This window comes from Vibrio sp. 10N.286.51.C3 (genome assembly GCF_003050065.1).
Lineage (GTDB): Bacteria > Pseudomonadota > Gammaproteobacteria > Enterobacterales > Vibrionaceae > Vibrio > Vibrio crassostreae.
Genome location: NZ_PIGC01000007.1, coordinates 1 through 115343 on the forward strand (window position 1 = coordinate 1; position 115343 = coordinate 115343).

90 protein-coding genes, 3 tRNA genes, 2 rRNA genes and 1 riboswitch are annotated in these 115343 nt (G+C 44.5%); of the genes, 62 read left to right on the forward strand and 33 right to left on the reverse strand.

Features of this window, described 5'->3' with window-relative positions:
* The 4 genes from CWO27_RS09105 to CWO27_RS09120 form a co-directional block, all read left to right on the forward strand.
* Positions 1-725: ribosomal RNA gene (locus tag CWO27_RS09105) — 23S ribosomal RNA — on the forward strand; the annotation flags it as partial.
* A 117-nt stretch (positions 726-842) separates the two neighbouring features.
* Positions 843-958 (forward strand): 5S ribosomal RNA (rrf, locus tag CWO27_RS09110).
* 67 nt (positions 959-1025) lie between these two features.
* Positions 1026-1102: transfer RNA gene (locus CWO27_RS09115), tRNA-Asp, on the forward strand.
* Positions 1103-1162: 60 nt separating this feature from the next.
* A tRNA-Trp gene (locus CWO27_RS09120) sits at positions 1163-1239 on the forward strand.
* Positions 1240-2171: 932 nt separating this feature from the next.
* On the opposite strand, the gene CWO27_RS09125 is transcribed toward CWO27_RS09120, so the two are convergent.
* Positions 2172-3452 (reverse strand): cation:proton antiporter, encoded by a 1281-nt coding sequence (locus CWO27_RS09125; protein WP_017061334.1) that lies wholly within the window; start codon positions 3450-3452, stop codon positions 2172-2174.
* A gap of 175 nt (positions 3453-3627) precedes the next feature.
* Between CWO27_RS09125 and metH the strand changes: the two genes are divergently transcribed.
* A complete protein-coding gene (metH, locus tag CWO27_RS09130; protein ID WP_107898885.1) occupies positions 3628-7305 on the forward strand; it encodes a methionine synthase in 3678 nt (1225 codons plus the stop codon).
* Between the two features lie 115 nt (positions 7306-7420).
* On the opposite strand, the gene lysC is transcribed toward metH, so the two are convergent.
* Positions 7421-8788, reverse strand: a complete 1368-nt coding sequence (gene lysC, locus CWO27_RS09135) for a lysine-sensitive aspartokinase 3 (RefSeq protein ID WP_081230413.1) — start codon at positions 8786-8788, stop codon at positions 7421-7423.
* Positions 8789-8896: 108 nt separating this feature from the next.
* Positions 8897-9074: riboswitch (Lysine riboswitch) on the reverse strand.
* 176 nt (positions 9075-9250) lie between these two features.
* Here lysC and CWO27_RS09140 point away from each other — a divergent pair.
* Positions 9251-10390, forward strand: coding sequence for a pyridoxal-phosphate-dependent aminotransferase family protein (locus CWO27_RS09140; protein WP_048618113.1), 1140 nt, complete (start codon positions 9251-9253; stop codon positions 10388-10390).
* 107 nt (positions 10391-10497) lie between these two features.
* Here CWO27_RS09140 and CWO27_RS09145 read toward each other — a convergent pair whose 3' ends face one another.
* From CWO27_RS09145 to CWO27_RS09160, 4 genes are all read right to left on the reverse strand, one after another.
* Entirely contained in the window at positions 10498-12261 is a 1764-nt protein-coding gene (locus CWO27_RS09145) for a PglL family O-oligosaccharyltransferase (RefSeq protein WP_102433142.1), read from the reverse strand.
* 96 nt (positions 12262-12357) lie between these two features.
* Positions 12358-15189 carry an excinuclease ABC subunit UvrA gene (uvrA, locus tag CWO27_RS09150; RefSeq protein WP_107898886.1) on the reverse strand — a complete coding sequence of 944 codons (2832 nt, stop codon included), beginning with the start codon at positions 15187-15189 and terminating at the stop codon, positions 12358-12360.
* 151 nt (positions 15190-15340) lie between these two features.
* Positions 15341-16213, reverse strand: a complete 873-nt coding sequence (gene galU / locus CWO27_RS09155; protein ID WP_048657943.1) for a UTP--glucose-1-phosphate uridylyltransferase GalU — start codon at positions 16211-16213, stop codon at positions 15341-15343.
* Between the two features lie 156 nt (positions 16214-16369).
* Positions 16370-17017: a LuxR C-terminal-related transcriptional regulator gene (locus CWO27_RS09160; RefSeq protein ID WP_029222919.1), complete on the reverse strand. Its 648-nt coding sequence runs from the start codon at positions 17015-17017 to the stop codon at positions 16370-16372.
* A gap of 278 nt (positions 17018-17295) precedes the next feature.
* On the opposite strand from CWO27_RS09160, the gene CWO27_RS09165 reads away from it, so the two are divergent.
* The 26 genes from CWO27_RS09165 (at position 17296) to tldD (ending at position 48044) form a co-directional block, all read left to right on the forward strand.
* Positions 17296-17853, forward strand: a complete 558-nt coding sequence (locus CWO27_RS09165; RefSeq protein ID WP_017061342.1) for a single-stranded DNA-binding protein — start codon at positions 17296-17298, stop codon at positions 17851-17853.
* Between the two features lie 161 nt (positions 17854-18014).
* The gene (csrD, locus tag CWO27_RS09170) at positions 18015-20030 is read left to right on the forward strand and encodes an RNase E specificity factor CsrD (RefSeq protein WP_048662719.1); all 2016 of its coding nucleotides are present in this window, start codon (positions 18015-18017) and stop codon (positions 20028-20030) included.
* A gap of 2 nt (positions 20031-20032) precedes the next feature.
* Positions 20033-21475: an MSHA biogenesis protein MshI gene (locus CWO27_RS09175; RefSeq protein ID WP_107898887.1), complete on the forward strand. Its 1443-nt coding sequence runs from the start codon at positions 20033-20035 to the stop codon at positions 21473-21475.
* Positions 21475-22122, forward strand: a complete 648-nt coding sequence (gene pilO, locus CWO27_RS09180) for a type 4a pilus biogenesis protein PilO (protein WP_102432807.1) — start codon at positions 21475-21477, stop codon at positions 22120-22122. Before CWO27_RS09175 ends, pilO begins: the two co-directional genes overlap by 1 nt.
* Complete coding sequence (locus tag CWO27_RS09185) at positions 22115-22447, forward strand: hypothetical protein (RefSeq protein ID WP_048657948.1); 333 nt, start codon at positions 22115-22117, stop codon at positions 22445-22447. Before pilO ends, CWO27_RS09185 begins: the two co-directional genes overlap by 8 nt.
* Before the next feature lie 15 nt (positions 22448-22462).
* Positions 22463-24133: a pilus (MSHA type) biogenesis protein MshL gene (mshL, locus tag CWO27_RS09190; protein WP_048657949.1), complete on the forward strand. Its 1671-nt coding sequence runs from the start codon at positions 22463-22465 to the stop codon at positions 24131-24133.
* Positions 24134-24185: 52 nt separating this feature from the next.
* Positions 24186-25025, forward strand: coding sequence for an ExeA family protein (locus CWO27_RS09195; protein WP_055318979.1), 840 nt, complete (start codon positions 24186-24188; stop codon positions 25023-25025).
* Positions 25026-25027: 2 nt separating this feature from the next.
* Entirely contained in the window at positions 25028-26209 is a 1182-nt protein-coding gene (locus CWO27_RS09200; protein ID WP_107898888.1) for a tetratricopeptide repeat protein, read from the forward strand.
* Positions 26199-27923 carry a GspE/PulE family protein gene (locus tag CWO27_RS09205; RefSeq protein WP_107898889.1) on the forward strand — a complete coding sequence of 575 codons (1725 nt, stop codon included), beginning with the start codon at positions 26199-26201 and terminating at the stop codon, positions 27921-27923. The genes CWO27_RS09200 and CWO27_RS09205 overlap by 11 nt, the downstream gene beginning before the upstream one ends.
* 12 nt (positions 27924-27935) lie before the next feature.
* A complete protein-coding gene (locus tag CWO27_RS09210; RefSeq protein WP_060982974.1) occupies positions 27936-29159 on the forward strand; it encodes a type II secretion system F family protein in 1224 nt (407 codons plus the stop codon).
* Positions 29160-29162: 3 nt separating this feature from the next.
* Entirely contained in the window at positions 29163-29618 is a 456-nt protein-coding gene (locus tag CWO27_RS09215) for an MSHA biogenesis protein MshF (protein WP_107898890.1), read from the forward strand.
* Between the two features lie 79 nt (positions 29619-29697).
* Positions 29698-30273 carry a prepilin-type N-terminal cleavage/methylation domain-containing protein gene (locus CWO27_RS09220; protein WP_017062964.1) on the forward strand — a complete coding sequence of 192 codons (576 nt, stop codon included), beginning with the start codon at positions 29698-29700 and terminating at the stop codon, positions 30271-30273.
* Positions 30274-30308: 35 nt separating this feature from the next.
* Positions 30309-30776, forward strand: coding sequence for a type II secretion system protein (locus CWO27_RS23900; protein ID WP_107898891.1), 468 nt, complete (start codon positions 30309-30311; stop codon positions 30774-30776).
* 146 nt (positions 30777-30922) lie between these two features.
* Positions 30923-31414: a prepilin-type N-terminal cleavage/methylation domain-containing protein gene (locus CWO27_RS09230; RefSeq protein ID WP_107898892.1), complete on the forward strand. Its 492-nt coding sequence runs from the start codon at positions 30923-30925 to the stop codon at positions 31412-31414.
* Positions 31411-31980, forward strand: coding sequence for a type IV pilus modification PilV family protein (locus CWO27_RS09235; RefSeq protein WP_107898893.1), 570 nt, complete (start codon positions 31411-31413; stop codon positions 31978-31980). Before CWO27_RS09230 ends, CWO27_RS09235 begins: the two co-directional genes overlap by 4 nt.
* A complete protein-coding gene (locus CWO27_RS09240; RefSeq protein ID WP_107898894.1) occupies positions 31980-32720 on the forward strand; it encodes a prepilin-type N-terminal cleavage/methylation domain-containing protein in 741 nt (246 codons plus the stop codon). Before CWO27_RS09235 ends, CWO27_RS09240 begins: the two co-directional genes overlap by 1 nt.
* Positions 32710-33138, forward strand: coding sequence for an MSHA biogenesis protein MshP (locus CWO27_RS09245; RefSeq protein ID WP_107898895.1), 429 nt, complete (start codon positions 32710-32712; stop codon positions 33136-33138). Before CWO27_RS09240 ends, CWO27_RS09245 begins: the two co-directional genes overlap by 11 nt.
* Positions 33139-33140: 2 nt before the next feature.
* Entirely contained in the window at positions 33141-37055 is a 3915-nt protein-coding gene (locus CWO27_RS09250) for a DUF6701 domain-containing protein (RefSeq protein WP_107898896.1), read from the forward strand.
* A gap of 150 nt (positions 37056-37205) precedes the next feature.
* Entirely contained in the window at positions 37206-38249 is a 1044-nt protein-coding gene (locus CWO27_RS09255) for a rod shape-determining protein (RefSeq protein WP_017062957.1), read from the forward strand.
* 94 nt (positions 38250-38343) lie between these two features.
* Positions 38344-39231 carry a rod shape-determining protein MreC gene (gene mreC, locus CWO27_RS09260; RefSeq protein ID WP_107898897.1) on the forward strand — a complete coding sequence of 296 codons (888 nt, stop codon included), beginning with the start codon at positions 38344-38346 and terminating at the stop codon, positions 39229-39231.
* Positions 39221-39709, forward strand: coding sequence for a rod shape-determining protein MreD (mreD, locus tag CWO27_RS09265; protein WP_004735926.1), 489 nt, complete (start codon positions 39221-39223; stop codon positions 39707-39709). Before mreC ends, mreD begins: the two co-directional genes overlap by 11 nt.
* A 7-nt stretch (positions 39710-39716) precedes the next feature.
* Positions 39717-40319: a Maf family protein gene (locus CWO27_RS09270; RefSeq protein WP_107898898.1), complete on the forward strand. Its 603-nt coding sequence runs from the start codon at positions 39717-39719 to the stop codon at positions 40317-40319.
* Positions 40320-40339: 20 nt separating this feature from the next.
* Positions 40340-41809, forward strand: coding sequence for a ribonuclease G (rng, locus tag CWO27_RS09275; protein ID WP_017061363.1), 1470 nt, complete (start codon positions 40340-40342; stop codon positions 41807-41809).
* Between the two features lie 10 nt (positions 41810-41819).
* Entirely contained in the window at positions 41820-45692 is a 3873-nt protein-coding gene (locus CWO27_RS09280) for a YhdP family protein (RefSeq protein ID WP_107898899.1), read from the forward strand.
* A gap of 74 nt (positions 45693-45766) precedes the next feature.
* Positions 45767-46579 carry a carbon-nitrogen hydrolase family protein gene (locus CWO27_RS09285; RefSeq protein ID WP_102480896.1) on the forward strand — a complete coding sequence of 271 codons (813 nt, stop codon included), beginning with the start codon at positions 45767-45769 and terminating at the stop codon, positions 46577-46579.
* A gap of 19 nt (positions 46580-46598) precedes the next feature.
* Positions 46599-48044, forward strand: a complete 1446-nt coding sequence (gene tldD, locus CWO27_RS09290) for a metalloprotease TldD (protein WP_008220563.1) — start codon at positions 46599-46601, stop codon at positions 48042-48044.
* A 106-nt stretch (positions 48045-48150) separates the two neighbouring features.
* Here the strand turns inward: tldD and CWO27_RS09295 are convergent, their stop codons facing one another.
* Complete coding sequence (locus CWO27_RS09295) at positions 48151-49530, reverse strand: PhoH family protein (RefSeq protein WP_048657967.1); 1380 nt, start codon at positions 49528-49530, stop codon at positions 48151-48153.
* A 466-nt stretch (positions 49531-49996) separates the two neighbouring features.
* Between CWO27_RS09295 and rapA the strand changes: the two genes are divergently transcribed.
* On the forward strand, positions 49997-52906 hold the full coding sequence (gene rapA / locus CWO27_RS09300) for an RNA polymerase-associated protein RapA (protein ID WP_048657968.1): 2910 nt from the start codon (positions 49997-49999) through the stop codon (positions 52904-52906).
* 110 nt (positions 52907-53016) lie between these two features.
* On the opposite strand, the gene CWO27_RS09305 is transcribed toward rapA, so the two are convergent.
* Positions 53017-54294, reverse strand: coding sequence for an NRAMP family divalent metal transporter (locus CWO27_RS09305; protein ID WP_102530529.1), 1278 nt, complete (start codon positions 54292-54294; stop codon positions 53017-53019).
* A 158-nt stretch (positions 54295-54452) separates the two neighbouring features.
* On the opposite strand from CWO27_RS09305, the gene CWO27_RS09310 reads away from it, so the two are divergent.
* A complete protein-coding gene (locus tag CWO27_RS09310) occupies positions 54453-55187 on the forward strand; it encodes a pseudouridine synthase (RefSeq protein ID WP_107898900.1) in 735 nt (244 codons plus the stop codon).
* A gap of 34 nt (positions 55188-55221) precedes the next feature.
* A complete protein-coding gene (locus CWO27_RS09315; RefSeq protein ID WP_107898901.1) occupies positions 55222-56184 on the forward strand; it encodes a D-2-hydroxyacid dehydrogenase in 963 nt (320 codons plus the stop codon).
* A gap of 104 nt (positions 56185-56288) precedes the next feature.
* Here the strand turns inward: CWO27_RS09315 and CWO27_RS09320 are convergent, their stop codons facing one another.
* From CWO27_RS09320 to argR, 4 genes are all read right to left on the reverse strand, one after another.
* On the reverse strand, positions 56289-56726 hold the full coding sequence (locus tag CWO27_RS09320) for a universal stress protein (RefSeq protein ID WP_010434405.1): 438 nt from the start codon (positions 56724-56726) through the stop codon (positions 56289-56291).
* Positions 56727-56833: 107 nt separating this feature from the next.
* Positions 56834-59413, reverse strand: a complete 2580-nt coding sequence (locus CWO27_RS09325; RefSeq protein WP_107898902.1) for a TRAP transporter permease — start codon at positions 59411-59413, stop codon at positions 56834-56836.
* Positions 59414-59668: 255 nt separating this feature from the next.
* A complete protein-coding gene (locus CWO27_RS09330) occupies positions 59669-60637 on the reverse strand; it encodes a TAXI family TRAP transporter solute-binding subunit (protein WP_017061374.1) in 969 nt (322 codons plus the stop codon).
* A gap of 342 nt (positions 60638-60979) precedes the next feature.
* Positions 60980-61450 (reverse strand): transcriptional regulator ArgR, encoded by a 471-nt coding sequence (argR, locus tag CWO27_RS09335; protein WP_004740827.1) that lies wholly within the window; start codon positions 61448-61450, stop codon positions 60980-60982.
* Positions 61451-61782: 332 nt separating this feature from the next.
* Here argR and mdh point away from each other — a divergent pair, with 332 nt between their 5' ends.
* Together mdh and CWO27_RS09345 are read left to right on the forward strand one after the other, a co-directional pair.
* Positions 61783-62718, forward strand: coding sequence for a malate dehydrogenase (gene mdh / locus CWO27_RS09340; RefSeq protein WP_009847834.1), 936 nt, complete (start codon positions 61783-61785; stop codon positions 62716-62718).
* A 125-nt stretch (positions 62719-62843) separates the two neighbouring features.
* Positions 62844-63038: a hypothetical protein gene (locus CWO27_RS09345; protein WP_102432791.1), complete on the forward strand. Its 195-nt coding sequence runs from the start codon at positions 62844-62846 to the stop codon at positions 63036-63038.
* Between the two features lie 100 nt (positions 63039-63138).
* On the opposite strand, the gene ispB is transcribed toward CWO27_RS09345, so the two are convergent.
* A complete protein-coding gene (ispB, locus tag CWO27_RS09350; protein WP_048657974.1) occupies positions 63139-64110 on the reverse strand; it encodes an octaprenyl diphosphate synthase in 972 nt (323 codons plus the stop codon).
* 268 nt (positions 64111-64378) lie between these two features.
* On the opposite strand from ispB, the gene rplU reads away from it, so the two are divergent.
* The 6 genes from rplU to folA all read left to right on the forward strand — a co-directional run bounded on the left by rplU (position 64379) and on the right by folA (position 68493).
* Positions 64379-64690, forward strand: coding sequence for a 50S ribosomal protein L21 (rplU, locus tag CWO27_RS09355; protein ID WP_004740823.1), 312 nt, complete (start codon positions 64379-64381; stop codon positions 64688-64690).
* A gap of 19 nt (positions 64691-64709) precedes the next feature.
* Positions 64710-64967, forward strand: coding sequence for a 50S ribosomal protein L27 (rpmA, locus tag CWO27_RS09360; protein WP_004735905.1), 258 nt, complete (start codon positions 64710-64712; stop codon positions 64965-64967).
* A 264-nt stretch (positions 64968-65231) separates the two neighbouring features.
* Positions 65232-66404 (forward strand): Obg family GTPase CgtA, encoded by a 1173-nt coding sequence (cgtA, locus tag CWO27_RS09365; protein WP_017061377.1) that lies wholly within the window; start codon positions 65232-65234, stop codon positions 66402-66404.
* Positions 66405-66733: 329 nt separating this feature from the next.
* On the forward strand, positions 66734-67501 hold the full coding sequence (locus CWO27_RS09370; RefSeq protein WP_048657975.1) for a threonine/serine exporter family protein: 768 nt from the start codon (positions 66734-66736) through the stop codon (positions 67499-67501).
* The gene (locus CWO27_RS09375) at positions 67501-67974 is read left to right on the forward strand and encodes a threonine/serine exporter family protein (protein WP_017062945.1); all 474 of its coding nucleotides are present in this window, start codon (positions 67501-67503) and stop codon (positions 67972-67974) included. The genes CWO27_RS09370 and CWO27_RS09375 overlap by 1 nt, the downstream gene beginning before the upstream one ends.
* Before the next feature lie 39 nt (positions 67975-68013).
* Entirely contained in the window at positions 68014-68493 is a 480-nt protein-coding gene (folA, locus tag CWO27_RS09380) for a type 3 dihydrofolate reductase (RefSeq protein WP_102432790.1), read from the forward strand.
* Between the two features lie 56 nt (positions 68494-68549).
* On the opposite strand, the gene CWO27_RS09385 is transcribed toward folA, so the two are convergent.
* From CWO27_RS09385 to lptD, 6 genes are all read right to left on the reverse strand, one after another.
* Positions 68550-69353 carry a symmetrical bis(5'-nucleosyl)-tetraphosphatase gene (locus CWO27_RS09385; protein ID WP_048657978.1) on the reverse strand — a complete coding sequence of 268 codons (804 nt, stop codon included), beginning with the start codon at positions 69351-69353 and terminating at the stop codon, positions 68550-68552.
* 29 nt (positions 69354-69382) lie between these two features.
* On the reverse strand, positions 69383-69763 hold the full coding sequence (gene apaG / locus CWO27_RS09390; protein WP_004735899.1) for a Co2+/Mg2+ efflux protein ApaG: 381 nt from the start codon (positions 69761-69763) through the stop codon (positions 69383-69385).
* Between the two features lie 88 nt (positions 69764-69851).
* A complete protein-coding gene (gene rsmA / locus CWO27_RS09395; RefSeq protein ID WP_017062942.1) occupies positions 69852-70667 on the reverse strand; it encodes a 16S rRNA (adenine(1518)-N(6)/adenine(1519)-N(6))-dimethyltransferase RsmA in 816 nt (271 codons plus the stop codon).
* Positions 70664-71656, reverse strand: coding sequence for a 4-hydroxythreonine-4-phosphate dehydrogenase PdxA (gene pdxA / locus CWO27_RS09400; RefSeq protein ID WP_102530524.1), 993 nt, complete (start codon positions 71654-71656; stop codon positions 70664-70666). Before pdxA ends, rsmA begins: the two co-directional genes overlap by 4 nt.
* Positions 71643-72941, reverse strand: a complete 1299-nt coding sequence (gene surA, locus CWO27_RS09405; RefSeq protein WP_048609649.1) for a peptidylprolyl isomerase SurA — start codon at positions 72939-72941, stop codon at positions 71643-71645. Before surA ends, pdxA begins: the two co-directional genes overlap by 14 nt.
* A 42-nt stretch (positions 72942-72983) precedes the next feature.
* Positions 72984-75332 carry an LPS assembly protein LptD gene (gene lptD, locus CWO27_RS09410; RefSeq protein WP_102432789.1) on the reverse strand — a complete coding sequence of 783 codons (2349 nt, stop codon included), beginning with the start codon at positions 75330-75332 and terminating at the stop codon, positions 72984-72986.
* 149 nt (positions 75333-75481) lie between these two features.
* Here lptD and djlA point away from each other — a divergent pair, with 149 nt between their 5' ends.
* Together djlA and CWO27_RS09420 are read left to right on the forward strand one after the other, a co-directional pair.
* Positions 75482-76336, forward strand: a complete 855-nt coding sequence (djlA, locus tag CWO27_RS09415; RefSeq protein ID WP_010434455.1) for a co-chaperone DjlA — start codon at positions 75482-75484, stop codon at positions 76334-76336.
* A gap of 57 nt (positions 76337-76393) precedes the next feature.
* Positions 76394-76939, forward strand: a complete 546-nt coding sequence (locus CWO27_RS09420; RefSeq protein WP_102432788.1) for a DUF924 family protein — start codon at positions 76394-76396, stop codon at positions 76937-76939.
* 93 nt (positions 76940-77032) lie between these two features.
* Here the strand turns inward: CWO27_RS09420 and CWO27_RS09425 are convergent, their stop codons facing one another.
* The 5 genes from CWO27_RS09425 to leuA all read right to left on the reverse strand — a co-directional run bounded on the left by CWO27_RS09425 (position 77033) and on the right by leuA (position 82875).
* Entirely contained in the window at positions 77033-77815 is a 783-nt protein-coding gene (locus tag CWO27_RS09425) for a DUF547 domain-containing protein (RefSeq protein ID WP_102432787.1), read from the reverse strand.
* 175 nt (positions 77816-77990) lie between these two features.
* On the reverse strand, positions 77991-78593 hold the full coding sequence (gene leuD / locus CWO27_RS09430; protein ID WP_017061388.1) for a 3-isopropylmalate dehydratase small subunit: 603 nt from the start codon (positions 78591-78593) through the stop codon (positions 77991-77993).
* 14 nt (positions 78594-78607) lie between these two features.
* Positions 78608-80020 carry a 3-isopropylmalate dehydratase large subunit gene (leuC, locus tag CWO27_RS09435; protein WP_052880134.1) on the reverse strand — a complete coding sequence of 471 codons (1413 nt, stop codon included), beginning with the start codon at positions 80018-80020 and terminating at the stop codon, positions 78608-78610.
* 117 nt (positions 80021-80137) lie between these two features.
* Positions 80138-81229, reverse strand: a complete 1092-nt coding sequence (leuB, locus tag CWO27_RS09440) for a 3-isopropylmalate dehydrogenase (protein WP_102432786.1) — start codon at positions 81227-81229, stop codon at positions 80138-80140.
* Between the two features lie 98 nt (positions 81230-81327).
* On the reverse strand, positions 81328-82875 hold the full coding sequence (gene leuA / locus CWO27_RS09445; protein ID WP_048657988.1) for a 2-isopropylmalate synthase: 1548 nt from the start codon (positions 82873-82875) through the stop codon (positions 81328-81330).
* A 568-nt stretch (positions 82876-83443) separates the two neighbouring features.
* Between leuA and CWO27_RS09450 the strand changes: the two genes are divergently transcribed.
* From CWO27_RS09450 to CWO27_RS09495, 10 genes are all read left to right on the forward strand, one after another.
* Positions 83444-84103, forward strand: coding sequence for a TetR/AcrR family transcriptional regulator (locus CWO27_RS09450; protein ID WP_107898903.1), 660 nt, complete (start codon positions 83444-83446; stop codon positions 84101-84103).
* A complete protein-coding gene (locus CWO27_RS09455) occupies positions 84103-85440 on the forward strand; it encodes an efflux RND transporter periplasmic adaptor subunit (protein ID WP_107898904.1) in 1338 nt (445 codons plus the stop codon). Before CWO27_RS09450 ends, CWO27_RS09455 begins: the two co-directional genes overlap by 1 nt.
* Positions 85437-88544: an efflux RND transporter permease subunit gene (locus CWO27_RS09460; RefSeq protein WP_107898905.1), complete on the forward strand. Its 3108-nt coding sequence runs from the start codon at positions 85437-85439 to the stop codon at positions 88542-88544. Before CWO27_RS09455 ends, CWO27_RS09460 begins: the two co-directional genes overlap by 4 nt.
* A 205-nt stretch (positions 88545-88749) precedes the next feature.
* Positions 88750-89274, forward strand: coding sequence for a phosphatase PAP2 family protein (locus CWO27_RS09465; protein WP_102478667.1), 525 nt, complete (start codon positions 88750-88752; stop codon positions 89272-89274).
* Positions 89275-89328: 54 nt separating this feature from the next.
* The gene (locus CWO27_RS09470) at positions 89329-90399 is read left to right on the forward strand and encodes an MJ1255/VC2487 family glycosyltransferase (RefSeq protein WP_107898906.1); all 1071 of its coding nucleotides are present in this window, start codon (positions 89329-89331) and stop codon (positions 90397-90399) included.
* 346 nt (positions 90400-90745) lie between these two features.
* Positions 90746-91705 carry a transcriptional regulator LeuO gene (gene leuO / locus CWO27_RS09475; RefSeq protein ID WP_019826889.1) on the forward strand — a complete coding sequence of 320 codons (960 nt, stop codon included), beginning with the start codon at positions 90746-90748 and terminating at the stop codon, positions 91703-91705.
* A 201-nt stretch (positions 91706-91906) separates the two neighbouring features.
* The gene (locus CWO27_RS09480) at positions 91907-93715 is read left to right on the forward strand and encodes an AMP-dependent synthetase/ligase (protein ID WP_102433152.1); all 1809 of its coding nucleotides are present in this window, start codon (positions 91907-91909) and stop codon (positions 93713-93715) included.
* Positions 93716-94175: 460 nt separating this feature from the next.
* Positions 94176-95915 (forward strand): acetolactate synthase 3 large subunit, encoded by a 1740-nt coding sequence (locus CWO27_RS09485; RefSeq protein ID WP_048657996.1) that lies wholly within the window; start codon positions 94176-94178, stop codon positions 95913-95915.
* Between the two features lies 1 nt (position 95916).
* Positions 95917-96411 carry an acetolactate synthase small subunit gene (gene ilvN / locus CWO27_RS09490; RefSeq protein WP_008219984.1) on the forward strand — a complete coding sequence of 165 codons (495 nt, stop codon included), beginning with the start codon at positions 95917-95919 and terminating at the stop codon, positions 96409-96411.
* A gap of 113 nt (positions 96412-96524) precedes the next feature.
* Complete coding sequence (locus tag CWO27_RS09495; RefSeq protein ID WP_102433153.1) at positions 96525-98408, forward strand: sensor domain-containing diguanylate cyclase; 1884 nt, start codon at positions 96525-96527, stop codon at positions 98406-98408.
* Positions 98409-98982: 574 nt separating this feature from the next.
* Here the strand turns inward: CWO27_RS09495 and CWO27_RS09505 are convergent.
* Together CWO27_RS09505 and pykF are read right to left on the reverse strand one after the other, a co-directional pair.
* Positions 98983-99654 (reverse strand): GntR family transcriptional regulator, encoded by a 672-nt coding sequence (locus CWO27_RS09505; RefSeq protein ID WP_019826885.1) that lies wholly within the window; start codon positions 99652-99654, stop codon positions 98983-98985.
* Between the two features lie 176 nt (positions 99655-99830).
* A complete protein-coding gene (gene pykF / locus CWO27_RS09510; protein ID WP_017061403.1) occupies positions 99831-101243 on the reverse strand; it encodes a pyruvate kinase PykF in 1413 nt (470 codons plus the stop codon).
* Between the two features lie 429 nt (positions 101244-101672).
* Here pykF and CWO27_RS09515 point away from each other — a divergent pair, with 429 nt between their 5' ends.
* Positions 101673-102443, forward strand: coding sequence for a DeoR/GlpR family DNA-binding transcription regulator (locus CWO27_RS09515; protein WP_107898907.1), 771 nt, complete (start codon positions 101673-101675; stop codon positions 102441-102443).
* Between the two features lie 105 nt (positions 102444-102548).
* A complete protein-coding gene (glmS, locus tag CWO27_RS09520) occupies positions 102549-104381 on the forward strand; it encodes a glutamine--fructose-6-phosphate transaminase (isomerizing) (RefSeq protein ID WP_107898908.1) in 1833 nt (610 codons plus the stop codon).
* 85 nt (positions 104382-104466) lie between these two features.
* Here the strand turns inward: glmS and CWO27_RS09525 are convergent, their stop codons facing one another.
* The 6 genes from CWO27_RS09525 to rpsU all read right to left on the reverse strand — a co-directional run bounded on the left by CWO27_RS09525 (position 104467) and on the right by rpsU (position 110678).
* A complete protein-coding gene (locus CWO27_RS09525) occupies positions 104467-105735 on the reverse strand; it encodes an O-acetylhomoserine aminocarboxypropyltransferase/cysteine synthase family protein (protein ID WP_048657999.1) in 1269 nt (422 codons plus the stop codon).
* A gap of 204 nt (positions 105736-105939) precedes the next feature.
* Positions 105940-106015 (reverse strand) — tRNA-Ile (locus tag CWO27_RS09530).
* A gap of 163 nt (positions 106016-106178) precedes the next feature.
* On the reverse strand, positions 106179-108023 hold the full coding sequence (gene rpoD / locus CWO27_RS09535) for an RNA polymerase sigma factor RpoD (RefSeq protein WP_048614894.1): 1845 nt from the start codon (positions 108021-108023) through the stop codon (positions 106179-106181).
* A 99-nt stretch (positions 108024-108122) separates the two neighbouring features.
* Entirely contained in the window at positions 108123-109874 is a 1752-nt protein-coding gene (dnaG, locus tag CWO27_RS09540; RefSeq protein WP_017062923.1) for a DNA primase, read from the reverse strand.
* A gap of 119 nt (positions 109875-109993) precedes the next feature.
* Positions 109994-110437 (reverse strand): GatB/YqeY domain-containing protein, encoded by a 444-nt coding sequence (locus CWO27_RS09545; protein ID WP_017061409.1) that lies wholly within the window; start codon positions 110435-110437, stop codon positions 109994-109996.
* A 25-nt stretch (positions 110438-110462) separates the two neighbouring features.
* Positions 110463-110678 (reverse strand): 30S ribosomal protein S21, encoded by a 216-nt coding sequence (gene rpsU, locus CWO27_RS09550; protein WP_004396009.1) that lies wholly within the window; start codon positions 110676-110678, stop codon positions 110463-110465.
* 258 nt (positions 110679-110936) lie between these two features.
* Between rpsU and tsaD the strand changes: the two genes are divergently transcribed.
* Positions 110937-111953: a tRNA (adenosine(37)-N6)-threonylcarbamoyltransferase complex transferase subunit TsaD gene (tsaD, locus tag CWO27_RS09555; RefSeq protein WP_017061410.1), complete on the forward strand. Its 1017-nt coding sequence runs from the start codon at positions 110937-110939 to the stop codon at positions 111951-111953.
* 106 nt (positions 111954-112059) lie between these two features.
* Positions 112060-112875 (forward strand): alpha/beta fold hydrolase, encoded by an 816-nt coding sequence (locus CWO27_RS09560; RefSeq protein WP_102478469.1) that lies wholly within the window; start codon positions 112060-112062, stop codon positions 112873-112875.
* A gap of 43 nt (positions 112876-112918) precedes the next feature.
* On the opposite strand, the gene plsY is transcribed toward CWO27_RS09560, so the two are convergent.
* Positions 112919-113515: a glycerol-3-phosphate 1-O-acyltransferase PlsY gene (plsY, locus tag CWO27_RS09565; RefSeq protein ID WP_009847793.1), complete on the reverse strand. Its 597-nt coding sequence runs from the start codon at positions 113513-113515 to the stop codon at positions 112919-112921.
* Positions 113516-113653: 138 nt separating this feature from the next.
* On the opposite strand from plsY, the gene folB reads away from it, so the two are divergent.
* The 3 genes from folB to CWO27_RS09580 are packed head-to-tail and all read left to right on the forward strand — an operon-like array spanning position 113654 to position 115311.
* The gene (folB, locus tag CWO27_RS09570; RefSeq protein WP_055319014.1) at positions 113654-114013 is read left to right on the forward strand and encodes a dihydroneopterin aldolase; all 360 of its coding nucleotides are present in this window, start codon (positions 113654-113656) and stop codon (positions 114011-114013) included.
* Positions 114010-114492 (forward strand): 2-amino-4-hydroxy-6-hydroxymethyldihydropteridine diphosphokinase, encoded by a 483-nt coding sequence (folK, locus tag CWO27_RS09575; RefSeq protein ID WP_048662646.1) that lies wholly within the window; start codon positions 114010-114012, stop codon positions 114490-114492. The genes folB and folK overlap by 4 nt, the downstream gene beginning before the upstream one ends.
* A gap of 15 nt (positions 114493-114507) precedes the next feature.
* Positions 114508-115311 (forward strand): undecaprenyl-diphosphate phosphatase, encoded by an 804-nt coding sequence (locus tag CWO27_RS09580; protein WP_048658005.1) that lies wholly within the window; start codon positions 114508-114510, stop codon positions 115309-115311.
* Positions 115312-115343 lie beyond the last annotated feature (32 nt).

Consider the following 115343-nt stretch of genomic DNA (forward strand, 5'->3'; position numbering starts at 1 on the left):
TGTAGTTTTGATGTTCTAACGTTGGTCCCTGAATCGGGATTACGGACAGTGCCTGGTGGGTAGTTTGACTGGGGCGGTCTCCTCCCAAAGAGTAACGGAGGAGCACGAAGGTGGGCTAAACACGGTTGGACATCGTGTGGTTAGTGCAATGGCATAAGCCCGCTTGACTGCGAGAATGACAATTCGAGCAGGTGCGAAAGCAGGTCATAGTGATCCGGTGGTTCTGAATGGAAGGGCCATCGCTCAACGGATAAAAGGTACTCCGGGGATAACAGGCTGATACCGCCCAAGAGTTCATATCGACGGCGGTGTTTGGCACCTCGATGTCGGCTCATCACATCCTGGGGCTGAAGTCGGTCCCAAGGGTATGGCTGTTCGCCATTTAAAGTGGTACGCGAGCTGGGTTTAGAACGTCGTGAGACAGTTCGGTCCCTATCTGCCGTGGGCGTTGGAAAATTGAAAGGGGCTGCTCCTAGTACGAGAGGACCGGAGTGGACGAACCTCTGGTGTTCGGGTTGTCATGCCAATGGCATTGCCCGGTAGCTAAGTTCGGAATCGATAACCGCTGAAAGCATCTAAGCGGGAAGCGAGCCTTGAGATGAGTTTTCCCTGACGCTTTAAGCGTCCTAAAGGGTTGTCGTAGACTACGACGTTGATAGGCAGGGTGTGTAAGTGCTGCGAGGCATTGAGCTAACCTGTACTAATTGCCCGTGAGGCTTAACCATACAACACCCAAGGGGTTTTGTGGACTCAATAGAAATACCAAACGCTTGAATGAGTTTGAAGAGAAACTTTTAAAGCTCTATTAAATAGAGAAGCAGCTTTCCGAATTTTAAAATTTGCTTGGCGACCATAGCATTGTGGACCCACCTGATTCCATGCCGAACTCAGAAGTGAAACACAATAGCGCCGATGGTAGTGTGGGGCTTCCCCATGTGAGAGTAGGACATCGCCAGGCTTTAAATTAAATCTTTAGGTTGACCAACCTGGAGATATGGACGCTCACTTAGTGAGTTGACCACTGCGGAGTGGTAGTTCAGTTGGTTAGAATACCGGCCTGTCACGCCGGGGGTCGCGGGTTCGAGTCCCGTCCACTCCGCCACTTATTCGATAACCTCGCCTAGTGCGAGGTTTTTTCGAATCTGAAGTAGTAAAAAGTTTTAGGGGTGTAGCTCCAATTGGCAGAGCAGCGGATTCCAAATCCGCGTGTTGGGAGTTCGAATCTCTCCACCCCTGCCATATACGAAGCCTCAGCAGAAATGCTGAGGCTTTTTTACATCTGTTGCTTCTACGAAGCAATGTTGGGAGCTGGATCGCCAGCCCGGTCTAATCTCCGGAGTGCCGGCCCAGTCCACCCCTGTCATATTTAAGGCTCTAGCAGAAATGCTAAAGCCTTTTTGCTTTCTGAATCTAATATACGCCATTAGTAAGCCGCGGATTCCCCGACTTACTAAAATAGAGGGTGCAGGGATTTCGAATCTCTCCACCCCGCCATATCAAAGCCTCAGCAGAACTTCTGGGGCTTGTTTACGTCTGTTGCTTTGCCAGCCAGCTCGAATCTCCGGAGGGACCTAAGTCCACCCCAGGCTAGACTGCGCGTCCCGTAGAAATGCTAGAGCCTTTATTATTCCTGTCATCTTTAGAAGTTACACTGGAAATACCAAGTGCTCCTTTAGCTATCTCTATCTACTCAACCTCTTGAACTCCTGCTTTGTATAGCCTTGTCGAATATGAAGACTTAGTTCAAAACCAGAGCTTTCTGATCAACACTCATTTTGCTCTGCAGTTTTGCTAATTAATAACTAGCGATATTAACGCTATTTAAGCGAGACGTTGAGTCCTGTTGTTTTTGTTTCCACATGAAAGGTTAAGCCTTTCATCTGGCACTTATACAATCTTGAGAGTGGTTTATTGGGTAGACTCGCGACTGCGAATAGGAACTAGTTCTCTGTATGGTTGAACTTCCTGAAAGAGTTCTGGCCAAATCTAGTGTTTACCCTACATTGAGATTTTTGATTACTCCAATATCAGTACATCAAATGTCCTAGATACGATCGATGTGCTACATATACCTTTAGCTAGAGCTTCAGTGAGAAAATTGGTAAGTCTGATTTTCATCAGGTATAAAAAAGGCTACCTAAATTAGGCAGCCTAGTTTAATTTTTTAGATGTTAATCTAGCTCTTTCTCAGCTTGCTTCGCTTTTTCTATCATAGGAGTGATCGTCGAGCCCTGAACGAGAATCGAGAACACTACTACGGCATAGGTCATAACAAGGATTATCTCTTTAACATCTATTGCCTTATCTTCTATTACCCAGATACCTGAAGGGATTGAAAGTGCCATCGCTAGAGCTAGACCACCACGCAAGCCACCCCAAGTTAGAATCTTAATCGACCATGGGTTGTAAGTTCTAAAGCGTTTAAATCCGATGTAAGACAAGAAAACACTCAAGTAGCGTGCACTCAATACTAGAGGGACTGCGAATGCCATTAAGATCCAGTCTTCTTGGTGGAATTTGAATAGCAGCATCGACATACCAATTAATAGGAATAATACGCCGTTTAAGAATTCATCTATTAATTCCCAGAAATGATCTAGGTGATCTTCACTCTCTTTTGAGAATCCGATAAAGCGAGTCCAGTTACCAATCATGATACCTGATACCACCATTGCTAATGGTCCTGATACATGTAGAACTTCAGCAAACGCATAACCAGCAGTTGGGATGCCGATCGTCAATAGTAACTCCATCGAGTGGTCATCGGTGTTACTGATTAGGTAGTGGAATACGAGACCTAAAACAAAACCGTAGACAATGCCGCCAATCGCCTCTTGAACGAATAACATGGTGACACTACCGACAGTCGGTGCTTCTGTACCGAATGCGATAGTAAATAAGGTTACGAAGATAACCAAACCAAAACCATCGTTAAATAGAGACTCTCCCTCGATTTGAGTAGAGATTCGTCTTGGCGCATCGAGTTTCTTTACGATGGCTAGCACGGCAATGGGATCGGTAGGGGAGATTAGAGAGCCAAACAGTAGGCAGTAAATTAGATCAAATTGAATACCAATAAACTGACAGAACCCGTACAGCACAAAACCGATAAAGAATGTTGAAAACAGCGTTGCACCTAATGCGAGTACTGTTATTTCCCACTTCTGGTCTTTTAGGTTTGGTAATTTAATCCCCAAACCACCGGCAAAGAGCAAGAACCCCAAGATTCCCTTAAGTAAGAAATCTTCAAAGTTGATACTGGCAACGGTTTCTGAGGCGATGTCAGCCAATTGGAACCAATTGTTTTGTCCCGCAATGATAATCAATAGAGATAACATCATTGAGCCAGCTGTGATGGCGATGGTTGTCTGCATTTTACCAATTTTGGTATTCACGAAAGCAATAAGCATGGCTGCAGCGGACAAGAAGCATAAGGTGTAATAGACCGACATTGGGATTCCAACATGTAACAAAGTATGAATATGAATATGAATTTTCGTTGTCTCATGCTCAAATAGCAAACATTTTTTTGTCATGAGTCGGTAATCAATTTCCTTTTTTAGACGTCTAGACTCCTTTTTAATGTGTGATAGGATGGAGGGATAATTAAAGGAATGAGGTTGTACCGTGGGAAGTAATGTAAGGCAAAAGATTGACGCTCTGTTGAAGCAACGAATTTTACTGATTGATGGTGGCATGGGCACCATGATTCAGGATTATAAATTGGAAGAGCAAGACTATCGTGGTGAACGCTTTGCTGATTGGCACAGTGACTTAAAGGGCAACAATGACCTTTTAGTTCTTACACAGCCTAAGCTTATCAAAGATATCCATTCAGAATACTTGGAAGCTGGGGCTGACATCCTCGAAACCAATACCTTTAACGCTACAACCATCGCTATGGCCGACTATGATATGGAAAGCCTTAGTGAAGAAATTAACTTTTCTGCTGCCAAGCTTGCTCGTGAAGCGGCTGATGAATGGACCGCAAAGACCCCAGAAAAGCCTCGCTTCGTCGCGGGTGTATTAGGTCCAACTAACCGAACTTGTTCTATCTCGCCTGATGTAAACGATCCAGGTTATCGAAATGTTAGCTTTGACGAGTTAGTTGAAGCTTATTCTGAGTCGACTCGCGCGCTTATTAAGGGCGGTTCAGACTTAATTCTTATCGAAACTATCTTCGATACGTTGAACGCGAAAGCGTGTGCTTTTGCGGTTGAATCCGTTTTCGAAGAAGTGGGCATTACTCTACCTGTTATGATCTCCGGTACCATTACTGATGCTTCAGGTCGTACGCTTTCAGGTCAGACGACAGAAGCATTCTACAACGCACTTCGTCATGTAAAACCTATCTCATTTGGATTGAACTGTGCATTAGGTCCTGATGAACTGCGAGAGTACGTTGGTGAGATGTCTCGCATCTCAGAATGTAACGTTTCCGCTCACCCTAATGCAGGTTTGCCTAACGCATTTGGTGAGTATGACCTTTCGCCTGAAGATATGGCTGAGCACGTTAAGGAATGGGCTGAAAGTGGCTTCTTGAACCTAATTGGTGGCTGTTGTGGTACTACTCCAGAGCATATCCGCCAAATGGCTGAGGCAGTTGAAGGTGTAACGCCGCGTCAATTGCCGGATTTACCTGTTTCTTGCCGTCTTTCGGGACTAGAGCCACTGACGATAGCTAAAGAATCTTTGTTCGTGAACGTGGGTGAGCGTACTAACGTTACCGGTTCTGCCCGCTTTAAGCGCCTTATTAAGGAAGAGCTTTACGACGAAGCCTTGAGTGTTGCTCGAGAGCAAGTTGAGAACGGTGCTCAAATTATCGATATCAACATGGATGAAGGGATGCTAGACGCTGAGGCGTGTATGGTTAAATTCCTTAATCTATGTGCGTCAGAACCAGAAATCTCGAAAGTGCCAGTCATGGTCGACTCTTCTAAGTGGGAAGTTATCGAAGCTGGTCTGAAATGTATTCAAGGCAAAGGTATCGTTAACTCAATCTCTCTAAAAGAAGGCAAAGAGAAGTTTGTTGAGCAAGCCAAATTAGTTCGTCGTTATGGTGCAGCTGTCATTGTGATGGCGTTCGATGAAGTCGGGCAGGCTGATACTCGAGAGCGTAAAGTCGAGATCTGTACCAATGCCTACAACATTCTTGTTGATGAGGTTGGCTTCCCACCTGAAGACATTATTTTTGACCCGAACATCTTCGCGGTTGCTACTGGTATTGATGAACATAACAACTATGCGGTCGATTTCATCGAAGCTGTAGGGGATATCAAGCGTGATCTCCCTCATGCGATGATCTCTGGTGGTGTATCGAACGTGTCGTTCTCATTCCGCGGTAACAATTACGTTCGTGAGGCAATCCACGCAGTATTCCTATATCACTGTTTTAAAAATGGTATGGATATGGGCATCGTAAACGCTGGTCAACTGGAAATTTACGATAATGTTCCAGAAGATCTGCGTGATGCTGTTGAAGATGTTGTATTGAACCGTCGTGATGATTCGACTGAACGATTGCTTGAAATGGCGACCGAATACCTAGAGCGTGCTGTCGGTAAGGTTGAAGATAAATCTGCTCTAGAATGGAGAACTTGGCCTGTAGAGAAGCGCTTAGAGCACTCTTTGGTTAAAGGTATCACCGATTTTATCGTTGAAGATACCGAAGAAGCTCGCGTTAATGCCTCTCGCCCTATCGAGGTGATTGAAGGCCCTCTAATGGACGGCATGAACGTTGTCGGTGACCTATTTGGTGAAGGTAAGATGTTCTTACCACAGGTTGTAAAGTCTGCGCGTGTTATGAAACAAGCGGTTGCCCACCTAGAACCATTCATCAATGCATCGAAAGAAGTGGGCGCAACTAACGGTAAGATTCTATTAGCGACCGTTAAAGGTGACGTACACGATATTGGTAAGAATATCGTTGGCGTGGTTTTACAGTGTAATAACTACGAGATCATCGATTTAGGCGTAATGGTTTCTTGTGAGAAGATTCTCAAGGTCGCAAAAGAAGAGAATGTCGACATTATTGGCCTGTCTGGACTGATTACACCGTCTCTTGATGAAATGGTACACGTTGCCAAAGAGATGGAAAGACAAGGTTTTAAGCTTCCTCTATTGATCGGCGGCGCAACTACATCTAAAGCGCACACTGCGGTCAAGATTGAACAAAATTATTCAGAACCTGTTGTATACGTAAATAATGCCTCGCGCGCTGTAGGTGTGTGTACTTCACTACTTTCTGATGAATTGAAGCCCGCTTTCGTTGAGAAGCTAGATATCGACTATGATCGCGTTCGAGACCAGCACAATCGTAAGAAGCCGCGCACTAAGCCTGTCACACTTGAAAGAGCTCGTGCCAATAAAGTCGCTATCGATTGGGATGCGTATACGCCACCGGCACCCGCTAAGCCGGGAGTTCACATCTTCAATGATTTTGATGTAGCTACTCTGCGTCAGTACATCGATTGGACTCCATTCTTTATGACATGGTCATTGGTTGGTAAGTACCCTGCGATCATTGATCATGAAGAAGTGGGTGAAGAAGCAAAACGTTTATTCAAAGATGCCAATGATTTACTGGATCGCGTAGAGAAAGAGAAGCTGCTTGAAGCGCGTGGTATGTGTGCCATGTTCCCAGCGAACAGTGTTGGTGATGATATTGAAGTGTATACCGATGAATCTCGTACCGAAGTTCTAAAAGTTCTACACAACCTTCGTCAACAAACAGAGAAACCAAAAGGCTTTAACTATTGCCTGTCAGATTACATTGCGCCAAAAGAAAGCGGTAAAGCGGATTGGATTGGTGGCTTTGCGGTAACCGGTGGTATTGGTGAGCGAGAGCTGGCTGATGAATACAAAGCGAAAGGCGATGACTACAACGCAATCATGATTCAGGCGGTTGCTGACCGATTGGCTGAAGCGTTCGCAGAGTATCTGCATAAAGAAGTGAGAAAGGATATTTGGGGCTACTCGCCAGATGAGGATTTGTCTAACGACGATTTGATTCGAGAGAAATACCAAGGTATTCGTCCAGCTCCAGGTTACCCTGCTTGCCCAGAGCATACAGAGAAAGGCACGTTGTGGGAGCTGATGGACGTTGAAAAGGCAATCGATATGTCATTAACGACAAGCTACGCGATGTGGCCTGGTGCCTCAGTGTCTGGTATGTACTTCTCACACCCTGATGCTAGATACTTTGCTATTGCTCAGATTCAACAGGATCAAGTGGATAGCTATGCTGACCGCAAAGGTTGGGACATGTTAGAAGCCGAGAAGTGGTTAGGTCCAAACATTAACTAGTTTGAATCTATAACGAGCTTTGATTCGTAAAGTTAAAAAGAGAAAGGGTTGCTGAATGGCAACCCTTTTTGTATTTGTGATTTAGTTATTTATCTGTCGATGATAAACGGACTTTCTATTCAAATAACTCTTGGTGCAGTTTTTGAATCGCCAACTTAGAAACAGATTCATCTAGCAAGAAACACAGGTTGTGTGGGCTTGCTCCGTAACAAATCATGCGTAGGTTGAAATCTTCAAGAGTGCCGAATACCTGCTTCGCATAGCCTTTGCTTTCGCTCATGTTGTTACCAATAAGCGCAACAAGGCATAGGTCGTGCTCAATATCGACAGAACACAGCTCTTCAAGCTCAAGACGAGCGGCTTCAGGTAACTCAGGAGCACCACCTGAAGTGTCTGTTTGATCCAGAGTGAGTGACACACTGATCTCTGAGGTGGTGATAAGATCGACCGAGATCTTATGTTTAGCAAGGATCTCGAATACCTTTGCCAAGAAGCCATAGGCATGGAACATGTTAGCGCTGCGGAGTGTAACCATAGTTTGGTTGCAGCGTAGGGCAAGCGCTCTAAATAGAGGGGAGCTTTCAACTTCTTGACGAATCCAAGTTCCACCGAGCTCTGGTGCTTTAGAAGAGCCGACAAATACTGGGATTTGGTGGCGCAGTGCAGGTACTAGAGTTGATGGGTGTAAGATCTTCGCACCAAAGTTTGCCATTTCCGATGCTTCACTAAAGCTGATCTCTGGGATAGGAGAAGCTTTAGGTGCAATACGAGGATCAGTGGTGTAGATACCCGGAACATCCGTCCAGATTTCTAAACCAATCGCCTGTACAGATTCGGCAATCAATGCTGCTGAGTAATCACTGCCACCGCGGCCTAAAGTCGTGGTGTTACCTTCGCTATCAGCACCGATAAAACCTTGGGTCACGACAACTTGTTGTTGGCAAAGTGGCATAAGTTTCTGTTGCGCTAGAGCGGCAATATCTTCGAGTTGAGGTTCGGCTTTACCAAAATCATCATTAGTGCGCATCACATCTCTGATATCAAAGCGAACTGCAGGAGTCCCTCGTTCACGGATGATCTGAGCCAAGATGTGTGTCGACATCAACTCGCCACATGCGACAAGGTGATCAGTCAGTTTGGTACTGGTTTGAAATGATGCCGCTTCTGCTGCGCTCGCAATGTCATCAAGAATGCTGTGAACTTCTTTTTCGATGCTGACTGAGTCTGCCAGTTGGCCAAGAATTGCGTTATGAATGTCCGCTAATTGAGCCATCAATTCCTGACGACGAGCTTTATCTTGAACGCCATTCGCCAGTTCAACCAGCAAGTTAGTCACACCAGAACACGCAGAACTTACGACTAACTTGGTATTTGAGTTGTTTTCAATAATGGCAGCACAACGGCTCATTGCTTCAAAGTTGGCAACACTTGTACCACCAAACTTAGCGACATTAAAAGAACCAGCTACATTAGATGCACTCACGATATATCTCCCACGACTTCCTAAAATAAAATTACGGTTGGGTAATCCAACGTCCGATGTTTTTCGAAGAGAGTTTTAGAGCAAAAAGAGAGGAATTATTAGAATAGTAACCTCAGAAGCTCTTCACCATATAGAAATGGCGACAGTTGACGGGATTCAGCCCGCTCAACCGATAATAAAGGTCCTGCATTCTTTTATTATCTCGGCACTGCTCCCCATAAATGTTTTGTATTGGAAATGCGGTTCCACAAAACACCTGCCTGGGCAGTGCTCCTCTTCTGCTAGATAGCCATTTCATTGAACGTGTTTGCGGTAACAATGTCAATCCGTAACTTGAGATAATTGAAAAATAATTTTAACAATTATGTGACAGTGGTTTGACCTCAATACTTATGGCTAATTGCTGAGGTAATCAATTTGCTTTAGGGTGGATTGTTCACAACATTAACGTAAGGGATGTACATGTCTAATTTAACACTCACTACTGCTATCGATAGCTTTTATCCACCACACCGAACGTTAATGGGACCAGGTCCTTCTGATATCTCACCTCAGGTACTGCAGGCTCTAAGCCGTCCGACGATTGGTCACTTAGATCCGCTTTTTATTGCGATGATGGATGAGCTTAAACAGCTTCTTAAATACGCTTTTCAGACTGAAAACGAATTTACGATTGCCGTTTCTGCACCGGGCAGTGCGGGTATGGAGACCTGTTTTGTTAACTTGATTGAGCCTGGTGAAAAGGTGATTGTTTGTCGTAACGGTGTCTTCGGTGAGCGTATGCGAGAAAACGTGGTGCGCTGTGGTGGCGAAGCCATCCTTGTTGATGACGAGTGGGGCAAGCCCGTTTCAGTTGAAAAGGTAGAACAAGCATTGGCAGAAAACCCCGATGCTGTTGCGGTTGCATTTGTGCATGCAGAGACATCAACTGGAGCGCTATCTGATGCTCAAGCTATCTCAGCTATCGCTCGTCAGTTTGATGCGTTAACGATTGTCGATGCAGTGACATCACTTGGTGGTGTGCCATTGCTGGTTGATGAGTGGCAGCTAGATGCGGTTTATTCTGGCAGCCAAAAGTGTCTGTCTTGTGTGCCAGGGCTATCTCCGGTGACTTTCTCTCAGCGTGCCGTTGATAAAATGAAAGCCCGCCAAGCTCCAGTGCAAAGCTGGTTCTTAGATCAAAGTTTAGTATTAGGTTACTGGAGCGGAGAAGGTAAGCGCAGCTACCACCATACCGCACCTGTAAATAGCCTCTATGCTCTGCATGAGTCGCTGGTTTTGTTGAAAAATGAAGGCTTAGATAATGCGTGGTCTCGTCATCATGCGATGCACCAGGAGCTTAAAGAAGGCGTAGAAGCTCTAGGGTTAAAGTTTGTGGTTGATGAAGAGAGTCGCCTGCCGCAGCTGAACGCACTTTATTTCCCTGAAGGAATTGATGAAGCTAAGATCAGAACGCAGCTTTTAGAAGAATACAATCTTGAAATCGGTGCAGGGCTGGGCTCTTTGGCTGGTAAGGCATGGCGTATCGGCCTAATGGGTTACGGTGCTCGTAAAGAGAATGTTGCGCTGTGTCTCAAAGCGTTAAAAGATGTTCTGAAATAGTAGTGGCAATGAACTGAAATTAAAGAGAAAAGCGCCCGAGAGATCGGGCGCTTTTTTGTGTCTAACCGAAAGGTCAAAAATGGTGCTTCAGTTCCGAATTCTAAACATCACTCAGCAGATGAAACGGTATCTTCTGCTTGTGACACTTTCTTATACTGAACCTTTGAAAAGTCTCTATCTGGGAACAAGAAGCTTGCTTCACTACGAATTTGTTCCGCCTTGCTGTGATCCCCCAATCCTTGATAAGCAAGAATAAGGTTGCTGTAAAAAGCCGGCCTAGGCTTACTCTTGATGATCTCTAACGACCAGTCGATGTAAGGCTGGATAAGGCTCGGGTCTGCTTTATAGAGACCAATATTAAGGTATGTGCTGTATATGTCCCAATCATAGCGATCTTTCCAGACTACGGGGTTGGTTACTTGCTTAAGAATGTCTGGGTTTTTAGGCTTAGACAGCTCAAACTTAGTCAGGACATAGTTGGTATGCAGAGCGCTCAACATATAAAAACTGACCAAGATAGGTATTACTAAGCTCGATACTCGAAACAAGGTTTTACTGATGATACTGAACGGCTGTTGATAGTGTCGGGAAGAGCGTTGATCGACCCAGTAAATCAATATAATGAATGTTATCCAGTGAATCGCCGAGTGGTAAAAAGGATACTCAAGTTGAGAGTGCAAAAGGATTGGAATGAATAATGCGAGCAGGGCTAGACGCGTTCCCTTTGCAGAACTTGCTATGCGTGACATAACCAATATTGCAGCAATCAAGATTCCGATGATTGGTACTATGCCCCCTTCAACTCCCCAAAGCAGGAACTCATTGTGAGGGTGATCCATTGAAGGAAGGCCGGGATGATAGTTCGAGTTGAGTTGATGTTGGCGAGCCGTATACAAGGTGTACTCAGATTCAAATTTCCCGTAACCATAACCGGTAAATGGCTTTTCGATCATCATATCTAGAGCTTGTGGGAAGGTATAAGCTCGTGGGCTTTCTAGATTCACCTTCTTGCTAGCGATACTGTCTGTAGCACTGAGGTTAATAACCGTAAACGCAACAGCGATACCAACCACTACTGATATACACCATCCGTAGAAGCGTTTCTTGGTCGAGAATTTGTATAGATAAGGCAGAATGCAGACAAACCCAATGACGGCAGCTAACCATCCTGTACGTGATGCGATGATGATCAGCAGTGGCACGGTTAAAGTTGGGGTCAGATACAGTAAGAAAGACTCACTGATCTTATGGTTATATTTAGCGGGCTGCCTTGCTAAAAGGTAAGCTGAAAGCACAAAGCCCGTAGCAAGGAAGCTTGCCATTACATTCGGTTGTTGGAATATCCCATATGGTCGGTTTGCCGCTGTGTTGTAGCCAAATAGGTTGCCAGGCTCCAAGAAGAAATATTGCACATAGCCAAATAGTGCTTGTATGACAACAGCAAGCACAATGAACCACAACATGCGCTGCTTGTGCTTATTGCTGAATTTAAATTGCTGCAGCACGACGAATAATGCAAAGCCCGCCCACAATCCAAGCAACCGTCCTGAAGCTCCTTGAGGAGCTGCATTGCTGTATAAAATGGGTAGTGTGAGTATGACGCAGCTTATCAACAAGCCAATCGTTAATTTTGAATACTTAAGTACTCGGTTGGTAGCGAGTTGGTAAAAGCCAATTGCTAGCGTGAAGCTTAGCGCCAGCCAAGTTGTTGGGTTAAATGATAACGCAAGCCCCGAGCCTCCAGGGTTAGGCATGAAAAAATGCATGGCTAACAAGAATACAACAGCTAAAGAAGCCAGAAATGCTTTGTTGAGTGGTAGCTGAGTGACCTGATTTTCTAGCTGGGTACCGCTAGTGTGTATTGTTGCCATAAATCCCTAACCTTATAAAAACAGAGCTTGTTCCTTCTGAAACAAGCTCTGTTACTTTAACATTTTTCTGTCTGCTCGCAGGGCGCTATTTTACACCTACTTCAAATTTAACATAGGCTTAAGGAAGCGAGCGGTGTGTGAACCTTCGACTAAAGCCACATCTTCAGGTGTACCTTCTGCAACAATCTCGCCACCACCTTGACCACCTTCTGGGCCAAGATCTAGGATCCAGTCTGCTGTTTTAACGACATCTAGGTTGTGCTCAATCACGACAACCGTATTACCGTGATCACGCAACCTATGTAGTACTGTTAACAGCTGCTGAATATCGTGGAAATGAAGACCTGTTGTTGGTTCATCTAGAATGTACAAGGTTTTACCTGTGTCTCGCTTCGATAGCTCACGCGCCAATTTAACACGCTGCGCTTCACCACCAGATAAGGTTGTCGCTGCTTGCCCTAAGCGAATGTAAGATAGACCCACGTCCATGAGTGTTTGCAGTTTACGAGCAATCACTGGAACCGGATTGAAGAACTCACGCGCATCTTCTACGGTCATTTCAAGGACTTCGTCAATGGTTTTGCCCTTGTAACGAACTTCTAGTGTTTCACGGTTGTAGCGTTTACCTTTACACACATCACACGGTACATACACATCTGGCAAGAAGTGCATCTCTACTTTGATTACGCCATCACCCTGACAAGCCTCACAACGACCACCACGCACGTTAAAGCTGAATCGACCTGGTTTATAACCACGAGATCGTGACTCTTGTGTGCCTGCGAATAATTCACGGATAGGTGTGAAGATCCCTGTGTAGGTTGCAGGGTTTGACCTTGGTGTACGACCGATAGGGCTTTGATCTATGTCGATCACCTTATCAAAATGTTCTAATCCATTAATCTTTTTGTGTTGTGCAGGAACAGCAGTCGTGGCCCCGTTTAATTGAGTGTGGGCGACTTTGAAGAAGGTGTCATTGATTAGTGTTGATTTACCTGAACCTGATACACCTGTAATACAACTGAATAAGCCTACAGGAATTGTCGCGGTGACATTCTTTAGGTTGTTCCCCGTTGCGCCTACGATCTCTACGACCTTTTTCTTGTCGATAGGTGTTCTCTTTTCTGGCACTGCAATTTCTTTGGCGCCGCTCAGGTATTGGCCTGTCAAAGAGTTCGGGTTCTTGATGATGTCTTGCATGGTGCCTTCTGCTACCACGTGTCCACCATGCACACCTGCACCTGGGCCGATATCGATAACATGGTCAGCACAACGGATTGCGTCTTCATCATGTTCAACAACAAGCACCGTATTACCTAGATCTCTGAGGTGAACCAAAGTTTGCAGCAGACGTTCATTATCGCGCTGGTGGAGGCCAATCGATGGTTCATCCAGTACATACATAACGCCAACTAAACCGGCACCGATTTGGCTCGCCAAACGAATACGTTGCGCCTCACCACCAGACAGCGTCTCGGCACTGCGTGATAGGTTAAGGTAGTTTAAACCAACGTTGACTAAGAAATGCAGACGATCATTGATCTCTTTCATCACTTTATCTGCGATCTGCCCACGCTGACCGTCTAATTTCAATTCTTGGAAAAATTGTAGTGCGTCAGCAATGCTCAGTTCAACGATTTCCGGCAGTGTTGTATCACCAATGAAAACATTTCGAGCCTCTAATCTTAAGCGAGTACCATCACAGCTAGAACATGATTTGGTTGATATATATTTGGCAAGATCTTCACGCACCGCGCTAGATTCAGTATCACGGTAACGGCGCTCTAAGGTATTTAATATTCCCTCGAATGGATGACGCTTAACTCGAATATCACCTCGGTCATTGATGTACTTGAATTCCACTTCAGTACGACCTGATCCTTTTAGAATGATCTCTTGAGTCTTTTTCGGTAGAGAATTAAATGGTGCATACAGGTCAAAACCATAATGTTCTGACAGCGATGTTAGCATTTGGAAATAGTAGTAGTTCTTTTGATCCCAACCTTTGATCGCACCTTCTGCGATACTTAGGTTCTCATCCAAAATCACTCGGCTTGGGTCAAAATACTGCTGAACCCCAAGACCATCACAAGTACCGCATGCCCCAGCTGGGTTATTGAAAGAGAATAGGCGAGGCTCTAGTTCCTGCATGCTGTAGCCACACTTTGGACAAGCGAAGTTAGCAGAGAATACGATCTCTTCTTGGTCTGTTTCATCCATCCAACCGACGACAGCGATGCCGCCAGATAGCTCTAATGTGGTCTCGAATGACTCAGCTAAACGCTGTTGAAGATCAGGACGAACTTTGAATCTGTCTACCACGACTTCAATGGTGTGTTTCTTATGAAGTTCAAGTGCTGGTGGATCGGATAGATCACAGGTTTCACCATCAATGCGCGCACGGATAAAGCCTTGTGCCGCTAAGTTTTCCAGTGTTTTAACATGCTCACCTTTACGCTCTTTGACGATCGGTGCCATTAACATCATCTTTGAGCCTTCAGGCAGTTCTAATACCTTGTCGACCATTTGGCTGATGGTTTGCGCAGCTAGAGGGATGTTGTGATCTGGACAGCGAGGTTCGCCAACTCGCGCATACAGTAACCTAAGGTAGTCATAGACTTCAGTAATAGTACCGACGGTTGAGCGGGGGTTATGTGACGTCGATTTTTGCTCTATCGAGATAGCTGGAGATAAACCTTCGATGTGGTCTACATCGGGTTTTTCCATAAGAGATAGAAATTGGCGAGCGTAGGCAGACAAAGACTCAACATAGCGACGTTGTCCCTCTGCGTAGAGAGTATCAAACGCAAGTGACGACTTCCCTGAACCGGATAGTCCAGTGATAACCGTGAGTTTATCGCGGGGAATCGTTAGGTTAACGTCTTTGAGGTTATGCGTACGAGCGCCTCTAATTTCTATTTTATCCATCTCAATAGACCATGTAATTTTAAGTGGCTAAAGTATTACATAGAGTGAGATTTGTGCAAAGTTTTACTGGATAAAAAAACAGTAAAATAAAAAAAGGGTGACTCATCGAGTCACCCTTTTACCATTCGAAACGCTAGTTATTAACCAGTCGTTATGCTTCTTTCTTTGTCGAGTGCTTACCTAGCTCAATTTGCTTTTGGTCTTTTTTGTATAGGTTTTCGAAGCAGTAGTTTGTTGCTTCGATATAACCTTCAACACTACCACAGTCAAAACGTTGGCCTTTAAATTTGTAAGCCAATACACAACCCGCTTTTGCTTGTTTTAACAATGCATCGGTAATCTGGATCTCGCCGCCTTTACCTGGTTCTGTTTGCTCAATTAGTTCAAAGATATCTGGAGTCAGAATATAACGACCAATGATCGCTAGGTTGCTTGGAGCAGTACCTTGTTCTGGCTTTTCTACCATGTCATCAACACGGAAAAGATCATCTTTAATCATTTCGCCTGAGATAACACCGTACTTGTGAGTTTCTTCTTCAGGAACTTCTTGTACAGCAACAATAGAACAGCGGAACTGTTTGTATAGCGCAACCATTTGAGCCAATACACCTTGTTGCTCGTTAACACAAAGGTCATCGGCAAGTACAACGGCGAATGGTTCATCACCTACAAGTTCGCGACCCGTCAAGATAGCGTGGCCAAGGCCTTTCATCTCACGTTGACGAATGTAGGTGAAGTTTGCTGCTTCAATCGTTTCACGGATATTAACCAATAGATCTTCTTTATTGGTACCGCTAATCTGGTGTTCAAGCTCGTAGTTTTTATCAAAGTGATCCATGATCGAGTGCTTACCACGTCCAGTAACGATGCACATTCCATCCATACCAGCTTCAATAGCTTCCTCTACACCGTATTCAATCAGAGGTTTGTTTACTACAGGCATCATTTCTTTAGGCATTGACTTGGTTGCAGGTAAAAAACGTGTACCGTAGCCAGCTGCCGGGAAAAGGCACTTTTTGATCATGATAAGACCCTTTATCTATAATAATTATTGATTCAACTGAGTTGTTGATATTTCTGAGGGCAACTCTAGCATAAGTTATGTCGAAAATTCAGCAACAATAGCCATGGTTTACTAGAGCTTCCCTCAAAATTATCGTCAGACTAAGAGGTGGGTCGATTATGCAAGCAGGTTCTGGTTTGCCCATGCTATCGCTTGAACTCTATTTTTTACCGCAAGCTTACGGAATATCTGATAGAGGTGAGATTTAACCGTGAACTCACTAATAAACAAGTCATCGGCGATTTGTGTGTTTGAAGACCCTGATTGAAGACAGCGAATCACCTGAATCTCACGAATGGTTAAATCAACATTGGTTGGTGTCGTGTTGGTATTGACCATATTGCGATAATAAAACAACAGTTGATTGGTTACCTTCCTTGGCAGCCAGTTATCGCCATCAATGACTTCTTGAAGACCACGAGCAATCTTGTCCTTTTGTTCAGTGTTGTAAAAGAGTCCTTTTAGTACCCCATAGGTAAGAAGCTCTGAGGTTGGAAGTTGCTGGGGGACATTGAATAAAATGATTTCGTGATTTTTCCACATAACAGTCAGGTTAGGACAAATAACCAGTAGTTGTGGTACCTCTCTGTAATCGACGAGTAAGATCCGGTTACTCTGCTTTCTATCAACTAGCATTAATTCGTCGGGTGTCATTTTGTAGAGAATAATAGATAAGTGCTTTTCTATCTCTTTTACATGTAGATAGGTATCGTTTGGGTCGATGCACAGAAAGTGTAAAGTGCGAGCGTATCTTGATTTTCTCATTGAAACGTCCTGTTTGAGTGGGATTAGATTCCACGTTGTCATGCAGGCTTTCGCTTCTCTAGCGCCTTGATAGTGACTTGCGTTGAATATCAATTATCAAAGTAAATGAGTGGTTTGTAAGTGGAGAAAAAAGCAACATCGCTCTGAATATCATGATTTGTTACGTTTTTATTCTTTGTGGTGGAGTGAGAATAGGAAGCGATTTATCACAACAGAAAAGCATGCTATTCTTGTGCGCTAAAAATTTTCTGAGACTATGAATTTAGACGGAGCAAATCATGGCTAGCCGTGGAGTTAACAAAGTTATATTAGTGGGTAACCTAGGTAATGACCCTGAAATTCGTTACATGCCAAATGGCGGCGCAGTAGCGAACATTACCATTGCAACGTCAGAGTCATGGCGTGATAAAGCAACTGGCGAGCAGCGTGAAAAAACAGAATGGCACCGTGTTGCTCTGTTTGGCAAGCTTGCGGAAGTTGCTGGTGAGTACCTGCGTAAAGGTTCTCAAGTTTACATTGAAGGTCAACTTCAAACGCGTAAATGGCAAGATCAAAGCGGTCAAGATCGCTACACAACTGAAGTGGTTGTTCAAGGCTTCAACGGTGTAATGCAAATGCTTGGCGGCCGTGCTCAAGGTGGTGCTCCTGCTCAAGGTGGCATGGGTAACAACCAACAGCAAGGTGGTTGGGGTCAGCCACAGCAGCCACAACAACAGCAGCAACAATACAGTGCTCCAGCTCAACAGCAGCCGAAAGCACCTCAACAAGCTCCTCAGCAGGCTCAACCTCAATATAATGAGCCGCCAATGGATTTTGATGATGACATCCCATTTTAAGCTCTGTTTTTAATATATTATAAAGACAGTATTAAATTGGAAAAAGCCGCGTTCATCGCGGCTTTTTGTTACCTACAATTCTTAACGCTTTATTTACAACGTCAATTTATAGTATAAGTAGCAATACGGTATAATGTGAGTTGAAAAGGATTTCGTTATTCATGAGATATACCCCGACACTAAAGTTGAGCACCCGATTGGTCGCATTTGTCACCGTGATAGTGATCAGCGCGATGTTCATTCTTTTTATTGGTGGCACACTTTCCTTTAAGCGTATTGGACAGGAATATTTAGACCATTATTTGGTTGGTATTGTCGACGTTGTAGATAAAGAGATGGAAGATCCCGACGCCGCGTATTCAATGCAGCGTTGGATGCCTAAAATGTTGCAGGCGAGCAATATTGTTGAGATGAAACTCTCGAACAAGACTGGCATCGTCTATCGTTTCAAAGATACCTCCCCACAAATTGATCCCAATCGTCTTTATGAGAAAAGCTTCATTTTAGAGCGTAATGAAGGGTATCGAATCGAATTTAAAGCACTCCCTCCTTATATTGGCTACAACTACTCAATGGAAGCGATGTGGTCAATTACTTTGGCTGTCGCATTGGTCTTGTTCTGTCTGGCTCGCGGTGTTCGTTGGTTGAAAGAGCAACTCATGGGTTCTGAGATCTTAGAAGAGCGAGGAAGAATGATCCTTGCTGGACAGGTTGAACCTCACGCAAAGGGGGATGAGCGTGAATGGCCTTATACGGCAAGTGAAGCCTTAGATGTATTGATTGAAGAGCTACAAGATGCTCGTCAAGAGCGAAGTCGCTTTGATACCTTTATTCGTACCCATACCTTCCTAGATAAACTCACGGGCACGGCAAACCGAGTTTTATTTGATAATAAACTGGAATCGGTACTACATGAAAGTGGTGCTCGAGGTGGTGTGTTACTGATACGTATCGACGAATGGGAACAAGTTCGTGATGCTAACGACAAGCAAATCACTGACGGCTTTATTATTGAAGTCGGTGAAGTCTTATCGAATATCGTTCAGCGTTATCCAGATGTCATTTTTTCTCGCTATTACGAAGCGGACTTTGCTGTATTCATCCCTCACCAGGGTGCAAAAGATATTGCGACCTTGGCAGGTCAATGTTTAAGGCAGTTGGATAAGCTAACCCCGCCAGAGCCTTTGGAATCTGATAACTGGTGTCATATCGGTGTGACTATGTATACCGAAGGTGATCGTCACAGCCAGATCATGGATGAAACGGAAACGGCATTAAAGAGTGCTCAGTTAGAGCGTATTAATAACTGGAGCCGTTACCCGAAACAGAATAAGAATGAGTTGGATAGAGGCAGTGTTCGTTGGAGAACATTACTTGATAAAGCGCTGCTTCCTGAAAATTTAGTAATCTTTGCTCAGCGGTGTTATCTTATGCCGGAATCTGGTCAAGCTAATGAATTACATAGAGAAATATTTACTAGAATTCAGGATCCTGATAAAGGTTTATTGAAATCGTCTCGATTTATGCCTGCGGTAGAGCAAGTGGGTTATCAAGCTCAAATGGACCAATCGGTTCTAAAGGTTGTGTTGAAATCGCTGAAAGAATCAACTCAACCTATCAACTATTCGGTGAATCTGAATGTTACCCCGTTTGCTAATAAACAGCACTTTAAGTGGTTTAGGAGTGAGTTGTTACAGCTTTCTGCTCAGCACCGCTCTCAGCTTTCATTTGAGTTTCCAGAAGGGCACTTGATTGCTCATCTTGATTATATGAGACCGGTGGCAAAGATGCTACGAGGTTTAGGGTGTAAAGTTGTGGTTGGTCAAGCGGGGCGAACCATTGTTAGCACTCACTATATAAAAGACTTAAAGGTTAATTACATTAAGCTTCATCGAAGCTTAATCAAGAAAATTGATCAAAGGCATGAGAATCAACTGTTTGTCCGAAGCTTAATTGGGGCATGCGGTGACTCTCCAACTCAAGTTATTGCCGTTGGAGTCGAGACAAAACAAGAGAAGAATACTTTGATAGAGTTAGGCATTAACGGCTATCAAGGAAGATATTTCGACGAAGAACAACAAATTATCCCTTTGCCTAACCACGTTGAAAAGGCTGCAAAAGCGGAATCTGTTGTAAAAGTTGGACGAAGAAATCGATGGCGTAAGAGTAGTAGTTAAGAATGAATTTTAAAGCGATTTTAGACAAGATAAAGCCAACGAATAATAAAGGTAGCTCGCAAGTTGTCCTGCTGGGCAATGATGCCATTTATATTTCATCGACAGAACAAGAACCTCAAGTAACCAGTATTCCCGTGGTTAATGGGGACTGGGAGAGTGCGCTAAAAAAATTGCTTAGCAGTGAGGCGTTTGCCAGTAATCGTCTCCAGTTGGTTGTCTGTGCTAACTACTACCAAACCTATCAACTTGATAAACCGGATATTCCAGAGAGTGAATGGTCGGTTGCGTTGCCATTTTTACTCAAAGATCTCGTCTCTGAAAGGGTTACTGAGATCACGGCGAGTGCGGTCGCGCTTCCGACGTCGAACAAGCTGCAAGTGTATGTCTTGCCTAAAAAGCTGTTAGATAAGCTTTTAAATATTGCCAACTCGGTTCAGATCGAATTAGTTGGAGTAGCTCCTGAAGATGAAATCTGGGGTTACAGTGCTGGCGAGTTGTCTAACTTCATCCTTTTACAGCGCAGCGCTAATTCACACTTTAAGTTGGGTGCGTTTGTTGAAAATACCGTTTGTTTTCAAAGAACGATTCGCAGTGTTGTTCCACCTTTAACGGGTGTTGCGTCAAGTGCTCTGCAGTTAGATGGTCTCGCTTTAGAGCTTCAACGCTCGATTGATTACCTTTCTTCACAAATTAAAGGTACACAGCTTCACCAGCTGAAAATTTGCTGTGACGAAGAAGATGAAGCAGAGTTACAAAGTGCCTTAAATAGTACATTGAGCTCGACAGTTTCATTGTTGGCTGAAGATGAACGTGATAATTCAGAGAGTTTGTTGGTTAAACTCGCAGCTGAAAAAGAGACGTTTAAGGTCAATCTTTACCCTGAACATCTTAAGCCTAAAAAAGAATATTTTACGCTGACCAATGTTGTTGCGAGCTGGGGGCTAGTTTGTGTTTTATTGCTTGGTGGTTACTTCGCGATGCAGTACCAAGTATCTAATCTAGATAAAGAACTAACAGCCCTGCAACAAGACTCGAATCAACTTAACAAGCAAGTTAACCAATTGAATAGTAAGTTAACTCAACACAAACCGTCCCCAGAGAAAGTGGCGGCCGTTGCGCGTCTCAAACGTGAGACTCAAGCAAAAAAAGAGGCTTTGAAGGCGGTCGGGCAATACGACGAATCCCAACAAGTCGGGTATTCTGGCGTCATGAATTCCTTAGCTAAACTAGGCCGAAATGACATCTCTCTTTCGCACATCTACATGACCCACGATACTTTAGATCTTAGTGGCTTGGCTCGTAACGCAAATGTCGTTCCGAACTGGATTGGTCAGTTTAAAAGTGAGCTTAATTTAGTTGGACGTGCTTTTGAAAAACTAAAAATAGGTCGTAATGATCAGGATGTGGTGACGTTTGAGTTAAGTACTCGTCGGGAGAGTAAATAATGCAGCAGTGGAATCAACTTAGCGATAAGTTTCTTGCATTGAGCCAAAGAGAAAAATGGCTACTTTTCGTGTGTGGTTTTGTTGGCCTATCCATGTTGTTGTTTACCTTATTGGTAGAGCCCGCGTATCTCAACTTACAAGCGAAAAATGCTAAGGCGACCAGCCTGACTCAATCAAACCAAAGGCAGCAAGGTGAGTTACTTGTTCTACAAGCTAAGTTAAACAAAGACCCAGATAAAGAAATTAACCTCGAATACAAGAAACTAATGCGAGAGAGCCAAGATCTTTCATTGCAGCTTTCAGAAATTGTCGACGGGTTGATTACGCCTTCTCAAATGTCGCAATTATTGGAGAGTGTTCTTAATGCCGGCAATGGGCTTAAGCTTGAATCGCTAGAGTCGTTAAAACCAGAGGCGATTTCGAACAATAAAGAAACCAGTGAATATTCAGGCTACTTTCTTCACCCTGTGAGAATGGAACTAACAGGTAGTTACTTTGATATTTCAGCTTACCTTCAAGCACTTGAGTCTCTTCCTGTTAGCTATTACTGGCGCACATTTGAATACACGGTAGAGGAATATCCTAAAGCTCGACTGGTGTTCGAGGTTTATACATTAGGTACCAGACAGGAGTTTATCGGTGGTTAGAACTCTTTTGTTGTTTCTGCTGTTTAGCAGTTCCGTGGTGTGGGCTGAGCAAGATCCAACGGCGCCATTAGGCTGGCTTTCACCTCAACAGAAAACGGCACCTGCTAAGAAAGCACCAACTCGCTATCGCTTACCTTCTTTAGAAAGCATCGTGTGTAAGGGAGATACGCCTTGCTATGCGATTATGAATGGTCAGATTCTCGGCCAAGGGGAAACGATCAGAGGGTACCGAGTTAAGAACATAGATCCAGAATACGTCACTCTGCAGAGAAGCTCTAAGCAGTGGAAATTAGAGATGTTCTCTTTAGATGTTAAGAATAATTAAGGTTAGAGTGAAGACATGCGTAAACTTGTAGTTGCAATCCTAGTGTCATCTTTGGTCGGCTGTTCGATGGGGCATAGAGATCCTGTTGAGATTAAAGAATCTTTAAACGAATCAATTAATGAAGCCAATAGCAGAGCGCTTCATGAGCTGCCTTCGTCGGTACAAGATGACCTTATGCCTCAGCTTAGTTCTGACTCTATGTCTCCGGGGATGGAAACGGTTAAGCGTTTTCGTATTCAGGCAAAAGGTGTTGAAGCGAGAACCTTTTTTGCAAGCTTAGTGAAAGGTACTGAGTATAGTGCTGCTATTCATCCAAGTGTTTCTGGAAAGCTCACTTTTAATTTAACCGATGTGACGTTAGATGAAGTGCTGGCTGTTGCTCAGGACATGTATGGCTACGATATTGAAAAGCGTGGAAAAGTCATTCAGGTTTACCCTGCAGGTTTACGTACAGTAACGATTCCTGTTGATTACTTACAAGTTAAACGTTCTGGTCGCTCATTAACGACGATCACGACAGGGACTATCACGACTTCTGATTCAAACTCGTCGAGCTCTTCCAGTTCCAATTCAAATTCGTCGAATTCATCCAACTCTTCTAACTCATCGAATTCTACATCGAACGGTGGTACAGAGATTGAAACGACCTCTGAAAGTGACTTTTGGCCACAACTTGAAGCCGCCGTTGCTCACTTAATTGGTTCTGGTGATGGACAGAGCGTCGTTGTTACCCCGCAAGCCAGTGTGATTACTGTGCGTGCTTATCCTGATGAAATCCGTGAAGTTCGTGAGTTCTTAGGCATTTCTCAGAAGCGCTTACAACGCCAAGTGATCTTGGAAGCAAAGATCATGGAAGTGACTTTGAGTGATGGCTACCAGCAGGGTATTAACTGGACCAAGATGTTCTCGTCAAATGGTACTAACTACACAATTGGCATGGGCTCTATTGTTAAAGATGCAGCCGGTACGATAATCCCAGGTACATTGCCAGGGATGGACCCAATTGGTGCAGCTTTAGGTGGTCAATCTAACCTAGTTGTTTCTGGTGGTAGCTTTGAAGCAGTATTAAGTTTCATGGATACACAGGGAGATTTGAACGTGCTGTCTAGCCCTAGAGTGACAGCTGCGAATAACCAGAAAGCGGTTATTAAAGTCGGTACTGATGAATATTATGTAACTGATTTATCAAGTGCGGTTGGTAGTGGCGATAACGCGAATGTCGCTCCTGAGGTTGAATTAACCCCGTTTTTCTCTGGTATCTCTTTGGACGTGACACCTCAGATCGATGATAAAGGCAGTGTGTTTTTACATGTCCACCCGGCAGTTATTGAGGTGGATGAAGAGGTCAAAGAGCTTAACTTGGGTTCAACAACGGGGGTCGTGACGCTTCCTTTGGCAAAAAGCTCTATTCGTGAGTCTGACTCAGTGATTCGTGCTCAAGATGGTGATGTTGTGGTTATTGGTGGCTTGATGAAATCAAATACCAGCGATGTAACCTCTAAAGTTCCATTCCTTGGTGATATTCCAGCCCTCGGCCATTTATTCCGTAATACCAGTCAGTTGACGCAAAAAACTGAGCTTGTGATCTTGCTTAAACCGACAATCGTCGGTGTGAACACATGGCAAACAGAGTTAGAGCGTTCTCGAGATCTGCTTCAACAGTGGTTCCCAGATGATGAAGAGTAGTTACTTACTTTTTCAATGTAGATTGGCAGTATCTAACTAAGCTAGGTTACTTATGTATCAAGCTCATTTTGGTTTTGAACAACTGCCATTTACCTTAACGCCGAATACCGATTTTTTTTATGGTTTAGCGCCTCACTTTGAAGCGATTCAGACGGTAATATCGGCGTTAGAAATGGGCGAGGGCGTGATTAAGGTCACCGGAGAGGTCGGTACTGGAAAAACCATGGTTTGCCGGATGCTGGTCAATCACCTAAATGATTGCACAGCTCTAATTTACCTGCCAAATCCTGTGCTCTCAGGTGCAGACTTACGCCAAGCCGTTGCTAAAGAGCTCGGTTTGACTATCGACAGTGAAGCAACCTTGGTTGACAACATTCAGCATAAGCTCATTGAATTGCACAATTCGGGTTTAAGAGTGGTGGCAATTCTTGATGAAGCTCAGGCTCTATCGGATGAAGCTCTCGAAACACTAAGGCTGTTTGGCAACCTTGAAACAGAAGATAAGAAGCTGCTGCAGATTGTTTTATTGGGGCAGCCTGAGCTGGATGCTCGACTAGAGGCTTACCATCTCAGACAGTTTCGCCAAAGAATCACGTTTAGCTCAACTTTGAGGCCGCTGACTCTCGATGAAACGGTGGCGTATATTGATAACCGGATCGCTAAATCTGGTGGTAATCCTGAGTTGTTCAGTTTGAATCAAAAAAAGGCGATTTGTCGATCGTCGTTAGGTATCCCTAGATTGATCAATCAACTTTGTCATAAGGCTCTATTGCTTTCGTTCAGTGAAGATAAGAAAAGTATCGACAACCAGCATCTGTTTTCCGCTATGCATGAAACATACGATGTGTGTAAGCCTAAATTTAAAACGCCAATACTGTGGGGTTGGAATTAATTATGAGCGTCATTAACAACGCCTTGTCTGAATTGGCAAAGAAAAAATCAGCGACTTCGATTGAAGCGGCAGTCGTACCTAAAGTAAAAACACGTTCCCCATTGGTTTGGGTCACAGCAGGTTTTACTCTGAGTTTAGCAATGGGCGGTTGGGCGATATCGCAAGGTCCAGTGATTGAGCAGCCTATTGTTGAACAGTCAATCTCAACTCGAGATTTACAGGTTCAGGTTTCTGTCGTTGATGATTCAAATGGTATTCAGGAAGCAGTTCAACCTATCTCATCACCAACTACGAAATTGGTGACACTAGACACTGCCAGCTTTTCAACAGAAAACACTGCGATGGTAAAAAGCGTTCAAGCTAAGCCAGTCGTATCTGAACCGGTTGCAGCGTCTATCCCACAGCCGACAAAACAGCAAGCATCAACGAAATCTCTAAGCGCGCCTCAAACGACTAAGACTGAAATTCCTCAGCCGACTTATGTTGCTAATGTGGCAAAAACAGATTCAGCCTCAGCCTCTATCTCTAATGGGTCAGTAACTTCTGGTGGTTCAGGAAATAACGGAATGTTGATCGAACAGGTTGAGTTAACACCTGCGCAGTTATCTGTGAATGCACAAGGGCGTGCTCAAAAAGCGCTTGATGCGAATGATCTTACTGGTGCTCTGAAAGGCTACACTGAAGCTCTACGTTATACGCCACGAAATGAAGATGTTCGTCAGAAACTCGCGATTCTCTATTTTGGTAAGGGTGATACACGTAAAGCGTACGAGCTGTTTCAGTCAGGGATTAAGCTTAATATTAACAGCGAAAAGCTACGCTTGGGCCTATCTAAGCTTTTGGTTAAAGCAAACCAAGCAGAAGCGGCTTTAAGTCCATTAATACATTTACCGCCGAACCCTACACAAGATTATCTAGCTATGCGTGCAGCATTGAGTCAAAAGTCTCAGCAAGAAGAAGTGGCCTTGGAAAGTTACCAAAAGTTGGTTGAGATTGATTCAGATAATGCTCGCTGGTGGTTAGGCTTAGCGATCCAGCAAGAACGTCAGCTCGATTTCGTAGCAGCTAAAGCGTCATACCAAGGTGCGTTAACCAGAGTAGGTATCTCATCTCAATCACAAAGCTTTGTGCGTGACAGGTTAAAAATACTCAATGCTTTAGAGGAGAGCGGCGATGCAAATTAGATTAAGAAAAAGGCTTGGTGATTTGCTTGTCGAAGAGGGCATTATCACGGAGACTCAAGTTGAGCAAGCACTGGCTGCTCAGAAAAGCACCGGTCGTAAGCTGGGTGATGCACTGATTGAACTTGGCTTCTTGTCAGAGCAACAGATGTTGAGTTTCTTGTCGCAGCAGTTAGCGATTCCTCTTATTGATCTAAGCCGAGCTGTTGTCGATGTCGAAGCGGTACAGCTTTTACCGGAAGTACATGCTCGTCGCCTTCGTGCATTGGTGATTGGACGCCAAGGTGACACTTTGCGTGTTGCAATGAGCGACCCTGCCGACCTGTTTGCCCAAGAATCTTTGCTTGGTCAGTTAGGAGATTACGCACTTGAATTCGTTGTCGCTCCAGAGAGGCAATTAGTTGATGGCTTCGATCGCTATTACCGAAGAACTAAAGAGATCGCCTCATTTGCTGAGCAGCTTCACGCTGAACACCAAGTTAATGATGCCTTTGATTTCGATATCGCTGAAGAAGACAGTGACGAAGTTACAGTAGTAAAGCTAATTAACTCGTTATTTGAAGATGCAATCCAAGTCGGCGCTTCTGATATCCATATAGAGCCAGACTCAAACGTACTGCGTCTTCGTCAGCGTATTGATGGTGTGCTGCATGAAACATTGCTGAACGAAGTGAACATTGCTTCTGCACTTGTACTGCGCTTAAAGCTGATGGCAAACCTCGATATCTCAGAAAAACGTCTTCCTCAAGATGGTCGCTTTAATATCCGTGCTAAAGGTCAGTCGGTTGATATTCGTATGTCGACCATGCCAGTACAGCACGGTGAGTCTGTCGTGATGCGTCTGCTTAACCAATCTGCAGGACTACGTAAACTTGAAGCCTCGGGTATACCGAGCGATCTGTTGATTCGTCTTCGTCAACAGCTGCGCCGCCCGCACGGTATGATCTTGGTTACTGGGCCGACAGGTTCGGGTAAAACCACAACCCTGTATGGGGCATTAAGTGAGCTCAACGAACCGGGTAAAAAGATCATTACCGCGGAAGATCCGGTGGAATACCGTCTTCCTCGTGTGAACCAAGTTCAGGTAAACCCTAAGATCAATCTCGACTTCTCTACAGTCCTAAGAACCTTCTTGCGTCAGGATCCCGATATCATTCTTATTGGTGAGATGCGTGACCACGAAACGGTTGAGATTGGCTTGAGAGCCGCGCTGACTGGCCACTTAGTATTAAGCACCCTCCATACCAATGATGCGGTAGACAGTGCACTGCGCATGATGGATATGGGAGCACCAGGTTACTTGGTCGCGAGCGCTGTTCGAGCGGTCGTTGCACAGCGATTGGTTCGCAAAGTTTGTACCGATTGTAAGGTTGAGGATGAGTTAGATGAACCTCGTAAGCAATGGCTAAGCGTTCGTTTCCCTAACCAAGTGGGTGTGCCGTTTATGAAAGGCCGTGGCTGTCAGAACTGTAATTTAACCGGTTACCGTGGGCGTATTGGTGTATTTGAAATGTTGGAGCTAGAACAAAACATGATGGATGCACTAAGAGCGAATGATGCAGTTGGTTTTGCTCAAACGGCGAGACTGTCTGAAAACTACAAACCGTTATTGGCTTCTGCGATGGAACTGGCTCTGCAAGGTGTTGTGAGTCTCGATGAGATAATGCATCTTGGCGAAGGTGATGCTTCCGGTGCCACTGACCCAATTTATCTATAGGGGTAGAGTGATATGCCAACGTATCGTTATGTAGGTCGCAGCTCTGATGGTAGCCAAGTAAGTGGTCAATTGGATGCGAATAACGAAGATCTTGCTGCTGAAAGTTTGATGAGCAAGGGGATCATTCCAACCTCTATCAAACTAGGTAAAAGTGGCGGTTCAGTCTTAGATATGGATGTATCGAGCCTGTTCTCTCCGAGTGTACCTTTAGAGGTGTTGGTTCTGTTTTGCCGACAGTTATACAGCTTAACTAAAGCGGGTGTACCACTATTAAGGTCGATGAAAGGCCTCACTCAAAATTGCGAAAATAAACAGCTGAAAGCAGCACTTGAAGAAGTGGTCGCTGAGCTAACTAATGGTCGTGGACTAGCGGCATCAATGCAGATGCACCCTAAGGTATTCAGTCCATTGTTTGTATCGATGATCGGTGTTGGTGAAAACACGGGTCGTTTAGATCAGGCTCTTCTGCAGTTGGCCGGGTACTATGAGCAGGAAGTTGAGACTCGTAAGCGAATCAAGACCGCGATGCGCTATCCAACCTTCGTGATTAGCTTTATTTTGATTGCGATGTTCATTCTTAATATCAAGGTTATTCCACAGTTCTCGAGCATGTTCGCACGTTTCGGTGTCGACCTTCCGCTGCCGACTCGTATATTGATTGGTATGTCGGAGTTCTTTGTTAATTACTGGGGCTTAATGCTTGGCGTGATCTTTGGCCTTATTTTTGCGTTTAAAGCCTGGGTTAAAACAGACAAAGGCTTGGAGAAGTGGGACCGATTACGCTTAAAAATGCCGGTTATTGGCGGGGTAGTGAATAGAGCACTATTGTCACGCTTCTCACGTACGTTTGCTTTGATGCTAAAAGCGGGCGTGCCACTAAACCAATCGTTAGCTTTATCCGCTGAGGCTTTGGATAACCGTTTTCTAGAGCTTCGAGTTCAAGCAATGAAGTCAGCCATTGAAGCCGGTAGTACGGTCTCATCGACCGCGGTCAACAGCGAAATTTTCACACCGCTAGTGATACAAATGATTTCAGTTGGTGAAGAGACGGGTCGTATTGATGAGTTGCTACTTGAAGTGGCTGATTTTTATGATCGCGAGGTCGATTACGATCTAAAAACCTTAACCGCCAGAATTGAACCCATTTTGTTAACCATCGTTGCGGGCATGGTGCTGATTTTAGCACTAGGTATATTCTTGCCGATGTGGGGAATGTTGGATGCAATCAAAGGCTAGGGAATGCTAAATAACCTACAACGCTCACGTTTTGTTATTTGGACTGTGGTTATTCTTTTTCTTATTGTCGGTGTGCTTTCGGCATTTAAAACGGTAGAAGAAGAAGCGACTAATACGGCATTTATTGTGGCGAGCAAGCGGATTTTAGAACAAGCCAATTTGTTCAAACAGCAGTATTTGTTATCAGGCTCCGAGCAAAACAATGATCCGGAGCACCCCAAAAGTTATAGTCGAACAGGCTGGTTAAAACCGATTCAAGATACGGAGCGAGACTGTAATTATTGGCTGGATCAATTGTATCCCCAAGGAAGCATTTTAGGGCTAAGATCTCCAAGTGTTGAAGATAAGAGTGATAACATACGGTTTCACTGTAGTTATCATTATGCTGATAAGTATCAGCTAGATATATTGCTCGAAAAAGAAAGGTTTAGTGTGAAAGCCAATATTTTGGCTTTGTGAAAATATTGACAGTTTTTGTATGGTTTTATACGTGCGCGAATGTATAATGCGCGTTAATAATTAGATGAGTAGGTAGAAAATGCTTAAGAATCAAAAGGGTTTCTCCCTTGTCGAATTAGTGATAGTGATCGTGGTCGTTGGTTTATTGGCGGTTGCTGCATTACCTCGTTTTCTCGATGTAACTGATGAAGCTAAGAAATCAAGCATTGAAGGTGTCGCTGGTGGTTTTGCGACCGCTGTTTTGTCGGCAAGAGCACAGTGGGAAGCAGAAGCAAGACCGTCAGAGAAGATTGGTGTTGAGACATACAATACTGTAAATTATGATGGTGTTGATTTTTGGTTAACAAGATCAAAGAACAGTAGCAACGTCGATACTGACTTTCGAGATGGCTATCCGTGGACTCTGAACAATAATTCGAGCACCGCGCCACAAGATATTTCAGATGAAACATGTTCTGAACTGATGGAAAACTTGCTGCAAAATCCACCTAAAGTAGGTGCAGTGGCAGATGTCGCTAACGACTCAAATTACAAATATTCAGCGCAAGCGAATTCAGGTGATGCAACCTGTACTTACGTTCAATTAGAAGGTAGTACTGAGCATGAATTTGTTTACGAAATTAAAACTGGTCGTGTGACCGTAACTTTGCAGTAAGTCTGCGTAAAATTAAACATAGAGAGAGCTTAACTATGAAAAGACAAGGCGGTTTCACCCTAATTGAACTAGTGGTTGTAATTGTTATTCTAGGTATTCTTGCTGTAACTGCGGCACCACGTTTCCTAAACCTGCAAGATGATGCGAAGGAATCAGCGCTTCAAGGTTTAGCTGGTGCTATGAACGGTGCTTCAGGCATTGTATTTGGTAAAGCTGCTATTGAAGGCGAAGAAACTTCAAATACAACTGTAGATGTTGAAGGCGTTCAAACTATCTGGGGTTACCCAACAGCTACTTCTGCAGGTATTGCTGCTGCTATCGATATGGATGGTTTTGTATACCTTGCTGACGGCTCTGTTAGTGCTGGCGCTACAGTTGATTACGGTTTTGAAGGCTTTACTGCTCAATGTGTTCGTTACACATCAGCTACCTCTGCAGCACAAGCTACAGCTAGAGTAGTTAGTTCTACTGGTGATGATGCAGTTGCTGGCGCATGTGAGTAACCTCCATTATCTAGATCTGAAAGGTCAGCTCCTGCTGGCCTTTTTTCTATCCACAACACATAAATATTAAAACTATTCATATACATAAGATCATCAGTTTCGTTATCTTGTATAATTAGTATTCGCTAGGCAGTTAGAGGCTCATTATGGATAACAGCCCCACACCCAACGGCTTTACTCTGGTAGAGCTGATTATCGTTATCATTATCCTCGGTATTGTTTCCACCTTTGCAGTAAGCCGTTTCATTGGTACTTCTAGCTTTTCTACTTTTTCTGCACAAGAACAAGCTATCTCCGTTATTCGCCAAATCCAAGTAAACCGAATGCAATCGAACGTTTCTGCCGTAAATGACAGTTTTCGTCTTGCTATAAATAGTGACTGTCTAGGTTCAGTTGCGGCGTGCAGTTTAAATCTATCGAACAGTGCTCAAAAGTCACAAGCCGATGCGCGTAGTGATTATGTACGTATATCAGATATAACGTTTTCTCCTGCGAATACTGTTATCGACTTTGATTTATTGGGAAATCCTTCAGTAAGCGCTGGAGTAAACATTACGATTAACTCAACCACTTCGAGCAATAGCGCCCAAGTCTGTATTAATTCTCAAGGTTATGTTCGTGAGGGAGCATGTCTATGATTCATTCACGTGGCTTTACTCTGATTGAAAGCATTGTTGTGATTATCGTTTTGGGTATTGCGATGGTCACGATTACTAGTTTTTTAGCACCACAAGTGGCAAGTTCAGCAGACCCACAGTATCAAAACCGTTCTGTGGCTTTAGGGCAGAGTTTGATGAATCAAATATTGGCACGTGGCTTTGATGAGCATAGTGATTTTGAGGGCGGTTTGGTTCGTTGTGGTGATGCTGGAGAGGCGTCATGTTCTGCGCCAAGTGAACTAGGAACTGATGGTTCAGAGGCAACGCCCGCAGCTTTCAATGATGTCGATGATTATATTGGCTGTTGGTACACCGATACCACTGAATCAGCATGTGTATCTCCTATTAAGTACCCGCTTGCTAATATCCTAGATGAAAATATTGAAGGCAGTTATGCCAATTTTAGAGTTGAAGTCTCCGTATTTTACGATCAAAACATGGATGGTATTAACGATAATGCTATTGGCACGATGAAGCGTGTTGAGTTACAGATCTTTGGTGGCAACAACCGCTACAGCGTTATCGCTTACAAGGGGAACTACTGATGAACCAACGTGGTTTTACCTTAATTGAGATGATTGTAACGATTGTCGTCGTAGGTGTGATTGGTTTAGCGATCGCAGGCTTTGTTGAATACGGCATGAAAGGTTATGTCGACACTATCGATAGACAAAAGGTGCAAGTGAAAGGGCAATTTGTTGTCGAGAAAATGTCGCGAGAGATAAGCCACGCGGTTCCTAACAGTTTTGATTCGAGCATTATGCCTGCTTCGGCTTTTGCTCAAAAATGTCTCACCTTTTACGCTATTAAGTACTCAGGCTTTTATCATCTTGATGAAGCAACAGACGAGCTGAATTTTATTATCGGCCAGGACTCCCCAATACTCGACGCAGACGACTTCCTAATTATTAACCCAACGAATTACTCTGACTTAGGAGCGGGCTCAACTAAACGGATTTCAGTCTCAGGTTTAATTTCCACGAATAATGTGTTTACCGCGACCTCTGTTAATCTTAGCAGTCAGTCTATTGCTCAACGCCATTATATTTACGATGAGAGTGCTTCGGTGAGTTACTGTTTGGTGAATGATACCGTTCAGAATCAAGGCCTAATTCAACGCAATGGAGTCACCGTTGCGGATAGTATTAATTATGCTGAAAGTAATTTTCGTTATGAAGAACCAAGCTTACAACGAGGTGGTGTGATTCACGTCGACCTTGTGCTTGAGCAAAACAGTGAAGTAAGTGTTTACCAACAAGATGTGCAGGTACTCAATGCGCCATAGAAAATCATCTCAACAAGGCAGTGTTTTGGTCGTCGCAGTATTTGTTATTGTGGTGATGGGCTTCCTTGCGACTTCTTTAGTACAAGTTCAGTGGTCAAATCACGATACATTGACGCGTAAACAGCTTGGAACGCAGGCTTGGCTATTAGCACATTCAGCGAATGAGTGGGCACTCACTCAAGTTTATCCATTAACGGTGTCGCCTGCGGTTTCAACGAGTGTGAGCACTGTGTGTAGCAACTTAAACTCAAACCAAGTGAGTAGTGGTATGTCAACCATCTGCACTGTCGATCAATTAACTTGTCGACAAATCGGCGTTTTAGATGGCGTTGGCTTTTTCAAAATAGAATCAACAGCTATCTGTGGCTCAGGTATCAACCAAGTACAGCGTATCCAAGAAGTTTGGGTGAGGGAGTAGTTATGATAAAGCATTTTTCAATATTATTAGTTGCGCTTTTTTTATCTCCATTAGTTCAAGCTAATATTAATACTAACCCTCAGTTTGAGTTTGGTACGATTCCCGCCGATAAATGTACTATTTCCGGAGCGTCAGTAAGTTGCGAGCTTGATTTTGGTAATACCTATACGTCACCTCCGCTTGTTTTTGTTATGGCAACTGTCAACTCTAGTCGCTCAAATTTTAATTCAAACACAACTGAATATCCCTCAGATTTGCGTGTTATGTCAGTATCGACGTCTGGAGCATCAGTGAAGCAACTCCTCCCTCCTACCACAAAGGCGTGTGTAAGAATGAAACCCGGAGGGAAATGTGGCAACCCTAATAACAGTGGACATAAAGTAGTTACTTATGTTGATGCCCCCATGGAAAATATCGACTATTTGGTTATTGAACCGGGAGTGCTTGAATTCGATAACGGTGCAAAAATCGTTGCAGGTGAAGTTAGCTACGATAAAACATATTCAAATGCCGGGGGCTTGGGAAATAGTAATAAGACAGTGCGTTTTAGTGATTTTGGATTAAACCAAAGCTTTAATAGCTCTCCTGGTGTGTTAGTTCAAATTCAAACTGTTCAGAATAGCATTAATGGTTCTCCATTGTGGTTGACTCCTATAGCGTTAAACCCCTCTCGCTCTTCGTTTTCTTTGGTACTTGACCGTTCTGAGGTTAGTCGTAATAGCTATTCAATAACTCCAGAAAAGGTTGGTTTTGTCGCAGGACTAGGACAAGGTTTTGTTAATGGTCGTAAATTCTGGCTTGGTCAAGGCTCAACGAAACAAACAACAACCTTGAATGACAATATAATTAAACCGATTACTGAGGGGTGCAAACTTGTCAGCCCTTTTTCAGTATCAGGCTTTACTTCTACACCGACTTTGCTTGCATCTAAAAGAACTCGAAATGGTAACAATGGTGGCTGGCTGCGTAGATGTTCGGTAAGTAAAACAGGGGTCTCTCTTATCAACGAAGAGGATATGACCAAGGATCCTGAAAGAGGACATGTTGTTGAACCTTTTTCTTACTTCTTATTCGATAAACCGCCATTGTCTGAAATTTGTGAGTTGTTTCCATCGCCCGCTCAAACATGGACTAGTAATAACCAAGCATCAATAACCATTGAAAATAATGCAAATATATCAGGAGCTCCTATATCGGGAGGCAAAAGATATATTGGCTTTGCTCAATCTGACGTAACTGATCGTAAAAGCAAGGGTTGTGATGGAACGGAGTGTTTTGGTGATACCGGGTTGCGTGTAACTAAACAGCAATTAGAAAGCTTTCAAGCTCCAGATTCTGGTTTGGAAACAGTAACGGTACAGAACAACCAAACGAGAATTTTTCAAAATAACGAATCTATTGGGACATTAACTATAAATAATAATGCGACACTGGTTTTTAAAACAGGGACGTACTGGATTGATAGTATTAATGCCATTGGTGACATAGAAATACCTCCGGGGAATGCTGTTGAAATACATACGAAAGGCTTTGCTTTAAGCAATGGCTCCAACTTCTCTGCACTAGATAACGGTGAATTAACGGTTTACGTCCACGATCTTAGTTATAATGGTGGCGTTATCCATTCTTGGGTTGATTTAGCAAATAACTCCAAATTTGTCGGCTTATTGTACAGTGAAAAAAACGTTATCTTGAGCAATAACGCCGTGGTTGAAGGGGCTGTTACTGCGAAAAGCATAACCTTAAACAATGGTTCTGAGATCATAGCTACGAACAAGTGTTTTGAGCCCGCAGATGATTACGAGATAGATATTTCTCCGGCGACGGATCTAGCCTTGATGTGTGGCGACGACTCCCCTCAATTCACGATTAACACTTCGAATAATAGTGTGGCAGAAAGCCTAGGAGTGACTATAGATATCACGCCAACTCCTGAGGAGTTTGATGTTTCTGTAAGTAAAGGTACTGGAGCATACCCTAACTATGTTTCAAATGAGGATGGTGAATTAACTTTAAAAGTTGTCGCTAAAGATACTGCCAATATTGATTTTGATACGGGTTATAAGCTAACGGCGACATTAGTAGATGATTCTGGCAAAGAGGTAGAAAGTCAGTTCAAGTTCGTACCATTTAAATTCTCTTTAGTGGATGGCAATACTCCAACAAATCGTCTCGACGTTATTGCGGGGCAGGCTACACCGACAGTAACTAAAGTTTTAGCGTGTGATTCTGGTGATTCAATTGTTGTTGCTGAAAACTATACAGGTGAAGCTGGGGATGAAGTTACCATTACTCACAAGCTTGATAGTTCTTGGAGTGGTTCTGATGGCTCGCTGACTTACTTACCAGAGTTCAAAAAAGGTAGCGCCTCAACTGACTTAACTATGTCTGAATCAGGGCTTTTCAACGTCACTCTAAAAGACAATAGTTTTGATTGTACTGGTTTTGCTGGCTGCCCTGAAGATGGGAGTTACGATGTTGAAGGGAGTTTCTCTGTCTACTCTCGTCCGTGGAAATTTGCAATTTGCACTAATAAGAGTTCGGACGGAAACAGTAACGATAAAGACTCAGACAGTTTCAGTAGTGCGGGAGAGTCATTCGATGTTTATGCTCGCCCAATAAAGCATACAAATTCATCTGCAGTTTGTACTGACGATAACTTGCTGACGAACAATTACTTTAAGTCGACAGCAAGCGTCGAAGTTACAACGACTTTAGATACACCTCTAATTACGGTTTATCCTGACGCTAAGTTAGGTGATTTGACCCCTGTAGCTCAGCTAACTAAACAAATTTCGTCGAATGACCAAGCGAATAAAGGTTATAAGTTCGAGAGTTTAAAATACTCAGAAGCGGGTAGCTTTAACTTCATTGCGACAGAAACTGGGAGTTTTTACGGTTCGATTTTGGGTGGCTTCTCTGGCAGTAAATCGATAGGTCGCTTTTATCCTAAATTCTTTGTTCAAGGTACTCCGGAATGGAATGTCGCGAATCAAAACGACATTGCTTATTTGAGTCAACCTTACGACTCAGCTGTTCATCAAGTGTACCCAATGGCATCAGGTGAAAGCGGTGTCGGCAACGCGCTTAACAATTATCGTTTCTTCCATTCAGACTTACAGGCAGAATTTGGTGTTCTAGATGATACCGCTATCGATAATAGGTTCTTGCTTGATACCGGAGCTGGCACTTGGTCAACTGATCGCAAGCACTGGTTATTGAACGATAGTGCCGCTGTTTTTGAGCGAGTTACGGATTCTGATGGGGTTAGCCGCAAGGATAATCCCTTTAATACATCGGATACTAACTCTACCGTTACTCATTTCGGTTTAATGGTAGACGGTGCTGATCCAGTGTCATTTACTGATTCAGATACTTTGACAGACTCTGTAGAGCTTCTGATTCAGCCTCCAGCTCGTTATGGTCGAATGGCGCTCGATGATATTGGTGGCAATTCCGGTTCTACTTTAACGATTCCACTTCGTGCTGAGTTTTGGAATGGCAGTGAGTTTGTTGTTAACGAGGATGATGACCGTAGCACATTAAATGGGGCTAATTCTTGTAAACAAGTGATCTGGCATAGCGACGGTGCGACAACCACGTTAGCTTCGCTTAACGGCAATGACAGCGTAGATGATGGAGAGGAAGACGTAGCTGCGAACCAAAACACGCCTTCTGGTACAGATGCACCTCGTGAGCAAGTCCGCTTGTGGTTAAGAATGGATGACTCAGAACCAACCACTAAAACTGGTGAAAACCCTATTACTTGCTCAGGTAGCGATCAAGAGCAACCATGGTTGCGCTACAACTGGCGACAGTTAGGCGATGAAGATCCCTCTACCGTAGTCACATTCGGCATCTACCGCGGTAACGATCGAGTGATCTATCGAGGAGAAAGTGGCTTAACAGGTCAGTAATAATATAATTTTTGCCCCTTAAGTTAGGAATCTGTAAGAAATTACGGGTTTCAGTCCATGTTTGTACTTCAATGCCTTGCCGTAACAGCAAGGCATTGGTACATTTAGTGCAATTTTTGTCTTCTAATTCTTGCAGGATGAGCGAAGAATATGTTTAAAAAACTTCGTGGCATGTTTTCAAACGACCTATCGATTGATTTAGGTACAGCCAATACCCTTATTTATGTAAAAGGCCAAGGCATTGTTCTTGATGAGCCTTCAGTTGTAGCTATTCGCCAAGATCGTGCGGGTTCTGCAAAGAGTGTCGCTGCTGTTGGTCACGCTGCTAAGCAAATGCTTGGTCGTACGCCTGGTAATATCTCAGCGATCCGTCCAATGAAAGACGGTGTAATTGCCGACTTTTACGTAACGGAAAAAATGCTTCAGCACTTCATTAAACAAGTGCATGACAACAGTGTGCTTAAACCAAGCCCTCGCGTTTTGGTTTGTGTTCCTTGTGGTTCTACGCAAGTAGAACGTCGTGCTATTCGTGAATCAGCATTAGGTGCTGGTGCTCGTGAGGTTTACTTAATCGATGAGCCAATGGCTGCAGCGATTGGTGCTGGCCTACGTGTCTCTGAACCAACAGGTTCAATGGTTGTTGATATCGGTGGTGGTACTACTGAAGTTGCGGTTATCTCACTGAATGGTGTGGTTTACTCGTCTTCTGTACGTATCGGCGGTGACCGTTTTGATGAAGCGATCATCAACTACGTTCGTCGTAACTACGGCAGCTTGATCGGTGAAGCGACGGCAGAGAAGATCAAACACGAAATCGGTTCAGCTTACCCTGGCGATGAAGTAGAAGAGATCGAAGTACGTGGTCGTAACCTTGCTGAAGGTGTGCCTCGTAGCTTTAGCCTAAACTCAAACGAAATCCTTGAAGCACTTCAAGAGCCTCTATCTGGCATCGTATCTGCAGTAATGGTTGCACTAGAGCAGTGTCCGCCAGAGCTAGCTTCTGATATTTCAGAAAACGGTATGGTACTAACAGGTGGTGGTGCACTGCTTAAAGATCTTGATCGTCTGTTAACAGAAGAAACAGGTATCCCTGTTGTTGTTGCAGAAGAGCCATTAACGTGTGTTGCTCTAGGTGGCGGTAAAGCTCTAGAGATGATCGACATGCACGGCGGCGATCTGTTCAGCGAAGAATAATATCTAGTGTTAGGCTCTTTTATTATCTAGTTTTATGTAAAGAGCCTAAGACCTTGTCTATAGGATCAAATGTAGCTCTAGGACCAAATATAGAATGAAGCCAATTTTTGGTAGAGGTCCCTCTCTACAATTGCGCCTGTTTTTTGCTGTAATTTTATCAGCCAGCCTTATGCTGGCTGATAGTCGTTTAGATGCTTTCTCAAATGTTCGCTATCTATTAAACAGCATGGTTGCGCCTATTCAATATGCAGCCAACTTACCTCGCACTATGTTCGATGGTGTTTATGACCGTTTTAGCACTCGCAAAGGGTTAATTGAATCCAACCATAATATTAAACGAGAAGTCTTGCGTCTTAAGAGCGAGTTGATTCTGCTTGAGCAATATCAAGAGGAAAACAAACGCCTACGTAAGCTGTTAGGATCTCCGTTTATCCGTGATGAGAAGAAAGTCGTCACAGAAGTTATGGCGGTAGACACTTCACCATATCGTCATCAAGTCGTGATCGATAAAGGTCAGATTGATGGGGTGTACGAAGGTCAACCGGTGATCAACGAAAAAGGCATCGTCGGCCAAGTCACTTTCGTCGCAGCTCACAACAGTCGTGTTCTACTACTCACCGATGCAAACAATGCGATTCCCGTGCAGGTTATTCGTAATGACATCCGTGTGATTGCTTCGGGCAATGGCATGATTGACGAGATCCAGCTAGAGCACATTCCAACCAGTACTGATATACAGGAAGAAGATCTGTTGGTGACATCGGGTCTTGGTGGGATCTATCCAGAAGGTTACCCAGTCGCCTATGTTACTGCCGTTGATTACGACCCGAAACGAGAATTCGCCGTTATCAAAGCAGAGCCTGTGGTTGAGTTCGACAAGCTCAGATACTTGCTGCTTGTATGGCCTGATGAAAATAAACAGATGCAAGCGGATCAATCCAGCATAGAACAAGCATTGTTAGAGGGTGAAGATGGCCAATAGCGTTTTAAGAAGCAAGGTCGTAATTGGCTGCTCATTTTTAGTAGCCCTTATTCTGCAAACGATCCCTTGGCCTGGTAGCTTAGATCTATTTAGACCATCTTGGTTGCTGCTGGTTACCTGTTACTGGGTTTTGGCGCTGCCACATCGTGTTAACGTAGGTAGTGCTTTGATTCTGGGCTTATTGTGGGACCTTTTGATCGGCTCTACTCTGGGTATTCGAGGCATGATGATGGCAATAGTGATGTACATTATTGCGATGAACTTCCTCGTCATTCGTAACATGGCGTTATGGCAGCAAGCGATGATCATTGCTGCGTTAACAGTGTTGTTTGAGGTATTGATCTTCTTTGGTGAATATTTGATCCAAGATGTCGTTTTCAATCCATTATCGCTATGGAGCGCATTGATAAACTGTATACTTTGGCCTTGGATGTTTTTATTGATGAGACGCGTGCGTCGTCATTGGCATGTGAGGTAGCGTGACGATGGAAAAGAAACATTTAGTTTTGGCATCCGGCTCTCCACGCCGCAAAGAATTGCTATCTCAACTCGGTTATGAGTTCTCTGTCCTCGTAACCGATGTTGAAGAGTGTAAACACGCTCAAGAAACCGCCGAAGAATATGTTAAGCGACTATCTTTAGATAAAGCTTTAGCTGCGTTGTCTTTATTGAAAGATAACCCTTCTGAAAGGCAGCATGTCGTTCCTAGTTCTGATACTGTAGTTCTTGGGTCTGACACAGTCGTTGTTAGTCAAGGGCAAGTACTTGAGAAGCCCTGCGATTTTGCTGACTCTAAGCGTATGCTGACTCAGTTAGCGAATGGACGACATCAAGTGATGACGGCTGTTTCAGTGGTTTTAAAAGAAAAACAAAAAACAGAAATCGTTATTACCGACGTATGGTTTAAACCCCTCAGTGAAAAAGAAATAGAACAATACTGGCAAACAGGGGAGCCATGCGATAAAGCCGGTAGCTATGGGATCCAAGGTTTGGGTGGGCGCTTTGTCACCCGAATCGAAGGTAGTTATTACGCCGTTGTCGGCTTACCTTTATTTGAAACGGACCAGCTACTGCAAGAATTCTTATAATTACTAATCTGAGGTGCACCATGAGTGCTGAATTGTTGCTGAACGTGACCCCGAGTGAAACTCGTGTGGCCATGATTGAAGGGGGGGCTCTTCAAGAGATCCATGTCGAACGAGATGCTCGACGCGGTATCGTAGGAAATATCTATAAAGGACGTGTAAGCCGTGTTCTTCCGGGAATGCAGGCGGCTTTTGTGGATATAGGCCTTGAAAAAGCAGCTTTTTTACACGCCTCTGATATTGTTCCACACACTGAATGTGTTGCTGAAAATGAAAAGAAGCAGTTTCAAGTTCGTGACATTTCAGAGCTTGTTCGTCAAGGGCAAGACATTGTGGTGCAAGTGGTCAAAGATCCTCTTGGAACTAAAGGTGCCCGCCTAACCACGGATATCACTCTACCGTCTCGTTATCTGGTGTTTATGCCGGGCGCAAGTCATGTCGGCGTTTCCCAACGAATCGATAGCGAGTCTGAGCGTAACCGTCTTAAAAAAGTCGTGTCTCGTTACTGTGACGAACACGGTGGCTTCATCATCCGCACTGCGGCTGAAGGCGCTGACTCGAATGAACTTGCACAAGATGCCGCTTTCTTGAAGCGACTTTGGCTAAAGGTTCTTGAGCGTCGTGGTAAACACAAAGCGCGCACTCGCTTGTATGGTGAACTTTGCCTAAGCCAACGTATCTTGCGTGATTTTGTCGGTACTGAGCTGAGTAAGATTCAGGTCGATTCTCGTCTAGAGTATGAAAACCTAAAAGAGTTTACCTCTGAATACGTGCCAGAGCTGACAGACAAGCTTGAGCTGTATGAAGGTGATAAACCTATCTTTGATATGTACGATACCGAGAACGAAATTCAGCGTTCATTGGATCGTAAAGTCGAATTAAAGTCTGGTGGATATCTGATTATCGACCAAACTGAAGCGATGACCACAGTTGATATCAACACTGGTGCGTTTGTTGGTCGCCGCAATCTAGAAGAGACGATTTTCAACACCAACGTAGAAGCGACTCAAGCGATTGCTCGCCAGCTACGTCTGCGTAACCTAGGTGGCATCATCATTATCGACTTTATTGATATGTTGTCAGAGGAACATCGTAAGCGAGTGCTCACTTCTTTAGAGGCTGCGCTAGATAAAGACCGTGTAAAAACCAATATTAATGGCTTCACGCAGCTTGGTTTGGTTGAGATGACTCGTAAACGTACTCGTGAAAGTATTGAGCATATCCTGTGTTCGAGCTGTCCTGCTTGTGAAGGTCGCGGCAGTGTGAAGACCGTTGAAACCGTTTGTTATGAAATTCTTCGAGAGATCACGCGAGTGAATCGTGCATATGACGCCGATAAATTTGTGGTTTATGCGGCAGCTGCCGTAGCTGAGGCGTTAGAGGGCGATGAATCTCATGCGCTTGCTGAGCTTGAAGTCTTTATTGGTAAGCAAGTTAAAATCCAGGCTGAGCCTCTGTACATACAAGAGCAGTTTGATGTTGTTATGATGTAATGGAAATTTTGTGAGCTCAAGCGTTACTCTGATTCTACGTGCATGTTTATGGTTAGTGGTTACTCTCTTAGTAACGCTAGCCATTGCCGTAACTACACTGCGTGTAGCCTTACCCAATTTAAATAAGTATCAATCTGAAATTGAGCTTTGGGTAAACCAACATTCCGGTTTTGATTTTTCAATTCAAGACGTGGGCGGTTTTTGGCGTAACACTCACCCTTCTATTGCTCTGCAAGGCGTTAAAGCCAGCCTTCCTAATGCAGAAGATGTGACCTTTTCTGTCGAGCGTGTTGAAGTCGAGTTTGACTTGATTCAATCGCTTGTTCAAATGCGTCCGGTTGTGGCCGATTTGGTCATGAATCAAATGTATCTTGATATCCGTTCTATTGATCTGTTTGCCGGGCAAAATGGCAAAGACGAACCTAAAGATCCCGGTTCTTCCAAGCGAGTGGTACAAGAGCTCGATAATTTACTGCTGAAAACTTTGGTGGATGTGACCGCTAAAGACTCCTCTCTTTTGTATCGCACTATCTCTGATGAAGAACGTCAGCTTGATATCGAAACTCTGAAATGGCAAAACTCTGGTAAGCATCACCTTGCGGAAGGTGTGGTAAGTATCAAAGATGCCAATCTAAACTCTTTGTCAGTGAGTGCTAACTTTGTTGATGGCGGCTCGTTAACGGATATGACGGGCGAGTTTTATGTCAGTGCAGACAGCATTTCGGTTAAGCCTTGGTTAACTCGTTATATGCAGGCGGAATCCGGCATTGAGACGGGCACTGTGAGCTTGAATAGCTGGCTAACACTGCGTAATAGCAAACCTGTGAGCGCTTATGTTGAAGTTCTGCCTTCAGAGTTGACTTGGAAGGAAGATGGTAAGCATGACCTGATGCTTGAGTCAGGTATCTTTAAGTTGTCTCCGATTGATGATGGTTGGCAGGTAAATGGTCACTCACTAAACCTTAGAACGGATGATACACCTTGGCCTGAGCTCGACGTTGCGTTCAAGTGGAACCAAGGTCCTTGGGAGCTCAATGTCTCTGAATTAAACATTGAGACAATTACGCCGTTGATTAAGCTGATGCCTGACTCTGAACAATCAACCAAAATGATCAACGTATTGGCGCCGGGCGGTACTGTTTCTGATATCCGTGTCTCAATGGATTCGGGAATCGATAGCCTACGCTACTCTGCCAGCTTTTCTGATCTTGCGATTGAGCAATGGGATTTAATTCCAGGTTTTAGCCAAGTGTCAGGCAGTGTGTTTGGTTCGGCTTCGGAAGCCAAAGCTAGTCTGCATGTGATTGATGATGTGTTCCCATATGGTGATGTTTTCCAAGCCCCTTTGAACATCAAGCAAGGTCAGGTTGATATTGTTTGGCAGCAGGATGAAAACGGCTGGAAACTGTGGTCGGATAAAATCACGGCAGCCACACCAGACTTACAAGTACTAGGCGCATTTCGCTTAGACTTTCCAAAGGATGCGAGCCCATTCTTATCCTTCTATGGCGAAGCGGACGCTTACAATGTAGGTGAAACATGGCGTTACCTGCCGACACTGGCACTTGGACAAGACCTGACCGATTACCTTTCAACTGCGATTCAAGCCGGTAAGGCTGATACCGTAAAGCTATTGTGGCATGGTGATTTATCTCATTATCCCTACACTAATCATGATGGTATTTTCCAAGTTTGGGTCGGATTAGAAGATGCTAAATTCAGCTTTGATACAGCATGGCCATTGATTACCGACCTTCAGCTCGATCTGCTATTTGAAAATGATGCAATGCATCTAGATTCTCGCTCTGCACAATTAATGGATGTGACTGCAGATCGCATCACTGGACGCATTCCTTATCTAGGGGAAGGTGGTCATATTGAGATTGAAGCTAAGGCAACGGCGTCTGGCAATGCGGTGCGTGATTACATGACGTCTTCGCCACTGGTTGACTCAGTAGGGGCCGCGTTAACCGCACTTCAAGTGAGTGGTGATGTCTCTTCCGAGTTCCAGCTCAATATTCCGTTTGATTCTGAAAGAGAAGCAAGAGCATGGGGTTATGCTGACCTTAGTGGTAACCATGTTGAGATTGAAGCGCCGCCAATGGTGCTTGAGAACACCACGGGCCGTATCGAGTTTGATAATGATGTAGTGACAGCAAATGGCCTCGCCGCTGATTTGCTTAAGCAAGGGATATCGCTTGATTTTAAAGGTCAGAATGATGGCCCTGGCTATGCAGTTGATATCGATGTGTTAGGCGATTGGGATGTTAAACCTCTAGAACCTTACATTGGTGAGCAATGGCTAAGTCGCTTATCTGGTCATGCGCAGTGGCAAAGTCAGATTGATATCCAACTGAATGACATCGGTTTTACATACCAATTGGATTTGCAGTCTGATCTAAAATATCTCGCGAGCGATTACCCATACCCATTGGCGAAAAAGTCATTGGAAAGTGGCTCTGCAAGGCTACAAGCGTCGGGTAACCAAGAAGCAATTACTGCGCGTTTGCAATTGCCGAATACTAAGTACCAAGCTGAAATTGATATCACGGGGGATGTGCCTGAGTTAACGGCGACTAACTTAGTTCTGGGTCGTGGTGGCTATAAAATTAGCCCTGTTGTGGGACATCATGCACTGATTCGTACTGATAAGTTTAATGCTGATGATTGGTTATCGGTTGTGATGGAACCTGTACAGCCGTCAACCGCTGTATTGAGCCAAATGAATACGCCAACCATCCCTGCGCCAAGCCGTATTACCTTTGAGAGTAAAGAGCTGATCTTAGGTGGTATCTCTTGGAATGATGTTGATTTTAGCGCTCGTAAGAACAAGCAAGCGTGGCAAATGGAAGTGTCTAGTCAAGAGCTAGAAGGCGATGTTAATTATCTACCTCCTTACGACTTGACCGTTTCACTGGATCGTCTGCATCTGTTTGTTCCTGAATGGAGCGACAAATCAAAGCAAGAGCCATTGCTGCAACGCAAAGAGCAAGAAGCACCTTTGGTCTCTGAGTTGGATCGAAAGATACATGATGTCATGCCGAATCTAACGCTAACCCTTAACGACTTTTGGCTGCAAGGCTATAAGGTTGGCAAGGTCGATATTGAGATGGCTAGACAAGATAATCGCATTGATTGGAAGAAGATTCAGGTTCGAAGCGGCGGCAATAAAGCGGATGTCAGTGGCTGGTGGGAACTGGACGGTGACAAGAGTCATTCCGCGCTAACGGTTGATGTCGAGGGTGAAAATAACAGTGAGCTGATGGAACGCTTTGGTATCACTTCAGGGATTCAAAAAGCACCATTTGCGCTAGAAGCTCAACTTGGTTGGGATGGTTCGCCTTGGGGCATTAAGATGGATACGCTTGATGGCAACGTGAAAACTAAGTTTGGTAAAGGCATTATCTCAGATGTGAGCGGCGCGGCTCGTCTACTTGGTTTGTTTAGCCTAGATTCGATCATCCGCAAGATGCAGCTCGATTTCTCAGACGTGTTTGATAAAGGTATGGCATTCAATAGCATTACCGGTACGGGCGAGATCCAAAACGGCATCTTCCTGACTAATGACTTGAATATGGATGCGGTGGCGGGTGAGATGAAGATCAAAGGCATCGCCAACCTCAACACGCGTCAGGTTGATGCAGAAGTGAACTTTACTCCAGATATCACTTCTGGAATTCCGGTATTAACGGCGTTTGCGGTAACCCCTCAAACGGCGCTGTACGTATTGGCGGTGACCACGGTTATTTCGCCGGTTGTTGAAGTCTTTACCCAAGTTAATTATTCGGTGAAAGGGCCATTGGATTCACCAACGGTGAGCGAGCTTTCTCGTAGCTCCGGTGAGTTCCAGCTACCAGAGAAACTCAGGAAGTTAGCCGAATAGGCCTTATATCCTAGTCAGCGAATATACGGTGAAATGCTGATTTCTGAATCATAATGAATGGAGGAGCGATACACATGGATTGTGTTGGGTTGATTCAAATGACATCTGGCCCTAGCCCTGAATTGAACTTTGAGTACCTTGTTCAAGAGGTAGCAAAGTGCAAAGAGTTAGGGGCGAAGTGGGTTGTGTGCCCTGAAAACGCGTTAGTCTTTGGCAGTAAAGCTGACTATCACCAGTATGCAGAGCCTCTAAATGATGGCCCACTGCAAAAGAAAATCTCTGAGCTAGCAAAGCTTCACCGAATTTGGATCGTTATTGGTAGTATGCCGATAAGCACAGCTAAAGGCGTGACTACCACAACCTTGGTGATTGACGATTTTGGCAGTTTAGTGGCTCATTACGACAAGCTACACATGTTTGACGTAGATGTCGCCGATGCCCATAAGTGCTATCGAGAGTCGGATATTTTCACACCGGGTGACCAAGTTGTGACAGCGGAAACGCCTTTTGGTCGCTTAGGTTTGAGTATTTGTTATGATGTGCGCTTTCCACACTTATATTCCGAGTTACGGAAACAAGGTGCGCAAATCATGGTTGTTCCGGCAGCATTTACTGCAGTAACCGGACAGGCGCATTGGGAAGCACTATTAAGATGCCGTGCGATCGAAACACAATCGTGGATCGTTGCGGTAGGACAAGGCGGCAAACATCCTTGTCAAAGAGAAACATGGGGACACTCTATGGTGGTTGACCCCTGGGGAAGAGTGGTCGCACAGTTAGACCAAGATCCTAAAAGTATGGTGGTTGAGATAGATACGTCCAGTTGCGAATCAATCAGGCAAAATATGCCCATCGCGCAACACTCTCGATTTACCAATCAATTTTAATTACAAACAAGAGCCATCTATGAGCATTAATCAAATTGAAGAAGCGCTACTGAACCCAACAGGGCTTACGGAGCAAAATATCGCAGATACATTGGCGAGCATTGCTACCCGCCAAATTGATTATGCTGATATCTACTTTCAGTCTAGCTGGCACGAATCTTTGGTGCTAGAAGATAGTATTATTAAAGACGGCTCTTTCAATATCGATTGCGGTGTTGGTGTTCGTGCAGTATCTGGCGAAAAGACCGGTTTTGCTTACTCTGACCAAATCCAATTGGATGGTCTTAAACAGAGCGCAATTGCGGCTCGTGGTATCGCGAAGCAAGGTCAAAACGGCAAGGTTCAAGCGTTTAAACGCAACTCTAACCAAACTTACTATGATGCAGTTAACCCGCTAGCGAGCTGGGAAAAACAGCAGAAAACGGAACTACTGAAATCATTGGATGCTTACATTCGTACGAAAGAGCCTATGGTGACTGAGGTATCTGTGAGCCTAAGCGGTGTACATGAGCAGATGCTGGTTGCTGCGACTGATGGAACTTACGCTGGCGATATTCGTCCGCTGGTTCGTCTATCAATCAGTGTACTTGCTCAGAAAGGCGATCGCCGTGAACGTGGTAGTGCTGGTGGCGGTGGTCGTTTTGGTTACGACTTTTTCCTAAGCGATGACAAAGGCACTCAGGTTGCTTACCAATTTGCGGATGAAGCGATTCGCCAAGCGCTTGTTAACCTTGAAGCAGTTGCTGCGCCTGCTGGTGCAATGCCTGTGGTTCTTGGTTCTGGTTGGCCGGGCGTTCTTCTACACGAAGCCGTAGGCCACGGTTTAGAAGGCGACTTTAACCGTAAAGAGTCTTCAGTATTCTCTGGTAAAGTTGGCGAGCAAGTCACTTCAAGCCTATGTACGATTGTCGATGACGGTACATTGACTGATCTTCGTGGTTCATTGAACGTCGATGATGAAGGTGTCAATGGTCAGTACAATACGTTAATCGAAAACGGCATCTTAAAAGGTTACATGCAAGATAAGCTGAACGCTCGCCTAATGGGTGTAGCACCGACAGGTAATGGTCGTCGTGAGTCTTACGCGCATCTTCCAATGCCACGTATGACGAATACATACATGCTACCGGGCGAACACACGCCGGAAGAGATCATCGCAACGGTTGAGAAGGGTATCTACGCACCGAACTTCGGCGGCGGTCAGGTGGATATTACATCAGGTAAGTTTGTATTCTCAGCTTCTGAAGCGTACATGATTGAAAACGGCAAGATCACTCACCCAGTGAAAGGCGCGACGCTAATCGGTTCTGGTATTGAAGCAATGCAGCAGGTGTCTATGGTCGGTAACGACCTAAGTATCGACCGTGGTGTTGGTGTGTGTGGTAAGGCTGGTCAAAGTGTACCAGTGGGTGTTGGTCAACCAACATTGAAGCTAGACTCGCTAACTGTTGGTGGTACTGAGTAACTCAGGTTAGCCTCAACAAGTCTGTTTAAAAAATTAATTGAAAAGCGCCTCCAATGTGAGGCGCTTTTTGTTTTTATATTACTGATTCAGTAAGCGTATAGAGTCACTACATGTTCTCTTCTGCAAACTCAGCCAGTCGGCTTCGCACTACACCATTGAGGTGGATGTTGGCACTGCCTTCGAAGTTTTTAAAACGCTCGACCATGTAGGTTAAGCCAGAGGTCACAGGGGTTAGGTAAGAAGAATCTATCTGCGCTAGGTTTCCAGAACAGATAATCTTAGTACCTTCGCCACAACGGGTGATGATGGTTTTGATTTGTGAAGCGGTGAGGTTCTGACACTCATCGAGAAGTACAAACGCATTCTGAATTGAACGTCCGCGCATGAAGTTAATCGATTTAAACTGGATATTGGCTTTGTCACAGATGTACTTCATCGACCCTTCGGTACAATGGTCGTTCTTGTGCAGCGCTTCCAGTGTATCGGTCACTGCGGCTAACCAAGGCAACATCTTCTCTTCCTCAGTACCAGGAAGGAAACCTATCGACTCACCTATATCAGGTGTGTTTCGGGTTACGATGATCTTATCGAACTGCTTACGTTCAATGGTTTGCTCAAGTGCAGCAGCCATGGCGAGCAGCGTTTTACCACTCCCTGCCGCACCAGTTAGGATCACCAGGTCAATATCAGGGTCGAGCAGGGCATCAATCGCCATTCCTTGGTAAATGTTTTTTGGCGTGATGTCCCAAGCTCTTCGGTTCATTAAGCGTTCACGGCTTAAGTCCCTGAGTGTGATGGTTTCGGTATCAATCTCTTCAACTCTTGCTGCAAAGTCGCTCTCTTCATCAATCACATATTGGTTGAGGAAGGTCGGCTCAAAAGGCGCTCTAGCTAAGGTGTGCAGTGTCTTTCCACCTAAACTTCTGCTCTCGACATTGTCGATACCATCCCAAAATGATCCTTCGAGCTGTTGAAAGCCTTTGGTGAGATATTGAATATCATCAATCAGTTGGTCTGTTTGATAGTCTTCAACAAAGCGAACACCAGCGCCTTTGGCTCGTAAGCGCATGTTGATGTCTTTGGTGATGAGAACCACTTCGCGTGGCGCGCGTTTGTTTTGAAGGTAGAGTACAGCGTTGAGGATTCGGTTATCGCCTGCCTTGTCGTCGGCAAAGGCTTTGATGCTTTCTTGAAGTTCGTAATCGGCGAGTATTGAAATACTGCCTGAGGCTTTAATGTCTTTGGTGAAAGGGATACCTTCCGATATTTGGTCTGGTGTAGCTTCCCTGAATAGATCTTCGAGAGTTCGTATCGCAATTCTCGCATCTCGGGCAACGTCTCTCTTACTGTCTTTGATTCTGTCTAGTTCTTCTAGCACTGTCATGGGGATAACGACATCGTGCTCTTGGAAAGAAAATATAGCGAAGGGTTCGTGAAGTAGGATATTGGTGTCTAAAACAAATAGCTTCCGGTTGGTCTCGCCCATAGCATCTCCTTGCCGACGTGCGGCTTGCCTTGCATTCATTGAACGTAGATAAAGCTCATATAAAGATTAGTATCTGATTCTGGTGATAGTCAACTACTCACCTAAACTTCATCTAGAGGAATACCACCATATCGTTGTAGATGACTATGGCGTATTCGTTTGAGAGCAGCAATCTGCTACCTATAGATTAACCATGATTTTTTGACAGTTTGATTGCACTGGCGAAAACAGAAAAAAAGCACGAAATCATCTCCTTTAGGCGTGACCTAAATCACAGCATCGAGTAAGATTAGCGACCTTTTTCTGCACCATTTTCTTGAGATATTTATTATCTAGAGCGCACTTAAAAAGTGGCTGCAAACTAGGCATTTTTGGCTATATTTTTAGTTCAGGAGCGAGAACGTTCTTGTTTGAAACTGCAGTTAAAAAGACCAAATTCCAACTATAAGATTGAGGTAGTCGATTCATGACATTTGCTTTGGGGCAACGCTGGATAAGCGATACGGAGAGCGATTTAGGTTTAGGTACCGTTGTAGCAATGGATGCTCGCACAGTGACACTAATGTTTGCAGCGTCAGAAGAAAACCGTGTTTATGCACGTACTGATGCTCCCGTAACCCGAGTAACGTTTAATGTCGGCGATGTCATCGAATGCCAAGAAGGTTGGTCTCTGTCTGTCGAAGAAGTTATCGAAGACAAAGGACTGCTAACCTACTTAGGTACTCGCGAAGATACCCAAGAAACAGAAGTCACTCTGCGTGAAATCTTCTTAAGTAACCAGATCCGCTTTAACAAGCCACAAGATAAACTGTACGCAGGTCAAATCGACCGTATGGATAACTTCGTGTTGCGTTACCGCGCGTTGAGTAACCAGTACCAACAACACAAGAGCCCTATGCGTGGCTTGTGTGGTATGCGTGCTGGCTTGATCCCTCACCAGCTATACATCGCTCATGAAGTGGGCCGTCGTCACGCTCCGCGCGTTTTACTGGCTGATGAAGTTGGCCTAGGTAAAACCATCGAAGCGGGCATGATCATCCACCAACAGGTGTTGTCTGGCCGTGCTGAACGAATTCTGATTGTGGTTCCTGAAACTCTACAGCACCAATGGTTAGTAGAGATGATGCGCCGTTTCAATCTGCACTTCTCTATCTTCGATGAAGAGCGTTGTATTGAAGCGTTTGCTGAATCGGACAACCCATTTGATACCCAGCAGTACGTTCTGTGTTCTTTGGATTTCCTACGTAAGAGCCGTAAGCGCTACGAGCAAGCACTTGAAGGCGAGTGGGACTTGCTGGTTGTCGATGAAGCGCATCACCTTGAGTGGAGCCAAGACAAACCAAGCCGCGAATACCAGGTGGTTGAAGGCTTAGCGGAAAATACGTCTGGTGTGCTACTACTAACAGCAACGCCTGAACAACTAGGTCGTGAGAGTCACTTTGCACGTCTGCGTCTGCTTGATCCTGACCGCTTCTACGATTACGAAGCATTCGTTGAAGAAGAAGACCAATACGCACCGGTTGCTGATGCTGTTACTGCATTGTTCTCTGGTGTGAAGCTTGAAAACAGCGCGAAGAATCAGATTACTGAACTGCTTTCTGAGCAAGATGTAGAGCCGCTGTTTCGTGTTATCGAAGGTGATAGTAGCGAAGAAGAGCAAGCGTTAGCTCGCCAAGAATTAATTGATAACCTTATGGACCGCCATGGTACTGGCCGTGTTCTATTTAGAAACACGCGAGCTGCAATCAAAGGCTTCCCTAAGCGTAATGTAAACCTACTGCCGATGGAGATTCCAACGCAGTACACAACCTCAATGCGTGTATCTGGCATGATCGGTGGCAAGATGGCTCCCGAAGCTCGTGCTATGAAGATGCTGTACCCAGAAGAGATCTTCCAAGAGTTTGAAGGTGAAGACTCAAGCTGGTGGCAGTTCGATTCACGTGTTAACTGGTTGATTGAAAAAATCCAAGATAAGCGTAGTGAAAAGATCCTAGTGATCGCATCACGTGCAAGTACGGCGCTTCAATTAGAGCAAGCACTGCGTGAGCGTGAAGGTGTGCGTGCAACCGTATTCCATGAAGGCATGTCGATCCTTGAACGTGATAAAGCGGCGGCTTACTTTGCTCAAGAAGAGGGCGGTGCTCAGGTTCTGATCTGTAGTGAAATCGGCTCTGAAGGTCGTAACTTCCAGTTCGCGAACCAGCTAGTAATGTTCGATCTTCCGTTCAACCCAGACTTGCTTGAACAACGTATTGGTCGTTTGGACCGTATCGGTCAGCTGCGTGACATCGACATCCATGTCCCTTACTTAAAAGGTACGTCACAGGCGATTCTTGCGCGTTGGTTTGATGAGGGTCTAAATGCATTTGCAGAGACATGTCCAACTGGTCGCACAGTTTACGACAAGTACTCAGATGTTCTTATCGAAATGCTGGCTTCTGGTAATACAGAGCAGCTTGATGAAGTGATTGAAGAGTCTGCCAAGCTAAATCAAAGCCTAAAAGCGGATCTAGAAAAAGGCCGCGATCGCCTATTAGAGATGCACTCAAACGGCGGCGACAAAGCACACGAAATCGCAGAGAAGATTGCATCAACTGATGGCGATACTAACCTAGTAACGTTTGCACTGAGCTTGTTCGACACGATTGGTTTGAACCAAGACGACAAGGGTGAAAATGCGCTAGTCGTGACACCATCTGAGCACATGATGGTACCAAGTTACCCTGGCTTACCATACGAAGGCGCAACCATCACGTTCGATCGTGATACAGCCCTTTCTCGTGAAGACATGAACTTCATCAGCTGGGAGCACCCAATGATTCAAGGCGGTATTGATCTGCTACTGAGTGAAGGTGTGGGTGCATCAGCGGTATCATTGTTGAAAAACAAAGCGCTGCCAGTGGGTACTATCCTGCTTGAGTTGGTTTACCTTGTGGATGCGCAAGCACCGAAACGCAGCGGTATCAGCCAGTTCCTGCCTAAGACACCAATTCGTTTGATGATGGATGGCCGTGGTAACGATCTCTCTGCTCAGGTTGAATTTGATAGCTTTAACCGTCAGCTAAGCCCTGTAAACCGTCACTTAGCGAGCAAGCTAGTGAACTCGGTACAAGGCGAGATTCACAAGCTAATCGAAGCGGGTGAGACGCATGTACTGCCGAAGGTTGAAGAAGTTCGTCAGCAAGCTCAGAAAGATATGCAAACTAACTTGAACGGTGAACTAGAGCGTCTACAAGCGCTTAAAGCTGTGAACCCGAATATTCGTGATGAAGAGCTTGAGGTTATCGAAGCTCAAATCAATGAACTGACAGGTTACATCAGCAAAGCTCAGGTTCAGCTAGATTCATTACGCTTGATTGTGGTTTCTCACAACTAGTTTGAATTAGCGAAATGCTTCAACGAAATAAGGCCTTCATTACGAAGGCCTTATTGTTATCTAGCGTTTGAAAGATGTATTTGTTGTTGAAAGGTGTATTGACTGAGGAATTACATCAACCACTTCCACCAAACAAATACCGCTAGGAAACCAAATAGGTAAACAAGACCCGCTACAGACAACCATTTTAGTTTGGTGCCAATCGCTAGAGCTTCAGGAAGCTTGGCTTTGTTTACCAAAATGAAGTTAAGCAATGCGAAGAATGGCGTAGTTGCAAAGGCAAGCACCATTGCAAAATCCAACATTGGCATCAGCGCAGCACTAAAGAACATCACAATCGCCAAGGCCGCGATAGAGACAATGATGATCCAGCCTTGCAGCATGCGTGGGCTCGACTCTTTTTTAAATAATAGTCGCTGTGATTCAGCAAGTACGCGTGAGTAGCCATCGATAACGGTAATGGTGCTGCCAAAGATACAGAAGAAAGCGACGATGGCGATCAGTGGACGAGACCATTCACCAATCGTAGAAGCATAAATACCGACTAACTGGTGAGTAAAGCCAACACCAGAGCGAGACAGTTCAACCCCCGAGCCGTGAAGTACCAGAGCGCCTAACGCAACGAACACTAGTGCAAGTAGTGCAGTACCAATGTAGCCAACATTGAAATCGAATAGCGCTGATTGAGCCGTGACTTCTTGTTTCTCTTTTTGGCTCTTTAGCCACATAGAGGTGATGCTGGATATCTCGATAGGCGCAGGCATCCAACCCATAGTCACCACGATAAAGCCAATAGCAGCCAATGACCAAGGCGACGGTGGAACAAAAGCAGCATCAGGTTCGACTGGAGAGCCTATAGCAATGGCGACTGCAGCTAAGGTTGTGATGGTCAGGATCGCCATGATCGCTTTGGACAGCGTATCAAGTGCGCGATAATGGCCAGCAAACAGAATGATCAAGCAGGTCGCTAAAACGATCATGCACAATGTGCTGGTGGCCAATTCGAAAGGAATAAAGTAACTGAGTAGGCTTGCACTAAATAACAGTAGTGCTGCAGTATTTACCACGGCGGAAATTGCGCTCAATATCGAAAAGATTACAAGGTAAGGTCTGCCAAGGTTAGAGTAACCTTCAACCAAGCTTTGTCCTGTGCCAAGAGTATATTGGATACCGGCTCTAAAGAATGGGTATTTAAATATGTTTACCAGGATAATAAGTGCGGCGAGCTGCCAGCCATAAATCGCACCAGCTTTGGTCGAGGCAACTAAATGTGAGCCACCTACCGCAGCTGCGGCCATCATAATGCCTGGGCCAAGAGACTTGATTAAACTTGATAGGGGAGCAGAGGTTTGTGTTTTTTCGGTGGTTGTTTTAACCGTACTTTCCATCATTTTTCCTTTGATGCTGACTTCTTATTTTCCGTTACCCTATCAATACCATGTTTTGTAAAGTCGTCAACTTTTATGTACAAAAATGTTGGAAATTGTATTTATTAATAAACAAATTAACCGTAAATTATTTATTAACCAGTAATTTAGAGGCTTCAATGGCGTTAGAGCTGTACACACCACCACGTGAACCGTGGATCGACATTGTCTATCAAGATGACGATATTCTTGTGGTGAACAAGCCAGCAGGCCTACTTTCAGTGCCGGGAAGATTGCCAGAGCATTACGACAGTATGTGGAGTCGGTTGGTTGAGGAGTTTGCTGATATTCAGGTCGTGCATCGCTTGGATATGTCGACATCGGGCTTGATGTTGTTAGCTAAACATAAGCAGGTTGAGCGGCATTTGAAGAAGCAGTTCCAATATCGACTGACACATAAGCTCTATTACGCACGAGTGTGGGGGGCAGTAGAAGAAAAAGAAGGGCTTATTGATCTGCCACTCATCTGTGATTGGCCGAATCGCCCTAGGCAGAAAGTGTGTTTTGATGATGGCAAGCCATCACAGACTCGTTATGTGGTAGAGCAAGAAGAGACTCAAACCACTTTGTTGAAGTTACTGCCGATTACCGGTCGCTCTCATCAGTTGCGTGTGCATTGTATGGAAATAGGGACGCCCATTGTTGGCGACGAGTTTTATGCAACGCCTGAAGCTTTTGAGTATAGCGATAGATTAGCTTTACATGCGTGTGAACTGAGCTTCTATCATCCGGAGAACAACCAACTGTTCAAAGCCTTTGTTCCTTGTGAGTTTTACCCTCAAGCGTCACCACAAATTGAACAGCACTTTGAAATTGCGCCAGAGCTTCCAGACTACAGAAAGCTAAAAGCTTAGAATGGTGTCATCAATACCAATTCAAGGACGTACAATGCCGAAGTTGAAAGTGGTCTTTCTTGACCGGGCTACCATCCCATCTCAAATCAATTTAAAACCTCTTAGCTTTGAACATGAATGGATTGAGTTTGATTTTACTGCTCCAGAGCTCGTTGCTGAGCGCGTTGCGGGAGCAGATGTTGTTATCACCAATAAGGTTGTGCTCAACGCTGATAATTTAGCTCAAGCGCAACAACTCAAGTTGATCGCTGTTTCTGCTACAGGTGTCAACAATGTTGATGTGGAATACTGCAAGGGCAGTAATATCGCAGTGGCTAATGTGCAAGGCTATGCGACTCAGTCGGTACCTGAACATGTGATTGCTATGCTGTTTACGCTAAAGCGAAATCTTGTTGGCTACCATCAAGACATTGAAGCCGGGGAGTGGCAGAAGGGTAAGCAGTTCTGTTTCTTTACTCATCCGATTCAAGACGTGGCGGGTAGCACATTAGGCTTAATGGGCAGTGGCAGCTTAGGGCAAGCAACCGCAATATTAGCCAAAGCAATTGGTATGAAAGTTATTTTTGCTGAGCGCAAAGGGGCTGACTCTTGTCGAGAAGGCTACCTACCTTTTGAAACTGTTTTAAAGCAAGCGGATGTGATCAGCCTGCATTGCCCTTTGACTGATGCGACTCGCAACCTGATTTCAGAGCGAGAGCTCGCGATAATGAAACCGAGTGCAGTCTTAATCAATGCAGGGCGCGGTGGATTAGTTGATGAGCAAGCCTTAGTTGAGGCTTTGAAAAAACATGAGATTGCAGGCGCAGGTATGGATGTATTCACACAAGAGCCTGCAGATACGTCGAATCCATTATTGGCCAACAGTCACTTACCAAATTTACTGCTGACACCACATGTGGCATGGGGCAGTGACAGTTCAATTCAAAAGCTGTCGGATATCTTAATGGACAACATAGATGGCTTTGTCGCAGGTAATCCGCAAAACTTAGTGCGTTGATTCTTGAGATCTTTACTACGATTGGTATTAAGCGAGTAGAGTTCAAAACAAAAAAGGTTGGCTTTTGGGCCAACCTTTTTAGATCGTTATGTCGATTAAGTGATTTAGCCTTGCGGCTTAACTACCAATACATTGATTGGTGAGTTCTGTACCACTTTGCTTGCAACAGAACCAAGAACCACTTTGTCGATTTTCGAACGCTTATGGCTAGGCATCACAATAAGGTCGGCGCCAAGCTTTTCTGCGTAATCAAGAATCGTCGTGTAAGTTTTACCTTCAGCTACGTGAACCTTATACACCACTTCATCGTCGATGTGTTTGTCGGCAAACTCTTTCAGCTGATTTTTAACATCAAGCTTCATTTGGTTCGCCGCATCTTTCGGGAAGTAAGACGCCACCATCGACATGTGAATGCCCGGTAGTACGTTCAGAATGTGGATTTCAGCATTGCTGTGTTTCGCGTGCCATACCGCTAGCTCGACTGCTTTATCAGAAAAGCCTTTGTCGTTAAGATCAACGGGAACAAGGATTTGTCTATACATGTATTCGTCTCTTTTTGAGCAGCGCTTAGCACATACCAAACGCTGTAATTATCTTTTCCATGTAGTAAAAAAGCCAAATAGAGTAGAGCGCTACTTGGCTCTATCCATTACGCGCTAATCTCATCCTTACGAGCACGCCTTCTTTGGTTCATCGCTAAACCAATCAAAATCAGTAGGGCAGGTAAGAATACCCACTCTTTCATTGGTCGATCTGCATCTTGGATAACGGATTTAATTTCCCAATCAAAGTCAATGCCAGCGGCTTCTGCAGGGCTACCAAACTCAACCATATCAACAATCATCTTGTTGTCAGCTTGTGTCAGCATTAGGCCCATTGAAGCAATGCGGTCTTCACTTGTTGTCGCAGAATCTTCAAACGGAAGGCGAACTGTTTTCTCAGAATAGTTACCTTCTAAGTTTTCGCCACCTACTCTCAATTCAAGTGATTGTCCCACAGATAGATTTTCTGTGATTTGAGCGATCTCAACTCCTGGCGAAAGAACTTTCTCTGGGTAGATCATGTCCCACCAGAAACCTGGGCGGAAGAAAGAGAAAGTCAGAACGATAAGCAGTATGGTTTCCCACCACTTGTTCTTAGTGAACCACCAACCTTGAGTTGCTGCTGCAAAGATAAGTACCGCAGTAACCGAAGAGAAAATCGTTAGCGCTAAATGCCACCAAGAATCAATGCCCATCAACAGTAGTTGGGTATTGAATATGAACATGAATGGTAAGATTGCGGTCCGGATATCGTAGGTAAAACCTTGAATACCTGTACGAATCGGGTCTGATTTCGCAATCGCTGCTGCGGCAAATGCTGCCAGACCTACCGGAGGTGTGTCATCCGCAAGAATACCGAAGTAGAACACGAATAAGTGCACCGCAATCAGTGGGATGATAAGACCGTGCGCAGCGCCCAGAGTAACAATTACCGGCGCCATTAGCGTTGATACAACGATGTAGTTTGCTGTGGTTGGTAAGCCCATGCCTAGGATCAAGCTGATTACCGCGGTGAATAGCAACATAAGAATGATGCTACCGCCTGAGATGAACTCAACGAAATCAGTCATTACAAGGCCGATACCCGTTAGAGTCACCACACCAACAACCGTACCTGCGGCAGCTGTCGCTACACCGATACCAATCATGTTACGTGCGCCTGAAACCAAGCTCTCTGCTAGATCAACGAAACCAGCTTTAGTTTGCTCTGCAAGATCGTCTGATTTGTTCATCAGAGTCATCAAAGGACGCTGAGTGATCAAAATGAAGATCATGAAGACGGTTGCCCAGAATGCAGATAGACCTGGCGAGAAACGTTCAACGGTTAGACACCAAACTAGCACTACGATAGGCAGTAGGAAGTGCAAACCAGATTTAATTGTTGGACCTGGATCTGGAACTTCTTTCAGGTCCGCATCGATTTCCATGCCGCCTTCAGCTGCGTATTTTGCTGATACGCGAACCAGAGCAACATAAGCGATCAATAGCGCCACAGTTACGATCGGTGTTGCAGCATCGCCAAATACATCTTTCGTCCAACCGACACCGTAGTAAACCGCGGCACTAATAACACATAGACCTAATATGGTGCCAGTGAAAGAGAGTAGGCTTTGTACGATAGTTGGTGTGTGACGACGAGGTAAGCCGGTCATGCCAGCTTTACATGCTTCTAGGTGAACGATGTAAATCAGAGCTATGTAAGAGATCAGAGCTGGCAGTAGCGCCGCCTTGATAACTTCCACATACGAGATGCCCACATACTCAACCATCAAGAATGCCGCAGCACCCATGATCGGTGGCGTTAGTTGGCCATTGGTTGAAGCCGCAACTTCTACCGCACCTGCTTTTGTGCCCGGGAAACCAACACGCTTCATTAGCGGGATAGTAAAGGTACCTGTGGTTACCACGTTTGCAATAGATGAACCTGATACCAGACCAGATAACCCAGAGGCTACAACGGCTGCTTTTGCTGGGCCGCCTTTCATGTGACCAAGCAGAGAGAATGCAATCTTGATGAAGTAGGCACCAGCACCAGCGCGTTCTAGCATTGCACCAAACAGTACAAACAAGAATACGAATGACGTTGATACGCCAAGAGCAACACCGAATACACCTTCCGTTGTTAGCCACAGGTGCGACATTGCCTTGTTCAGGCTTGCACCTTTATGGGCGATAACGTCTGGCATGTGTGGACCGCCAAAGGTGTAAAGTAGGAATACTGCCGCCACAACCATAAGAGGTGGACCTAAAGCGCGTCGTGTTGCTTCAAGCAGTAAAACCATGCCGAATACAGCAGCAACAATATCGAATGTTGTTGGTGCGCCCGAACGACCGGCAAGTTCAGTGTAGAAAATATAGATATAAGAAGCTGAAAAACTACCTACTAGCGCCAATATCCAGTCGACTGCAGGAATGCGATCCCGAGGCGAGTTCTTCATAGCTGGATAAGCGGTAAAGGCTAGGAAAATAGCAAACGTAAGGTGAATTGCTCGAGCTTCAGTGTCGTTTAAAATTGCGAAGTTAAAAATGAACGGCAGCGGAGATGCATACCAAAGTTGGAACAGTGACCAACATAGAGGCACAAACCATAAAATACGGCCTTGGATACCACGAGGGCTACGCGCACCAGTATCTGATTGTGCCACCATTTCTTGCACATCTGGAGACGGTGATGTTGTCTGCGTCATGTACTTTATCCTTATTATTGATGGTCTGCCTTTTCTTACGAACAACCAAACGTTATTTATTTCCTATCTAGTGTAGTGAATGGATAGGGAAATGCGTTCTTTGTTCGTCTTTGTCTTAGGCTTGATACGAAGGTAAGTCCTCCAAATTGGAGAAACTTAAAGGGTTGCTCTTTTCACTTAAGTTATTTTTATAAAACGTGAAAAGCCAATAAGGAGGGCTAGCCTCCTTATTGGTGTAGTAGGCTTAAAGTAGAATTACTTTAGAAGGCCCACTTCTTTGTAGTATTTTGCTGCGCCTGGGTGAAGAGGGATAGAGATACCCGCTTTAACCATGTCTTCTTTTTTCAGGTTCGCAAATGCTGGATGTAGGCGTTTGAAAGTGTCAAAGTTTTCAAATACTGCCTTAGCAACGTTGTATGCAACTTCTTCAGAAACGTCTGAAGTTGTTACCATTGTTGCTGCAACACCGAAGCTGTTTACGTCAGCGTCAGTACCACGGTACATGCCAGCAGGAACTGTGCTGTAAGCGTAGTATGGGTTTTCAGCTACGATCTTGTCGATCTGTGGACCCGTTGCTGAAACCAGTTTTGCATCACAAGACGTTGTTGCTTCTTTGATTGATCCGTTCGGGTGACCAACCATGTAGATAAATGCATCAATCTTGTTATCACAAAGTGCTTGTGAACGCTCAGAACCTTTAAGTTCAGAAGCAAGCTTGAAGCTGTCGTTCGTCCAACCCATTGCGTCCATTACAACACCCATCGTTGCACGGTCACCAGAGCCTGGATTACCAATGTTTACGCGCTTACCAGCTAGGTCAGAAACATTGTTAATGCCAGCATCGGTACGAGCGATGATGTTGAACGGTTCTGTATGTAGAGAGAACATAGCGCGAAGTTTCTTGTATTCGCCCTGATCTTTGAACTTACTTGTACCGTTGTAGCCGTGGTATTGCCAGTCCGATTGAACAACACCGAAATCTAGTTCACCAGCACGGATGGTGTTAACGTTGTAGATTGAACCACCAGTAGACTCTACAGAACAACGAATGTTGTGGTCTTTGCGGCCCTTGTTCACTAGTTTACAAATTGCACCACCAGTCGGGTAGTAAACACCCGTCACTGAACCAGTACCAATTGTGATGAACTCTTGAGCGTTAACAGCGCCAGCGCCCATTACAGCAGCTGCAATAGCACCAACTTTAATAAGTTTGGTAAATGCCATGAATTTCCCTTCCTTTATTCATTATTAACCCTGAAACAAGTGTAGTCGTTTCTGGAGTTTCCTATTTGGAAACGGCACCTTTTTCAATCCATGTGATGAAAAAGTGGCTGAATAATATCAAAAATTGGCAGAAAATTACTCGAATGTTAAAAGATATAGCTAAAAAATCTAACAAATGATGTCTAGATCTCGTGTTTAATTTGCTACTGAGTTTTTTAAAATCAATGATTTAGTGTAATTTCGGGAAGGGTGTATGGATATTCTAGGATGTGATTTGGATCACGAAGCGAATAGATGTTCGTGATCCATTAGTAAGGCTGATAGTTATGAAACAGTGAGCAATTATCCTGCGTATTCAAACAGTTCGCACACAGAATCAAACAGTTGCTTAGTGGTAACCGATAACGTTGGAGTAATAAAGATAGTGTCATCACCCGCGACCACACCCAGTATGCCTTCCGACTTACCTAGTGAGTCTAATAAGCGAGCGATAAGCTGAGCTGCACCAGGGCCAGTGTGTATCACAACTAATGCATTGTTGTGGTCAATATCTAGTACTAATTCTCGTAAAGAGCTAGAAACTGTCGGAACACCCAGTTCAGCAGGAAGACAGTAAACCATCTCCATTTTTGCGTTACGAGTTCGAACGGCACCAAACTTGGTTAACATACGCGAGACTTTAGACTGGTTGATGCTTTCAAAACCTTCGTGTTTTAGGGCATCTACAATTTCGCCTTGTGAGCCAAAACGTTCTTCTTTTAGTAAGGCTTTAAATGCACGAACTAAGTTGTCTTGCTTTTCTGTATTGCGCATATGTCATTCTTATTCATTAACAAAGATGTTTGCATATTCTCGCATACATATTCAATTTTAGCCAAAACATCCCTGTAATTTGTTAGTCATATCACTGTAAATATTTAATAGAATAATGTGTTATTTGCGACGACTTATTTTGTTATTTCAGTCGATTATCGCCATAATGCGAACTTGCTGTGTAGCACGGTTTTATTGACTTGCGCGAAGTCGCAAAGCTAGCGTTAATTGATTGTAATCACTTTGTGATTAATATAGTTTTTTAACTTAGATTTAGCTCAAGAATTACCCTACAAAGAATCTATAAGAGAAAGCTCTCAAGGAGAATAACAATGAAAGTAGCTGTTATTGGTGCCGCTGGTGGCATCGGTCAAGCCCTAGCCCTACTACTTAAGAACCGCCTACCTGCTGGTTCAGATCTTGCACTTTACGACATCGCTCCGGTAACACCGGGTGTTGCTGCCGATCTTAGCCATATCCCAACGCCTGTTTCGATCAAAGGTTACGCGGGTGAAGATCCAACACCAGCACTAGAAGGTGCGGATGTTGTACTTATTTCAGCGGGTGTTGCTCGTAAGCCTGGTATGGATCGTGCGGATCTTTTCAATGTGAACGCTGGCATTGTTAAGTCTCTTGCAGAGAAAATCGCAGTTACTTGTCCTACTGCTTGTGTTGGTATCATCACTAACCCAGTAAACACAACAGTGCCAATCGCAGCTGAAGTACTCAAGAAAGCAGGTGTTTACGATAAGCGTCGCCTATTCGGTATTACGACTCTTGATGTGATTCGTTCTGAAACGTTCGTTGCTGAACTAAAAGATAAAGATCCAGGCGACATCCGTGTTCCTGTTATCGGCGGTCACTCAGGCGTAACGATCCTTCCTCTGCTTTCTCAAGTTGAAGGCGTAGAGTTCACTGATGAAGAAATTGCAGCGCTAACGACTCGCATCCAAAATGCAGGTACTGAAGTAGTAGAAGCTAAAGCTGGCGGCGGCAGTGCGACACTGTCTATGGGTCAAGCGGCTTGTCGTTTCGGTCTTGCTCTAGTGAAAGCGCTTCAAGGTGAAGAGAACGTGATTGAATGTGCATACGTTGAAGGTGAAGGCGAACACGCACCATTCTTCGCTCAGCCAGTTAAGCTAGGTAAAGAGGGCGCAGAAGCGATCCTTAGCTACGGTGAACTGAGCGATTTCGAGCGTAACGCCTTAGACAGCATGCTTGAAACACTAAATGGCGATATCGAGATTGGTGTTGAGTTCGCTAAGTAAGCGATACAGCATTTAACTCAATTTAAAATTACTAATAAATGCCGGTCATTATGATCGGCTTTTTTGATCCTTGGATTTGCCTCGTTCGTAAATAGTGTTTTAGAGATGCAAGTGGGGCAGCAGTTATGAGTCGTATTCAAAAAGGAATGAACGTCCATTTCCATTTAGGTAGATTGGGAAAGATCCTTGTTATAGATGAGCAAGAGCAATTTGCGCTGGTTGAGTCATACAACAGCCACGAGCAGTACGCAGTGCCGCTGGAAGAGATAGAAGAAGTCGAAGCTCAACTTCCGTTGTCGTTAGAGTCGAGTCGTTATTGACAGTGGATTTGAAAAGATTTTCGTGAGGATCAAAAAAAGAGCCCTGAGGCTCTTTTTTATTATCTATGTAATGTCGCTATATAGAAGACAGTCTACAAAGTTACTTGCTGCGTTTAACAGCCAAGTGTGCAAGTGTGGTTAGTGCTTGCTTATATTCAGAGTCAGGCAGTACAGAAAGCTCAGCAATCGCTTTGTCGGCTTCTTCATAGGCTTTATTAGTCGTGTACTCTAATGAGCCTGTGTCTTTCATCACCGCCATAATGTCGTCGAGACGTTCCATGCCGTTCGCTTTCTCAATTGCTTCACGAATCATGCTTGCTTGTTCAGGAGAACCATTGTGCATTGCATATAGTAAAGGCAGCGTTGGTTTGCCTTCAGCAAGGTCGTCACCAACGTTCTTGCCCATCTCTTTACCATCAGCAGTGTAGTCCATCACATCGTCAATCAGTTGGAATGCGGTGCCTAGGTATTTACCGTAGTTTTGCATTGCCGTTTCGATTTCTGGTGATGATTCGCTAAGGATGGCACCGATTTGTGTTGCGGCTTCAAACAGGCGAGCGGTCTTAGAGTAGATCACTTGCATGTAGCTTTCTTCAGTGGTGTCTGGGTTGTTGCAGTTCATTAACTGTTGAACTTCACCCTCGGCAATCACGTTTACTGCTTCACTCATTAGTTCAAGGATCTTTAAGGATCCTAGCGTTGTCATCATTTGGAATGAGCGAGTATAAATAAAGTCACCCACCAAAACGCTAGCAGCATTACCAAAAGCTGCGTTGGCTGTCGCTTTACCGCGTCTCATGTCCGATTCGTCGACGACATCATCATGAAGTAGGGTTGCTGTGTGAATAAACTCGATAAAGGCTGCAGAGGTGATATGAGCTTCACCTTGGTAACCAAGTGCGCGAGCAGATAAAAGAGCAAGCAAAGGGCGTAGGCGTTTGCCACCACCGCTAACGATATAAAAACCAAGCTGGTTGATTAAACTTACGTCAGAATTAAGTTGGGCTTGAATTGTTTCATTCACTTTTGCCATATCATTGGCAGTAAGCGTTTGGATAGCTTTAAAATCCATTGTTCATCCGGCTGAAGTTAGACCCTGTAAGGCTTATACGTTGTATTTAATTGTTGAATAATACACTAAAAAACGTTGATTAATACATCGCTAAAGGGCATGATTGCCGCACTTTTCTTTGGCGAACAGGTTTTCGCCAATTTTTTAAAAATATGGCTTGTCATAGCGCCATGATTCCCGTAGAATCTGCGCCCTATTGATTAGTTTAGCGCACACCCGAGTTGTACAATTAACAACCATAGGCTGTGCGGAAAAAGCGGAGTAAAATATGTACGCTGTTTTCCAATCTGGTGGCAAACAACACCGAGTAAGCGAAGGTCAAACACTTCGTTTAGAGAAATTAGACGTTGAAACTGGTGCAACTGTAGAATTTGATAAAGTTCTTCTTGTTGCTAACGGCGAAGAAATCGCTGTTGGTGCACCTCTTGTTGAAGGTGGCAAGGTTACTGCAGAAGTAGTACAACACGGTCGTGGCGATAAAGTAAAAATCGTTAAGTTCCGTCGTCGTAAGCACTCGCGTAAGCAAGCTGGTCACCGTCAGTGGTTCACTGAAGTGAAAATCACTGGCATTAACGCTTAAGTATTAGGAGAGTTTAACAATGGCACATAAAAAAGCTGGCGGTTCTACTAATAACGGCCGCGATTCAGAAAGCAAACGTCTTGGTGTTAAGCGTTTTGGTGGTGAATCTGTTCTTGCAGGTAACATCATCGTTCGTCAACGTGGTACTAAATTCCACGCTGGCACAAACGTTGGCATCGGTAAAGACCACACTCTTTTCGCTCTTACTGAAGGTAAAGTGAAATTTGCTGTTAAAGGTCCTAAAAACCGTAAGTTTGTAAGCATCGAAGCTGAGTAATTTAATCTTTAATTAGATTATCTTATTAGCTTTCAAGCTGAATTCAAAAGCCCTGCCGATTCGGCAGGGTTTTTTATTTATAGCGAGAATAAAAAAGCAGACGCTCTTGCCTTAGCTTTAATAAGCTTAGCAAAGAACCTCTCCTTCTTTGTTCCTTGGTTGCAGGTCGGCCTAGATCTTAGGTGATCGATCTAAACACGGATCTGCTAGAATTTATATCACTCCTTGATGAGTGGTAACGCAACGTAAGTGCGGAGTTAAAAAATGAAATTCGTTGATGAAGCGGTAGTAAAAATAGAAGCCGGTGATGGCGGTAATGGTACAGTTAGCTTTTGGCGCGAAAAATTCGTCGCTAAAGGTGGCCCTGATGGCGGCGACGGCGGTGATGGTGGTGATGTTTACATCCAAGCGGATGAGAACTTAAACACACTGATCGATTATCGTTTCCAACGTTTTTACAACGCAGAGCGTGGTGAGAACGGTCGCGGTGGTAACTGTACTGGTAAACGTGGTAAAGACATTACACTGAAAGTGCCTGTAGGTACTCGTGCAGTTGATATCCACACCAACGAAATCGTTGCTGAAGTTGCTGAACACGGCAAGAAAGTGATGGTTGGTAAAGGTGGTTGGCACGGTCTTGGTAACACGCGTTTTAAATCGTCTGTTAACCGCGCTCCTCGTCAAAAGACAATGGGTACTAAAGGCGAAGTTCGCGAACTGCGTTTAGAGCTTCTTCTATTAGCTGACGTTGGTATGCTTGGCTTACCAAACGCAGGTAAATCTACTTTTATTCGTTCAGTATCTGCTGCGAAACCAAAAGTGGCTGATTACCCGTTCACTACCTTGATCCCAAGCTTGGGTGTAGTGAGTGTTGTTCCTGAAAAGAGCTTCGTTGTTGCCGATATCCCTGGTCTAATCGAAGGTGCAGCTGATGGCGCAGGCCTTGGTATTCGTTTCCTTAAGCACCTTGAGCGCTGTCGTGTTCTTCTGCATATGATCGATATTATGCCGATCGATCAATCTGATCCTATTCAGAATGCACTGACGATCATTGATGAGCTTGAGCAATACAGCGAAAAAGTTTCACAAAAACCTCGTTGGTTAGTGTTCAACAAAGTTGACCTAATGCCAGAAGACGAAGCAGACGAAAAGATTCAAGAAATCATCGATGCTTTGGGCTGGGAAGGCGAGTACTTCAAGATCTCTGCAGTGAATAAAATCGGCACCAAAGATCTTTGCTTCAAACTAGGTGAGTTTATGGAAAACCTACCTCGTGAAGTTGTAGAAGTTGAAGAAGAAGAGAAAGTAGACTTTATGTGGGATGACTACCATAAAGATGCAATGAGCGGTAAGAATGTCGTTACTGAAGATGACGACGATTGGGATGATTGGGATGACGAAGAAGATGACGGTCATGTTATCTATGTTCGTGACTAATCCCTCTTAACTTCTCATAAATCATCGGTCGCTTTTTCCAAGTACACTGATAGTTTTATTAAACCGCAATGAAAATTGCGGTTTTTTTGTATCTAAATCATTATGTACTGTCGAATTTTAATGCAGACTTTATTTCTAGATAATTAATACCAATCGTAGTAAATAACTGGTCACCCTAGCTTGTTAAAACGCTCGATAACTGCGTTAGAGATTTTGATTGTAGAATAACTACTTATCGAAAATCTCTGCCTTGTTCTCAAGCTTTTTTCTTGCGCTATTTCTGAACACTTACTTACTGTGATTGGTATAACGCCTATGGGAAGGAAATCATGGCATCAAAGCAAAGAGCGATCTCAAGACTTGTCGCTCAATCGGGACAAATGTTATTGGCTCACGGAGCCGAGAGCACACTGGTCGGCGATATCATGCGCCGTATCGGCATTGCTTGTGGGGTGAATGAGGTTGAAGTCGCACTGTCAGCCAATGCGCTTGTTGTTACTACTGTGATGGATGATCACTGTATTACCACCACTCGAAGTTGTGCTGATCGTGGCATTAACATGCAGGTTATCACTGACATTCAACGCATTTGCATCATGATGGAGAAGGGAATTCTTGATTATGATTTGGCGTATAAAAAGATTCAAAACATAAGCCCCGAGCGCTATAACCGTTGGCTAGTGGTTGTGATGATAGGATTATCATGTGCCTCTTTTAGCCGTCTTGCGGGCGGAGATTGGCAGGTATTCATGATGACTTTTATTGCTTCAGCCTGTGGCATGATCGTCAGACAAGAAATTGGCCATCGTCATTTCAATCCTTTATTAAATTTTGCGATCACCGCATTCGTTACCACTACCATCTCTGCTCAAGCCGTACTTTACAATATTGGCGGACAGCCCACGATCGTGATGGCTTCATCGGTATTGATGTTAGTACCCGGCTTCCCTCTGATTAACTCTGTCGCTGATATGCTTAAAGGCCATATTAATATGGGGTTAGCGCGCTTTACCATGGCCAGCTTATTAACTTTGGCGACGAGCTTGGGTATTGTGGCAGCGATGAGTTTATCTGATGTTTGGGGATGGGCGAGCTAATGAGTATTTTCGAACTGTTTTTAGGTTTGCTCAATGATATGTTTTTCGCCGCGATTCCTGCGGTTGGATTCGCATTGGTGTTTAACGTCCCGCAACGCGCTTTAATTTATTGTGCACTTGGCGGCTCTATCGGCCATGGTAGCCGTTATCTGATGATGCACTTTGGTATTCCAATCGAATGGGCAACGTTCTTTGCCGCGACGGTGGTTGGCATGATAGGGGTTCATTGGTCACATAAACTGTTAGCGCATCCTAAGGTATTTACGGTTGCTGCCTTGATTCCTATGGTCCCAGGCGTGTTTGCCTTCAAGGCAATGATTGCTATGGTAGAGATTAACAGGGCAGGCTATACGCCTGAGTTACTGGCAATGTTGATGGAGAACTTTTTGAAATCAATGTTCATTATCGCTGGACTGGCGGTTGGCTTAGCTGTACCAGGGCTGTTATTCTACCGACGCAGACCTATCGTCTAGCATCAAATCTCTTTCAGTTAAGGACAGGACTTTCGATTTATGATCATCAGTATGATTGCAGCAATGGCAAACAACCGTGTAATAGGTAAAGACAACCAGATGCCTTGGCACTTGCCTGCGGATTTTGCATGGTTTAAACGCTCGACTATGGGTAAGCCTGTAGTCATGGGGCGTAAAACCTATGATTCGATCGGGCGTCCTTTACCTGGTCGATTAAATGTTGTGATTAGCCGTGATGCGAACTTGGAAATTGAAGGGGTGACGACGGTTACTTCGATTGATAAAGCACTAGAGCTGGTCAACGATGTCGATGAAGTGATGATTATCGGTGGTGGTTCAATCTATGAAACTTGCCTACCTAAAGCAGACAAGTTGTATCTGACTTATATCGATTTTGATGTCGATGGAGATACACAATTTCCAGACTGGGGTGAAGGTTGGAAGCAGAGCTTTAACGAGAGCTATCAAGCTGACGAGAAAAACAAACACAACATGGAGTTTGTGATTCTAGAGCGTTAAGTCCTAATTTAAAAACACTTGCGCTGCTGCACGAGTAGCGCAAGTGTTTCGTATATCTACAACGCTTTTTGAGTAAAAAACTGTTTGTCTTCCCAGCGAAGTGCGGTTAAGTCTCCTCCCCAAACGCAGCCAGTATCAAGTCCAATCACGTCTTTTCCGTTATAGCCTTCAAGTGCAGCCCAGTGTCCAAAAACAACGGTTTTATCGAGCTTTATGCGTTGTGGAAGGTCAAACCACGGTACTAATGGTTCATCGGTAATTTCATTGGGTGGTAGCTTACATGCCATGTCGAGTCGACCGTCTTCAAAACAGAAGCGCATTCTTGTAAGGCTATTGATTGCATAGCGATAGCGCTCAATATCATGTAAATCCTGATGCCATAAATCAGGCGTGTTGCTGTACATGTTTTCGATAAGCCATTGCCATCTGTCCGACTTCAGCAAGGATACAACCTCTTGATTTTCGATACGTGCTGTTTCTATGCTCCATTGCGGCGAGATACCTGCATGGCACATCACGAACTCCGGGTGTTCTTGAAGCAAAGGTTGTTGCCTTAACCATTCGAGTAGTCGTTCACGATCTTCAGCATCAAGAATCGCTTGAGTCTTATCTTTTGGTTTCGCTGGAAATAGCCCTAAGGATACCGCCAGAAGGTGCAAGTCGTGGTTGCCTAATACAACCTTAGCTGCGTCACCAAGGCTACGAATAAAGCGTAGAGTTTCCAATGATTTTGGGCCTCGAGCGACTAGGTCTCCAGCTACCCATAAGGTATCTTGGTGTTTATCAAAGTTAATAGCTTCAAGCAGTAATTGAAGTTCGTCGAAGCACCCTTGGATGTCTCCGACAATATAATTCGACACAATAATTTCCTGTAGATACGGATGTACGGCTAATTAAGAATATTAGGGATTGCGAGTCTGAATGGGTCAACTTCGGTAATAAAATCAATGCCCTTGTTATCGGTCATCACGTAGTGACCTTGCATAACGCCAACAGGGGTTTCGATGACAGTGCCACTTGTGTAGGTGTATTCGTCGTTGGCTTCAATCACGGGTTGTTGCCCAACCACACCATCACCCTCAATGGTGAGTTGCTTGCCGTTAGAGTCGGTAATTAACCAGCGGCGAGACATAAGCTGCACCGTTGTTTTACTTAGATTTTTGATGGTAATAATGTAGGCGAAGACGTAACGATTCTTCGTTGGCTCAGATTGTTCTTCTATGTACTTAGAGTGAACCTGGCATTTGATACAAGGCGTAGATATATCCATATTCGCACCTTTTGTTGTTGATATACTTAATGTAATTAAAGTATTACATAAAAAAGGCTCCTAACCGAAGTGTAGGAGCCTTTTTTATTTATTTGTCAGCGTTGTGACTATCGTACAACCAGTTTGCCATGTCGACAAACTGCTCGAGCGTTAAGTTCTCAGGACGCATGCTTGGGTTGATACCAAGCTCTTCCAGTACTTCCTTATCGATCAAGCTCTTGTAGCAGTTGCGAACCGTTTTACGACGCTGGTTAAAGCCTTCACGACATACGCGATCAAGCCATTTCAGATCTTTTGCCGGGTAAGGCAGCACTTCGTATGGCTGTAGGCGAACAACTGCAGAGTCTACTTTCGGTGGCGGAACGAAGGCCGTTGGTGGCACTTCTAGCACAGGTGTCACTTTACAGTAGTACTGAGCCATCACAGTAAGACGGCCGTAAGCTTTGCTGCCTGGGCCAGCGGCTAGACGGTTAACTACTTCTTTTTGAAGCATAAAGTGCATGTCTTGCACGTCTTTATGGAATTCAAAAAGGTGGAACATCAATGGTGTAGAGATGTTGTATGGCAAGTTACCAAAAATACGTAGCTTGTTGTTTGGTTTAACCAGTTCTTGGAAGTCAAACTTCATCGCATCGCCTTCACGGATCGTTAGCTTATCAGCCAGATCCGGATGGTTACGCAGACGTTCTGCAAGGTCTCTATCCAATTCGATAACAGTAAATTTATCGACAAGCTTACCCACAGGCTCAGTAATTGCGCCTAGACCAGGACCGATCTCTACCAAGTTTTGACCAGGTAATGGGTTAATGCTCGATACGATGCCATCAATAATGTATGGATCGTTAAGGAAGTTTTGACCAAAACGTTTACGCGCTTTGTGCCCTAAGTGGACATCATTTCTCATTGCTTTTTCTCTACTAATTCAATGGCGTGCGTGAGCGCTGTTCTAAAGCTCCCTGTATCGGCTTGGCCTTTCCCTGCCAAGTCTAAGGCGGTACCGTGGTCGACTGATGTGCGAATAAACGGTAAGCCAAGCGTGATGTTCACTGAGCGACCAAACCCTTTGTATTTCAATACCGGGAGTACTTGGTCGTGATACATACCTAAAACAGCATCTGCATCTTGCAAATATTTTTCATTAAAGATGGTATCTGCTGGCAATGGGCCAACTAAATTGATGCCATCTATTTGGCGAATTTTTTCTAGCGTCGGGGTGATGGTTTCAATTTCTTCACGCCCTAAGCAACCATCTTCACCAGCATGTGGATTCAAGCCACACACGTAGATAGTTGGTTTCTCAATAGCAAATTTTTCAACCAAATCTTTATTCAGAATAGTAATAATTTGCTCTAATCTGTCTTCGGTCACTGCTTGAGATACATAAGCTAGTGGGATGTGAGTTGTTACTAGTGCAACACGCAGCCCTTCAGTTGCCAACATCATCACTACCAGTGGCGTATTGGACTTCTCTGCAAAGAACTCGGTATGGCCGCTAAAAGCAACGCCAGCTCGGTTAATTACACCCTTGTGAACAGGGCCGGTGACAATAGCATCAAATTCATGATTCATACAGCCAATTGCTGCGGTTTCTAAAGTATTTAATACGTAATGACCGTTAGCTTCGTTGAGTTGGCCTGCAACCGCCGTTTCAGCTAGTGGAACGTGTTTCACTACCAGTGTACCAGCGCGTTGAGGTTTCTTAGCTGCACTTGCGTCATAATCCAGCAGATCGACTTCGATGCCAAGAATTTTAGCTCGCTCGGCTAGCAGTGTTTTATCAGCACAAACCACGAGTTGATGAGGCCAGCTTTCTTGAGATAGAGCCAGAGTTAAATCTGGACCTATCCCTGCGGGTTCACCTGCGGTTATGACAATACGTTTAGTTGTTGTCATCTTGGTCGTCCTCAACCATTTCAACAAAGGCGCTTGCTCTTACTTCTTGTAGCCAAGCACCAGCTTCTTCGTTGAACTTACGGTTAAATAGAATTTGGTAAGCCTTGTTTTTCAAAGCTGAATCGGTACGGTCGACTTCGCGACGGTCTAGTACTTCAACAATGTGCCAACCGTGCACGGTTTTGAATGGCGCACTGATCTTACCTTCAGGTAGTGTTTCTACTTGGTGTTTGAACTCTGGTACATACAAATCTGGTGTTTGGTAGCCTAGCTCACCATCTTGTACTGCAGAACCTGGATCTTGACTGTATTGCTGTGCAAGGTCACCAAAGCTCGCTTCACCTGCGTTTACGCGGCGCGTGATTTCTTCAAGTTGCTCTTTCGCGCCATCATCACTCAAGATTACTGTTGGCTTAATCAGGATGTGACGAGCATTAACTTCTGTTACTGCAACGGTTTCTAAGCCTTTCACATCTTCAATTTTTAGAATGTGGAAACCTACACCGCTACGGAAAGGGCCAATGATGCTGCCTTTATTTTGCATTTTGATTTGGTCAGCAAAAATGGTTGGCATCTCTTCTTTACGCATCCAACCCCAATCACCACCTTGCAGCGCTTTAGGACCCTTAGAGTAAGTATACGCCATGGTGCTGAAATCTTTGCCTGAGTTCAGTTCTTCAACTAGCTCAGTAGCTTGCGCTTCTAACTCTTCTTTGGTTTGGTCGTCATTAAAGCGCAGTTGAATGTGGCCAATTTTGTATTGAACGGTCGCATTAGTCTCTTGCGCTAAGATATCTGCTAGGTTATCAACTTCCGCAGGAAGAATATTGATACGGCGACGAACTAAGGCGTTACGAGCTTCACTTGCTGCAATCTCTTTTCTTACTTGCTCTCGAAATGCATTGTAGCTAAGGCCTTCTTCCGCAACCGATGCGGTAAGTTGTTCAACCGTTTGGTTGTTGTCTTTCGCGATACCTTCGATTGCTTGATCGAGTCTAGCATCATCAATACGTACACCAATACGTTCCGCTTCTTGAGTTTGAATTGTATCGATGATCAGCTTTTCGAGCACTTGCTCATTGAGCACGTCTTGCGATGGCAGTGTTTGACCGCTTTTTTTAGCGTTTGCACGCAGCGTCTTCATCGAAGCATCGATGTCGCTTTGTAAGATAACGCCTTCGTTAACGATAACTTTTACGCTGTCTAGCTCAACCGGTGCTGCAAAGCTTGTTGATAAAGTACAAGTCGCTGCAATAGCAATTAATGTGCGTTTCCACAATGTCATGTGTAATCCTTTAAATTTACTGACATTTATCAGCAAAGAAAATTAGTTGTTTAAGAAGAATGGGCGACCATAGCTCAATGAGTTGTCTGAGCTACTATCTCCAACGGCGCCAGAGTCAGAGCCGATATTGGTACCAAAGCCGACAATACCGAAGTTCACACTGAAATTATTTTCGTAAACTGGCGTCGCGTTTGATGTGTTGATGTAATCACCTTCCCAGCTACGCAATTGGTTGCTGTAGGTGAAGCCGATATACCAACAATCCGATTTATAATTGAGTCGTGCTAACCATTCTAATTCTTCTTCTGTTGTTAAATCATAGAAGTATTGAGCACTGGCATTCCATTTTGGTGAAATTTGGTAAGCGCCGAGTAAGCCTGCTTGAGATATACCATCTTTGGTAATTGAGCCAACATTAAAATCGACGGTATCTTCAATATACTCTTTAGTTACGTAGCGGTAGTTGGTTTGTACGTAACCGCCCGCAAAGCGGTACTCGAGAGTACTGTTTGCCAGTTGCATCGCTGATGTATCAATATCGTATTGTACACCGCCGTGATAAAACAGGTAATCGTCGTAGTTAAAGTCGACCTCAACAGCCCAAGAAGAGTAGTTGGAATTTCTATTTGCTTCGTCTTGGTTTAAGTTTTGTTTTGTGTCTTTATCGATATAAAAGATTTGGCCAAAAGATATATTAAGTCGTTCTTTATATTCATCATCAAAGAAACGTGAGGATGCACCGTAGCTGACTTGGTTTGCTGCAGCAATTCGATCTACGCCGCTGTATTTGCGACTTCTGAATAGGCCATAGTAGTCGGTCTGCAGTAGTGTCGTATCGTAAAGACCAATGTCACTTTGATCTTCTTCTGGTACGTAAAGATACTGAACTTGAGGTTCGAGTGTTTGAGTGTAATTGCCCACAATTTTTGTATCACGTTCAAGAACGATACCTGCGTGGCTTCTAAACTCTGGAATAATACGGCTTACTGATTCTTCCAAGCCTTCATAATCAGAGCCTGCGCCGGTATCAACGCCATCAAGGTCTTGTTGATAGTAAGTACCAAGTAGTCGAGCTTCTGTTGTCCAAGTACCCCAAGTATTGCCTACAGGAATGGTAATGCCAGGTTCCACGTGAATACGGTTCGCAGATGGTTTACCTGCAGCGTCGGTATCAAATATCGAGACATGACTGATCATGTCGAAATCTAAATGCTCCATCACTTCAGGAGCATAGTAGTTGTACTCTAGTTGGGGCATCAGGCGATAAGGTAAATTATTGCTCGTTGTCAGGACTTGGAAATCCCGTACAAGCACAGAAGCATCCCAGTTCTGAGAACGGTAGGTTGCTTTACCTTCTTGCAATAGTTGGCCATCTTCACGATTACCAATACTGCTTGAGCTAACGTCAGTAAAGTAATCAATGTCACTGACTTTGGAGTAATCAACTTCAAACAACCATGACTCTTGGAAAATCCCGGTATGCTCTAGTTGAGCGCCCCAGCGGTCACCTTTCTCTTTGAACTTCTTATCATCGGGCAGGTATTCAGACTTGATACTACCCGAACCGAAATCGCTCAAGTAACGGAATTTACTATTAAGTTGCGTTCCACGTTCTTGCATGTACTTAAAAGTGGTTTCTAAGTCGTAGTTTGGTGCCAAGTTCCAATAAACTGGGATTTCAGCTTCAAAACCGTCGCTTGAACCGTATGAAACTGTTGGATACAAGAAACCGGTTTTACGAGTATCACCAATAGGAACCGTTAAGTACGGTAGGTAAAATACCGGAACACTTTGGATTTCAAAGCGTGGGTTATAAAAAGTGGCTTGTTCTTCGTCTTGGTCGACATCGATGCTCGATGCTCTTAGACGCCAAGCATTGTCACCAATCGGGCAAGAGGTAATCGAGCCATCTTCAATCTCATAAACCGCTTTACCTGTTTTTGCGATATAAACAGCATCTCCGCGACCGGGCTCGCAAAGGAATTCATAATCGGTGTTCTCAAGCGTCATTTCATCTGTAGTCAGATTATTGGTCGCTCTGTCTGAGATAGATTTGATTTGACCATCACTAAAGTTTACGTTGCCTTCAGCTACAACGATATTTTCTTGTTGGTGCAGGGTTACGTTATCGGCAAGGATGGTCTTGTTCCCTTGCGTAACGACTACGTCACCTGAATATATTGCCTTGTCACCATTGATAGCTTCTAAGCGATCTGACTCAACGTGAGCGGGTAGCTGTGTCTCGTTTTCTGCAGCGGGCTCGATCAAGCATTGATCTATAGAGGGCATTTCCTGCACACTACTATCGGTGATTGTTTCAGCTTGAGTTGTCGACACGTATAACGCCGTACTTATAGACGCGGCTAACAAGGTGCGGGAAAAAGATTGCATGAAGTTGAACTATCCTGTGTCACTAGATGAAGGGTTGATCTAGTATCAATCCAATTAATAAAGCATTTTCCTTATGATAAAGGAAATAATAGCATTCAGCATCATCAGACAGCATTACTCAGATAAAATTCATAGATAGAGAACACATAATGCAAATATTTGGCAAAATTTTGGGCGCGTTTTTTGGCTTTTTATTTGGAGGGCCACTCGGTTTAGTTTTTGGTCTGTTTTTAGGACACCAATTCGATAAAGCTCGCCGATTGAACCAATCAGGCTTCAATAGTTCTGGTTTTGGTCGAGGTCCAAGCCAAGCAGAAAGACAGAACGAGTTTTTTAAATCCGCTTTTGCGGTTATGGGGCACGTTGCTAAAGCGAAAGGACAGGTAACGCCAGAAGAGATTCAACTCGCTTCCACCATGATGGAACGCATGAACCTGCATGGCGAACAACGCAAAGCGGCGCAAGATGCATTCCGTGACGGCAAGGAGAGTGATTTTCCATTAAGTGATGTACTTGAGCGTGTGAAAATCTCATCGGGTGGCCGTTTTGATTTGCTACAGTTCTTTTTAGAGCTACAAGTATCTGCTGCATTTGCGGATGGAAGTTTGCACCCGAGTGAACGTCAGGTTTTGCATAAGATAGCGCAAGGCCTTGGGTTTTCGGCAGAGCAACTAGAACGCCGCTTGCAGATGCAAGAAGCGGCATTCCGTTTCCAGCAGCAAGGTGGAAGCTTTGGTGGCCATCAAGGCCATGGGCAATCATCAGGTTGGCAACAGGCTTCACAACAGAACCAGCTAGGCGACGCATATAAGGTTCTTGGTGTGAGTGAAAGTGCTGACGGTAAAGAGGTGAAGAAAGCCTACCGCAAACTGATGAATGAACATCACCCAGATAAACTGATGGCGAAGGGCTTACCGCCTGAGATGATGAATGTCGCGAAAGAAAAATCGCAAGAAATTCAAAATGCTTATGACTTGATAAAGAAGGTCAAAGGTTTTAAGTAATCGAACACTAAACCGAGTAATAACAAAGTTACTCGGTTTTTTATTAAAGGGAATTATATGACGGTAATGTATCAGGATGTTCTAGAGTTTTGGTTCGATGAGTTGACGCCTAAAGATTGGTTTACTGGCGGCGCCGAGATTGACACTTTGATAGAGTCTCGATTTTCTGAATTGCATAAAGCAGCCATTCAAGGCGAGCTATTTGAGTGGCGCCAAACTGCGCAAGGGCGATTGGCTGAGATTATCGTGCTTGATCAGTTTTCTCGAAATATTGGCAGAAATAGCTCTGCTGCATTTTCGGCTGACCCGATGGCGTTGGCTCTAGCGCAAGAGGCGGTAGCGGGTGGTTTTGATCACCAGCTTAACGAGCAACAGAAAAGCTTCCTGTATATGCCTTATATGCACAGTGAGTCTCTGTTGATTCATGAGCAAGCCGTGGAGCTCTTTTCTCAAACGGGATTAGAGCATAATTTGGATTTTGAGTTGAAGCACAAGGTCATCATTGAGCGCTTTGGTCGCTATCCACATCGCAATGAGGTGTTAGGGCGAACCTCTACGCCTGAGGAAATAGAATTTTTGCAACAGCCGGGTTCAAGCTTTTAGTTCTAGAAAACTGTCAAATAGATCAAAAGAGGCGAGTGTTTAATAAACAACTCGCCTCTTTTTTCGTTTTAGTTGCGTGCTTAGCTACTGAGGCTAGTTTGCTTGGTTGAGTGACCAGTCGTAGTCATAACTGATGTTTTGAGTATTGGTTACTGTTTCAGTTCGATATTGGTTTAAGTGCTCAAAGAGCTGTTTCTCTGTACCAAAATCTACAGCAAACCACTCGTAAATTGATGATAGTTGGAGCTTCTTATTTGTAACCAGTACGCCTTTATCACTATCTACAAACTCACTAGCTGCTTGTTCTAACAAGGCTTCAGTATTATCAGGGGTAAAAGCTTGAGGTTGTAGGTTAGGGCAACCTAGGCTGGCACAGTTCACTGCATAATGGGAGCGAGGGTCTTGCCAAATCGGTCTTAGGATTCGATGTTCAATATCGTTGAGTGTCAGTGACTTCCCGTTAACGACCACCACATCATCTCCCCATGGTCCAAAACTAAATAACCCGCCGAGCTTGGTAATCGATTTGATTGGGTAAGCCTCAAGAATCAAATCGACCGTCACAGCGTTGTATAGATTAACCCAATAGGCATACTGCTCTGCTTTTGAATAGTCGAGTGGGTTTACCTGTTCTAACTGCTTAATGTATTGCTTCAGTTTTGATTTGTCAGCCGCAGTCACTGCTTGATAACGAACTAACGTATTTTGTCCCTGTTTAGTTAAGTAGTTATCGAGAAATTGCTGCCAATCTTGATGAGATACTTGTTCTAGATTGGTTTCATTGCTTTGATTCCAGTACGGCCACAGTTCAGATTTAGGCGCCGACCAAGCTAAGGTTGAGAAAAGTAGGCTGATAATAACGAGTAGTTGTTTCATGGCATTCTCCTGATGACTGACTACTAAGACCTTATGCTTTACGATTTTCTTTCATGGCTCTTCAGTTAAATTACAGACTTAAGTCTAATAAATATATTCAGCTAAATAAAAAAGGTTGGCACTAGGCCAACCTTTTATGTGTACACAAAACAGTGCGATTCTATTTCAATACTTCTTATTTTAGGAAGCTAGGAATCTTAGCTTCAAACTCTGAAATCTTATCGGCGTGTTGAAGTGTTAGGCCGATGTTATCTAGGCCATTCAGTAAGCAGTGACGACGGAACTCATCAATTTCAAACGAGTACTCTTTACCGTTCGCGCTAACTTTCATTGCTTCTAGGTCAACCGTGATTTCTGCACCTTCATTCGCTTCAACGAATTGGAATAGCTCATCCACTTCTTGCTCAGTCAATCGAACTGGCACCATTTGGTTGTTGATCGAGTTACCGTAGAAAATGTCGGCAAAGCTTGGCGCAATCATCACTTGAATGCCGTAATCAGCAAGTGCCCAAGGTGCGTGTTCACGAGATGAACCACAACCGAAGTTTTCACGAGCTAGAAGAATTGAAGCGCCTTGGTAGCGAGCTTCGTTCATTACAAACTCAGGGTTTGGTTGTTGGCCTGCATCGTCTAGGAAGCGCCAATCGTGGAACAAGTGTTTACCAAAACCGATGCGGTTTACTTTCTGTAGAAACTGCTTTGGAATGATCGCATCAGTATCGATATTGGCCGTATCTAGAGGAACGACTAATCCGGTGTGTTGTTGAAAACCTGACATGTTAAATCCTCTAATTAAAGTTCACGAATATCGACAAAGTGACCAGCGATAGCTGCTGCGGCTGCCATTGCTGGGCTAACTAGGTGCGTACGACCATCACGGCCTTGGCGACCTTCAAAGTTACGGTTTGATGTAGAAGCACAGCGCTCTTGTGGACCTAGACGGTCGTTGTTCATTGCAAGACACATAGAACAGCCTGGTAAGCGCCATTCAAAGCCGGCTTCGATGAAGATCTTATCTAGGCCTTCAGCTTCAGCTTGTGCTTTAACTTGCTCTGAACCCGGAACGATAAGCGCTTGAACATGTTTCGCTACTTGACGGCCTTTCGCTACCGCTGCTGCTGCACGCATGTCTTCGATACGAGAGTTAGTACAAGAACCAACGAACACTTTATCTACGTTGTAATCAGATAGAGATTTACCGGCTTCAAGGCCCATGTAAGCCAGCGCTTTTTCTGCAGATGCTTTTTCTACAGGGTCAGCGAAGCTTTCAGGTGCTGGGATTGGTGTGTCTACCGAGATAACCTGACCTGGGTTTGTTCCCCAAGTGACTTGTGGTTTGATGTCTGCCGCTTCTAATGTAACAACCGCATCGAATTTAGCGTCAGCATCGGTTTTCAATGTGTCCCAGTATTCAATTGCCGCTTCTAGGTCTTCGCCTTGTGGAGAGAATTTGCGACCTTTGATGTATTCGTATGTTGTTGCATCTGGAGCAATTAGACCCGCTTTAGCACCCAACTCGATTGCCATGTTACATACCGTCATACGACCTTCCATCGTAAGGTCTGTAATTGCCTCACCACAGAATTCAACCACGTAGCCAGTACCGCCAGCCGCTGTTGTTTTACCGATGATCGCTAGCACGATGTCTTTTGCAGTGATACCCGGAGCAACCTTACCTTTTACTTCGATCTTCATGGTTTTAGCGCGAGCTTGTTTTAGCGTTTGCGTTGCTAGAACGTGCTCCACTTCAGAAGTACCGATACCGAATGCTAAAGAACCGAATGCACCGTGTGTTGCTGTGTGTGAGTCACCACATACGATGGTCATGCCCGGCAGAGTAATACCTAGCTCTGGGCCCATTACGTGCACAATACCTTGGTATTTGTGGTTTAGATCGTAAAGCGTGACACCAAATTCTTCACAGTTTTTCGATAGCGTTTCCATTTGGATACGAGCCATCTCACCAGAAGCGTTGATGTCTTTCGTTTGTGTCGATACGTTGTGATCCATGGTCGCAAAAGTTTTGCCTACTTGGCGAACTTTACGGCCTTTTTCACGCAGGCCATCAAAGGCTTGTGGCGAGGTTACTTCATGGACTAAGTGGCGATCGATATAAAGAATTGGTGTTTCGCCCTTCGCTGCAACCGCAACGTGAGCGTCATAAACTTTTTCGTATAAGGTTTTTGCTTGCTGGTTTGTCGACATAGCTTTTCTTCCTTGGGAGCATCAGTCCCAGTGTTTGTTTCGAGCCAAGTCATGCGGTTTACGCTGACTTGGCTTGATATTATTCTTATGTACTTGCTTTTAATCGGAGTATTTAGCTTATGAAGCTAAGATGTACTCAGCGATCTTGTCACCCATTTCAGAGGTAGTCAGTGCTTGGTTGTTACCTGCAAGGTCTGCTGTTAGCTCGCCTGCTGAAAGCGCTTTAGATACCGCTGCTTCGATGTCTTGTGCTGCCGCTTCTTCGCCTAGGCTGTAACGAAGCATTAGTGCTGCAGAAAGGATTTGCGCTACTGGGTTTGCGATGTTCTTACCTGCGATATCTGGTGCGCTGCCGCCTGCTGGCTCGTATAGGCCGAAGTTGCTTTCGTTCAAGCTAGCAGAAGGAAGCATACCCATAGAGCCTGTAATCATTGCGCACTCATCAGAGATGATGTCGCCGAAGATGTTTGAACACAGCATTACGTCAAACTGAGAAGGATCTTTGATTAGCTGCATGGTCGCGTTGTCGATGTACATGTGGTTTAGCGTGACATCTGGATAATCTTTTGCAATATCTTCGACAACTTCGCGCCATAAGATAGAGCTCTGTAGAACGTTCGCTTTATCGATTGAGTAAACGTTTTTGTTACGTAGGCGTGCCGATTCAAACGCAATCTTTGCAATACGTTCAATTTCGTAGCGGTGGTAAACCTCAGTATCAAATGCTTTTTCAGTTGCGCCTTCGCCTTCACGACCTTTAGGTTGGCCGAAGTAGATGCCGCCTGTTAGCTCACGTACAACCACGATGTCGAAACCGTTACCTGAGATGTCAGCACGTAAAGGAGAGAAAGACTCTAGACCTTTATGGATTTGTGCTGGGCGTAGGTTACAGAACAGTTGGAAGTGTTTACGTAGAGGAAGTAGGGCACCACGCTCTGGTTGATCGTTTGGTGGAAGGTGTTCCCATTTAGGACCGCCGACAGAACCAAAAAGTACTGCGTCAGATTCTTCACAGCCAGCTACTGTTGCTTCTGGAAGTGGACAGCCGTGGTTATCAATCGCAATACCACCAACATCATACTCTTCGCGAGAAAAGCTAATCGCGTGCTTCTTTTCGATCGCGTCTAGCACTTTATGTGCTTGTTGCATTACTTCTGGGCCAATGCCATCACCAGGTAGTACGGCAATTTTGTATGATTTATCAGTCATGTTAATCCTTTAATTCTTTGTTACTGAGCTATTTGGCTCGTTTTAAATTTTGTCCCTAAAGCCAATAACATCGGCTCTAGGGCACTGTTATTGGGTATTTAAACTGTCGCGATTTTTTGCTGTTTCATTTCAGCAATGGTGTCGGCACGTTGAATGCTATTGATAACATGCAGTAGCGCCTGACCAGAAGCTTCAACGATATCGGTTGATACGCCTGTACCGTGGTACTTGCGGCCTTTATAGTTAGCAATAATATCAGCTTGGCCTAGGCCATCTTCGCCTTCACCTTTGGCGGTAAGGTCGAATTTATCCAATGCAATTTCGTAACCCGTTAAGCGGTAAATACATTGATATAGCGCATCAACAGGACCGTTACCGACAGCCGCTTCGCATTTCTCTTCATCACCACATTGAAGCTTGATGCTGGTGGTAGACATAACACTACCAGATTGTACGCTTAGGTAGTTAAGTTTATAGAAGTCATCTTCGTCGCGCAGATTTGCGAAGTGCATTAGTGCTTCTAGGTCGTAATCGAATACTTGGCCTTTACGGTCAGCAAGCTTCAAGAAGTCTTCGTACAATGAATCTAGGTTGTACTCATTGTCTTTGTAGCCCATAGCGTCCATGTGGCTCTTAACGGCTGCACGACCACTGCGGCTGGTTAAGTTCAATGCTTTGTTTTTCAAGCCAATAGACTCAGGCGTCATGATCTCGTAAGTGTTCTTGTTCTTAAGCATGCCGTCTTGGTGAATACCCGAAGAGTGGCTGAATGCGTTAGCACCAACGATTGCTTTATTGTCTTGAATTGGCATGTGGCAAAGCTGGCTAACCAACTTACTGGTACGGTGAATCTCTTTATGATCCAAGCCTGTGTGAACACCTAAAAGCTCTTGACGAGTTTTGATGATCATTGCTATTTCTTCTAAAGAACAGTTACCCGCACGCTCACCAATACCATTGATTGTGCCTTCAATTTGTCTAGCACCCGCTTGCACAGCTGCAATTGAATTAGCAACCGACATGCCTAAGTCATCGTGACAGTGAACAGAGATGATCGCTTGATCGATGTTTGGTACGCGATCAAATAGCGTTTGGATAATGCCACCAAACTCATTCGGTACTGTGTAGCCTACGGTATCTGGAATGTTGATGGTTTTTGCGCCAGCGTTAATTGCTGCTTCAACCATACGACATAGGTTGTCGATAGGTGTACGACCGGCATCTTCACAAGAGAATTCAACATCATCGGTATAGTTACGCGCATGCTTTACCGCTTTCACTGCCATCTCGACAACATCGTCGTAGCTGCGGCGTAATTTGTCTTGTACGTGAACCGTCGATGTAGAAATAAAGGTATGAATACGGAACTGTTCAGCCACTTTTAGTGCTTCGGCTGCGGCATCAATATCTTTCGCTACTGCACGAGAAAGCGCACATATACGGCTATCTTTAATATTCTTTGCGATGGTTTGTACTGATTCAAAATCGCCTGGTGATGACACAGGGAAACCCGCTTCAATAACATCTACCCCCAGTCGTTCAAGTGCATAAGCGATCTGTAATTTCTCTTTTACCGTTAAGCTTGCAGCCAACGCTTGCTCGCCATCACGTAAGGTCGTGTCAAAAATTATCACTTGATCGTTCATGGGTGCTTCCTTATATCGATAATGAATCGATTGCTATCCAAATTATTATTAAGAATGATGTTCTTTTAAAAGTGCCAGTTACAAAAAAACCCGCTCAGCGCGGGTTTTAATATTTGTGTAGTTCTTGACCCACAACTTACCCGCGCGATTGGTTCACGATAAGGAGAAGTTTCAGCAGTCGAGAAGAAGAAAAAATCATTACACAAATATCCGTAAATAAACTGTTAACACCATATTTACCGCAATTTATTCTGAGCGTCAAACAAGAAAATCCAATATCAGCGTGCATTGGCGACGTTTTTGTTTGGTTTGTACTGTTTTGTGTTGAGTTATTGGCTAAATCATCTGATTGATGGTTTTGTATTGGGGGGTTAGTTTATCGTTTGGCTTATGTGTAGGTTAAAACTTTGTAGTAAATCTTTTTGATGGAACGATTCACCAAAAAAATCACAAGCGTGACCAAATTAATTAATCACTTGATTAAATAATGAGTAATTAATCTTCTACTGTTACGCCTGTTTATCTCTATAATTAATCAGATGATTAATTATAGAGATGGATTTTTTCCATGACGGCACGAAAAGCGGGGCGACCTCAAAAGAACTTAGATGTTCGACAGTTATTGATTGAGCATGCTCGTGATCTGTTTGTCGTTCTGCCATACGACAAGGTTTCGACACGCCTGATTGCTGAGCGTGCGGGTGTCAATATTGCGATGATCCGTTATTACTTTGGCAGTAAGGCCGGGCTGTTTGAAGCCATGCTGCGTGAAACGCTACGACCGATGCAATTGCAGATGCAAAGGTTGGTTGAAGAAGGTAGTCATGAGAGCTTTCTTGACCTAATGCGGACTTACTACAAAGAGATGGTCAAGGTACCTAAGTTTCCTCGCTTGCTAGCCCAAGTGATGAATATGCCTCCCTCTGAAGTGCAAAGAGAATTGCTCGAAAAGGTTTTTCACGATGTCGCTAAGCCAGCTCAGGATGTCATTTTTGAAAAACTGGTTGAACAAGGCGTTTTAAGAAAAGAGATGGATCCCAAACTCTGCCGCGTGTCGTATATAAGCTTGATGGTGTTCCCGTTCATTGCGCCTCCACCTTTGCTTGCTATTCATGGTATTGAGATTAATGAAGAATTTCTTAACCGTTTAATCGAACACAACATTAAATTGATGACAGAAGGCTTTATAAATACGCCTATCCCTTCTTCTGTGCAGGACCAAAGATAATGAAAATAAATAAAAAACTACTCTTCTTTCCAGCACTTGCAGTTGGTGTGATTGGCCTTGTCGCCGCGATTAACTTGAAACCGGATCTTCCAACCAAACCTGCGGGTGACCGTGCTCGGTTAGTTGATACTGTAAGCCTAGAGCAACAGTTGATAGCACCGTTAGCAGTTGGCTTTGGCAAGGTGGTGCCGAAAGTCGAATGGAAAGCAATTGCCGAGGTGACAGGCCAAATAGTCTATCGACATCCAGATCTTGAAAAAGGGCAGGTGATCCCTGCAGGAACGGTCGTGCTCAAAGTTGATCCATTGGATTACGAATTGAAACTGATACAAGCAGAGGCGGATCTAAAATCAAGCCAAACCTCATTAGCGAAATTGAATCAAGAAGAAGACAACCTTAATCAGACTCTTAAGATCGAAAAGAATCGCTTAGTGATCAGTAATAAAGAGTTACAACGTAAACAGGATCTGCGTAAGAAAGGGCTGACTTCGCAGTCTGATGTCGATCTACAAAAACAAAGTGCGCTATCTCAACAGAAGTTGGTATTAGATATCGCGAACCAAATCGCATTAATGCCAGACGAAAAACGTGTTGCGCAAGCGGTGATTAAGGTCAATGTATCTAAAGTCAAAGAGGCGCAACGCTCTCTCGATAAGACTACCGTCACTTTACCAAGAGCGATGCGAATTGCTCAAGTTGATATCGAGCAAAATCAAGTGGTTAACCTTCAGCAAGAGATGTTTATTGCTCACGGGATTGATGTCATGGAAGTGGAGGCGCAACTTTCTATTCACGATATACAAACTTTAGCCTCCAGTTTTAAGCAGTTCCCTCGCGATACCGCAGGAATTCCTAATCCTTATGAAGCGCCAATCAAAGCAAGCATCCAACTTAACAGCGGTAACCTGAACCTTAGCTGGCCTGCGAAGGTAGCAAGGATCAGCGAAACGGTTGATGAAAACCAAGCGACGGCGGGGATTATTCTCGAGATCGCTCAAGACTATTCACAACTGCAGCCAGACAGCGCAACGCCGTTGGTTAATGGTATGTTTGTAAAAGCCGAGATTGAAGGTGTAGCGAATCTGAGTTGGGTTGTGCCGGAGCGAGCACTGCATGGTGATAAGGTTTACTTGATGGATGACAATCAGCGTTTGCAAGTGGTGAATGTTGAAGTGCTTTATCGCAGAGACAATCAAGTGGTTGTGAGTGGTGAGCTACAAACCGGAGACAAATTGGTTCTAAATGATGTCCTGCCAGCTATCGAGGGCATGTTATTGAAAGAGTCGAACTCTGAAGAGGCTGAGCTTGAATCGGATACTCAGGAGAGTGCGTCATGATCAAGTTCTTCTCTAGGCACCCAACAGCAGCCAACTTGTTGATGCTTGGATTGTTGATCATGGGTATAAGCTCATTATCAACCATCAAACGTGAAACCTTCCCCGCTTATGATCCGCCTTACATTATGGCAGCCATCGTTTATCCCGGCGCTTCTCCACAAGAAGTGGAAGAGAGCCTATGTGTGCGAATGGAAGATGCAGTAGACGGCTTAGCCAACATTGAAGAAACTCAGTGTGAGGCGATCGAAGGTAGCGCACGTCTAATTCTGAAGTTGAATGAGAAAGCGGATATCGGCCGAATGCTGGTGGATGTGCAAACCCAGATCAACTCGATCAATGACTTCCCAACTGAGATTGAATCACCTGTTGTTCAAGAGCTAGATTGGAATGAACCGGTTGTTGATATCGCGATCACAGCAGAAACGTCGTGGCCGGAACTTAAAGCCTACGCGGAAGATCTTAAACGTATTATGAAGCTTGACTATGATGTTTCATTGGTCGATGTCAGCGGCTTCTCGGATCATCAATATCGTGTTGAGTTGGATACCCAAGCGATTCGTCAGTTGGGTTTGAGTGTCGGTGATATCGCAGATCAGATTGGCCGTCAGAATGTAAAACTGCCGAGTGGTAACGTTGAAACACCAGATAAAAACTTCCTGATTCGTTTCGACGAAAGACGTATCACGCCAGTTGAACTGGAAAGTATCGTGGTTGGTTCTGCGCCAAATGGCTCAGTGATCCGTTTAAGAGATATCGCTAAAATTACCGATCGCTTTGAGCTTGATGAGCAGAAAGTTTTATTTGATGGCAAACCATCAGCCCTGTTGAAGATCAGTAAAAATAAAGAAGATGATGCACTACGAATTAAAGAGAATGTAACGCGATTCGTTGAAGATCAAAGCGCGATTGCTCCTGACGGCGTGACACTACAAATGACCAACGATCTCTCCTCTGTGCTGTGGGATCGTTTAACCATGATGGCGCGTAATGGCTGGCAAGGTATTGTGCTGGTGTTCGCCACCATGTGGCTGTTCTTCAGCTTACGTTATTCGTTTTGGGTAGCGGCGGGGTTGCCGGTAGCCTTCCTTGGTGGTTTGTTTTTAATGGCCAATCTTGGTTTATCGATTAACATTATGTCGCTGGTCGGACTGTTGATGGCGATTGGTATCATGATGGATGACGCCATCGTAATTGCCGAATCGATAGCGTCCCATTTAGACAGGGGGCAGAGTGTTGATGATGCGGTGTACAACGGCGTTAAGAAAGTGCTTCCCGGGGTCTTATCTTCTTTCTTAACCACGGTGTGTATTTTCGGTAGCTTGTTATTTCTCGATGGGGAAATGGGCGCGGTACTCAAGGCCGTTCCTCAAGTATTGATTTTGGTGCTGTCGTTGAGCTTAATCGAAGCCTTCCTGATTCTGCCAAATCACCTGTCTCACTCGCTGCATAAAGAGAAAAACGACAAGCCAGCACTACGCTTCAAAGTGGTGTTACTAGAGAAATTCGAGAACTTCCGTAATACCACCTTGATGAACATGGTTGAGAAAGTGGTGACCTTCCGCTACGCCTTTATGGGCGGAGTGATTACGCTATTGTTGCTTTCAGTAGCCTTGATTGCTGGCGGGGTTGTTAAGTTTCAACCTTTCCCTGAGCTGGATGGTGATATTGCCGAAGCGCGTATCATTCTTCCACCGGGCGCATCACTGTCTCAAACCGAAAAAGTCGTCGATAAAATTGTCGCGTCGGCTGAGCGTTTGAACAAGCAATGGAGCGAAGAGGTTGAAGAAGGCAATACACTGGTCGAGCACATAACTAGCCAATTCAATGCTAACGCCGATGCCAATGAATCTGGCCCACACCTAGCCACAGTGCGCTTAGACTTACGCGGAGCAGAGAGTCGTAATACGGTGATCGATGATTTCATCGATGCATGGCGAGAGGACATCGGTGAACTTGCAGATCCAATCTCACTGGTATTCAAGCAACCCACCATGGGGCCGGGTGGTCGCGCTATCGAGATTCGAGCTAAGCATGATGACCTAAGTGCATTGAAATCCGCTTCTCTGGATATTCAGGAATACCTTAATCAGTTCGATGGCGTGCACGGCGTGCTTGACGACATGCGTATGGGTAAAGAAGAGATCTTGGTGAAGCTGCGTCCGGGAGCTGAAACCTACAATGTGAATGGGCAGATGATTGCTTCCCAATTGCGTGCGGCTTTCTTTGGTCAGACAGCGGATGAGATTCAAATCGGTGTTGAGAATATCTCGATTGAAGTGCGTCTTGATAAAGAGCAAGCGGGCGACATACAGCAGCTGGCCAACTTCCCGATCATCACCGCAGATGGCAGTCAGATCCCGCTAGCAACGTTGGCGACGTTAGATTTCCAACGTAATTACGTGCGAATTCAGCGTATTGATGGGCTGAGAACCATCAGTATCTTTGGGGATATTGATAACAAGAAAGCGAGTTCATCCGCGATCTTGGCTCAGTTCCAAAAAGATGAAGCCGCCAAACTTATTCAGAAGTACCCGGGTCTACGCTTTGATTTCGAAGGGGAGGCCAAAGATGCGGCTAAGACTGGAGCCTCTATGGGCAAAGGCTTCTTACTCGGCTTATTTGGCGTGTTTGCGATTCTTAGCTATCAATTCCGAAGCTACTTAGAGCCTGTGGTCGTGATGTTGGCGATTCCACTCGCTTTTATTGGGGTGGTCGTTGGACACTGGATACTTGGGCACTCTTTGAGTATGCCAAGCATGATGGGCTTTGTTTCGCTCGCAGGGATTGTGGTTAACGACTCTATCTTGCTGGTGCAATACATTCGTCACCATGTCGATGAGGGAGATAGCGTGCATGACTCGGTGGTGAAAGCCAGTCGCGAGCGTTTCCGAGCGGTATTCTTGACCTCAATGACAACCGCCGCTGGTTTGCTACCGCTGTTAACGGAAACAAGTTTACAGGCTCAGGTTATTCAGCCTCTGGTTATTTCGATTGTGTTCGGCATATTTGCCTCGACCTTACTGGTGCTGTTTATGATCCCAGCGGCTTACGCAATATTGGCGGACTTTGGTTTAGTGAAAAAGCACGAGCCTCTCTCGCTATAGACATTGGAAGAAAATAAGTAATAAACAATAAAGCGGCCTAGTGCCGCTTTATTGTTTATAGGATGTTTTTTCATATCCTTGGCCCGAGCGGCTGCACTGCGCATCCCAAGGAAATTTCATTTTAGTTCATTCAAAACGTCACTTAACTGTCATTTGTTGAGCATAACTTGAGCCTTAACTGAATAAGGATTGTTAAGGAGATCGTATGCGTACAATCGAACCTATTGTCCGCTGGGATGTGGCATTTTCTGTTTTCTGTTTAAACAACCGCTATGGCGGGCAACATGCAACGCTCAGTAAAGCGGTGTCTCATACTGGAGATGGACACCTTTACGTGTTAATTGCGTTGATTGCTTTGCTGGCTGATAGCAGTACTGGCCGAGACTTTCTTTTGGTGGGCTTAACCGCCTTTGCAATCGAACTGCCTATTTATTGGCTTGCTAAAAACACCCTCAAGCGTCGTAGACCGGCTGAATTCTCTTCACTGCTTTATTCCCACATTGTGCCATCCGATAAATACAGCCTGCCATCTGGGCATTCCGCGGCGGCTTTTGTTATGGCGACCCTAATCGGACATTTCTATCCGAGCTTATATCTCTTTAGCTTGGTGTGGGCAACTGCGATTGCTGGCTCTCGAATCTTACTTGGTGTGCACTTTTTAACAGACGTACTGATTGGCGCAGCCTTGGGCATTGCTTGTACGAGTCTAGCCATCAGCTTCATCCTGTAATTATTTTGTTGGCAACCACTGCCGAGCTAAAGTGGCAAATTTAAAGGAACATGCATGAAAATTTTATACGGCGTACAAGGCACTGGAAATGGTCACATCGCACGTGCGAGAGCAATGGCCGTCGCCTTTCGTCAGCAAAATATCGATGTCGACTTTCTATTCTCTGGAAGAGATGAGAGCAAGTACTTCTCGATGGAAGAATTTGGAAACTACCAAACCCGCAGTGGCTTAACGTTTTATAGTGAGCAGGGGCAGGTGAAATACGGCAAGACATTCATGAAGAACAACATCTGGCGATTTCTCAGTGAGATTAACCAGATCGATCTGACACCATATGATTTAGTGCTTAACGACTTTGAACCCGTGACCGCTTGGGCAGCTAAAAGACAGGGCGTACCTTGCATAGGGATAAGCCACCAGAATGCGTTTCGTTATGATGTACCCAAAGAAGGGGGTAACTGGATTGAACATTCAGTGATTCAACATTTCGCCCCAACCGCGCACTCAATTGGGTTGCACTGGTATCACTTTGAACAGCCGATACTTCCACCTATTGTTCATACGCCTATCGCTCCCACGCTAGTTGGTGAGCAACAAACCAAAACAGCACAAGACTTTACGTTGGTCTATTTGCCATTTGAGGATCTTGAGTCGATCTCAGAGCTGCTGATGAAGTTCATTTCGCATAATTTTGTCTGTTACCACCCAGATGTTATTGAGCATAGTCGAGTCGAAAATATTGAGTTCAAACCACTCAGTCATGCGGGCTTCCAATTCGACCTTAATCAGTGCTCAGGTGTGGTCGCAAATGGCGGCTTTGAATTGCCGTCTGAAGCTTTAACCTTAGGGAAGAAATTGCTTCTCAAACCACTTGAAGGGCAGTTCGAACAACAGAGCAATGTGGCAACACTTGAGGCGCTTGGATTAGCCCAAACGATGAGCTTTCTTGACCCAGCAATCTTGCGTGGTTGGCTCAACGAAAAACAGGCTGAGGTTGTCTCTTATCCAGACGTGGCTAGTGCACTTGTTGAGTGGGTTTTAGCCGGAAATTGGTCCAACCAAGATGACCTAAGAAAACAACTTTGGGACAAGGTGGATTTTCCAAGCTATGCATCACTCACCTAATCCATAAGTGGTGTTTTTGAATCGAATGGTCAATCAATTCATCGATTCAATAATTTGTAACAAATGTAACCAAACGATAGAACAGATAAATAAGTCGAAATGAAACTCATAAGTAGCGCATTTTATGTTTTTTTATAACTCTGTAAATTTATGATTTTTAAGTGTTAATTAATCATTAAGGTAAAATAAAATTATTCTTTATCAATCTTGTTGGTAGCTAGGGATGTATTGGTTAATAGTAGTGGTAATCCGAAACACATCGGTCTGATAAATATAAGAACTAGTGGTTATCTATTCCCATACCATTACAAATTTAACGCTGTCGTACCGACAAGAGGCAACTTGAATGTTAGATAAAAAAGACGCAATGAGTGCTATTGCTAGCTACAGAATGGAAAGCACACTTCGTGGAGTAGACTTAAACCTTTTGACTGTATTTGATGCAGTAATGCAAGAGCAAAACATTACACGTGCAGCTCACAATTTAGGTATGTCTCAGCCGGCAGTAAGTAACGCTGTGGCTCGCTTGAAAGTGATGTTTAACGACGAACTATTTATGCGCCAGGGTCGTGGTATTCAACCGACTCAACGTGCACGTCAGTTGTTCGGTCCTATCCGCCAAGCGCTTCAACTAGTACGCAACGAATTACCAAGCTCTGTGTTCTCTCCAGAGTCGTCTTCTCGCTTGTTCAAGCTTGCGATTTGCAGCCCTTGTGACATGCGTTTTGCACCTAAGATTATGTCTACAATCAACGACCAAGCACCTAGCGTTAAACTGCACATGGATGCTGAATTCGATCGTCAACTTTCTGAGCGTATGCGTTACCAAGAAATCGACTTCGTTATCGATTACGCTCGTTTTGATGAGCAAGGCTTCTCAAGCACTGAAATCTTCCAAGACGAGTTAGTTGTGGTTGCTTCTGCTTCTCACCCACGCATCAACGGTGAAGTTTCTGCGGCAGAGCTGCTTAACGAAAAGCACGCAAAACTGTCTCGCATCCATGGTCAACGTAGCTTCTCTGAGCAAGCTTACCGTGACCTAGATTGCACGCCTTTCTACGAAGGTACGAGCTTGAGCAACGTTCTTTACGTTGTAGGCCAATCTGAACTAGTAACAATTGCTCCTCGTTGGATGGTTGAACATGCTGCAAACAAAGAGCAGCTTCAGATTCTAGATTTCCCATTCGATAATGCGGCGATTTCTGGCTTCCTAAGCTGGCACGAATCAAGTGAAAAGGATAAAGGACACATTTGGTTACGAGATCAGTTAATGATGATCTGTGGCGAAGTAGTGGCACTTAACTAGACACTAATCCCTATGATTTATAAGCCCTAAGCTAGGAGTCTGGCTTGGGGCTTTTTTGTACCTGCTATTTTTGTTGATAGAAAACTTAGCGTGAGACGTACTATTACTTATAACTTTGAGCTTCATCAGTTGCCTTTTCCATGATCAGAGGTACACTTGTGCGCTCAAAAAAGCTTACAGGTGTAAGCCAAAGGTAAAGAGATGGCCAATTTAGATTTTCATATCGTAAAAAGACTTCGTGACCAAATTGCCCAAGGCGGCAACCGTACAGCTTTGAAGCACAAAGTAGACAATGTATGGCAAGGCATTAGCTGGGAACAGTTTGGACAACAAATCGATACGCTTTCATTAGCACTGTTGGCTCAAGGACTGAGAGTTCAGGATAAGATCGGTATCTATTCGAACAATATGCCTCAATGGACCGTGGCAGATTTTGCATCTTTACAAGCACGTCTTGTGACTGTGCCGATTTATCCAACCAACACAGCAGCGCAGTCGTCTTACATCATCCAAAATGCAGATGTGAAGATCTTATTCGTTGGTGAGCAAGTTCAATTCGATGCGGCAGTTAGCCTGTTTGAAGAGTGCGAGCAGCTAGAAGTTGTTGTAGCTATGTCTGATGACATCGACCTGCAAGGACACAGCTTTGCCGTATCTTGGAATGACTTCATGGCGCGTGGCGTTGAAGCACAACAAGCAGAACTTGACGCGCGTCTTACTGATGCAAGCATGGATGACTTACTGACTCTTATTTATACCTCTGGTACTACAGGTCAGCCAAAAGGCGTAATGCTTGATTACACTAATATTGGTTACCAGTTAGAAGGCCACGATGAGCGTCTTAGCCTAAGTAAAGACGATGTCTCATTGTGTTTCCTACCTCTGTCACACGTATTTGAGCGTGCTTGGACGTTCTACGTTCTCTATAAAGGCGCAACCAACTGCTACCTGCAAGATACGATGCAAGTGCGTGATGCGCTAAGCGATGTGAAACCTACCGTAATGTGTGCGGTTCCACGCTTCTACGAGAAGATCTTCTCAGCTATTCACGAGAAGGTATCTAAAGCGCCGTTTATCCGTAAAGTGCTATTTACTTGGGCGGTGAACATGGGAGCGAAGCTTTCAGTTTGTCACCAGGAAGGCCGTACTCCATCGTTAATGCTGAAGAAGAGCCATGCACTAGCCGATAAGCTTGTGCTGTCTAAACTGCGAGCTTTGCTAGGTGGTAACATCAACTTCATGCCATGTGGTGGCGCGAAGCTAGATGAGACGATTGGTCGCTTCTTCCATGCTATCGGTATCAACGTAAAACTTGGCTATGGCATGACAGAAACTACAGCAACAGTATCTTGCTGGGATGACCGCTGTTTTAATCCTGATTCGATTGGTATGTCGATGCCGGGTGCAGAAGTGAAGATTGGTGCGAAGGATGAAATTCTTGTTCGTGGTCCAATGGTGATGCGTGGCTATTACAAGATGCCAGAAGAGACGGCTAAGACGTTTGACGAGCACGGCTTCCTGAAAACTGGTGATGCGGGTCATTTTGATGAAAATGGTAACCTGTTCATTACTGATCGTATCAAAGAGTTGATGAAAACCTCTGGTGGTAAGTACATTGCACCGCAAGTGGTTGAAGGCGCGATTGGTAAAGATCACTTTATCGAACAGATTGCTGTTATTGCTGATACACGCAAATTCGTTTCTGCGCTGATTGTACCTTGTTATGACTCGCTAGAAGAGTACGCCAAAGAGCTTAATATCAAGTATCACGATCGCGTTGAGCTTGTTAAGCATCACCAAATCGTTGAGATGCTAGAAAAGCGTGTAAATGACTTACAGCAAGAGCTGGCTAAGTTTGAGCAAGTGAAGAAATTCAAACTGCTACCGAAAGCATTTTCGATGGATGATGGTGAACTGACACCAACTCAGAAACTGCGTCGTAAAGTTATCAACGATAAGTATCAAGACGAAATCGAAGAAATGTACAACGAAAAGCCTAAAGATAAGTAGTTTTCTGCTTAGATAAATTTTCAGTTGTTTAAAAATCCCCCTACGAATGTGATTGCATTTTTAGGGGGATTTTTTGTATCTAATGACACAGCACTATGTGCGAAAGCGCACACCAACAGGCTCGCTGTTTATCGATAAATAGCGTTCTATCGAAATATTAAGTGCTTTTTTTTGCCCGCGTACTAGTTTTTAAAACTAGTTGTTAAGGTTGGTTTGGGTTTTATTTGATGCTTTGAGCTAATAGTTGGTTTTTTGGCACAGTTGCCGAATAACAGGTGTTAGACCAGATGATAATAAAGCGTTAAAGTTGTTTCGTATTACTGTTTGTTGTTATCACGACAGACAGCCATAGCCGAAAAAGTGGAAGTATTTCGAATTAGGCTACGAATAAGCCCTAGACTATGAAAAACCAGCCCAACATGTTCACCAAATATGATTGGAAACTGGTGAGGAGAGCAATATGACAACAAAACCTGAAACAGCAATGTTATCCGGCGCTGAGATGGTGGTGCAGTCTCTAATTGAAGAGGGTGTAGAACAAATCTTTGGTTACCCAGGTGGTTCTGTACTTGATATCTACGATGCGCTGCATGCTAAAACTAATGAAATTAAACACGTATTAGTACGACACGAACAAGCCGCTACCCACATGGCAGATGGCTACACTCGTTCTACCGGTAAACCGGGTGTAGTACTTGTGTGTTCTGGTCCAGGTGCGACCAATACCGTTACTGGTATTGCAACAGCCTACATGGACTCAATCCCAATGATTGTTATTTCTGGTAACGTACCAAATAACCTTATTGGTAACGACGCCTTCCAAGAGTGTGACATCGTGGGTGTATCCCGCCCGATCGTTAAACACAGCTTCTTAGTTAAGAAAGCGGAAGATATCCCTGAAGTCGTTAAAAAAGCATTCTATATTTCAACGACAGGACGTCCTGGTCCTGTGGTTATTGATCTGCCAAAAGATATCTTAAACCCACAAATCAAACTTCCTTATGAATACCCAGAAACGATCAAAATGCGTTCGTATAACCCAACGGTTACGGGTCATAAAGGTCAAATCAAAAAGGCACTAAAAGCCCTTCTTGAAGCGAAGAAGCCGGTACTTTATGTCGGTGGTGGTGCGGTTATTTCTGAGGCAGATAAGCCGCTGTTAAAATTAGCAGAGGCACTGAATTTACCCGTGGTAAGTACCCTAATGGGGCTTGGTGCTTTCCCTGGCACCCATAAGAACTCTTTGGGCATGTTGGGTATGCATGGTTTGTATGAAGCCAATATGGCGATGCACAATGCGGACTTGATCTTTGGTATTGGCGTGCGTTTCGATGACCGAACAACCAATAACCTAGATAAGTACTGTCCTGATGCGAAGATCATGCACATTGATATCGACCCATCTTCGATCTCTAAGAACGTAAAAGTGGATCTACCGATTGTAGGTTCTGCTGAAAAAGTTCTAGAGAGTATGGTCAACCTGCTGGTTGAGCAAGGCGGCACCAATGATGTAGAAGCAATGGAAAGCTGGTGGAGTGAAATCAAGGTGTGGCAAGATCGTGATTGCCTAGCTTATGAAAAATCTTCAGAGTGCATCAAACCACAACAAGTTATTGAAACACTTCATAAAGTAACTAATGGTGATGCTTACGTAGCTTCGGATGTAGGTCAGCACCAAATGTTTGCAGCATTGTACTACCCGTTTAACAAGCCACGTCGTTGGATTAACTCTGGTGGTCTAGGCACGATGGGCTTTGGTCTGCCTGCTGGTATGGGCGTTAAGTTTGCAAAACCAGACGAAGAAGTGGTTGTAGTAACCGGTGACGGCAGTATTCAAATGAATATCCAAGAGCTGTCGACTGCGCTGCAATACAATATTCCCGTTAAGATTATTAACCTTAACAACCGTTTCCTGGGCATGGTAAAACAGTGGCAAGACATTGTTTATCAAGGTCGTTACTCTAACTCATATATGGACTCTGTTCCTGATTTTGCTGCTATTGCTGAGGCTTATGGCCACGTTGGTATGCGTATTTCATCTCCGGATGAACTGGAATCAGGTTTGGAAAAAGCACTAGCGATGAAAGACCGTTTGGTATTTGTCGATATTAGTGTGGATGACACCGAGCACGTATACCCAATGCAAATCAAAGGCGAGGGTATGGATAACATGTGGCTAAGCAAAACGGAGAGAACATAATATGAGACACATTATTTCACTACTAATGGAAAACCAACCTGGTGCGCTTTCTCGTGTAGTTGGCTTGTTTTCTCAGCGTGGCTACAACATCGAGTCTTTGAACGTATCGCCAACCGATGATCCGACGCTGTCTCGTCTTAATGTAACCACTAACTCGAGCGAAATGCAGCTTGAGCAGATCCAGAAACAGCTGCATAAGCTAATCGACGTACTAAAAGTGCAAGAGGTCTCTGAGCTTGAACACATCGAGCGTGAGCTGTTGATGGTTAAAGTTCGCGCGAGCGGCTTTGCTCGCGCAGAAGTGAAGCGCACAGCAGATATCTTCCGTGGTCAGATTGTTGATGTAACGGCTTCGCAATATACGGTTCAAATGGCGGGTACGAGCGAGAAACTGGATGCATTCATTCAGGCGCTGTCTGAAGTAACAGAAGTGCTTGAAGTGGCTCGAAGTGGTGTTGTTGGTATCGCACGAGGCGAACGTGCGTTGAAAGCCTAGACGATAAGTCTTTAAAAAATATATTTAAAGCCGCTTTTTTAAGCGGCTTTAATTTTGTTAATTTTTTAGAGTGCTATAATCCCGCGCTGCACTTCCATTCATCTGAGTTAGCAATGAGAAATAAAAAATCAATAATTACATTGCTGATTATCTCTATCATATTGTCTTCTGCAGTATGCCTGTATTATTTGCAGCGTTACAAAGAAGTAAAACAGCAGAGCTTTGACTACTCAGCTAAGCAAGCTGTCCATCAACTAGTGTATGCCAAGCGAGATTATGATCTTCTCAAGACTCAGTTAGTCTCGGTAATGGAGCTACTCAGTCATAGCCAGAGCTTGGTTAACTTTGCTTCTTCTCCCTCAGACCAAACCAAAGATCTACTTGAGGAGGTCTGGCAATCTGTTCTTGTGAATCAGAAGTGGTATACACAAATTCACCTATTAGATATCACAGGTAAAGAGCTGGTGCGCGTTAACTATTCTTCTGATACCGGTAGGGTGACGTTACCCCAGCAACTGCAAGATAGGTCGGATTCTAACTACTTCCAATACGCTCAAAAACTAGAAGCCGAACAGATTGGCGGCTGGGGGATTGAGCTTGAAACGGAGCATGGTGAAGTCACCTTTCCTTATTCGCCAGTAATCCGTGTATTTACCCCGGTAGAAACCCCTGACAAAAGAGTGGGCTATCTAGTCATTAATCTCGATGTATGGGGCTTATCGTCGCGTCTTAGCTTTTCACCTGATAACGACCTTAGAGCTGAAGTTATCAATGAAGCGGGTTATTTCATCGCGAGTAACAACAGCGATAAGTTGTTCGGAGACGCTATTCCTGAAAGAAAGAGTTACAACCTGAAAAATATCGCGCCAAAGACGTGGAATGCGATCTCCAATGAGCAGGTGGGGTACGTTTTTGAAGGTGACAACTTGTTTGCCTTTAACACGGTTATGCTTGCGAACAGTCAAAAGGTCCATTTGCTGATTCAACTTAATCAGAAGCAACTGATGGAGCGGGCTGAGCGTGACCTGAATGATTTGGCCTACGAAGAGATCATTGTTTTGATTACGGTGCTGATTTTCGCCTTCCCGTTTGCTTACTTGGTGACGCACTATCGACGCCGAAGCCTTGAGAGTAAATTGGCGCGCGCCGCATTGAATGGCATGTCGGCAGTGATGATCTCTGACAAGCAGCACCGCACAATGATGACCAACAACGAATTTGAAAACATGACAGGGTACTGCAAAAAACAAGTTATCGGTCAGAATGCCCTGCAGTTGTTGCTTGAGAATACCGACCAAGTACTCTCAAGTTCGGCTATCTGGAGTCATTTAGAGCAAGAAGAAGTATGGGAAGGGGAAGTTCAGTGTAAGAACAAACTGCGTATTCCTTTTACAGCGATCATGCGAGTGCATGTGGTCAAAAACAATTCGGGTAAAGTCAGCTACTACATCACCTCGTTGGTGGATATTTCCGTGAGGAAGGAGCTTGAAGTACGTTTGAGGATCTTAAGTGAACGTGACTCTTTGAGTAACCTTTGGAATAGACGAAAGTTCGAAGAGCAGCTCGCGTATTATTCTCGTCTGGTAGAGCGTTACCCCAATGAATCGACGACTTGCTTAGCTTTAGTCGATATCGATAACTTCAAGCGAATCAACGACGAACTTGGTCATGACGAAGGCGACCGGGTGATAGCAAGTGTCGCTAAGCTTCTGCAAGATAGCCTTCGCGGGACTGACTTTGTTGCACGTGTCGGAGGAGAAGAGTTTGCACTGTTGATGCCACACACCTCACTATCGGAAGCAAAGCGCGTATTGGATCGCTTGCGAATCGAGATTGAACTGGCAGCCGGAACTAAGGTCACGGTGAGTGTTGGCTTTACTGATTTAACAAGTAACAGTACTCGCTCATACAAGTGTGCCGATGTTGCGCTTTACGAATCTAAATCGTCTGGTCGTAATACGGTCTCTATGTGTCCTAGCTACGATGATGTCGCTTAGCTTAGCTTTAATCCTTTCTTCTCTTTGCTTCACCTCTTCAAGCTGGCCCCGACTCACTTTATCTCTCCCCCTTTTTCTAGGAATCTCACTTTTGAGCGACCTATGTCACAAAATCTATACAGTTAGACTAAAGTCTAATGCCGGTGAAAATTTGAGCTAAAATGAACAATAAGTAAACTACTTTGCTTCAGATTACATCGTGTTAAACGATGTAATAAATAGAGTGTTTACCAGATGTAAAAGGATGACACCGTTAACTTAATTCAACTGATTAGCTAGCTTTTTCAATGATTTGAGAGGCAGCAGTAGAATTAGGTTAGCTGGAGCAAGAGTTTGGGGATCATACAGTCTGGTTAAAAGAGGCGTGGTATGTTTGTCGATTTTTTAGTGAGGTTAACCATAGGCACATTAGCCATTCTTGGCTTTCAGCTGAGTGCATTGTATTTTTTACCTATGGTTGTGCTGCTCAATACTCATCACAAAGAGTTTTTTGGGTGGTAGTTCAGTCGTGATACTGAAACAAAAAACGGAGCCGTTGGGCTCCGTTTTTATTTAGTTAGAATCTATCTTGGCATTATGCTGCTTCGATAACTTCTTCAATTCGTTTCATTGAACCTAGCAGGTGTTGATCAAGCAGTTCAGTCGCTTGTTCTACATTCTTAGACAGTACTAGTTTCATGATCATTTCGTGTTCATCAATATTGAACAGATCATCTGATGCGCTTTCTGCAGACATAGCGAGGAAGCGGTAACGTTTTACTTGGTTGATCAGGTCATCAAAGAACTTAAACATGTTTTCTGAATCAGCGCCTTCAAGTAACGCAACGTGGAATTGTTGGTGACGCTCTTCCCATTCAACACAATCAAACTCTTCAGATACGTACTGTACTCGTGACAGTTTATGGTAAGACGTTAGTACATCCAGCTCCCAGCTCTCATCACCCGCTGAAATCGCCTTTTTTAGTAGAACAGAAGAGACAACACGAAGGCTTTCGTATAGGTCATTCAATTCTTTCTTTGATACAGGAGATACCCAGCAGCCTTTCTGTGGCTCTAGTTTTACGTATTTGCTCCAAGATAACTGTACCAAGGCTTCGCGAATAGGAGATGCGCCAACGTTGTAGCGTGCTTTTAGATCAGCAACAACGAGCTTTTGACCTGGGGTTAACTCACCATTAAGAATATCTTGGCGAATCATCTTTGATACTTTGTCAGTGAGCGTAGGACTAGACATTACAAACCTCATCTATATATGATTTCTAGTCTGCTAATCCGTCTCTTAGAAAGAGCCAATTGGAAGTTAACAGTACGTAGTTCTATTGTGATTGATAATACAGCGTACTGAAAAGTTAGGCAAGATTTTGTTTCATAAAAAAAGAGGGCCGAAGCCCTCTTTTATATTTTATGCGAATCGGTTCATTCTTATAGAACGTGAACAGATGCCGTATTTGTAGTACCAGAAGCTACTAGAGCACCAGAAACCATAACTACGATGTCGCCTTTGTTACCTAGGCCAGATTGTAGAGCGATTTCTTTACCGTTGATGTAGAACGCGTCTGTGTTCTCGATAGAGTCAACAAGAACAGGCTTAACACCTTTAGTAAGAACTAGCTGTGCAGCTGTCTTTTCGTTAGTTGTTAGAGCAAGGATGTTTGCAGTTGGGAAGTACTTACGTACTGAACGTGCAGACTTACCGCCTTCAGTTGCAACAACGATTAGAGGAGCAGCTAGCTTCTCTGCTGTGTCTACAGCGCCTTTACATACTGCTTCAGTGATGCGTAGACGTGGGCTGTCTAGACGAGAACCTAGCTCAGCTTTAAGAGCTGAATCAGTACGGTTCGCGATTTGAGCCATGATAGTAACAGCTTCAACTGGGTACTTACCTTTAGCAGTTTCACCAGAAAGCATTACTGCATCAGTACCATCCATAATTGCGTTCGCAACGTCACCCGCTTCAGCACGAGTTGGACGTGGGTTGCTGATCATAGAGTCAAGCATTTGAGTTGCTGTGATAACCATCTTACGTGCGCGGTTACACTTCTCGATCATCATCTTCTGAGCGAAGATTACTTCTTCAGCTGGGATTTCAACACCTAGGTCACCACGAGCAACCATGATGCCGTCAGAAGCTTCAAGGATTGAATCGAAGTTATCAACACCTTCTTGGTTTTCAATCTTAGAAATGATGTGGATGTTCTCGCCGCCGTTAGCGTTTAGAAGCTCACGGATTTCTTTAACGTCTTCTTCTTTACGGATGAAAGAAGCAGCAACGAAATCAACGCCTTGCTCACAACCAAACTTAAGGTCAGCTTTGTCTTTCTCAGAAAGAGCAGGAAGTTGAACAGAAACGCCAGGAAGGTTAACACCTTTGTTTTCGCCTAGAGCACCGTTGTTAAGAACTTTACACTTAACTTCAGTTTCTGTTGTTGCGATAACTTCCATTTCGATTAGGCCGTCATCAACAAGGATAGTGTTACCCGCTGTTAGGTCTTTAGCGAAACCTAGGTAAGTTACTGCTACTACGTCTTTGTTACCAACAACTGTTGCGTCAGTTGTGAAAGTGAACTCTTGACCAGCTACTAGATCTACGTCGTTACCATCTTCAAGTTTGATAGTACGGATTTCTGGACCTTTAGTATCTAGAAGGATAGCAAGTTGCTCACCTTTGTTTTCCATTACTTTACGGAAGTTCGCGATACGAGTGCCGTGCTCTGCGAAATCACCGTGAGAGAAGTTAAGACGCATAACGTTCATGCCAGCATCTACTAGTTCAGTTAGCTTCTCTACAGATTCAGTTTTAGGGCCAATCGTACATACGATTTTGGTCTTTTTCATGGAAGGTACTCTCCGGTAAGTATTGTTACAATTTGAAATTTATTTAAGTTCTGAAGATTGGTCCGCTACATCAACATTTTGTGCCTGTTGTGTAAAAGCGCGGGACTTCCAATATGTCCTTCAGAGTTGTAAGTCTTTCATCAGTTTTAGTCATTTTATGACCAAAATAATTTGATTCAATATCGGTTTTCTGTGACTTACCCCACTATATAGGCGGTAAGTTGCAAAAAAATAACAGTCAGTTTTGTAATTTTTTTTCTTTTCGGGTGCGGATTCTACCACCTAATGAGTTCAATATCACTGCTTAACAATTGTCTTAGGACAAGGTTTTATCGCTATTTATTAATTTTTTGGATCAAAATAAATGGACTAAATAGTTTCGTTGTAACTATAATATGTTTCATATCGAAACTTAGTGGCCTTTTTTAAATGTCGAAACGAAACACCCAGCTCAGAAGACATGCAATTTCTAACCTAGTGAATGAAAAAGGGGAGGTTAGTGTTGATGAATTATCCGCTAAGTTCGAAACCTCAGAGGTCACTATTAGAAAGGACTTGGCGTCTTTAGAGAAAAACGGTCAGCTTTTACGCCGTTATGGTGGTGCGATTTCGTTACCGAAAGAGGTTGTCAACGAAGAACTGGGTCAACAAGTTTCGACTCGAAAGGTTTCATTGGCAAAAGCCGCTGCAGATTTAATTCGCGACCATAACCGCATCGTGATCGATAGTGGCAGTACTACCGGTGCCCTAATTCAGCAGCTAAATGCTAAGCGTGGCTTGGTTGTGATGACCAACTCATTGCACGTCGCTAATGCTCTTAATGAGCTTGAAAGCGAGCCGACGTTATTAATGACTGGCGGCACTTGGGATACCCATTCGGACTCTTTCCAAGGCAAAGTCGCAGAGTCGGTGCTCCGCGCTTACGATTTTGACCAACTATTTATCGGGGCAGATGGTATCGACCTTGATAGAGGCACAACTACGTTTAACGAACTGGTTGGCCTGAGCAAAGTAATGGCTGAAGTGTCACGAGAAGTGATCGTGATGGTTGAGTCGGAAAAAGTGGGACGAAAGATCCCGAACTTAGAGCTGGCATGGGAACACATTGACATCTTAATTACCGATACAGACTTGGGCGAAGAATCTAAAGCAAGTATCGAATCACATGATGTTCGCGTGATCCTGACTGATCTAGCGTAAAAACAAATTAAAATATTATGCATTTACCTTCCTATAATTGATCTTAATAAAGATATGGCCTTTGCTTGCTGCCAATAGGAATAAAAAAATTGATGGAGTGAAACTATGTGTGGAATTGTTGGTGCAGTAGCACAGCGTGATGTAGCTGAAATTTTAGTAGAAGGCCTTCGTCGCCTAGAATACCGTGGCTACGATTCAGCAGGTGTCGCTGTCGTCGATACTGAATCTAACCTAACTCGTGTGCGCCGCCTTGGTAAAGTACAAGAGCTAGCAGACGCAGTCGATCAGCAACATGTGATTGGCGGTACTGGTATCGCTCATACACGTTGGGCGACGCATGGTGAACCATCTGAAGCGAATGCACACCCGCACATGTCTGGTGATATCGCCGTTGTACACAATGGCATTATCGAAAACCACGAAGCACTGCGCGCTATGCTACAAGAGCGTGGTTACGTATTTACTTCACAAACGGATACAGAAGTTATTGCTCACTTAGTTGAGTGGGAACTTCGCACTTCAGCTTCTTTGGTTGAAGCGCTACAGAAAACAGCAAAACAATTAGACGGTGCGTACGGCACGGTTGTGGTTGATCGCAAAGATCCTAGCCGCATTGTTGTTGCTCGTTCTGGTAGCCCTATCGTTATTGGTTTTGGTGTGGGTGAGAACTTCCTTGCATCAGACCAACTTGCACTGCTAAGCGTAACTCGTCGCTTCATGTACCTAGAAGAAGGTGATGTTGCAGAGGTTACTCGTCGTGATGTAACGGTATTTGATGTAGCGGGTGAGCGTGTAGAGCGTGAAATCGTAGAATCAAACGCAGAACACGATGCTGGTGACAAAGGTCAATACCGTCACTTCATGCAGAAAGAGATCTTCGAACAGCCAACCGCGCTGATCAACACAATGGAAGGTCGTATTTCAGATACGTCTGTGATCACTAATGCTATCGGCGTTAAAGCTGAAGAGATTCTAAGCAAGGTTGAACACGTGCAGATCATCGCATGTGGTACGTCTTACAACTCAGGTATGGCTGCTCGCTACTGGTTTGAATCTCTAGCTGGCGTAAGCTGTGACGTAGAGATCGCCTCTGAGTTCCGTTACCGTGATTTCGTTGTTCGCCCGAACAGCCTTTTAGTGACTCTGTCTCAGTCTGGTGAAACGGCTGATACGCTTGCTGCACTTCGTCTTGCAAAAGAGAAGGGTTACATGTCAGCAATGACCATCTGTAACGTAGCAGGTTCTTCGCTTGTTCGTGAGTCTGATTTTGCCTTTATGACTCGCGCAGGAACGGAGATCGGTGTTGCTTCTACTAAAGCCTTCACAACACAGCTAGCGGCTATGCTGATGATGGTAACGTCAATTGGTCGTCTACAAGGTCGTATCAATGAAGAGAAAGAAGCGGAAATCGTTCAAGCACTTCACCAACTGCCTGCTGATATCGAGAAAGCATTAGCGTTTGATAAAGAGATCGAAGCACTGGCACCTGATTTTGCTGATAAGCACCATACACTGTTCTTGGGTCGTGGTGAGTTCTACCCAATCGCGATGGAAGCATCTCTTAAACTGAAAGAGATCTCTTACATCCACGCAGAAGCATACGCTGCTGGTGAGCTTAAGCACGGTCCTTTGGCTCTTATCGATGCAGATATGCCAGTTGTGGTTATTGCACCAAGTAACGACTTGCTAGAGAAGCTGAAATCAAATGTTGAAGAAGTCCGTGCTCGTGGCGGTCTGCTGTATGTATTTGCAGATGAAGCTGCTGGTTTCGAAAGCGATGAGAACATGAAGATCATCAAGATGCCTCATGTAAGTGAAGTAACTGCATCTATCTACTACACAGTACCAATGCAGCTGCTGTCTTACCATGTTGCGTTGATCAAAGGTACCGACGTTGACCAACCTCGTAACCTAGCGAAAGCTGTAACGGTTGAGTAATCGACAGCTTATCTAAGAAATAGATAATAAGAAGCCCATCCTGTGATGGGCTTTTTTATGTCTGTTACTTAAAGCTGTAGCGTCATTAAGCGCTAAGTGCTTGCTCTAGGTCAGCCAAGATATCGTCAATGTGCTCGATACCTACTGAGAGGCGAATCATCTCTGGTGATACACCGGCTTGCTTTTGTTCTGCTTCGCTTAGCTGACGGTGTGTTGTAGAAGCAGGGTGGCAAGCCAGAGACTTGGCATCACCAATGTTCACTAGGCGCTTGAAGATTTGTAGCGCGTCGTAGAAGCGGACACCAGCTTCATAACCGTCCTTCAAGCCAAAAGATAGAATAGCCGATGGCTTACCCTGCATGTATTTTTCAGCAAGCGGGTAGAATTCTGAGCTAGGCAGACCAGCGTAGCTTACCCAACTGACTTTTTCGTGTTGGCTGAGGTATTCTGCCACTTTCAATGCATTCTCTGTGTGTCGCTCCATACGTAACGACAATGTCTCCAAGCCTTGCATCAACATGAAAGCATTCATTGGCGACAGTGCTGCACCTGTATTACGTAGGGGAACCGTTCTAGCTCGACCAATAAACGCAGCCTCACCAAATGCCTCGGTATAAACCACGCCATGATAAGAAGGCTCTGGCTGATTAAAAACAGGGAAGCGCTCTTTGTGCTCTGCCCATGGGAATTTTCCTGAATCGACAATCACGCCACCTAACGTTGTACCGTGACCACCCACGTATTTGGTTAGTGAGTGCACCACGATGTCAGCACCAAAATCGATAGGTTTACACAGCACAGGCGTCGCGACTGTGTTATCAACAATCACAGGCACTCCTTGTGCGTGGGCAAGTTCTGCAACACGTTCTAAGTCGATGATATTACCAGCAGGGTTACCAATACTTTCACAGTAAACCGCCTTGGTTTTTTCATCGATCAGTGCCGCTAAGCTTTCTGGTTTGTCGTCTTTAGCAAAACGAACTTCAATTCCTTGGTTTGGCAACATGTGAGCAAATAGGGTGTAAGTACCACCGTAAAGCTGAGGCGTTGAGACAATGTTGTCACCGATTTGCGCCAACGTCTGAATCGCGTAGTTGATCGCAGCACTGCCCGCACTTACCACTAAGCCTGCAATCCCCCCTTCTAAGGCTGCCATGCGTTTTTCTAACACATCATTGGTTGGATTCATTATCCGTGTGTAGATATTACCTGGCACCGCAAGGTTAAACAGGTCGGCGCCATGTTGTGCGTCATCGAATTCGTAAGCGACGGTTTGGTAAATAGGTGTGGCAACCGATTTGGTTGTTGGATCAGTTTCGTAGCCGAAGTGAATCGAGAGTGTTTCGTCTTTCATGTTTCTTCCCTGAACTATTGAATGATTTGTGTACACTCATATTGCCGATTTTTTTATAAAAGAAAAGTATGTTTAGTCACAGAGAGGCAATTGGAATTGTGTGCGGGATGATTCGTTATTGGTTAGGAAATGCAGGGCGTAAGTTGTACAGATTTAGAAAAGCAAAAAGCCAGAGCAGCATGAACTGTTCTGGCTTTTCTAATTTGGTGGCCCCTCCCAGATTTGAACTGGGGACCGAACGATTATGAGTCGTGCGCTCTAACCACTGAGCTAAGGGGCCGTAGGGCATAGATTATAGGGGAAGCGTTCAATGGTGTCTAGACACTATAAGGGGCAATTCCGCTTACATCTTAGCCACTTAAATCACACAGATAAAAAAAAGGTGAGCCAACGCTCACCTTTTCTTATTTATGCTTAAAAGCTAACCACACTTGAGTGTGCGATTACTCGTCTAGGAAGCTACGCAGAGTTTCTGAGCGGCTTGGGTGACGAAGTTTACGCAGTGCTTTTGCTTCGATCTGACGGATACGTTCACGAGTTACGTCGAACTGTTTACCAACCTCTTCAAGAGTGTGGTCAGTATTCATGTCGATACCGAAACGCATACGCAGTACTTTAGCTTCACGAGGTGTTAGGCCTGCAAGAACGTCTTTAGTTGCACCGCGTAGGCTGGTTGCCGTTGCAGAGTCTAGAGGTAGTTCTAGCGTTGTATCCTCGATGAAATCACCTAGGTGCGAATCTTCGTCGTCACCGATTGGTGTCTCCATTGAGATTGGCTCTTTAGCGATTTTCAGTACTTTACGGATCTTGTCTTCAGGCATTTGCATGCGTTCAGCCAGTTCTTCCGGAAGTGGTTCACGACCCATCTCTTGTAGCATTTGACGAGAGATACGGTTTAGTTTGTTGATCGTTTCGATCATGTGAACCGGAATACGGATAGTACGAGCTTGGTCGGCAATCGAACGAGTGATTGCTTGACGGATCCACCAAGTAGCGTAAGTAGAGAACTTGTAACCACGACGGTATTCAAACTTATCTACCGCTTTCATCAGACCGATGTTACCTTCTTGGATTAGATCCAGGAATTGTAGACCACGGTTTGTGTACTTCTTAGCAATCGAGATTACTAGACGTAAGTTCGCTTCAACCATCTCTTTCTTCGCACGACGAGCTTTCGCTTCACCGATAGACATGCGACGGCTGATATCTTTGATGCTTTGAACAGTAAGAGACGTTTCACGTTCGATCATATCCAGTTTTTGGATAGAGCGACGGATGTCGTGCTCGTTACGTTTAATCTTTTCTGCGTATGGCTTGTCTGAAGCAAGAACTTCATCCAACCATGCTTCGCTAGATTCGTTGCCAGTAAATAGAGCAATGAAAGATTTCTTCGGCATTTTGCCGTACTCAACCGTTTGACGCATGATTAGGCGTTCTTGAGTACGTACACGATCCATAGAGTTACGCAGTTCGTTTACTAGGTAATCAAACTGTTTTGGTGTTAGACGGAACTCTTTGAATACGTCTTGCATCATTGTCGTTGCAAGCATTGCTTTCGGGCTTTCATGGCCGTACTCGTTGATCGCTAGTTGACGATTCTGGTAGCTAGTACGAAGTGCTGTGAACTTCTCAAGAGCAAGTTCAGGATCGATACCTGTATCTTCTTCTTCCTCTTCCTCGTCGTCTTCTGCGTCTTCTTTGTCTTCGTCTTCCAGATCAGTTTCAGCAAGTTCTGAACCGATGTGAGTCGCCGTTGGCGCAGCTGTACCATCGTCGTCTGGGTCAACAAAGCCATTGATTAGGTCTGTTAAGCGAATCTCTTCTGCTTGTACGCGGTCAAACTGTTCCAAGATGTATGGAATAGTGCCTGGGTACTCAGCAACCGATAGTTGAACTGTATTGATACCATCTTCAATACGCTTCGCAATGTCGATTTCGCCTTCACGAGTCAGTAGTTCAACTGTACCCATTTCACGCATGTACATACGAACTGGGTCAGTAGTACGGCCAATCTCGCTTTCTACGCTTGAAAGCGCAGCAGCTGCAGCTTCGGCTGCATCTTCATCTATATTGGCATCGTCATCATTAAGTGCTAGATCATCAGCATCAGGTGCAGTTTCAACTACCTTGATACCCATGTCGTTAATCATTTGAATGATGTCTTCTACCTGTTCAGAATCCACGATTTCTGCAGGTAGGTGGTCGTTTACTTCGGCGTAGGTCAGATAGCCTTGTTCCTTGCCTTTAATAACAAGTAATTTAAGCTGTGACTGCGGATTTTGATCCATAGATGATATCCAACTTCAGGTCTGGTGAAGGACGTTGCATTCTCAAATGCAAACCAATTATGTTAACAAATTTATTAAATGCTGACTAATCAAACAGGGTTACGCTTTTAGATCTAGCATTAAAGCTAGTAGCTCCCTTTTTTCTTCGGCTGATAAACCGACGCTTCTTGCTTTGGCCTGCAGGTTTTCAATTTGTTTTTCAACGCACTGGGCAAGTATATTGTCCAATGAGTCTAAAAATATGTCTTCTTGATTGTCTTCGTCGAGGGGGATTTCCCAGCTCGCGAGACGAGACAGAAGAGCCTCATGTTTATTGTGTCGCCAATGCTCTAATAATTGGCCTGTGTTGATATGGGGATGCGCATGGCATTTATCAAGTACTTCGACGAATAAACTTAGTCCAGGCAGCTGTAAGCCTTTGACACTTGATAAATCCGGTACCATATCAGCATAGCTCGGATTTTGGATAAGCAAAGCGATAACTTCACGCATTGGAGTGCGTTTCAGCTCTTTATGCGGTTGAGGTGTCGGGTTCTGTGTATGAACACGCGCTCGTCTTAATTGGTTATCAAATCCAGTGCGCTCATCGAGCAGTTTTTCGAGCAACTCTTGGAAGTAACTGTCAGGGATTTTGTTAATCAATGCGCTAGCGTGTGCGCGCAGTGCCGATTTCCCTTCGGTTGTTCCCAAGTTTAACTTGTGTATTTCAATCAGGTTATCGAACAAATAGGTCGAAAGCGGTGTCGCATTTTGAACAAGCTGTTCGAAAGCGGCTTTGCCGTGTTCTCTTATATAGCTGTCTGGGTCTTCACCGTCGGGCAAGAATAGAAACTTGAGTGTGTTACCGGTTTTCAGGTACTCAAGGGCATTTTCTAGTGCGCGCCACGCGGCTTCTTTACCTGCTCGGTCACCATCGTAACAACAAACCACTGTGCTGGTTTGGCGGAACAGCATTTGAACGTGGTCACCGGTTGTCGATGTGCCCAGTGATGCTACTGAGTAATCAACACCATATTGCGCTAATGCCACGACATCCATGTAACCTTCAACCACAAGTATTTGCGGCGGTTCACGGTAGGCTTGCAGCACTTCATAAAGGCCGTAAAGCTCTTTACCTTTATGGAAGATAGGCGTTTCTGGTGAGTTGAGATATTTTGGAGTACCGTCTTCTAATACACGACCACCAAAACCAATCACACGGCCACGACGATCGCGAATCGGGAACATTACGCGTCCACGGAATCGGTCGTATCGGTTACCTTTATCGTTCTCAATTAACATGCCGCCAGTTACGAGCATGTCTTGGGCTTCTTTCTGTTGGCCAAAGTTCTTACGAACTAAGTCCCACTCATCGGCCACATAACCAATGCCAAACTTCTGGACGATCTCGCCCGAAAGGCCACGATTCTTTAGGTAATCAATCGCAGGTTTGTTGGCTGATATTTTCAGTTGAGAGCGGTAAAAATTACTGATACCGCCCATCAAATCGTAGAGGTTACGTTTTTGTTCGCTGTTGGCTCTTGGTGCTGTTGATATCTCGCCGCTGCGTTGCTCTCTAGGAACATCGAGGCCTAAGAAAGAGGCAAGCTCTTCAATCGCTTCAACAAAATCGAGACGTTCGAACTCCATAATGAAGTCGATAGCATTACCGTGTACGCCACAACCAAAGCAGTGATAAAACTGTTTTTCTTGGCTTACGCTAAAAGAAGGGGTCTTTTCGTTGTGGAATGGGCAACAAGCACCATAGTTTTTGCCTTTTTTCTTAAGTTTCACGCGTGCGTCCACTATGTCGACAATGTCGAGACGCGCTAGGAGATCATCAATGAAACTACGCGGGATGTGTCCTGCCATAAAACCTTAGAAAAATGCACTAACTGAGAGTGTGGATAATAATAGTTTGAATAGGTTACAGATACAAACAAGCCGTGCGTTCCGAAGGATTGCACGGCTTGTTGCAATTTGATTTGGGATTAAGCGAGTTTAGAACGAACTAAACCACTAACTTTACCCATATCTGCACGCCCTTGAATTTGTGGTTTCAAGATAGCCATTACTTTACCCATGTCTTGCATGCCCGCTGGTTGAGCTTCGGCGATTGCGCTATCAAGTAGTGCAATAACTTCTTCATCACTTAGCGGTTGAGGCATAAAGCCTTCAAGTACCGTAATTTCTGCTTTTTCCACGTCAGCAAGATCTTGACGATTTGCTGATTCATATTGAGCAACAGAATCGCGACGTTGCTTAACCATTTTAACTAATACAGCAAGAATGTCGTCGTCGTTCAGAGTGATCCGTTCGTCAACTTCACGTTGCTTAATTGCTGAAAGAGCTAAGCGGATAGTGCCAAGGCGCGGTTTGTCCTTGGCTTTCATCGCTAATTTTTGCTCTTCTTTGAGTTGTTCAATAAGAGCCATAACTCAGTCCTTATGGATTAAGTTATTAGTACAGGCGAACGCGACGTGCGTTTTCGCGAGCTAGCTTTTTAGCGTGACGCTTTTGAGCTGCTGCTTTAGCGCGTTTGCGAACTGTAGTTGGCTTTTCGTAGTGCTCGCGACGGCGAACTTCAGAAAGGATACCTGCTTTTTCACAAGAGCGCTTGAAACGACGTAGTGCAACGTCGAACGGTTCGTTTTCACGTACTTTAACTATTGGCATATGCCTTTCACCTCAGGGGTTATTCATTATCGCTGGCTACTCAGTACCAAATCAGAGAAGTTACCCATCGAGCTAACTCTCTATTTGCGTTTGGCCATTAACCAGCTTGATCAAAAATGGTGCGGAATTTTAATCCGATCACAGTGGCTTTGTAAAGCACTTTGTCGATTATAGTCTGTACAATATTTGTTTGAAGAGCTTAGGCAGGGTAATATTGCGCTAATTTCCCATTTTAGACGAAAGCGTGCCGAGAAAATTATGCGCATTATTGGTATTGAAACCTCTTGTGATGAAACAGGAATCGCGATTTATGATGATGAGCAAGGGCTGCTTTCTCATCAATTATATAGCCAAGTAAAGCTGCACGCCGATTACGGTGGTGTGGTACCTGAGCTAGCTTCACGTGACCACGTGAAAAAAACAATTCCTCTTATTAAAGCGGCATTAGCTGAAGCGAACCTAACGTCGAAAGACATTGATGGTGTGGCTTACACGGCTGGCCCTGGTTTAGTGGGTGCACTGCTGGTTGGTGCAACGATTGGTCGCAGTATTGCTTATGCGTGGGGAGTGCCTGCAGTGCCTGTTCACCATATGGAAGGTCACCTTCTTGCGCCAATGCTAGAAGATAACCCACCACCATTCCCATTTGTGGCTCTGCTGGTTTCTGGCGGCCATACCATGATGGTAGAAGTGAAAGGTATTGGTGAATACCGAATCCTTGGTGAATCGATTGATGATGCAGCGGGTGAAGCGTTTGATAAAACCGCGAAACTGATGGGCTTAGATTACCCTGGTGGTCCACTGTTATCTCGTTTGGCGGAAAAAGGCACTCCGGGTCGTTTTAAGTTCCCGCGTCCAATGACCGATCGTCCGGGTCTAGATATGAGCTTTTCTGGTTTGAAGACGTTCGCAGCGAATACCATTCGCGATAACGATAATGATGACCAAACTCGCGCTGATATCGCTTATGCATTCCAAGAAGCTGTTTGTGCAACCTTAGTAATCAAGTGTAAGCGAGCCTTGGTTGAAACGGGCATGAAACGTATAGTGATTGCTGGCGGTGTAAGTGCCAACAAACAACTGCGTGTTGAGCTTGAAGCTCTTGCTAAGAAAGTCGGTGGTGAGGTGTACTACCCACGCACAGAATTCTGTACAGATAATGGTGCGATGATCGCTTATGCGGGTATGCAGCGCTTGAAGAATGGCGAAACGGCTGATTTGTCTGTTCATGCCACTCCGCGTTGGCCTATTGACCAGCTAGAGCCAATTGCGTAATTGAATATAGTGTTTCGATAAACGGTCGCCTTGTGCGGCCGTTTTTATATCTTAGCTTACCGACTGTATGTCGATAAATAATTGCTGATAGAGATTAGGGAAGAAGATGAACAAGTTCACAGTAGACAATCAATTGATGGCGTACCTAGATGAAGGTCAAGGCCCTGTTGTTGTATTAGGCCACAGCTACCTTTGGGATAGTGCAATGTGGAAGCCACAGATTGAGGCGTTGAAAACTCAGTACCGTTGTATTGTGCCTGAGCTTTGGTCTCATGGTGAATCTCAAGCTGCACCAGCTTCGATGCGTAACTTGAAAGATTACGCTCAGCACGTTTTGGCTCTGCTTGATCATTTAGAGATCGATGAATTCTCAGTGGTAGGTTTATCGGTTGGCGGTATGTGGGGAACGGAGCTTGCGGAGTTAGCACCTGCTCGAGTCAAGTCATTGGTATTAATGGATACCTTTGTGGGTTTAGAGCCAGAAGTTGCACACGCTAAATACTTCCACATGTTAGACACCATCACTCAAACTAAGATGGTTCCTCAACCGATTGTTGAAGCTGTGGTTCCACTGTTCTTCGCAAACGATGCTCAAACCCACACGCCAGCTTTAGTGGAAGGTTTTACTCAGCAGTTATCTGAACTTAAGGGTGATAAAGCGGAAGAAGTGGCGCGCATCGGTCGAATGGTCTTTGGACGTCGTGATATGATCGAATCAGTAGAGAACTTCGCGCTACCTGTGTTGATTGCGGTAGGACAAGAAGACAAACCACGTCCGGTACTTGAGTCATACCTAATGCACGATTGCATTACGGGCAGTGAATTAGTGGTAATTCCTAGCGCAGGTCATATTAGCTCGTTAGAGCAACCAGAGTTTGTGAACACAATGTTGAAGACGTTTTTAGATAAACATCTGCTGTAAGCTTTAAATACTGAATACTATGGTTCGGCTTAGACGTGACAGTTTAAGCCGATTTTTTTTGTCCGAGTTTTGGTTCGCTGCCATCGAGTAGGCGGCGGATATTCTGGTGGTGACGTAACACGATCAAACAGCACAGCATGGCTACTGGCAATGTGTATTGAGGTTTGACTAACCAAGCGTAGAAAGGGGCAAGTAGCACAGTAACCAGTGCCGCTAAAGAAGAGTAACGAAACAAAAACGCCACAACTAACCAAGTCGCCATGATCATACCGGTTAGATCGAATCCTATTGGGGCGATAGCTCCGAGTGCGGTTGCGACGCCTTTACCACCTTTAAAGTGGAAGAAGATCGGATACATATGGCCAAGACACGCCGCAATCGCCACAACGCCTAAAATGATTGGGTCGATCTTGAGGTAGTAGCCAAGCCAGACGGGGATGGTGCCTTTCAGCATGTCGCACAGGAGGACTGCTGCAGCTGCGCCTTTACCGCCAACGCGCAGTACATTAGTGGCACCAGGGTTATTGGAGCCCACCGTTCTTGGATCAGGAAGCCTTAAGACTCGGCATATCAAGACCGCACTAGAGATTGAACCTAGCAAATAGGCTGCAATGATCATGATTAGTGCCAATGGGGTCATGTCTTTCCTTAAACGGTTATAAGCCTAACGATGGGAAAATAATGCTCAATCCAAGAGTAATTGATATCATATCTCGAATTACGCAAATAATACGTTTTTTTCCCCAATATGGGTATCCGACCTCTAAAAGGACAAGTCATGGCACTGGATAAAGTTTTCATTGAACAGCTAGAAGTAATTACAACGATCGGTGTTTACGATTGGGAACAAGAGATTAAACAAAAACTTGTGCTTGATATTGAAATGGCTCATGACAACCGCCCTGCAGGTAAGAGTGATGATGTGGTTGATGCTTTGGATTACTCGACTGTGAGTACTGCCGTGCTTGACCACATTGCGAATGGCCGATTCCTGCTAGTGGAGCGTGTGGCTGAAGAAGTCGCTGAATTGATCATGACTCAATTCTCTGTGCCTTGGATCAAAATCCGCTTGGCTAAACCGGGCGCAGTACCACAAGCAAAAGCTGTTGGCGTGATCATCGAACGAGGCCGAGCATGACAGTAGCCTATGTTGGTGTTGGCACGAACATAGACCGCGACAAGCATGCAAGGGTGGCATGGACAGAGCTTCAATCGTTAGGGACTAACCTTAAATGCTCTAAAATCTATCACTGTGAGCCCGTGGGCTTTAATAGCCATCCGTTTTATAACTTTGTGATAGAGCTCGACACGTCACTCTCATTGACTGAATTTTCACAGCAGCTGCGTAAAATTGAGTTTAAATGGGGTCGCTCTCAAGATGCGCACAAACTTCAAGATCGAAAACTCGATCTTGATATTGTGCTGTTTGGAGAGGTGGTTTCTGAGCGCGAACCAGAATTACCACGCAGTGATATCTACAAATATCCTTTTGTAACACAACCTCTTTATGATCTTTGTCCTGCGAGAGTGATCCCGCAAGACGGAAGAACCGTCAGTGAAATATGGCAGAAGATGCAGCAATTAGACTCGCTCTCTGTCGTAGATATAAAACTATAATTTTTAAGGTAAGTAATGAGTTATTTTGAAGCGTTTATGTTGGCGTTGGTGCAAGGCTTTACTGAGTTTTTACCTATTTCCAGTTCTGCACACTTAATCCTTCCTTCTGCTGTTTTAGGTTGGGAAGATCAAGGTTTGGCTTTTGATGTTGCTGTCCATGTCGGTACTTTGGCCGCGGTAGTGATCTATTTCCGTAAAGAAGTGGTCTCTCTGTTGAGCGCATTCTTTGGTTCAGTGTTTAAAGGCGATCGCAGCAAGGAAGCGAAGTTAGCGTGGATGATCATTCTCGCGACGATTCCTGCGTGTATCTTTGGTTTGTTGATGAAAGATATTGTTGAGCTTTACTTACGCAGTGCGTGGGTGATCGCAACCACAACGATTATCTTTGGTTTGTTGTTATGGTGGGTGGATAAGAACTCAAGCTTGCGTGATGACGAATACCAAGCAGGTTGGAAAAAGGCGCTGTTTATAGGCCTTGCTCAAGCAATGGCGATAATTCCGGGCACGTCTCGTTCTGGTGCAACCATTACCGCGGCACTGTATCTTGGTTTCACACGCGAAGCAGCAGCTCGATTCTCTTTCTTGATGTCTATCCCAATCATCACTCTGGCTGGTGGTTACTTGGGTCTGAAGTTAGTGACCAGTGGTGACCCAATCCATGCTGGCACTTTGCTAACGGGAATCGTGGTTTCTTTCATTAGTGCTTATATCTGTATTCACTTCTTCTTGAAGCTTATCTCTCGTATGGGTATGACACCGTTTGTTATCTACCGCCTGATTCTAGGTTTTGGTCTATTTGCTTTCTTGATGATGCAGTAGCGCTCGACTTTCGAAGACAAATGTTTCTTCTT

Coding starts and splice junctions, on each gene's coding strand:
- CWO27_RS09255 (WP_017062957.1), top strand. CDS start 37,206: ATGTTTAAAAAACTTCGTGGCATGTTTTCAAACGACCTATCGATTGAT.
- CWO27_RS09220 (WP_017062964.1), top strand. CDS start 29,698: ATGCTTAAGAATCAAAAGGGTTTCTCCCTTGTCGAATTAGTGATAGTG.
- CWO27_RS09215 (WP_107898890.1), top strand. CDS start 29,163: ATGCTAAATAACCTACAACGCTCACGTTTTGTTATTTGGACTGTGGTT.
- CWO27_RS09250 (WP_107898896.1), top strand. CDS start 33,141: ATGATAAAGCATTTTTCAATATTATTAGTTGCGCTTTTTTTATCTCCA.
- rplU (WP_004740823.1), top strand. CDS start 64,379: ATGTACGCTGTTTTCCAATCTGGTGGCAAACAACACCGAGTAAGCGAA.
- CWO27_RS09160 (WP_029222919.1), bottom strand. CDS start 17,017: ATGAGAAAATCAAGATACGCTCGCACTTTACACTTTCTGTGCATCGAC.
- rpoD (WP_048614894.1), bottom strand. CDS start 108,023: ATGGATCAAAATCCGCAGTCACAGCTTAAATTACTTGTTATTAAAGGC.
- CWO27_RS09460 (WP_107898905.1), top strand. CDS start 85,437: ATGATCAAGTTCTTCTCTAGGCACCCAACAGCAGCCAACTTGTTGATG.
- CWO27_RS09200 (WP_107898888.1), top strand. CDS start 25,028: ATGAGCGTCATTAACAACGCCTTGTCTGAATTGGCAAAGAAAAAATCA.
- CWO27_RS09145 (WP_102433142.1), bottom strand. CDS start 12,261: ATGGCAACAATACACACTAGCGGTACCCAGCTAGAAAATCAGGTCACT.
- glmS (WP_107898908.1), top strand. CDS start 102,549: ATGTGTGGAATTGTTGGTGCAGTAGCACAGCGTGATGTAGCTGAAATT.
- mreC (WP_107898897.1), top strand. CDS start 38,344: ATGAAGCCAATTTTTGGTAGAGGTCCCTCTCTACAATTGCGCCTGTTT.
- CWO27_RS09195 (WP_055318979.1), top strand. CDS start 24,186: ATGTATCAAGCTCATTTTGGTTTTGAACAACTGCCATTTACCTTAACG.
- CWO27_RS09240 (WP_107898894.1), top strand. CDS start 31,980: ATGAACCAACGTGGTTTTACCTTAATTGAGATGATTGTAACGATTGTC.
- CWO27_RS09310 (WP_107898900.1), top strand. CDS start 54,453: ATGGCGTTAGAGCTGTACACACCACCACGTGAACCGTGGATCGACATT.
- CWO27_RS09140 (WP_048618113.1), top strand. CDS start 9,251: ATGTCTAATTTAACACTCACTACTGCTATCGATAGCTTTTATCCACCA.
- CWO27_RS09270 (WP_107898898.1), top strand. CDS start 39,717: ATGGAAAAGAAACATTTAGTTTTGGCATCCGGCTCTCCACGCCGCAAA.
- folB (WP_055319014.1), top strand. CDS start 113,654: ATGGCACTGGATAAAGTTTTCATTGAACAGCTAGAAGTAATTACAACG.
- argR (WP_004740827.1), bottom strand. CDS start 61,450: ATGCGCAATACAGAAAAGCAAGACAACTTAGTTCGTGCATTTAAAGCC.
- CWO27_RS09580 (WP_048658005.1), top strand. CDS start 114,508: ATGAGTTATTTTGAAGCGTTTATGTTGGCGTTGGTGCAAGGCTTTACT.
- CWO27_RS09125 (WP_017061334.1), bottom strand. CDS start 3,452: ATGTCGGTCTATTACACCTTATGCTTCTTGTCCGCTGCAGCCATGCTT.
- cgtA (WP_017061377.1), top strand. CDS start 65,232: ATGAAATTCGTTGATGAAGCGGTAGTAAAAATAGAAGCCGGTGATGGC.
- uvrA (WP_107898886.1), bottom strand. CDS start 15,189: ATGGATAAAATAGAAATTAGAGGCGCTCGTACGCATAACCTCAAAGAC.
- CWO27_RS09470 (WP_107898906.1), top strand. CDS start 89,329: ATGAAAATTTTATACGGCGTACAAGGCACTGGAAATGGTCACATCGCA.
- CWO27_RS09450 (WP_107898903.1), top strand. CDS start 83,444: ATGACGGCACGAAAAGCGGGGCGACCTCAAAAGAACTTAGATGTTCGA.
- CWO27_RS09495 (WP_102433153.1), top strand. CDS start 96,525: ATGAGAAATAAAAAATCAATAATTACATTGCTGATTATCTCTATCATA.
- leuC (WP_052880134.1), bottom strand. CDS start 80,020: ATGTCGACAAACCAGCAAGCAAAAACCTTATACGAAAAAGTTTATGAC.
- CWO27_RS09485 (WP_048657996.1), top strand. CDS start 94,176: ATGACAACAAAACCTGAAACAGCAATGTTATCCGGCGCTGAGATGGTG.
- CWO27_RS09295 (WP_048657967.1), bottom strand. CDS start 49,530: ATGGGCGAGACCAACCGGAAGCTATTTGTTTTAGACACCAATATCCTA.
- mshL (WP_048657949.1), top strand. CDS start 22,463: ATGCGTAAACTTGTAGTTGCAATCCTAGTGTCATCTTTGGTCGGCTGT.
- pilO (WP_102432807.1), top strand. CDS start 21,475: ATGCAGCAGTGGAATCAACTTAGCGATAAGTTTCTTGCATTGAGCCAA.
- ispB (WP_048657974.1), bottom strand. CDS start 64,110: ATGGATTTTAAAGCTATCCAAACGCTTACTGCCAATGATATGGCAAAA.
- CWO27_RS09505 (WP_019826885.1), bottom strand. CDS start 99,654: ATGAGGTTTGTAATGTCTAGTCCTACGCTCACTGACAAAGTATCAAAG.
- leuB (WP_102432786.1), bottom strand. CDS start 81,229: ATGACTGATAAATCATACAAAATTGCCGTACTACCTGGTGATGGCATT.
- csrD (WP_048662719.1), top strand. CDS start 18,015: ATGAGATATACCCCGACACTAAAGTTGAGCACCCGATTGGTCGCATTT.
- CWO27_RS09325 (WP_107898902.1), bottom strand. CDS start 59,413: ATGACGCAGACAACATCACCGTCTCCAGATGTGCAAGAAATGGTGGCA.
- CWO27_RS09525 (WP_048657999.1), bottom strand. CDS start 105,735: ATGAAAGACGAAACACTCTCGATTCACTTCGGCTACGAAACTGATCCA.
- CWO27_RS09165 (WP_017061342.1), top strand. CDS start 17,296: ATGGCTAGCCGTGGAGTTAACAAAGTTATATTAGTGGGTAACCTAGGT.
- CWO27_RS09560 (WP_102478469.1), top strand. CDS start 112,060: ATGAACAAGTTCACAGTAGACAATCAATTGATGGCGTACCTAGATGAA.
- mreD (WP_004735926.1), top strand. CDS start 39,221: ATGGCCAATAGCGTTTTAAGAAGCAAGGTCGTAATTGGCTGCTCATTT.
- CWO27_RS09330 (WP_017061374.1), bottom strand. CDS start 60,637: ATGGCATTTACCAAACTTATTAAAGTTGGTGCTATTGCAGCTGCTGTA.
- galU (WP_048657943.1), bottom strand. CDS start 16,213: ATGATCAAAAAGTGCCTTTTCCCGGCAGCTGGCTACGGTACACGTTTT.
- folA (WP_102432790.1), top strand. CDS start 68,014: ATGATCATCAGTATGATTGCAGCAATGGCAAACAACCGTGTAATAGGT.
- rng (WP_017061363.1), top strand. CDS start 40,340: ATGAGTGCTGAATTGTTGCTGAACGTGACCCCGAGTGAAACTCGTGTG.
- surA (WP_048609649.1), bottom strand. CDS start 72,941: ATGACATTGTGGAAACGCACATTAATTGCTATTGCAGCGACTTGTACT.
- CWO27_RS09375 (WP_017062945.1), top strand. CDS start 67,501: ATGAGTATTTTCGAACTGTTTTTAGGTTTGCTCAATGATATGTTTTTC.
- leuA (WP_048657988.1), bottom strand. CDS start 82,875: ATGAACGATCAAGTGATAATTTTTGACACGACCTTACGTGATGGCGAG.
- leuD (WP_017061388.1), bottom strand. CDS start 78,593: ATGTCAGGTTTTCAACAACACACCGGATTAGTCGTTCCTCTAGATACG.
- djlA (WP_010434455.1), top strand. CDS start 75,482: ATGCAAATATTTGGCAAAATTTTGGGCGCGTTTTTTGGCTTTTTATTT.
- tldD (WP_008220563.1), top strand. CDS start 46,599: ATGAGCATTAATCAAATTGAAGAAGCGCTACTGAACCCAACAGGGCTT.
- CWO27_RS09480 (WP_102433152.1), top strand. CDS start 91,907: ATGGCCAATTTAGATTTTCATATCGTAAAAAGACTTCGTGACCAAATT.
- ilvN (WP_008219984.1), top strand. CDS start 95,917: ATGAGACACATTATTTCACTACTAATGGAAAACCAACCTGGTGCGCTT.
- CWO27_RS23900 (WP_107898891.1), top strand. CDS start 30,309: ATGAAAAGACAAGGCGGTTTCACCCTAATTGAACTAGTGGTTGTAATT.
- CWO27_RS09465 (WP_102478667.1), top strand. CDS start 88,750: ATGCGTACAATCGAACCTATTGTCCGCTGGGATGTGGCATTTTCTGTT.
- CWO27_RS09235 (WP_107898893.1), top strand. CDS start 31,411: ATGATTCATTCACGTGGCTTTACTCTGATTGAAAGCATTGTTGTGATT.
- CWO27_RS09345 (WP_102432791.1), top strand. CDS start 62,844: ATGAGTCGTATTCAAAAAGGAATGAACGTCCATTTCCATTTAGGTAGA.
- plsY (WP_009847793.1), bottom strand. CDS start 113,515: ATGACCCCATTGGCACTAATCATGATCATTGCAGCCTATTTGCTAGGT.
- CWO27_RS09245 (WP_107898895.1), top strand. CDS start 32,710: ATGCGCCATAGAAAATCATCTCAACAAGGCAGTGTTTTGGTCGTCGCA.
- rpmA (WP_004735905.1), top strand. CDS start 64,710: ATGGCACATAAAAAAGCTGGCGGTTCTACTAATAACGGCCGCGATTCA.
- CWO27_RS09425 (WP_102432787.1), bottom strand. CDS start 77,815: ATGAAACAACTACTCGTTATTATCAGCCTACTTTTCTCAACCTTAGCT.
- CWO27_RS09175 (WP_107898887.1), top strand. CDS start 20,033: ATGAATTTTAAAGCGATTTTAGACAAGATAAAGCCAACGAATAATAAA.
- CWO27_RS09370 (WP_048657975.1), top strand. CDS start 66,734: ATGGCATCAAAGCAAAGAGCGATCTCAAGACTTGTCGCTCAATCGGGA.
- CWO27_RS09320 (WP_010434405.1), bottom strand. CDS start 56,726: ATGTATAGACAAATCCTTGTTCCCGTTGATCTTAACGACAAAGGCTTT.
- CWO27_RS09420 (WP_102432788.1), top strand. CDS start 76,394: ATGACGGTAATGTATCAGGATGTTCTAGAGTTTTGGTTCGATGAGTTG.
- CWO27_RS09545 (WP_017061409.1), bottom strand. CDS start 110,437: ATGGCTCTTATTGAACAACTCAAAGAAGAGCAAAAATTAGCGATGAAA.
- folK (WP_048662646.1), top strand. CDS start 114,010: ATGACAGTAGCCTATGTTGGTGTTGGCACGAACATAGACCGCGACAAG.
- apaG (WP_004735899.1), bottom strand. CDS start 69,763: ATGGATATATCTACGCCTTGTATCAAATGCCAGGTTCACTCTAAGTAC.
- rsmA (WP_017062942.1), bottom strand. CDS start 70,667: ATGAGAAATGATGTCCACTTAGGGCACAAAGCGCGTAAACGTTTTGGT.
- CWO27_RS09205 (WP_107898889.1), top strand. CDS start 26,199: ATGCAAATTAGATTAAGAAAAAGGCTTGGTGATTTGCTTGTCGAAGAG.
- pykF (WP_017061403.1), bottom strand. CDS start 101,243: ATGAAAAAGACCAAAATCGTATGTACGATTGGCCCTAAAACTGAATCT.
- CWO27_RS09305 (WP_102530529.1), bottom strand. CDS start 54,294: ATGGAAAGTACGGTTAAAACAACCACCGAAAAAACACAAACCTCTGCT.
- mdh (WP_009847834.1), top strand. CDS start 61,783: ATGAAAGTAGCTGTTATTGGTGCCGCTGGTGGCATCGGTCAAGCCCTA.
- tsaD (WP_017061410.1), top strand. CDS start 110,937: ATGCGCATTATTGGTATTGAAACCTCTTGTGATGAAACAGGAATCGCG.
- CWO27_RS09515 (WP_107898907.1), top strand. CDS start 101,673: ATGTCGAAACGAAACACCCAGCTCAGAAGACATGCAATTTCTAACCTA.
- rpsU (WP_004396009.1), bottom strand. CDS start 110,678: ATGCCAATAGTTAAAGTACGTGAAAACGAACCGTTCGACGTTGCACTA.
- CWO27_RS09455 (WP_107898904.1), top strand. CDS start 84,103: ATGAAAATAAATAAAAAACTACTCTTCTTTCCAGCACTTGCAGTTGGT.
- CWO27_RS09285 (WP_102480896.1), top strand. CDS start 45,767: ATGGATTGTGTTGGGTTGATTCAAATGACATCTGGCCCTAGCCCTGAA.
- leuO (WP_019826889.1), top strand. CDS start 90,746: ATGTTAGATAAAAAAGACGCAATGAGTGCTATTGCTAGCTACAGAATG.
- CWO27_RS09315 (WP_107898901.1), top strand. CDS start 55,222: ATGCCGAAGTTGAAAGTGGTCTTTCTTGACCGGGCTACCATCCCATCT.
- CWO27_RS09210 (WP_060982974.1), top strand. CDS start 27,936: ATGCCAACGTATCGTTATGTAGGTCGCAGCTCTGATGGTAGCCAAGTA.
- rapA (WP_048657968.1), top strand. CDS start 49,997: ATGACATTTGCTTTGGGGCAACGCTGGATAAGCGATACGGAGAGCGAT.
- lptD (WP_102432789.1), bottom strand. CDS start 75,332: ATGCAATCTTTTTCCCGCACCTTGTTAGCCGCGTCTATAAGTACGGCG.
- pdxA (WP_102530524.1), bottom strand. CDS start 71,656: ATGACAACAACTAAACGTATTGTCATAACCGCAGGTGAACCCGCAGGG.
- CWO27_RS09230 (WP_107898892.1), top strand. CDS start 30,923: ATGGATAACAGCCCCACACCCAACGGCTTTACTCTGGTAGAGCTGATT.
- dnaG (WP_017062923.1), bottom strand. CDS start 109,874: ATGGCAGGACACATCCCGCGTAGTTTCATTGATGATCTCCTAGCGCGT.